Origin of the sequence: Microbacterium enclense (assembly GCA_038182865.1) — a bacterium.
GTDB classification, from domain to species: Bacteria; Actinomycetota; Actinomycetes; order Actinomycetales; family Microbacteriaceae; genus Microbacterium; species Microbacterium enclense_B.
Genome location: CP116226.1, coordinates 453,841 through 568,097, shown reverse-complemented (window position 1 = coordinate 568,097; position 114,257 = coordinate 453,841). Strand labels below are relative to the sequence as shown.

At 68.7% G+C, this 114,257-nt stretch carries 116 protein-coding genes (2 of these 116 only partly in view); 76 read left to right on the top strand and 40 right to left on the bottom strand.

Annotated elements, in window-relative coordinates:
• The 11 genes from PIR02_02705 to PIR02_02655 form a co-directional block, all read left to right on the top strand.
• Positions 1-1,226: the 3' portion of an Ig-like domain-containing protein gene (locus PIR02_02705; protein ID WZH37583.1), read on the top strand. The gene continues 4,732 nt to the left of window position 1, outside the view; the window shows 1,226 of its 5,958 coding nt (coding positions 4,733-5,958); its start codon lies beyond the left edge, outside the window; it ends in the stop codon at positions 1,224-1,226.
• A 58-nt stretch (positions 1,227-1,284) separates the two neighbouring features.
• Positions 1,285-2,259 carry a MoxR family ATPase gene (locus PIR02_02700; GenBank protein WZH37582.1) on the top strand — a complete coding sequence of 325 codons (975 nt, stop codon included), beginning with the start codon at positions 1,285-1,287 and terminating at the stop codon, positions 2,257-2,259.
• A 25-nt stretch (positions 2,260-2,284) separates the two neighbouring features.
• Entirely contained in the window at positions 2,285-3,661 is a 1,377-nt protein-coding gene (locus PIR02_02695; GenBank protein ID WZH37581.1) for a DUF58 domain-containing protein, read from the top strand.
• Entirely contained in the window at positions 3,658-6,153 is a 2,496-nt protein-coding gene (locus PIR02_02690) for a transglutaminase domain-containing protein (GenBank protein ID WZH37580.1), read from the top strand. The genes PIR02_02695 and PIR02_02690 overlap by 4 nt, the downstream gene beginning before the upstream one ends.
• Entirely contained in the window at positions 6,150-7,754 is a 1,605-nt protein-coding gene (locus PIR02_02685) for a DUF5684 domain-containing protein (protein WZH37579.1), read from the top strand. The genes PIR02_02690 and PIR02_02685 overlap by 4 nt, the downstream gene beginning before the upstream one ends.
• Positions 7,751-8,698, top strand: a complete 948-nt coding sequence (locus tag PIR02_02680; GenBank protein WZH37578.1) for a hypothetical protein — start codon at positions 7,751-7,753, stop codon at positions 8,696-8,698. Before PIR02_02685 ends, PIR02_02680 begins: the two co-directional genes overlap by 4 nt.
• Before the next feature lie 412 nt (positions 8,699-9,110).
• Positions 9,111-9,479: a 30S ribosomal protein S12 gene (gene rpsL / locus PIR02_02675; protein WZH37577.1), complete on the top strand. Its 369-nt coding sequence runs from the start codon at positions 9,111-9,113 to the stop codon at positions 9,477-9,479.
• A gap of 5 nt (positions 9,480-9,484) precedes the next feature.
• On the top strand, positions 9,485-9,955 hold the full coding sequence (gene rpsG / locus PIR02_02670) for a 30S ribosomal protein S7 (GenBank protein WZH37576.1): 471 nt from the start codon (positions 9,485-9,487) through the stop codon (positions 9,953-9,955).
• Between the two features lie 87 nt (positions 9,956-10,042).
• Positions 10,043-12,157 (top strand): elongation factor G, encoded by a 2,115-nt coding sequence (fusA, locus tag PIR02_02665; protein ID WZH37575.1) that lies wholly within the window; start codon positions 10,043-10,045, stop codon positions 12,155-12,157.
• 159 nt (positions 12,158-12,316) lie between these two features.
• A complete protein-coding gene (tuf, locus tag PIR02_02660; protein WZH37574.1) occupies positions 12,317-13,510 on the top strand; it encodes an elongation factor Tu in 1,194 nt (397 codons plus the stop codon).
• Between the two features lie 113 nt (positions 13,511-13,623).
• The gene (locus PIR02_02655) at positions 13,624-14,409 is read left to right on the top strand and encodes a hypothetical protein (protein ID WZH37573.1); all 786 of its coding nucleotides are present in this window, start codon (positions 13,624-13,626) and stop codon (positions 14,407-14,409) included.
• A gap of 18 nt (positions 14,410-14,427) precedes the next feature.
• Here the strand turns inward: PIR02_02655 and PIR02_02650 are convergent, their stop codons facing one another.
• From PIR02_02650 to PIR02_02630, 5 genes are read right to left on the bottom strand one after another with little or no spacing between them, the layout of a single operon-like run.
• Positions 14,428-15,657, bottom strand: a complete 1,230-nt coding sequence (locus PIR02_02650; protein ID WZH37572.1) for a hypothetical protein — start codon at positions 15,655-15,657, stop codon at positions 14,428-14,430.
• Positions 15,638-16,975 (bottom strand): hypothetical protein, encoded by a 1,338-nt coding sequence (locus PIR02_02645; protein WZH37571.1) that lies wholly within the window; start codon positions 16,973-16,975, stop codon positions 15,638-15,640. Before PIR02_02645 ends, PIR02_02650 begins: the two co-directional genes overlap by 20 nt.
• Positions 16,972-18,072, bottom strand: coding sequence for a glycosyltransferase family 4 protein (locus PIR02_02640; protein WZH37570.1), 1,101 nt, complete (start codon positions 18,070-18,072; stop codon positions 16,972-16,974). Before PIR02_02640 ends, PIR02_02645 begins: the two co-directional genes overlap by 4 nt.
• Positions 18,069-18,770, bottom strand: a complete 702-nt coding sequence (locus PIR02_02635; GenBank protein ID WZH37569.1) for an acyltransferase — start codon at positions 18,768-18,770, stop codon at positions 18,069-18,071. The genes PIR02_02640 and PIR02_02635 overlap by 4 nt, the downstream gene beginning before the upstream one ends.
• 6 nt (positions 18,771-18,776) lie before the next feature.
• A complete protein-coding gene (locus PIR02_02630; protein ID WZH37568.1) occupies positions 18,777-19,940 on the bottom strand; it encodes a glycosyltransferase in 1,164 nt (387 codons plus the stop codon).
• A gap of 168 nt (positions 19,941-20,108) precedes the next feature.
• On the opposite strand from PIR02_02630, the gene PIR02_02625 reads away from it, so the two are divergent.
• Positions 20,109-21,875, top strand: coding sequence for a DUF4012 domain-containing protein (locus tag PIR02_02625; GenBank protein WZH37567.1), 1,767 nt, complete (start codon positions 20,109-20,111; stop codon positions 21,873-21,875).
• Positions 21,876-21,920: 45 nt separating this feature from the next.
• Here PIR02_02625 and PIR02_02620 read toward each other — a convergent pair whose 3' ends face one another.
• Positions 21,921-22,202, bottom strand: a complete 282-nt coding sequence (locus tag PIR02_02620) for a hypothetical protein (protein ID WZH37566.1) — start codon at positions 22,200-22,202, stop codon at positions 21,921-21,923.
• On the bottom strand, positions 22,199-22,681 hold the full coding sequence (locus PIR02_02615) for a GtrA family protein (GenBank protein WZH37565.1): 483 nt from the start codon (positions 22,679-22,681) through the stop codon (positions 22,199-22,201). Before PIR02_02615 ends, PIR02_02620 begins: the two co-directional genes overlap by 4 nt.
• 62 nt (positions 22,682-22,743) lie before the next feature.
• On the opposite strand from PIR02_02615, the gene PIR02_02610 reads away from it, so the two are divergent.
• The 3 genes from PIR02_02610 to PIR02_02600 are packed head-to-tail and all read left to right on the top strand — an operon-like array spanning position 22,744 to position 25,545.
• On the top strand, positions 22,744-23,535 hold the full coding sequence (locus PIR02_02610) for a glycosyltransferase family 2 protein (protein WZH37564.1): 792 nt from the start codon (positions 22,744-22,746) through the stop codon (positions 23,533-23,535).
• 1 nt (position 23,536) lies between these two features.
• On the top strand, positions 23,537-24,013 hold the full coding sequence (locus PIR02_02605; protein ID WZH37563.1) for a VanZ family protein: 477 nt from the start codon (positions 23,537-23,539) through the stop codon (positions 24,011-24,013).
• Positions 24,010-25,545 carry a hypothetical protein gene (locus PIR02_02600; protein ID WZH37562.1) on the top strand — a complete coding sequence of 512 codons (1,536 nt, stop codon included), beginning with the start codon at positions 24,010-24,012 and terminating at the stop codon, positions 25,543-25,545. The genes PIR02_02605 and PIR02_02600 overlap by 4 nt, the downstream gene beginning before the upstream one ends.
• A 3-nt stretch (positions 25,546-25,548) precedes the next feature.
• On the opposite strand, the gene lepB is transcribed toward PIR02_02600, so the two are convergent.
• Both lepB and PIR02_02590 read right to left on the bottom strand, forming a co-directional pair.
• The gene (gene lepB / locus PIR02_02595) at positions 25,549-26,268 is read right to left on the bottom strand and encodes a signal peptidase I (protein ID WZH37561.1); all 720 of its coding nucleotides are present in this window, start codon (positions 26,266-26,268) and stop codon (positions 25,549-25,551) included.
• Entirely contained in the window at positions 26,265-27,350 is a 1,086-nt protein-coding gene (locus PIR02_02590) for a hypothetical protein (protein WZH37560.1), read from the bottom strand. The genes lepB and PIR02_02590 overlap by 4 nt, the downstream gene beginning before the upstream one ends.
• A gap of 268 nt (positions 27,351-27,618) precedes the next feature.
• On the opposite strand from PIR02_02590, the gene PIR02_02585 reads away from it, so the two are divergent.
• The gene (locus PIR02_02585; protein ID WZH37559.1) at positions 27,619-29,154 is read left to right on the top strand and encodes a polysaccharide biosynthesis tyrosine autokinase; all 1,536 of its coding nucleotides are present in this window, start codon (positions 27,619-27,621) and stop codon (positions 29,152-29,154) included.
• A gap of 10 nt (positions 29,155-29,164) precedes the next feature.
• Here PIR02_02585 and PIR02_02580 read toward each other — a convergent pair whose 3' ends face one another.
• Both PIR02_02580 and PIR02_02575 read right to left on the bottom strand, forming a co-directional pair.
• On the bottom strand, positions 29,165-29,467 hold the full coding sequence (locus PIR02_02580; protein WZH37558.1) for a PqqD family protein: 303 nt from the start codon (positions 29,465-29,467) through the stop codon (positions 29,165-29,167).
• Positions 29,464-30,348: a nucleotidyltransferase family protein gene (locus PIR02_02575; GenBank protein ID WZH37557.1), complete on the bottom strand. Its 885-nt coding sequence runs from the start codon at positions 30,346-30,348 to the stop codon at positions 29,464-29,466. Before PIR02_02575 ends, PIR02_02580 begins: the two co-directional genes overlap by 4 nt.
• Before the next feature lie 328 nt (positions 30,349-30,676).
• Between PIR02_02575 and PIR02_02570 the strand changes: the two genes are divergently transcribed.
• The 5 genes from PIR02_02570 to PIR02_02550 all read left to right on the top strand — a co-directional run bounded on the left by PIR02_02570 (position 30,677) and on the right by PIR02_02550 (position 40,328).
• Positions 30,677-32,038 (top strand): hypothetical protein, encoded by a 1,362-nt coding sequence (locus PIR02_02570; GenBank protein ID WZH37556.1) that lies wholly within the window; start codon positions 30,677-30,679, stop codon positions 32,036-32,038.
• Positions 32,039-32,098: 60 nt separating this feature from the next.
• Complete coding sequence (locus tag PIR02_02565; GenBank protein ID WZH37555.1) at positions 32,099-33,544, top strand: lipopolysaccharide biosynthesis protein; 1,446 nt, start codon at positions 32,099-32,101, stop codon at positions 33,542-33,544.
• Entirely contained in the window at positions 33,541-34,380 is an 840-nt protein-coding gene (locus PIR02_02560; GenBank protein ID WZH37554.1) for a polysaccharide pyruvyl transferase family protein, read from the top strand. The genes PIR02_02565 and PIR02_02560 overlap by 4 nt, the downstream gene beginning before the upstream one ends.
• Complete coding sequence (locus PIR02_02555; protein ID WZH37553.1) at positions 34,377-35,390, top strand: hypothetical protein; 1,014 nt, start codon at positions 34,377-34,379, stop codon at positions 35,388-35,390. Before PIR02_02560 ends, PIR02_02555 begins: the two co-directional genes overlap by 4 nt.
• A gap of 411 nt (positions 35,391-35,801) precedes the next feature.
• Positions 35,802-40,328, top strand: coding sequence for a DNRLRE domain-containing protein (locus tag PIR02_02550; GenBank protein ID WZH37552.1), 4,527 nt, complete (start codon positions 35,802-35,804; stop codon positions 40,326-40,328).
• A gap of 42 nt (positions 40,329-40,370) precedes the next feature.
• On the opposite strand, the gene PIR02_02545 is transcribed toward PIR02_02550, so the two are convergent.
• From PIR02_02545 to PIR02_02505, 9 genes are all read right to left on the bottom strand, one after another.
• A complete protein-coding gene (locus PIR02_02545) occupies positions 40,371-40,970 on the bottom strand; it encodes a hypothetical protein (protein ID WZH37551.1) in 600 nt (199 codons plus the stop codon).
• Between the two features lie 165 nt (positions 40,971-41,135).
• Positions 41,136-42,878 carry an acyltransferase family protein gene (locus PIR02_02540; GenBank protein WZH37550.1) on the bottom strand — a complete coding sequence of 581 codons (1,743 nt, stop codon included), beginning with the start codon at positions 42,876-42,878 and terminating at the stop codon, positions 41,136-41,138.
• 368 nt (positions 42,879-43,246) lie between these two features.
• Positions 43,247-44,314, bottom strand: coding sequence for a glycosyltransferase family 4 protein (locus PIR02_02535; GenBank protein ID WZH37549.1), 1,068 nt, complete (start codon positions 44,312-44,314; stop codon positions 43,247-43,249).
• Positions 44,311-45,480: a glycosyltransferase family 4 protein gene (locus tag PIR02_02530; GenBank protein ID WZH37548.1), complete on the bottom strand. Its 1,170-nt coding sequence runs from the start codon at positions 45,478-45,480 to the stop codon at positions 44,311-44,313. The genes PIR02_02535 and PIR02_02530 overlap by 4 nt, the downstream gene beginning before the upstream one ends.
• Positions 45,477-46,628 carry a glycosyltransferase gene (locus PIR02_02525; protein WZH37547.1) on the bottom strand — a complete coding sequence of 384 codons (1,152 nt, stop codon included), beginning with the start codon at positions 46,626-46,628 and terminating at the stop codon, positions 45,477-45,479. Before PIR02_02525 ends, PIR02_02530 begins: the two co-directional genes overlap by 4 nt.
• Positions 46,621-47,586 (bottom strand): GDP-mannose 4,6-dehydratase, encoded by a 966-nt coding sequence (locus PIR02_02520; protein WZH37546.1) that lies wholly within the window; start codon positions 47,584-47,586, stop codon positions 46,621-46,623. The genes PIR02_02525 and PIR02_02520 overlap by 8 nt, the downstream gene beginning before the upstream one ends.
• Positions 47,583-48,581 (bottom strand): GDP-mannose 4,6-dehydratase, encoded by a 999-nt coding sequence (locus PIR02_02515; protein ID WZH37545.1) that lies wholly within the window; start codon positions 48,579-48,581, stop codon positions 47,583-47,585. The genes PIR02_02520 and PIR02_02515 overlap by 4 nt, the downstream gene beginning before the upstream one ends.
• Positions 48,582-48,765: 184 nt before the next feature.
• Positions 48,766-49,347 (bottom strand): low molecular weight phosphatase family protein, encoded by a 582-nt coding sequence (locus PIR02_02510; GenBank protein ID WZH37544.1) that lies wholly within the window; start codon positions 49,345-49,347, stop codon positions 48,766-48,768.
• Positions 49,344-50,768 carry a polysaccharide biosynthesis tyrosine autokinase gene (locus PIR02_02505; GenBank protein ID WZH37543.1) on the bottom strand — a complete coding sequence of 475 codons (1,425 nt, stop codon included), beginning with the start codon at positions 50,766-50,768 and terminating at the stop codon, positions 49,344-49,346. The genes PIR02_02510 and PIR02_02505 overlap by 4 nt, the downstream gene beginning before the upstream one ends.
• Before the next feature lie 155 nt (positions 50,769-50,923).
• On the opposite strand from PIR02_02505, the gene PIR02_02500 reads away from it, so the two are divergent.
• The 38 genes from PIR02_02500 to PIR02_02315 all read left to right on the top strand — a co-directional run bounded on the left by PIR02_02500 (position 50,924) and on the right by PIR02_02315 (position 75,565).
• Positions 50,924-52,249 carry a hypothetical protein gene (locus tag PIR02_02500; protein ID WZH37542.1) on the top strand — a complete coding sequence of 442 codons (1,326 nt, stop codon included), beginning with the start codon at positions 50,924-50,926 and terminating at the stop codon, positions 52,247-52,249.
• Positions 52,246-54,138: a DUF4012 domain-containing protein gene (locus PIR02_02495; GenBank protein WZH37541.1), complete on the top strand. Its 1,893-nt coding sequence runs from the start codon at positions 52,246-52,248 to the stop codon at positions 54,136-54,138. Before PIR02_02500 ends, PIR02_02495 begins: the two co-directional genes overlap by 4 nt.
• Positions 54,139-54,512: 374 nt before the next feature.
• On the top strand, positions 54,513-55,160 hold the full coding sequence (locus tag PIR02_02490) for a helix-turn-helix domain-containing protein (protein WZH37540.1): 648 nt from the start codon (positions 54,513-54,515) through the stop codon (positions 55,158-55,160).
• Between the two features lie 168 nt (positions 55,161-55,328).
• Positions 55,329-55,955 carry a hypothetical protein gene (locus tag PIR02_02485; protein WZH37539.1) on the top strand — a complete coding sequence of 209 codons (627 nt, stop codon included), beginning with the start codon at positions 55,329-55,331 and terminating at the stop codon, positions 55,953-55,955.
• Between the two features lie 148 nt (positions 55,956-56,103).
• Positions 56,104-56,319, top strand: a complete 216-nt coding sequence (locus tag PIR02_02480; protein WZH39069.1) for a hypothetical protein — start codon at positions 56,104-56,106, stop codon at positions 56,317-56,319.
• Between the two features lie 435 nt (positions 56,320-56,754).
• Complete coding sequence (gene rpsJ / locus PIR02_02475; GenBank protein ID WZH37538.1) at positions 56,755-57,063, top strand: 30S ribosomal protein S10; 309 nt, start codon at positions 56,755-56,757, stop codon at positions 57,061-57,063.
• Between the two features lie 8 nt (positions 57,064-57,071).
• Positions 57,072-57,731 carry a 50S ribosomal protein L3 gene (gene rplC, locus PIR02_02470; GenBank protein WZH37537.1) on the top strand — a complete coding sequence of 220 codons (660 nt, stop codon included), beginning with the start codon at positions 57,072-57,074 and terminating at the stop codon, positions 57,729-57,731.
• A 2-nt stretch (positions 57,732-57,733) separates the two neighbouring features.
• The gene (rplD, locus tag PIR02_02465; GenBank protein WZH37536.1) at positions 57,734-58,396 is read left to right on the top strand and encodes a 50S ribosomal protein L4; all 663 of its coding nucleotides are present in this window, start codon (positions 57,734-57,736) and stop codon (positions 58,394-58,396) included.
• Positions 58,393-58,692: a 50S ribosomal protein L23 gene (gene rplW, locus PIR02_02460; GenBank protein WZH37535.1), complete on the top strand. Its 300-nt coding sequence runs from the start codon at positions 58,393-58,395 to the stop codon at positions 58,690-58,692. The genes rplD and rplW overlap by 4 nt, the downstream gene beginning before the upstream one ends.
• Before the next feature lie 24 nt (positions 58,693-58,716).
• Positions 58,717-59,556 carry a 50S ribosomal protein L2 gene (gene rplB / locus PIR02_02455; GenBank protein WZH37534.1) on the top strand — a complete coding sequence of 280 codons (840 nt, stop codon included), beginning with the start codon at positions 58,717-58,719 and terminating at the stop codon, positions 59,554-59,556.
• A 12-nt stretch (positions 59,557-59,568) separates the two neighbouring features.
• Entirely contained in the window at positions 59,569-59,850 is a 282-nt protein-coding gene (gene rpsS / locus PIR02_02450) for a 30S ribosomal protein S19 (protein WZH37533.1), read from the top strand.
• Between the two features lie 25 nt (positions 59,851-59,875).
• The gene (gene rplV, locus PIR02_02445) at positions 59,876-60,274 is read left to right on the top strand and encodes a 50S ribosomal protein L22 (protein WZH37532.1); all 399 of its coding nucleotides are present in this window, start codon (positions 59,876-59,878) and stop codon (positions 60,272-60,274) included.
• Positions 60,274-61,032, top strand: a complete 759-nt coding sequence (rpsC, locus tag PIR02_02440; protein WZH37531.1) for a 30S ribosomal protein S3 — start codon at positions 60,274-60,276, stop codon at positions 61,030-61,032. The genes rplV and rpsC overlap by 1 nt, the downstream gene beginning before the upstream one ends.
• On the top strand, positions 61,032-61,451 hold the full coding sequence (rplP, locus tag PIR02_02435) for a 50S ribosomal protein L16 (GenBank protein ID WZH37530.1): 420 nt from the start codon (positions 61,032-61,034) through the stop codon (positions 61,449-61,451). Before rpsC ends, rplP begins: the two co-directional genes overlap by 1 nt.
• Positions 61,451-61,762 carry a 50S ribosomal protein L29 gene (gene rpmC, locus PIR02_02430; GenBank protein ID WZH37529.1) on the top strand — a complete coding sequence of 104 codons (312 nt, stop codon included), beginning with the start codon at positions 61,451-61,453 and terminating at the stop codon, positions 61,760-61,762. The genes rplP and rpmC overlap by 1 nt, the downstream gene beginning before the upstream one ends.
• Positions 61,762-62,094, top strand: coding sequence for a 30S ribosomal protein S17 (gene rpsQ, locus PIR02_02425; protein WZH37528.1), 333 nt, complete (start codon positions 61,762-61,764; stop codon positions 62,092-62,094). Before rpmC ends, rpsQ begins: the two co-directional genes overlap by 1 nt.
• Positions 62,095-62,129: 35 nt before the next feature.
• A complete protein-coding gene (gene rplN, locus PIR02_02420; GenBank protein ID WZH37527.1) occupies positions 62,130-62,498 on the top strand; it encodes a 50S ribosomal protein L14 in 369 nt (122 codons plus the stop codon).
• 2 nt (positions 62,499-62,500) lie between these two features.
• Positions 62,501-62,860: a 50S ribosomal protein L24 gene (rplX, locus tag PIR02_02415; protein ID WZH37526.1), complete on the top strand. Its 360-nt coding sequence runs from the start codon at positions 62,501-62,503 to the stop codon at positions 62,858-62,860.
• Positions 62,861-62,862: 2 nt separating this feature from the next.
• Positions 62,863-63,453, top strand: a complete 591-nt coding sequence (gene rplE / locus PIR02_02410) for a 50S ribosomal protein L5 (protein ID WZH37525.1) — start codon at positions 62,863-62,865, stop codon at positions 63,451-63,453.
• Positions 63,454-63,545: 92 nt separating this feature from the next.
• On the top strand, positions 63,546-63,944 hold the full coding sequence (gene rpsH / locus PIR02_02405; GenBank protein ID WZH37524.1) for a 30S ribosomal protein S8: 399 nt from the start codon (positions 63,546-63,548) through the stop codon (positions 63,942-63,944).
• 6 nt (positions 63,945-63,950) lie between these two features.
• A complete protein-coding gene (gene rplF / locus PIR02_02400) occupies positions 63,951-64,487 on the top strand; it encodes a 50S ribosomal protein L6 (GenBank protein WZH37523.1) in 537 nt (178 codons plus the stop codon).
• Positions 64,488-64,489: 2 nt separating this feature from the next.
• Positions 64,490-64,849: a 50S ribosomal protein L18 gene (gene rplR / locus PIR02_02395; protein ID WZH37522.1), complete on the top strand. Its 360-nt coding sequence runs from the start codon at positions 64,490-64,492 to the stop codon at positions 64,847-64,849.
• A 20-nt stretch (positions 64,850-64,869) separates the two neighbouring features.
• Positions 64,870-65,526 (top strand): 30S ribosomal protein S5, encoded by a 657-nt coding sequence (gene rpsE, locus PIR02_02390; GenBank protein WZH37521.1) that lies wholly within the window; start codon positions 64,870-64,872, stop codon positions 65,524-65,526.
• Entirely contained in the window at positions 65,526-65,711 is a 186-nt protein-coding gene (gene rpmD, locus PIR02_02385; GenBank protein WZH37520.1) for a 50S ribosomal protein L30, read from the top strand. Before rpsE ends, rpmD begins: the two co-directional genes overlap by 1 nt.
• Positions 65,711-66,244: a 50S ribosomal protein L15 gene (gene rplO, locus PIR02_02380; protein WZH37519.1), complete on the top strand. Its 534-nt coding sequence runs from the start codon at positions 65,711-65,713 to the stop codon at positions 66,242-66,244. The genes rpmD and rplO overlap by 1 nt, the downstream gene beginning before the upstream one ends.
• A gap of 108 nt (positions 66,245-66,352) precedes the next feature.
• Positions 66,353-67,675 (top strand): preprotein translocase subunit SecY, encoded by a 1,323-nt coding sequence (secY, locus tag PIR02_02375; protein ID WZH37518.1) that lies wholly within the window; start codon positions 66,353-66,355, stop codon positions 67,673-67,675.
• Positions 67,672-68,268, top strand: coding sequence for an adenylate kinase (locus PIR02_02370; GenBank protein WZH37517.1), 597 nt, complete (start codon positions 67,672-67,674; stop codon positions 68,266-68,268). The genes secY and PIR02_02370 overlap by 4 nt, the downstream gene beginning before the upstream one ends.
• A gap of 2 nt (positions 68,269-68,270) precedes the next feature.
• Positions 68,271-69,113 (top strand): type I methionyl aminopeptidase, encoded by an 843-nt coding sequence (gene map, locus PIR02_02365; protein WZH37516.1) that lies wholly within the window; start codon positions 68,271-68,273, stop codon positions 69,111-69,113.
• Entirely contained in the window at positions 69,110-69,814 is a 705-nt protein-coding gene (locus tag PIR02_02360) for a thioredoxin domain-containing protein (protein ID WZH37515.1), read from the top strand. Before map ends, PIR02_02360 begins: the two co-directional genes overlap by 4 nt.
• Before the next feature lie 141 nt (positions 69,815-69,955).
• Complete coding sequence (infA, locus tag PIR02_02355) at positions 69,956-70,177, top strand: translation initiation factor IF-1 (GenBank protein ID WZH37514.1); 222 nt, start codon at positions 69,956-69,958, stop codon at positions 70,175-70,177.
• A gap of 59 nt (positions 70,178-70,236) precedes the next feature.
• Positions 70,237-70,353 carry a 50S ribosomal protein L36 gene (gene rpmJ / locus PIR02_02350; GenBank protein WZH37513.1) on the top strand — a complete coding sequence of 39 codons (117 nt, stop codon included), beginning with the start codon at positions 70,237-70,239 and terminating at the stop codon, positions 70,351-70,353.
• Positions 70,354-70,489: 136 nt separating this feature from the next.
• Positions 70,490-70,864, top strand: a complete 375-nt coding sequence (gene rpsM / locus PIR02_02345) for a 30S ribosomal protein S13 (protein WZH37512.1) — start codon at positions 70,490-70,492, stop codon at positions 70,862-70,864.
• A gap of 34 nt (positions 70,865-70,898) precedes the next feature.
• Entirely contained in the window at positions 70,899-71,297 is a 399-nt protein-coding gene (gene rpsK / locus PIR02_02340) for a 30S ribosomal protein S11 (GenBank protein WZH37511.1), read from the top strand.
• Between the two features lie 158 nt (positions 71,298-71,455).
• The gene (locus tag PIR02_02335) at positions 71,456-72,445 is read left to right on the top strand and encodes a DNA-directed RNA polymerase subunit alpha (GenBank protein ID WZH37510.1); all 990 of its coding nucleotides are present in this window, start codon (positions 71,456-71,458) and stop codon (positions 72,443-72,445) included.
• A 44-nt stretch (positions 72,446-72,489) separates the two neighbouring features.
• Positions 72,490-73,050, top strand: a complete 561-nt coding sequence (gene rplQ / locus PIR02_02330) for a 50S ribosomal protein L17 (GenBank protein WZH37509.1) — start codon at positions 72,490-72,492, stop codon at positions 73,048-73,050.
• An 80-nt stretch (positions 73,051-73,130) separates the two neighbouring features.
• Positions 73,131-73,988, top strand: coding sequence for a tRNA pseudouridine(38-40) synthase TruA (gene truA, locus PIR02_02325; GenBank protein ID WZH37508.1), 858 nt, complete (start codon positions 73,131-73,133; stop codon positions 73,986-73,988).
• Positions 73,989-74,054: 66 nt separating this feature from the next.
• Entirely contained in the window at positions 74,055-74,747 is a 693-nt protein-coding gene (locus PIR02_02320; protein WZH37507.1) for an endonuclease/exonuclease/phosphatase family protein, read from the top strand.
• Between the two features lie 188 nt (positions 74,748-74,935).
• The gene (locus PIR02_02315) at positions 74,936-75,565 is read left to right on the top strand and encodes a hypothetical protein (protein ID WZH37506.1); all 630 of its coding nucleotides are present in this window, start codon (positions 74,936-74,938) and stop codon (positions 75,563-75,565) included.
• A gap of 1 nt (position 75,566) precedes the next feature.
• Here the strand turns inward: PIR02_02315 and PIR02_02310 are convergent, their stop codons facing one another.
• Together PIR02_02310 and PIR02_02305 are read right to left on the bottom strand one after the other, a co-directional pair.
• Positions 75,567-76,685: a hypothetical protein gene (locus PIR02_02310; GenBank protein ID WZH37505.1), complete on the bottom strand. Its 1,119-nt coding sequence runs from the start codon at positions 76,683-76,685 to the stop codon at positions 75,567-75,569.
• Positions 76,682-78,349: a PAS domain-containing sensor histidine kinase gene (locus tag PIR02_02305; protein WZH37504.1), complete on the bottom strand. Its 1,668-nt coding sequence runs from the start codon at positions 78,347-78,349 to the stop codon at positions 76,682-76,684. The genes PIR02_02310 and PIR02_02305 overlap by 4 nt, the downstream gene beginning before the upstream one ends.
• Positions 78,350-78,525: 176 nt before the next feature.
• On the opposite strand from PIR02_02305, the gene PIR02_02300 reads away from it, so the two are divergent.
• On the top strand, positions 78,526-79,329 hold the full coding sequence (locus PIR02_02300; protein WZH37503.1) for a fructose 1,6-bisphosphatase: 804 nt from the start codon (positions 78,526-78,528) through the stop codon (positions 79,327-79,329).
• A 13-nt stretch (positions 79,330-79,342) separates the two neighbouring features.
• Here the strand turns inward: PIR02_02300 and PIR02_02295 are convergent, their stop codons facing one another.
• Positions 79,343-80,416 (bottom strand): hypothetical protein, encoded by a 1,074-nt coding sequence (locus PIR02_02295; protein ID WZH37502.1) that lies wholly within the window; start codon positions 80,414-80,416, stop codon positions 79,343-79,345.
• Positions 80,417-80,566: 150 nt separating this feature from the next.
• Between PIR02_02295 and PIR02_02290 the strand changes: the two genes are divergently transcribed.
• Positions 80,567-82,042, top strand: a complete 1,476-nt coding sequence (locus tag PIR02_02290) for a glycosyltransferase family 2 protein (GenBank protein WZH37501.1) — start codon at positions 80,567-80,569, stop codon at positions 82,040-82,042.
• Positions 82,043-82,168: 126 nt separating this feature from the next.
• Here the strand turns inward: PIR02_02290 and PIR02_02285 are convergent, their stop codons facing one another.
• Both PIR02_02285 and PIR02_02280 read right to left on the bottom strand, forming a co-directional pair.
• The gene (locus tag PIR02_02285) at positions 82,169-83,143 is read right to left on the bottom strand and encodes a response regulator transcription factor (protein WZH37500.1); all 975 of its coding nucleotides are present in this window, start codon (positions 83,141-83,143) and stop codon (positions 82,169-82,171) included.
• 136 nt (positions 83,144-83,279) lie between these two features.
• Entirely contained in the window at positions 83,280-84,305 is a 1,026-nt protein-coding gene (locus tag PIR02_02280) for a glycoside hydrolase family 6 protein (protein WZH37499.1), read from the bottom strand.
• Between the two features lie 84 nt (positions 84,306-84,389).
• Between PIR02_02280 and PIR02_02275 the strand changes: the two genes are divergently transcribed.
• On the top strand, positions 84,390-84,710 hold the full coding sequence (locus PIR02_02275; GenBank protein WZH37498.1) for an ATP-dependent DNA ligase: 321 nt from the start codon (positions 84,390-84,392) through the stop codon (positions 84,708-84,710).
• Between the two features lie 4 nt (positions 84,711-84,714).
• Here PIR02_02275 and PIR02_02270 read toward each other — a convergent pair whose 3' ends face one another.
• Together PIR02_02270 and PIR02_02265 are read right to left on the bottom strand one after the other, a co-directional pair.
• Positions 84,715-85,161, bottom strand: coding sequence for a MarR family transcriptional regulator (locus tag PIR02_02270; protein WZH37497.1), 447 nt, complete (start codon positions 85,159-85,161; stop codon positions 84,715-84,717).
• 324 nt (positions 85,162-85,485) lie between these two features.
• Complete coding sequence (locus tag PIR02_02265; protein ID WZH37496.1) at positions 85,486-85,776, bottom strand: hypothetical protein; 291 nt, start codon at positions 85,774-85,776, stop codon at positions 85,486-85,488.
• A gap of 168 nt (positions 85,777-85,944) precedes the next feature.
• Here PIR02_02265 and PIR02_02260 point away from each other — a divergent pair, with 168 nt between their 5' ends.
• From PIR02_02260 to PIR02_02225, 8 genes are all read left to right on the top strand, one after another.
• Positions 85,945-86,322 carry a hypothetical protein gene (locus PIR02_02260; GenBank protein WZH37495.1) on the top strand — a complete coding sequence of 126 codons (378 nt, stop codon included), beginning with the start codon at positions 85,945-85,947 and terminating at the stop codon, positions 86,320-86,322.
• Positions 86,323-86,329: 7 nt separating this feature from the next.
• Positions 86,330-86,872, top strand: coding sequence for a 2'-5' RNA ligase family protein (locus tag PIR02_02255; protein WZH37494.1), 543 nt, complete (start codon positions 86,330-86,332; stop codon positions 86,870-86,872).
• Positions 86,866-87,243, top strand: coding sequence for a PPOX class F420-dependent oxidoreductase (locus PIR02_02250; protein ID WZH37493.1), 378 nt, complete (start codon positions 86,866-86,868; stop codon positions 87,241-87,243). The genes PIR02_02255 and PIR02_02250 overlap by 7 nt, the downstream gene beginning before the upstream one ends.
• 280 nt (positions 87,244-87,523) lie before the next feature.
• Positions 87,524-88,015, top strand: coding sequence for an FBP domain-containing protein (locus PIR02_02245; protein WZH39068.1), 492 nt, complete (start codon positions 87,524-87,526; stop codon positions 88,013-88,015).
• A 92-nt stretch (positions 88,016-88,107) separates the two neighbouring features.
• Positions 88,108-89,109 (top strand): hypothetical protein, encoded by a 1,002-nt coding sequence (locus PIR02_02240; GenBank protein ID WZH37492.1) that lies wholly within the window; start codon positions 88,108-88,110, stop codon positions 89,107-89,109.
• Between the two features lie 72 nt (positions 89,110-89,181).
• Complete coding sequence (locus PIR02_02235; protein ID WZH37491.1) at positions 89,182-90,474, top strand: glycosyltransferase; 1,293 nt, start codon at positions 89,182-89,184, stop codon at positions 90,472-90,474.
• A complete protein-coding gene (locus tag PIR02_02230; protein ID WZH37490.1) occupies positions 90,467-92,602 on the top strand; it encodes a right-handed parallel beta-helix repeat-containing protein in 2,136 nt (711 codons plus the stop codon). The genes PIR02_02235 and PIR02_02230 overlap by 8 nt, the downstream gene beginning before the upstream one ends.
• Positions 92,599-93,504, top strand: a complete 906-nt coding sequence (locus tag PIR02_02225; protein ID WZH37489.1) for a helix-turn-helix domain-containing protein — start codon at positions 92,599-92,601, stop codon at positions 93,502-93,504. The genes PIR02_02230 and PIR02_02225 overlap by 4 nt, the downstream gene beginning before the upstream one ends.
• A gap of 22 nt (positions 93,505-93,526) precedes the next feature.
• Here PIR02_02225 and PIR02_02220 read toward each other — a convergent pair whose 3' ends face one another.
• From PIR02_02220 to PIR02_02205, 4 genes are all read right to left on the bottom strand, one after another.
• Entirely contained in the window at positions 93,527-94,492 is a 966-nt protein-coding gene (locus PIR02_02220) for an LLM class F420-dependent oxidoreductase (protein ID WZH37488.1), read from the bottom strand.
• 105 nt (positions 94,493-94,597) lie between these two features.
• Entirely contained in the window at positions 94,598-95,620 is a 1,023-nt protein-coding gene (locus tag PIR02_02215; protein WZH37487.1) for a TerC family protein, read from the bottom strand.
• 197 nt (positions 95,621-95,817) lie between these two features.
• Positions 95,818-96,453: a VOC family protein gene (locus PIR02_02210; protein WZH37486.1), complete on the bottom strand. Its 636-nt coding sequence runs from the start codon at positions 96,451-96,453 to the stop codon at positions 95,818-95,820.
• A 73-nt stretch (positions 96,454-96,526) separates the two neighbouring features.
• The gene (locus PIR02_02205; protein WZH37485.1) at positions 96,527-97,111 is read right to left on the bottom strand and encodes a TetR/AcrR family transcriptional regulator; all 585 of its coding nucleotides are present in this window, start codon (positions 97,109-97,111) and stop codon (positions 96,527-96,529) included.
• Positions 97,112-97,228: 117 nt separating this feature from the next.
• Between PIR02_02205 and PIR02_02200 the strand changes: the two genes are divergently transcribed.
• Both PIR02_02200 and PIR02_02195 read left to right on the top strand, forming a co-directional pair.
• Positions 97,229-99,835, top strand: a complete 2,607-nt coding sequence (locus PIR02_02200; protein WZH37484.1) for an MMPL family transporter — start codon at positions 97,229-97,231, stop codon at positions 99,833-99,835.
• Between the two features lie 90 nt (positions 99,836-99,925).
• On the top strand, positions 99,926-100,117 hold the full coding sequence (locus PIR02_02195; GenBank protein ID WZH37483.1) for a hypothetical protein: 192 nt from the start codon (positions 99,926-99,928) through the stop codon (positions 100,115-100,117).
• A gap of 153 nt (positions 100,118-100,270) precedes the next feature.
• On the opposite strand, the gene PIR02_02190 is transcribed toward PIR02_02195, so the two are convergent.
• Entirely contained in the window at positions 100,271-101,713 is a 1,443-nt protein-coding gene (locus tag PIR02_02190; protein WZH37482.1) for a glycosyltransferase, read from the bottom strand.
• A gap of 185 nt (positions 101,714-101,898) precedes the next feature.
• Here PIR02_02190 and PIR02_02185 point away from each other — a divergent pair, with 185 nt between their 5' ends.
• A complete protein-coding gene (locus PIR02_02185) occupies positions 101,899-102,588 on the top strand; it encodes an alpha/beta hydrolase (protein ID WZH37481.1) in 690 nt (229 codons plus the stop codon).
• 30 nt (positions 102,589-102,618) lie between these two features.
• Here PIR02_02185 and PIR02_02180 read toward each other — a convergent pair whose 3' ends face one another.
• The 3 genes from PIR02_02180 to PIR02_02170 are packed head-to-tail and all read right to left on the bottom strand — an operon-like array spanning position 102,619 to position 105,851.
• The gene (locus PIR02_02180; GenBank protein ID WZH37480.1) at positions 102,619-104,466 is read right to left on the bottom strand and encodes a DUF2207 domain-containing protein; all 1,848 of its coding nucleotides are present in this window, start codon (positions 104,464-104,466) and stop codon (positions 102,619-102,621) included.
• 51 nt (positions 104,467-104,517) lie between these two features.
• Entirely contained in the window at positions 104,518-105,312 is a 795-nt protein-coding gene (locus PIR02_02175) for a transglutaminase family protein (GenBank protein WZH37479.1), read from the bottom strand.
• Positions 105,309-105,851 carry a MarR family transcriptional regulator gene (locus PIR02_02170; GenBank protein WZH37478.1) on the bottom strand — a complete coding sequence of 181 codons (543 nt, stop codon included), beginning with the start codon at positions 105,849-105,851 and terminating at the stop codon, positions 105,309-105,311. The genes PIR02_02175 and PIR02_02170 overlap by 4 nt, the downstream gene beginning before the upstream one ends.
• Before the next feature lie 93 nt (positions 105,852-105,944).
• Between PIR02_02170 and PIR02_02165 the strand changes: the two genes are divergently transcribed.
• Positions 105,945-106,316 (top strand): hypothetical protein, encoded by a 372-nt coding sequence (locus tag PIR02_02165; GenBank protein WZH37477.1) that lies wholly within the window; start codon positions 105,945-105,947, stop codon positions 106,314-106,316.
• 69 nt (positions 106,317-106,385) lie between these two features.
• Here PIR02_02165 and PIR02_02160 read toward each other — a convergent pair whose 3' ends face one another.
• Both PIR02_02160 and PIR02_02155 read right to left on the bottom strand, forming a co-directional pair.
• Positions 106,386-106,616, bottom strand: a complete 231-nt coding sequence (locus PIR02_02160; GenBank protein ID WZH37476.1) for a hypothetical protein — start codon at positions 106,614-106,616, stop codon at positions 106,386-106,388.
• 144 nt (positions 106,617-106,760) lie between these two features.
• Positions 106,761-108,113, bottom strand: coding sequence for a cell division initiation protein (locus PIR02_02155; protein ID WZH37475.1), 1,353 nt, complete (start codon positions 108,111-108,113; stop codon positions 106,761-106,763).
• A gap of 561 nt (positions 108,114-108,674) precedes the next feature.
• Between PIR02_02155 and PIR02_02150 the strand changes: the two genes are divergently transcribed.
• Entirely contained in the window at positions 108,675-109,391 is a 717-nt protein-coding gene (locus tag PIR02_02150; GenBank protein ID WZH37474.1) for a DUF998 domain-containing protein, read from the top strand.
• Here the strand turns inward: PIR02_02150 and PIR02_02145 are convergent.
• Entirely contained in the window at positions 109,371-110,855 is a 1,485-nt protein-coding gene (locus PIR02_02145) for an FtsX-like permease family protein (protein WZH37473.1), read from the bottom strand. The genes PIR02_02150 and PIR02_02145 overlap by 21 nt on opposite strands.
• A complete protein-coding gene (locus PIR02_02140; protein WZH37472.1) occupies positions 110,852-111,616 on the bottom strand; it encodes an ABC transporter ATP-binding protein in 765 nt (254 codons plus the stop codon). Before PIR02_02140 ends, PIR02_02145 begins: the two co-directional genes overlap by 4 nt.
• A 115-nt stretch (positions 111,617-111,731) precedes the next feature.
• Between PIR02_02140 and PIR02_02135 the strand changes: the two genes are divergently transcribed.
• Entirely contained in the window at positions 111,732-111,932 is a 201-nt protein-coding gene (locus tag PIR02_02135; protein ID WZH37471.1) for a hypothetical protein, read from the top strand.
• A gap of 22 nt (positions 111,933-111,954) precedes the next feature.
• Here PIR02_02135 and PIR02_02130 read toward each other — a convergent pair whose 3' ends face one another.
• Positions 111,955-114,257, bottom strand: the 3' portion of a protein-coding gene (locus tag PIR02_02130; protein ID WZH37470.1) for a LuxR C-terminal-related transcriptional regulator. The gene runs 52 nt beyond the window's last position; the window shows 2,303 of its 2,355 coding nt (coding positions 53-2,355); its start codon lies off the right edge, out of view — the gene reads right to left on this strand; the stop codon is at positions 111,955-111,957.

Below are 114,257 nucleotides of genomic sequence, written 5' to 3'. Positions count from 1 at the left end.
ACGTGGGGGAGTCCCGCGGCTCGGTCCGCACCACCGCGTGGGCGTACGATCCGCCACCCCGCCCGGACAGCGTCGACTGGACGCCCGTGGTGACCGACAGTGGCGAGGGCAACGTCGTCGATCTCATGGTGCGGGGAGTGGATGCCGGCGAAACCGGCTCCCTCGAGATCCGCAGCAGCGCGGGGGAGACGCAGACCGTGTCCGTCGGACGCACGCAGCGCGATGTCACCGTCAAGGGGTTCGGCGTCGGCAGTAACGCTCCGACCGAGATCCGGGTCACGCCCCTGTCGCGTTTCGACGTCCCGCCGGGACTCGGCGGTTCGGTCGAGGGAGGCGTTCTGACGTTCCGTGCGCACGGCGTCGGCAAGCCGACGGGCGTCGACCTCACCCTGACCTCGCGCGCAGCCTCCGACGGTTCGACGACGATCGTGGCGCAGGCCACGGCGACCCCGAACGGTACCGACTCCGAGCTGCGCTACGGCATCGTGGAGGGCGCGACGTGCCGCACCGGCGACGGGGGTCCGCGCCGGGAGTTCGGGGGTAAGAGGGACGGGGAGGAGTACACCTTCACCCTCTGCGTCGACGCGGTGTACGAGGGCAAGACGTTCGGGTCGGTGACCGTGACGGCCTCCCACCGCGTCGACCAGGACCGCGCGGCTCCCCGCGGGTACACGTTCCGTGTCGATGCGAAGCCGACCGTGGAGCGCGTGGACGACGCGCGCACCGAGGCGCGTTGGTTCATCAACCCCAAGATCGGGGCGGGCACGCCGCCGCCGAACAACAACGAAGTTCTCTACACGAGATTCGAAGGGGACAAGACAGACATCTTCGACACCGACCCCGGCATCGGCGTGTACTTCAAGCACCGGCTGTGGGGCACGGAGTCCGAGATCGGCCGCGTCACCCCGGCCGAGGGCAGCGCCCCGTACCAGGTCCAGGCGGCTGCGCGCGTCCGCTCCTGCGTCGCCGGTGAGAACCTCGACGTCTCCTACAGCTCGAGCAACGGCATCGCCGATTTGAAGCCGGACGCCTCGAGGGCGGTGTTCCGCGACGCCAAGGGCAACGTGGTGACGCGGGCCGAGGGGAGCGACCGCGTCCCGGTCGGCGCGACGAGCGTCGAGAACATCACGGTCACCGTCGACTGGTCGGCGCAGGGCTGGGGCCTCGACGGGGCGACCCTCGACGTGTCCGGCACGTGCCAGCCCGGAACCCCCGCGAACCCCTGATCGCGCACCCGCCCCGACCCCCGGCATCCGCCCGTCCCCCAGAGAGAGACCCCACGATATGACGATCACGCAGGAGCAGGCCACCTGGTTCGCGCAGACCTTCGCGCAGATCGCCGACAACGTCGAGCGGGCCGTGCTCGGCAAGCGCCACGTGGTCGAGCTCGTGCTGACCGCGATGCTCAGTGACGGACACGTGCTGCTCGAAGACGTCCCGGGGACGGGCAAGACATCGCTCGCTCGAGCGGTCGCCCAGTCGGTGCAGGGCACGAACACCCGCATCCAGTTCACCCCCGACCTGCTCCCGGGCGACATCACGGGCATCACCGTCTACGACCAGAAGTCCGGGCGATTCGAGTTCCACGCGGGGCCGATCTTCGCCAACATCGTCCTCGCCGACGAGATCAACCGTGCGAGCCCCAAGACGCAGTCCGCGCTCCTCGAGGTCATGGAAGAGGGACGTGTCACCATCGACGGCGTCTCGCGGGAGGTCGGTGTGCCCTTCCTCGTGCTGGCCACCCAGAACCCCGTCGAGCAGGCGGGGACCTACCGCCTCCCCGAGGCGCAGCTCGACCGCTTCCTCCTGCGGACCTCGCTGGGCTACCCCGACCACGCGGCGACCGTGCGGATCCTCGACGGAGCCGCCGTGGCCACCGCCGATCTCCGGCCGATCATCACGCCCCAGGCACTCGTCGGCATGGCGGATCTCGCGGCCACCGTGTACGTGGACGCTCTCGTGCTCGACTACATCGCCCGGCTCGTGGATGCCACCCGCTCGGCCGACGAGGTGCGCCTGGGCGTCAGCATCCGCGGGGCCCTCGCGTTGACCCGCGCGACCCGCACCCGAGCCGCGGCGCAGGGACGAACGTTCGCCACACCGGACGATGTGAAGGCGCTGGCGGTGGCGGTGCTCTCGCACCGACTGATCCTGCACCCCGAGGCCGAGTTCGACGGGATCACCGCCGAGGCCGTGATCGGGCAGGTGCTGCTCGACGTCACGCCCCCGACGCAGCGCGAGAGCGAACGCGCACGATGACGCCCACCGCCCCGCGGAGACCTCGATGCCCGACGTGAGTCTCACCGAGTCGCGGCTGACGCGTACCTCGGCCGGCACCGCCGGAACCGGATCACGGACGTCGATCACCTCGACCTCGACACGACGCCAGAGGCGCCTCGTCGGCGCGGTCGTGCGCGCCGCCGAGCTCTGGCGCGCGACGGGGGAGGCCGCTGCGACGGCTACGCGCTGGGCGGGTCGCACCGTGCGCCCGGCGGGGGCGGTCGTCACGGTCGCCGCGACGGCGGGTCTCGTGCTCGGCCTCGTCTTCGGCTGGGTGGAGTGGATGGTCGCGGGAAGCGCCGCTCTCCTGCTGCTGCTCATGAGCGTTCCGTTCCTCTTCGGCTCCCGCGCCTACGCGGTCGATCTCACGCTCGGCCACGAGCGCGTGGTGGCCGGAAACGGTGTCTCGGGCGAGATCACCGTGCGCAACGACAGCTCACGCCTCGCGCTTCCCGGGCGTCTCGACATCCCCGTGGGGCAGGGACTCGTCGAGTTCGGGGTACCCCTGCTGCGCGCGGGTCAGAGCGTGACCGACGTGCTCGAGATCCCTCCGCTGCCGCGTGGGGTGGTGCGGATCGGGCCCGTCACGACCGTCCGCAGCGATCCCGTGGGTCTTCTCCGCCGCGAACACGAGGTCGACGACGAGCACGAGCTCTTCGTCCACCCGCGCACCGTGCTCCTGCCGTCGACGAGCGCGGGACTCGTCCGCGACCTCGAGGGCAGTGCGACGCGGCGCCTGGTCGACGCCGACATGTCGTTCCACGCGATCCGCGAGTACGCCCCCGGCGACTCCCAGCGACAGGTGCACTGGAAGTCCACGGCGAAGACCGGTCGCCTCATGGTGCGCCAGTACGAGGAGTCGCGCCGTTCCCGCATGGCCGTCGTCCTCGGCGCCGCCGCGCAGGAGTACCTCGACGCCGACGAGTATGAGCTCGCCGTCGCCGCCGCGGCGTCGCTGGGGTTGCGCGCCGTCCGTGACGCGCGCGACATCGACATCGTGACCGGCTCGGAGATCCCGCGCGTGGTCAAGGGTCGCCTCCGGGCGATCCGGCGCGTGCCGACGGTCTCGCCGCGGCAAATGCTCGACGGGTTCAGTGCTCTGCAGTGGTACGAGAACACCATGCCGGTCTCCGACGTCTGCCGACTGGCATCCGAGTCCACCGAGAGACTCTCGATCGCGTTCGTCGTCGTCGGCTCGCGGGTCCCCGTCGCGCGTCTGCGCCACGCGGCGTTGGCCTTCCCCGTCGACACCGCGGTCGCCGCGGTCGTCTGCGACGAACGGGCCCACCCCCGCATGCAGAGCATCGCGGGGCTGACGGTGCTCACGATCGGCACGCTCGACGATCTCTCCGGCCTCCTCGTCCGCGGAGCGACCTCATGAGCAGGACGACGACTCGGGACGCCGCCCGCCCCGCGCGTCTCGTGGCCGGGGCGCTGTACACCGCGGTGACGGTCGCGCTCGCCGCCGTGGCGGCCTGGCCCGTGTACGCGTCGGCGTCGTTCCTCGTTCTCGTGGCGGCAGCGACGGTCGCCGCCGTTCTCGTGGTGAGCCTCGTGGCCTGGCGACGAGGGGGTGCGTGGATGACGACGGCCGCCACGGTCGTCGCCTTCGTCGTCCTGTGCGTTCCGCTCGCCGTGCCGTCGCGACTCGGGGCACCGCTGGAGATCGCACGCGGAGTCGGCGAGGCCGTCATCGGGGCGGTGCTCGGGTGGAAAGACCTCGTCACGGTCGACCTTCCGGTCGGGGCCTATCGCAATCTGCTCGTCCCCGCCCTCGTCGTGTTCCTGGTCGGGACGGTCGTGACGTTGTCGCTCGCGTGGCGAGCGGATCGCCGGTCTTCCGGTGCCGTCGTGAGCGGACTGCTCATGATCGGGTTCGGCCTGTTCTTCGGCCGTACGTCCCCCAGCGCTCCCGTCGTCATCGGACCTCTCACGGTGCCCGCACCCGTGGAGACCGGGGTGGGACTTGCGGCCCTGCTCTCGGCCGTGCTGTGGCTGGCGTGGCGTACTCACGACGAACGCACCCGATCGCTGCGTCGCGCCCGGGCGCTCGCCGGGGTGCAGCCGAGCGCTCGTCGCTCCGTCGCCGACCGACGGCGTACCCTCGCCGGGGCGGGCATGATCCTCGTCGCCGTCGTGGTGACCGTCGCCGTGGTGCCCTGGGCGGCCGCCGACGCCGACCGACGGGTACTCAGGTCGGTGACGGGACCGGAGCGACAGATCGCCGAGGCGATCAGTCCGCTCTCCGCCTACCGGGCGATGTTCTCCGATGCGAGGGCAGACGACGTGCTCTTCCGCGTCAGCGGTGACGGGGCGCTGCCGGAGCGCGTGCGCGTCGCCACCCTCGACGCGTACGACGGCGAGATCTTCCGCGCGTCGGGGGCCGGAGACGGGCGCTTCGTCCGCGTCCCCTCGAGCCTCCCCGCACGCGACGGACGCCCCGTCGACGCCGAGATCGAGATCGACGACCTCGGCGGGATCTGGATGCCGACGGCCGGGAGCCTCGTCCGCGCGACGTTCGAGGGGGATCGGCAGGGGGCGCTCGCCGATCGGTTCTACTACAGCGTGGCCGCGGAGGCGGGTGTGCAGATCGCCGACGGCGGTCTCGCCCCGGGTGATCGCTACCGGCTGACGGCGTCCGAAGAGGTCGCGCCCGATCTCGCGACGATGACCGCCCCGGGCACGTCGGACGCGGTCTCGGGTGGGGAGAACCTCCGCCGCTGGGTCGACGAGCACGCCTCCGGGGAAGGGGGAGCGGCGCTGGCTGCGCTCGTGCAGATGCTTCGCGAGCGCGGATATCTCAGCCACGGACTCGCCCCCGCACCCGGCGCGTCCGCGCCGACGTGGGCGAGCGATCTCCCTGGCTATCAGCTCCAGCCGAGTGCGTCCGGTCACTCCCTGGCTCGCATCGACACGATGTTCCAGCGCCTCCTCGATCGGGAGGACGACCCCCGTGCCGTGGCATCCGGCAACTACGTCGCCGCCGTCGGTGACGATGAGCAGTTCGCCGTCGCCGCCGCCCTCATCGCCGAGGATCTCGGCTTCCCGGCACGTGTCGTGGTCGGGACGCGTCTCACCTCCGCGGAGCCCTCCCTGCTCACCTGCGAGGCGGGCGTGTGTCGCGCGCGCGACCTGAGCGCGTGGACCGAGGTGCAGGGAGCCGACGGCCGGTGGGCGGCGATCGACGTGACACCGCAGTGGGAGCAGTCGCCCAGCCTCGAGGTGACCGAGCAGCGCGACCCGGAGAACGTCACGGAGGTGCGCCCCGACACGGTCGACGACGTCGTGCCACCGGAACCGGTGCAGCAGGACAACACCCCCGACGACGAGGATCGGTCCGCGGACGGCCTCGATCTCGCCTGGCTCTGGCCGATCCTCCGTGTCGCGGGGATCTCGCTGCTGGTCGTGGTGGTGCTCTTCGGCCCGTTCCTCGTCGTCGTGATCGCCAAAGCTGTCCGTCGGCGAGGTCGTCGGCGCGACCCGGATCCGCGTGCCGCGATCGCCGGAGGATGGGACGAGTACGTGGATGCCGGGGTGGATGCGGGCCACGAGCTGCCGCCGTCGCCGACGCGTCGCGAGCTCGCCGCGGCCCTCGGCACGAGCGGCGGTTCGCGTCTGGCCGACGACGCCGACCGCGCCGTGTTCTCCTCGCGCACGGTCACCGCCGAGGACGCCGCGGCCTTCTGGCGGATCGTCGACGCGGAACGCCGCACGCTGGCGCGTCAGCGCGGCGGATGGCGCCGGCTGCGCGCGGCCGTATCGTTGAGATCGTTCCTGCGGTTCCTCGCCCCGCGCCCCACGCGCCGACGGCCGCCGCACCGCGACGAGAGGGGGAAGCGCCCGTCCGCCCGACGGCGGCGCGACACGACATGAACGATTCCACCGGCGCCATCCTCGGTCTCTCGAGCATCGCCCTCTTCGTCGTCCTGTATGTCTGGTACGCCCTCGGACTGTCGGCGATCTTCGCCAAGGCGGAGGAGAAGCCCTGGAAGGCGTGGATTCCCGTCCTCAACGTCGCCACGGTGCTCAAGCTCGGCGGCTTCTCTCCGTGGCTGATCCTGCTGAACCTCGTGCCGCTGTTCGGAGCGATCGCTTTCCTGGTGGTCTTCATCGTCGCGGTGCATCGCATCAGCCTCGGATTCGGGCGCGGCGTCGGAACGACCGTCCTCGGAGTCCTGCTGCAGGTGGTCTGGGCGAGTGTCCTCGGTTTCGGCTCGGCGCGCTGGGAGGGCGCCGCGCCGACGGCGCGGTCCGGCGCGATCAGCGAGGACTCCGCACCCGCTCGTCGCGGTCAGGAGTTCTCCGGTCCCTACGTCCCGCTCGTGGGCGGATGGACGCCCGCCCCGGCTGGCGACAGTGCAGGTCGCGAAGACGGCCCCGTCCGCGCGGACGACGAGGCACCCGCCTCCGCTCCGGTGATCCTCCCGTTCGCGGCTCCGTCCGGCTCCCTCTCCGACGCGGTTCCCTCGGCCGTGGATTGGGCGCCGACCCGCAACGACGACGTCCCTCCGCCCTCTGACGGGGACCGGCCGCCCCGCGCCGAGGACAGAGCACCGGATGCCGCTCCGCCGACGTCCGTGTTCGAGGCGCTCGATGCCCTGCGCCTCGACGAGGAGGAGGCCGCTCCGCGGCGCCGCTCGACGGAGACGGCACCGCCTGCCGCGGACGCTGACGAGAACGGGTTCCAGCCCACCGTCCCGCTGACGCCGGGCCTCCCCGTGCGACGCGCGACGCCTCTGGCCCCGCCCCCGGCGGATACCGACGACGATGGTCCCCGCGAATCGTCGACGCCCGCCTCCGCCGAGACGGCCTCGACGCCGGAACCGTGGGCACCACCGCGGCGTGCGAGTTCCGCCGACGCGGCACCGCCCATCACCGAGGCACCGCTCACCCGACCGGCTGCGGAGCCCGCGCCGGACGCCGACCCCGCGCACGAAGAGGCCGGCGCGAGCGTCGACGAGTTCCCCGAGTTGTCCGAGGCCGTGTCGGCGGTGTCGGGGGCCCCGGATGCCGGTGCCCCGCGCTCCGCGCGAACCTCGGTCGCGGCGCTCTACACGCAGCCGGAGTTCGCACCGGGCGTCGAGGACGACGACGACGACATCGACGCGCTGGACCGCACGGTGGTCGCACGTCGCCGTCGTATCCCGTGGGCGCTCATCCCGCCGGGGGGCGACCCCGTGGATCTGACGTCGCCCGTCGTCATCGTGGGGAGGCGCCCGGCCGCCGACGACGCGTTCCCCGACGCGCAACTCGTCGCGATCTCGGACGAGACACGCACCGTGTCGAAGACCCACGCGCGCCTGCAGCTGCGCGGCGACACCTGGTTCGTCACCGATCTGAACTCCACGAACGGAGTGCTCTTCGCCACTCTGATGGGGACCGAGGTCGAGGCGCCGCCGGGTGAGGAGATCGAGGCGGGCGAGCGCTTCTTCCTCGGTGACGCGGAGGTGCGGCTGTCTCGGAGGGACGCATGAGCGGGCCCTACGACAAGCCCGACGACCCCGACGACGTCACTCTCTGGGCCGGTCGGCTGCGCTCGTGGCCCACGCCGCCCGGAGAGCTCGAGGACGACACGGTTCGCTCGCCCCGCCCCGGAGCGGACGACGACACGATCGTCGTCCGGAGGACGCCCCTCACCGGCCTGATCGAAGACGACACGGTGAGATCCGCCCGGCGAGGGGACGATCCCGCGCCCGACGCCGGTCCGGTGGACGAGGACACCGCTGTCTCCGCCTCCCGCGCGCGTGTGGCTCCGTCTTCTGCCGCCTCCGCGGACGACGAGGCAGCGGCCGGCGACCCGGCGACCGACGGCGATGATGCGAACGGCGACCCGGGGAACGGCGACCCGGGGAACGGCGACCCGGCCGACGACACCGCGACCATTCGCCGCCACACCCGGGTGGACCCGTACGACACGGGGGACACCGAAACGGCCCCTCGTCGCCCCGCGGCGGAGGTGGACGACACGGGCGACACCGCCACCGCGCGTCGACGTCGCCGGGGCGAGGCCCCCGCCACGGCCGGTGCCGACGACACGACAGGGGGGAGCCGAAGGCCGACCGCCGACCCCGCTCTCCCCGACCGCGCGACGGCCGGCCCCGCTCTCCCCGACCGCGCGACGGCCGGCCGCGCGACGGCCGGACACGCCACGCCGCGATCCGAGACGCCGTCGGGGGCGGCCAGAGAGTCCCGCTCTCCCGGCATCGGCGCGACCGAGACCTACGCGCCCCGGCCCGACGGGGTGGTCCGCGTGGCCCGGACACCGCCGCCGCCGTCGCGGTATCCCGAGCGTCCGGATGCCGCTGCCGTCCGACCGCGATCGGGGCGCGGTCACGGACGCCGGCTGCTCGTGGCGGGAATCGTGATCGTCCTGCTCGTCGCCGCCGCGGTCGTCGCGCTCGTCCTGCTCATCGGGTGATCCGCGGGGCCGGCACGGCCTGTCGCAGACGGATCGCCGGCGACGGGTCGCCCCGAGCGTCGTCGCACCCGGGATCTTCTCAGCCCGTGAGGCCCGTGCACGTTTGCCCGCACCCCCGATGAGCGCGTATCATTGAGCGGGTGTGCGTTCACGCGCGCCGTGCGTCATGCCCTCGGGCGGGGCGAACGGATCAACGCTCGCACCATCTCAGGGATTGATCTGCGAACAGGTCACCCCCACGGCATATCCACCACAATCGCGTCTGATCATTCTGACGTGCGGTGGATCACACGTGAGCCCGACACGTCACGAATCGCAAGATGAGGGACGTATCGGGGGAGACACGACCGCTGTCACCGTGCAGCACCTGGGTGAGCCCGCGAGGGAGCGCCCAGCCAAACAAGGAGAGAACGTGCCAACCATTCAGCAGTTGGTTCGCAAGGGCCGCTCGCCGAAGGTCTCGAAGACCAAGGCTCCCGCGCTGAAGTCGAACCCCCAGCAGGCCGGCGTGTGCACCCGCGTGTACACGACGACCCCCAAGAAGCCGAACTCGGCCATGCGCAAGGTCGCCCGCGTGAAGCTGCGCAACGGCACCGAGGTCACCGCCTACATCCCCGGCGAGGGCCACAACCTGCAGGAGCACTCCCTCGTGCTCGTCCGCGGTGGTCGTGTCAAAGACCTCCCCGGTGTCCGTTACAAGATCGTCCGCGGTGCGCTCGACACCCAGGCTGTCAAGAACCGTAAGCAGGCTCGTAGCCGCTACGGCGCGAAGAAGGGCTGAGAACCATGCCTCGTAAAGGTCCCGCCCCGAAGCGCCCCGTCGTCAACGACCCGGTCTACGGCGCTCCCGTCGTCACCCAGCTGGTCAACAAGATCCTCGTCGACGGCAAGAAGTCCATCGCCGAATCGATCGTGTACGACGCCCTCAAGGGCGTCGAGGCGAAGAACAGCCAGGACGCCGTCGCCACCCTCAAGAAGGCGCTCGACAACGTGCGCCCCACCCTCGAGGTCAAGAGCCGCCGCGTCGGTGGCTCGACCTACCAGGTTCCGGTCGAGGTCAAGCCGCACCGTGCGAACACCCTCGCGCTGCGCTGGCTCGTGAGCTACGCCAAGGGTCGTCGTGAGAAGACGATGACCGAGCGTCTGCAGAACGAGATCCTCGACGCCTCGAACGGCCTCGGTGCCGCGGTCAAGCGCCGCGAAGACACCCACAAGATGGCCGAGTCGAACCGCGCCTTCGCACACTACCGCTGGTAAAACCCGCGGCGGGTCCCGGACCGCACCCCGGTCTCGGACCCGCCGATGGGCCCGGCATCAACCTCCCAACAGGTAAGGAAGACACCCGTGGCACAAGACGTGCTCACCGACCTGCATAAGGTCCGCAACATCGGCATCATGGCCCACATCGATGCCGGCAAGACCACGACGACCGAGCGCATCCTGTTCTACACGGGCGTCAACCACAAGATCGGCGAGACGCACGATGGTGCGGCGACCACCGACTGGATGGAGCAGGAGCAGGAGCGTGGCATCACGATCACCTCCGCTGCTGTGACCTGCTTCTGGGACAAGAACCAGATCAACATCATCGACACCCCCGGTCACGTCGACTTCACGGTCGAGGTCGAGCGCTCGCTGCGCGTGCTCGATGGCGCCGTCGCCGTCTTCGACGGCAAGGAGGGCGTCGAGCCCCAGTCCGAGACCGTGTGGCGTCAGGCCGACAAGTACGACGTCCCCCGCATCTGCTTCGTCAACAAGATGGACAAGCTGGGCGCCGACTTCTACTTCACGGTCGACACGATCGTCAACCGCCTGAAGGCCAAGCCGCTCGTCATCCAGCTGCCCATCGGGGCCGAGAACGACTTCGTCGGTGTCATCGACCTCGTCGAGATGCGTGCGCTGGTCTGGCCCGGTGACGCCAAGGGTGACGTGACCATGGGCGCGAAGTACGAGATCCAGGAGATCCCGGCCGACCTCGCCGACAAGGCCGCCGAGTACCGTCAGCAGCTCCTCGAGACCGTCGCCGAGTCCGACGACGCCCTCCTCGAGAAGTTCTTCGGTGGCGAAGAGCTCACGGTCGCCGAGATCAAGGGCGCCATCCGCAAGATGACGATCAACTCGGAGCTCTACCCCGTGCTCTGCGGGTCGGCGTTCAAGAACCGCGGCGTGCAGCCCATGCTCGACGCGGTGGTCGACTACCTCCCCTCGCCCCTGGACGTGCCCGCCATCGAGGCGCACGACCCCAAGGACGAAGAGATCGTCATCGAGCGCCACGCCGACCGTGAAGAGCCCTTCGCGGCTCTCGCGTTCAAGATCGTGACGCACCCGTTCTTCGGTCGTCTCACCTACATCCGCGTCTACTCGGGTCACCTCGACTCCGGTGCCCAGGTCGTCAACGCGACCAAGGGCAAGAAGGAGCGCATCGGGAAGATCTTCCAGATGCACGCCAACAAGGAGATGCCGGTCGACTCGGTCACCGCCGGTCACATCTACGCGGTCATCGGCCTGAAGGACACCACCACCGGTGACACCCTGTGCGACCCGGCCAACCAGGTCGTCCTCGAGTCGATGACGTTCCCGGAGCCGGTCATCGAGGTCGCCATCGAGCCCAAGACCAAGGCCGACCAGGAGAAGCTGGGTGTCGCCATCCAGAAGCTCGCGGAGGAAGACCCGACGTTCCGCGTCGAGCAGAACTCCGAGACCGGTCAGACCGTCATCAAGGGCATGGGCGAGCTCCACCTCGACATCCTGGTCGACCGCATGAAGCGCGAGTTCAAGGTCGAGGCCAACGTCGGAAAGCCCCAGGTGGCGTACCGCGAGACCATCCGCAAGGCGGTCGAGCGTCACGACTACACCCACAAGAAGCAGACCGGTGGTTCGGGTCAGTTCGCGAAGATCCAGTTCGCGATCGAGCCCCTCGAGGTCACGGCCGACAAGACCTACGAGTTCGAGAACAAGGTCACCGGTGGTCGTATCCCGCGCGAGTACATCTCGCCGACCGACCAGGGCTTCCAGGACGCCATGAACGTCGGCGTGCTCGCCGGCTACCCCATGGTGGGTGTCAAGGCGATCCTCCTCGACGGTGCCTCGCACGACGTCGACTCCTCGGAAATGGCGTTTAAGATCGCCGGCTCCATGGGCTTCAAGGAGGCGGTCCGCAAGGCCAACCCCACCATCCTCGAGCCGATCATGGCCGTCGAGGTGCGTACTCCCGAGGAGTACATGGGCGACGTCATCGGCGACCTGAACTCGCGTCGTGGCCAGATCCAGTCGATGGAAGACGCCGCCGGTGTCAAGGTCGTCCGGGCCAACGTGCCGCTGTCCGAGATGTTCGGCTACATCGGTGACCTGCGCTCGAAGACCTCGGGCCGTGCGGTCTACTCGATGGAGTTCGACAGCTACGCCGACGTCCCGAAGGCCGTGGCCGACGAGATCGTCCAGAAGAACAAGGGCGAGTAACACCGCCCTCTCGGATGCCGGGAACCCGGGTTCCGCTCGGGTTCCCGGCATCCACTCAAACTCAATACCGACTCTCTAGTAACCTGAGAACCATCCCCGCGGAGAACCGGTCGCAATCCAGCGCCCGAGACTTCGCAACTACGTCCTGAGGAGGACCCAGTGGCTAAGGCCAAGTTCGAGCGGACCAAGCCGCACGTGAACATCGGAACGATCGGTCACGTCGACCACGGCAAGACCACGCTCACCGCTGCCATCTCGAAGGTGCTCGCCGACAAGTTCCCGTCGGCCACCAACGTCCAGCGTGACTTCGCGTCGATCGACTCGGCGCCGGAAGAGCGTCAGCGCGGTATCACCATCAACATCTCGCACGTCGAGTACGAGACCCCCAAGCGTCACTACGCTCACGTCGACGCGCCCGGCCACGCCGACTACATCAAGAACATGATCACCGGTGCCGCTCAGATGGACGGCGCGATCCTCGTGGTCGCCGCTACCGACGGCCCGATGGCTCAGACCCGTGAGCACGTTCTGCTCGCCAAGCAGGTCGGCGTGCCGTACCTGCTCGTCGCGCTGAACAAGAGCGACATGGTCGACGACGAGGAGATCCTGGAGCTCGTCGAGCTCGAGGTTCGCGAACTGCTGTCGTCGCAGGACTTCGATGGCGACAACGCCCCCGTCGTCCGCGTCTCGGGCCTGAAGGCTCTCGAGGGTGACGAGCAGTGGGTCAACTCGATCGTCGAGCTCATGGAAGCCGTCGACGAGTCGATCCCCGACCCGGTGCGTGACAAGGACAAGCCGTTCCTCATGCCCATCGAGGACGTCTTCACCATCACCGGCCGTGGCACGGTCGTCACGGGCCGCGCCGAGCGCGGTACCCTCGCGATCAACTCCGAGGTCGAGATCGTCGGCATCCGCCCGACGCAGAAGACCACGGTCACGGGTATCGAGATGTTCCACAAGCAGCTCGACGAGGCCTGGGCCGGCGAGAACTGTGGTCTGCTCCTCCGCGGCACCAAGCGTGACGACGTCGAGCGCGGCCAGGTCGTCGTGAAGCCCGGTTCGGTCACCCCGCACACCAACTTCGAGGGCACGGCGTACATCCTGTCCAAGGAAGAGGGCGGCCGTCACAACCCGTTCTTCACCAACTACCGCCCGCAGTTCTACTTCCGTACCACGGACGTCACCGGCGTCATCACGCTGCCCGAGGGCACCGAGATGGTCATGCCCGGTGACACCACCGAGATGTCGGTCGAGCTCATCCAGCCGATCGCCATGGAAGAGGGCCTCGGCTACGCGATCCGTGAGGGTGGCCGCACCGTCGGCGCCGGCACGGTCACGAAGATCCTCAAGTAAGTCTCTCCAGACTCCACTCGGCAAGGGCCGGGCCTTCGGGCCCGGCCCTTCGTCGTATCCGCTCGATACGGCGCCGCCCCGAACGGGGCTCGACCCTCCCGTAAACTGGCCGGATGAACACGGCCCCCGTCGAGCCCAGCCGCCGCTCCCGCCGAGAGGCGCGCGAAGCGCAGACGGACGAGGTCGTCGGCGAGCCGGTCTCTCGACGATCCGCGGACTCTGCGTCCGGGTCGGCGCGTCCGGCCGCTCGAAAGGGGTGGTGGATGCCCCTGGCCATCGCCGCGACCGCTCTCGTGGTCGGCGTCGCCGTGGGTCTCCTCGTCTCGGTCGCGTTCGACGGTGCTTCGGGTCGCAGTCTCGGCGGCGTCGTGGCATCCCTCGTCGTGGGCGCCACCGGCATTGCGCTGCTCGCCCGTTTCCGTCTTCCGGGCTTCCTCCGCCTCCGGGGCCTCGACGTCCTCTGGGGCGTGGTGCTCGGGTCGATCCTGCCGTTCATCGCCGGCGTCTTCGCCGGCGGAGGGGGGTGGCCCACCTTCGGCGCTCTGTCGCCGCGCTGGCTCGTCCTCGGGGTCGTCGCGCCCTACGTCCTGCTGGTCATGCTCACGGTCTTCGCGTCCGGACTCGTCTACGCCCTGGCGCGCACGGCCCTCGCCCCGCGCCTCCCGGCGGTGTGGGCGCGTGTCGGGGCCGGGGTCGTCGCGGCCACCGCGTTCGCGATCGTGCCCCTGTTCTTCCGCGGCGATGTCTCCGGGATGCCGGTCGCCCTCCCTGTCGTCTTCGGCGTTGCCGCGGCGATCTTCGCCGCTCTCTCCGAGCGGATCTGGGGGCCGATCATCCTGAGCATCGTGTTCACCACGGTGTGGGTGGGGATGTCCGCGGCCGGATTCGTCCTCGCTTGACCGTGACCGTCGTCGGTCTCAGCGCCCCCGCAGGACGGGCGCCGCAGCGAGCGTGAGCGCCGTGAGGACCGCCAGTTGGACGACGGCGACAGCCCCGGCCGCTCCGGCGACACCGCCGAGCGCGGCACCGACGAGCACCGCGGGTACGACGAGGACGGCTCCGACACCGACCGCGATCAGGTAGGCGCCGTCGCGGCCGGAGGGCAGGACGACGCAGACGCCCAAGGCCGTTCCGACGGTCATCGCGGCGAGAGCGACCCCGCCGAAGAGGGCGGTGAGTCCGCCGATCTCGAATCCCGGTCCGAGCACGATCGGCGTCGCCCACGGGGCGACCGTGGCGAACAGCGTCCCCAGCACGACCCCGAGACCGCCGTGGAGCGTGACGGCGCGGCGCATCCGCGCGAGCCCGGCGGCACCCTGCGCCGACGACACCCAGCCCTGGAACGAGGACGAGATCATATAGACGCCGATGTAGCCGTACTTCAGCACGCGGTCGAAGGGGGCGAACCCGATCGCCGCGGGGGAGCCCGCGACGCCGAGCGTGGACAGCGGTGCCGTCTCGGAGAAGGTCAGCAGGGCGGCGGCGACGGCCGTGCGCCAGCCACCGCGATACGACGCGGCCGCGTCGGCGAGGGCAGCACGCACCGAGAAGCGTTCGCGAAGTCCGATCACCCAGCTGGCGACGAGGAACGCGACCACGGTGCCGGCCAGGAGCACGACGGGGTAGATAAGGGCCTGACCGGTCACGAGAGCGAGGACGGCACCGGCGAGGTTCAGGACGATGCGGGGCAGGGCGTCGAACACGAGCGCGAGCGAGGGGCGCCCGACCCCGACGGCGTACCAGCTGAGTGAGAGACCCTGGAGCGCGAACGCGAGCGCGGAGACGATGGCGAGGGCGTGGTCCTCGGAGTGGCTCGCGAGAGCCGCGATCAGCGCCACCGCGGGCAGGGCGACGAGGCTGTTCGCCCCGCGCACCACCAGGCTCGCGCGGAAGACCCGCGCGGGGTGAGCCGAGCGCGCTGCCTCGACGGGCCCGCGCACCGCCCAGCCGAACGTGATGAGGGTCGCCGCGAGCGTCCCCAGGGCCTGGCCGATCGCGATCTCCGCGAAACCCGAGGGACCGGCTGCGCGGGTGATGAGCGGCAGGGCGATGAGGGGGGAGATCGCTGACAGGGCCGAGACCGCCGTCAGCAGCACCACGCTGCGGGCGCGGTGGGGCCGCGGCGGCTCAGGCGTCGTCGAGGTCACGGTCGGCGGGTGCTTCGGATCGGACGAGCACGGCGACGAGGATCCACGTCACGGCGAACCAGAACATGCTCGTGAGCGTCGCTGACAGCAGGTACGCCGCGAGCAGACCGGCGGCCACTGGTCGCCGCCGACGCGGCACGCACGCGAAGACGGTCACGAAGAACGCCGCGAGGAGTCCGAGACCGACGATGCCGCCGTCGTAGAGCACCTGCACGGGCAGCATGATGATGTGCCCGCTCACACCGGGCGTCCCGGGTTGTTCGTGGCGGATGCCGAAGGTGTTGGTGCCGTTGCCGAACCACAGGTTGACGCCGGTCATGTCTTCCGCGGCGAGTTCGGCGACCGTGATGCGGAACCCGATGGTTCCGCCCTCGAAGTCGATGTCGCCGATCTTGTTCTGCTGCTCGGGATTGGTCGGATCGGGCTCGCGGGTGGCACCGGGCGAGGGGGATGCCGACGCGCTGAGCGTGCGATCGGCGGGCTCCGTGCCACCGGCCGCGGCCATGATCCCGTACGAGACGACGATGGTGCCCGCGACGATCGCGGCGGGGAGCACGCGCGTCCAGCGCTGGCGTGCCGGGCGTCGGTCGGTCACGAGCGCGTAGACGGCGAAGACGACGAGGCCCAGCAGGAGACTGAACACGGCTGTGCGCGTCTGCGAGGCGATGAGGCCGAGCGGGACAGCGATCGCGATGGCCGCCGTTTCCACGCGCCCGATCCCGCGTCGCGTGATGGCGAGCAGGGTCCAGAACACCAGGATCGACGCGTAGATGTTCGCCTCGATCGCGGTCGCACGCGCGACGTAGACCTCGTACAGGTAGTCGAAGTCGGCTCCGATGTCGATGCGACCGCGCGTCAGGTTCGCGACGGCGAAGGCCGCGAAGCCGACGAGGCCCCACGGGACGACCGATGCGCGGCCAAGACGCTCGGCAAGGTTCGCCCCCTCGGTCATCGCCATCAGAGAGACGAGCAGCAGGAGGTCGATCGTCAACCAGACGAGGATCGATGCGCTCCACACCAGGCTCGGCGAGAACACGAGAGTCGACACCACATTCCACGCCACGAACGCGGCGTACACCAGAGGAACGGGATGCCGGACGGCGCGGAGGAACGCACGACGCAGGACGGGGTGCGCCAGCATCCAGGCGACCAGGACGAGGGGAACGACCTGCTCGATACGCACGCGGAAGCCCGCGACAGGGAGGTCGTAACGCCCGAGGAAAGAACTGACCACGACGGCGCCGATCAGGACGTAGGTGATCGTGCGCGTCCGTGCGCTCAGGACGGCGTCGGCGCCGGCGGCGCGGAAAGCGGTCATCGTGCAGACACCTCCGACCAGAGCTCTTCGCCGATGAGACGGTCGAAGGCCGCGCGTGCGAACAAGTGCTCGAAGCGCGGGCGTGCGGCCTCCGCAGCGGCACGGATGACGTCGGGGTCGAGAGCGTCGAGGGCGCGGGCCCAGGCCTCGACGTCGCCGGGGGCGACAAGGAATCTCGCATCGCCGACGATCTCGGGCAGACCGCCGTCGTCGCTGGCGAGGATCGCGCGCCCCGCGCCGAGCGCCTCGATCGCGATCGTGGGCAGCGGGTCGGGCAGCACACTGGGCACGACGACGAGGTGCGCCCGGTCGATGTGGCCCCGCACGTCGTCGGTGCGGCCGACGACGTCGACCTGCGCGCGGCGCGGCGACCGTTCGACGATCGCGGGCACATCAACCGCTTCGCCGCTCGGGGGAGCGTCGCCGAGCACCGTCAGATGCAGATCGTCGCGGTCGGTCCGGTCCCACGCGTCCAGCAGCACGCGGTGGCCCTTCCAGGCGTTCCACCGGCTGGCGATCACGAGCCGGATACCGCCGGCGAACGACGGCAGAGCGACGGGAGGAGACACCTCGAACCCGTTGTGGACCACCCTCGTCCGACCGCGCAGCACCGGGGGCAGCGCGTCCGCCACGGCCGCGCTCACAGCGACGATGCGGTGCGCGAAGCGCAGGAACGGCACGACCGCGCGAGAACGCGCGTCGATGTGCTCGTGCAGGTGCAGGACGACCCGGGCGCCCGACAGTCGCGCGGAGGGCGCGACGAGGGCCGCGGCGGCGGTGTTGAGGTATACCAGGGCGGGGCGCGCGGCCAGCACCCGGACCGCCGTGGTCAGCGTCCGCAGAGCGAGGCCGGGTAGGCGACGGGGCGTGAGGTACGCCCGTCGCATGATCGGCAGGGCGAGATGACGGACACGGATGCCACGATCGGCCAGGGCGCGCGACAGCTGGCGTTCGGGATAGTCGATGTCGGTGGGGAGCCAGACCTCGAGCTCGACGTCGTCGGGCACGGTGCGCAGCACCTCGAGGAGCACACGGTCGGCGCCGTACATCTCGTCCGAGGGATGGACGACGATGCAGCGCGCGGGGCGCGTGGTCACTGCGCGCTCCGCGTTCCGATGGGACGAGCCGGGATCCCGGCGTAGACCGCGCCGGCCGGCACGTCACGCGTCACGACGGCACCCGCGGCGATCACCGCCCCGTCACCGATCGTCACGCCCGACGTGATGGTCACGCCGCTGGCGACCCAGCAGCCGGCGCCGATCGTGATGGGCGACCACTCGACCCCCTGCTCTTTCACGCCGGCGGTGGGATCGCTCATCACGTGGTCTTCGGCGAAGACCCGCACCCCCGGCCCGAGCATGGTCTCCTCGCCGATCGACACGCCGCCCGAACACCCGATGTAGCAGCCGGGGGAGAGACTGCTCCCGTCGCCCATCGTGAGCCCGACGCCGATCGCCCGTGAGTAGTAGCTGCTCGGGCGGATGAGTGTGCCCGTGCCGATCGACACCCCGTCGCCGAAGTGGATACCGTCGCGGCTCAGGCCCTGGATCTCAGCGAAGTCCTCGACGAGGAGATCCGTACCCGCGTGGACCAGGTGGGGATTGCGCACGCGCACACCGCGGCCGATGAGCGGGATGCCGCGAGAGGAGCCGAGACGCGGGGCGAGCAGCGCTCCGCGCACCGCCATCGGTCCGACTTTCGCGGCGAGTTGGGCACTGACGATCCGCCAGCGGTCGCTCCCGGCTTCGCGCAGACGCTCGCGCTGTTCGTGGATGATCTTCGCGGCGATGCCCATGTCGTCTCAGCGTTCCCGGTCGCGTCGTGCTTCTGTCGGCGTGGTCGGGGCGGAACCCCCGGGCAGCTGCGCCCGCAGCAACCGCTCGTAGGACGCGTTGACGCTCTCCCACGAATAGGCCTCTTGGGCCCTCCGCACCGCTGCGGCGCTGAGCTGCTCCTGCCGGGCCGGGTCGGAGAGCAGCCCGCGCAGAGCCGCCTCGATGGCGGCGGGCTGGGCTCCGGTGAACTCTCCTGCGTGGGTGCCGAGCACCTCACGGCTATGAACCGTGTCACGCGCGACGATGGGTGCACCGCACGCCATCGCCTGGACGAGGGCGGGGTTCGTGCCACCGACGCTGTGGCCGTGGAAGTACGCTCCCGCGTGCTGCCACAAGCTGTGCAGACGGTTGTCGTCGTGCACGTGGCCGAGCCAGTGGAATCGGGGGAGCCGTTCATCGAGTTCCCGTGCCCGCTCGTCGAGCTCGCCGCCATACCCGGAGGAGCCCACCACGATGACGTCGTGGTCGACGGCGAGGCGTTCGGTGGCGTCGAAGAACGGGCCCACCGTGTTCTCGGGCACGAAGCGGGCGACCGCCAAGGCGTAGCCGCGATGGGTGAGTCCGGGTTCGATCGGCAGCGGCGGCGGGACGTCGGCACCGTAGGGGATGAAGGTGCCGTCGACCCCGAAACGGGTCTGCCACGCCGCACCGATCGTGCGGGCGTCGACGACGCGTTCGGTCGACAGGCGCGCGGTCACGCGTGCTCCCGCGCGGAAGACCGCCTTCCCCAGCGCGCTCCACTTCTCGCGTTCCCATTCGAGGCCGTCGACGTTGACGACCGTGGGGATGCCGCGGGCACGCAGAAGCGGCAGCCAGAAGCCGTTGGCGACGTTCATGATCAGGGCCACGTCGGGGCGCCGGCGTGCGGCATCCATCGTCGACGTCAGTCCGTACGACAGGGTGCTGAGGGTCCGGGAGTCGATGCCCTTGGTCACCCGCGTGGTGACGCGGTTGTCACGCTCGGGATCGGCGGGGTCGGTCGCGTCGGGGCGACCGTAGACCGTGACGTCCCATCCGTGGTCCACGAGGTACGGCGCGAGGCGTCGGACGGCTGTCTCGAAGCCCCCGTAATAACTGGGGTATCCGCGGGTCCCGATGATGGAGACGGCGGGCGTGCGGCGAGATCCCACGCGTCTCCTCGTCTGTCGGGGGCAGGAAGGTCGAGCGCACAACGGGGTCCGCCGCACCGGAATGTGCCCAGCAGACGTTGCACCCGACTCAGGTAGCATACCCATCTGCGCGGCCGGACCTTGTCGCGCGCTACGCCGGGTGCCCACTCGCGGCGTGAACGGAATGTGATGTCGAGAACTGTCCCGACCCGTCGACTCCGCCCCGCGGTGATCGCCTGGCTCGCCCTCGGAGCCCTGACCGCCGTGCTCGTCGCCCTGGCCGGTGCCGTGGCGATCGGCGGGTTCATCGCCCAGAAGGAGCTGCGCGCCGCCGTCCCGTTGGTGACGAAGATGCAGGGACAGTTCGGTGCCGACGACCGGACGGCACTCGCGTCGTCGATCGAGGAGCTGCAGGGCCACGCCGCCCGCGCACGGAGCGCCGCCGACACGTTGCCGTGGCAGATCGCGGAGCAGGCGCCCTTCATCGGCCCCACGCTGCACGCCGTGCGGGAGTCGACCGTCGCCGTCGACGAACTCGCCCAGGGGGCATTGCCCGCCCTCGCCGACGTCGACCCCGCCTTGCTGCGGCCGAAGGACGGGGCGTTCGACGTCGCGGCGATCTCGCAGCTCTCCGGGCCTCTCTCGACCGCCTCGAGCGCCGCCGATCGCGCCGCCGACGCGGTGCGCGACGTCGACGTCGCCGAGACGCCCGGCGTACTCCAAGGCCCGCTCGGCCAGCTCACCGGTGCGGTGCGCGGTCTCCAGCCGGCGCTGTCCCGCGCCATCGCGCTCATGCCGGTGCTGCCCTCCCTGATGGGCGCCGACGGAGCGAAGAACTACCTGCTGCTGGTCCAGAACAACGCCGAGGCGCGTGGAACCGGGGGCATCCCGGCATCCGTGGTTCTCCTCAAGGTCGAGAACGGCAAGATGGAGATCGCCCAGCAGGCGACGAGCCGCGACTTCACGAACACGCGGAAGGAGTCGATCCTGCCGCTGGATCCCGAGGTCGTGAAGCTGTACGACGACAAGATCGGCCGGTACTCGCAGGACATCACGTCGACGCCCGACTTCGCCATGTCGGCCGATTTCGCCCGGGCGTACTGGACCGAGTCGTTCGGCACGCCCGTCGACGGCGTCATGTCGATCGATCCCGTGACGCTGTCGTACCTCCTCGATGCGACCGGGCCGATCACGCTCGCCACGGGCGACCAATTGACGTCGTCGGATGCCGTGAAGATCCTGCTGAGCGACGTGTACGCGCGCTACCCCGACAACGCGGACCAGGACGCGTTCTTCGCCTCGGCGGCGGTCGAGGTCTTCGATGCGGTGTCGTCGGGAGACTTCGCGCCCGTGTCCTTCGCGACCGCTCTCGTGCGCGCCGTCGATGAGAACCGGGTGTACTTCTACTCGTTCGACGACACCACGCGCGCGGCGTTCGCGGGCTCGCGCCTGCTCGGACCGCTGCCGTCGACCGATGACGACCAGCAGACCACGCTGGGGGTGTTCATCAACGACCTGACCGAGGCGAAGCTGAGCTACTACACGTGGATGTCGGCCGATGTCTCGGTGAACCGTTGTTCGGCCGTCCCCACGTACACGACGACGGTCACGTTCACGAACGCGCTCGACCGCGCGACCTCGGACGGTCTCGTCCGGTACGTCGACGCGGGCAAGCATTTCCCCAAGGGGACGATCGGCACCGACATGCAGTTCTACGGACCCAGCGGGGCGACGTTCGTCAAGGCGAGCTTCGACGGCGTCGACGTGCCGGTCACCACCGGCGAGCACCTCGGTCGGCCCGTCGCTCGTCTGTTCTCCACGAACGACCCGCAGACGACGCACTCGCTGAGCGTGACCTTCGAGGGGGCGCCCGACAACGGCGACGACGTGTCGCTCGTGCACACGCCGATGGTGAACCCCGTCCCCTCGCACATCACCGAGGTGTCCTGCGGCTGAGGCGGCCGACCGTCCCGTCGTCTCCGACACGGGACGGAGGGACGGTCAGAGGATGCTGAAGAGGTAGGCGTACGCAGCGAGAAGCCCGAGGTTCATGAGGCCGGCGATGGCCAGCAGCGGGCCGACCCCGCGACGCAGGATCGCGCCGACGACGGCCAGGGCGAAACCGAGCAGCGCGCCGGCCGTTCCCAGCAGGAGCGTGCTCTGCAGGGGCAGCGGCTGTGTGAAGGCCGCCCACAGCAGACCGACGACGAGAACCTGCACGCCGATCGCCCCGAGAGCCGCGAGCAGGGACAGGATGCCGAGGACGCGGGGGGCGGTTTTCACGGGGCGAGCCTACCCGAGCCCTCGCTCGGCCCCGGAATCGCGGTCGAGCGAGGGAACACGATGTAGTGGTACAGCGCGAAGCGAATTACCGTCACCGCCGCGATCGAGGCGAGGTTCACGAGGTTGAGGCCGACGGGGCCGGCCTCACCGAAGAGCGCCTCGAGGGCGCGTACTCCGAGCCACACCGATCCCGCGCCGATCGCGGTGCAGGCGGCGTTCACGAGGAGGAAGCGGACCATCTGACGCCCGGCGCCGTCGCGGGAGCGTGAGCGGAAGGCCCACTGACGGTTGCCGACGTAGGCGTTCACGAGCGCGATGAGGGAGGCGATGACCTTCGCGGCGACGGGACCGACGCCGGCGAGCATCAGCAGGTTGAACGCCGCGATCTCGATGGCGGTGCTGATCGCGCCCACGATGAGGAACCGTGCCGACAGTGCGCCGGCACGACGAAGATTCCGGCTGCGCCCCACGAGTGTCATACGCTACATGTTCGGGGGAGGCACCGGGCGAATTCAGCTCGGGAGAGAGTGGAGAATCCAGGGTGCGGGAACGAGACCGGGTTGTCGTCGTGATACCGGCCTACAACGAGGCCGAAGCCCTGCCCTCGTTCCTCGCGGAAATCCGGGCCTCGTTCGCCGCGATCGATACGCCCGTGTCGATCGTCGTCCTCGACGATGCGTCGACCGACGAGACGGCGGCCGCAGCCGCTGGACTCGCCGAGGTGGTGCGGGCACCTCAGAACCGCGGCCACGGCCCCACGGCGCTCGCGGCCTACGCCGAGGGGCTTCGCGAGGGCTCGAGCGTGATCGTCCATGTCGACGGCGACGGCCAGTTCTATGGAGATGACATCGCCCGAGTCGCTCTCGCCCTCGACGATGTCGACGCCGATGTCGTGCACGGGGTGCGTCGCGGTCGAACCGATCCATGGTTCCGCCGCGGACTGAGCGGTCTCGTCCGCCTCGCGGTCCTGATGTTGTGCGGACGATCGGTCCCCGACGTGAACACCCCCTTGCGCGCGTATCGCCCCGACACGCTTGCCGAGCTCGTTGCTGCCGTTCCCGCCGACGCGCTCGTCCCGCACGTGCACTTCTCGATCGCCGAGGCCCGGATCGGATTGCGCATGCGCTACGTCGCGGTGGCGAGCATCCCTCGTCGAGCCGCGATGGTGCAAGGCACGATGTGGGGCGAAGGGCGCTCGCGTCACGTGCTGCCTCCGCGGCGGCTCGTGCGCTTCGCGGCGCGCGCGTTCGCCGAGCTGTGGCGCGTCGACATCGTGACGGCGGGCCGGGGGTCCCGTTCGCGCGCCGCCGGGACCGCCCCCGCACGCGGCTGACGTGCGCCTGTCCATCGCCGCCGTCGGGCTCGGGCTGTGCCTGTGCGTCGTCCTGCTCGCGACGCTCTGGCCGACGCCGATCGATCAGGGGTACGAGAGCGCGATCCAGCGCCTGCTGGCCGTGCTCCATCGCAACGGCGTCCCGTCCTGGTACGGCTATCGCTGGTTCGAGGCGACCGCGAACGTCCTGATGTTCCTTCCCCTCGGCTTCTTCCTCGCCCTGGTGTTCCCGACGCGCGTGCTGTGGCTGGCGCTCCCGCTCGTGCCTCTCGTGTCCCTCGGTCTGGAGGGGGCCCAGTTGCTGTTTCTGCCGGCGCGCTTCGCGACTCTCAACGACGTCGTCGCGAACTCGCTCGGGGGGTGGATCGGCGTCGCCGTCGCCGCGCTCATCGTCCTCGCGGTCCATGAGCGCGATCGCCGGGTCCTCGCGCGCTGGCGTGAGCGCCACGTGATCACCCTCGAGGAGGCGCGCCGATGACGGGCCTGCGTTCGACGGCCTCCCTCGCCGCGATCGGTACCTCGGTCCTCGTGGCTCTGGTGACCGCCGTACCGATGATGGTGTCGGGGAACCTCGGTCGAGACTCCGGGGTGTTCCTCTACACCGGCATGGTCGTCTCGCGCGGGGGCATGCCCTACGTCGACTCCTGGGATCACAAGGGCCCGCTGCTCGCCGTGATCGAAGCCGTGGCCTGGCGCGCCGGAGGCGGCATCGTCGGCGCCCCGCTTCTCGAGGGCCTTGCGCTGGCTCTCGGCCTCGCCGTGGCGGGAGTGCTCTGGTCTCGGCGGATCGGCCTGTGGGCGGCGCCGGCGATCGCTCTCACCGGAGTGAGCTACCTCGCCGTGTTCGAGGGCGGGAACTTCACCGAGACCTGGCTCTTCCCCATCCAGCTCGTCGCCTACACCGTCGTCGCCGAAGCTGCCCTTCGGGTGGGACGGGAGCCGTCTGCGCGACTCGCAGCCGGGGTCGGCGCGATCGTCGGACTCGCGCTCGCCGTCGGACTGTTCACGCGGATGAACAACGTGCTCGGTCTCGTCGCCCTCTCGGCCCTGATCCTGGTCGTGAGCCGTCGGCGCGCCGCGTTCGCCCTCGTCGCAGCGGCGGTGGTCGCGGTGATCGGTGGAGGCCTCGTCCTCTGGCTGTGGAGCGGGGACGCCCTCCGTGCCGCCGTCGACCAGTACCTGCGCTACAACCTCTTCTACTCGGGTGGAGCCTCGCTCAGCGAGCGTCTGGAGGGTTTCGCTTCTCTGGCGCAGATCCTCGTCTCGAGCGCTGTCGTGGCCGTGCTCGGACTGGTCGTCGTCGCGTGGGCGGTCCGCCGACGCGCGCAGGATGCCGTGTCGCGCGCGCGGGTCGTCGTCGCGGTGTTCCTCGGCATCGGCGTCATCGATGCGCTGTCGCAGATGGCATCCGGTCGGCCGTATCCGCACTATCTCGTGGTCGCGATCGCCGGCTTCGCGGTGGCCCTCGTCGTCGCGGCGTCGGAGCTGGCCCCGGGGATCCCGCCTCGTGCCCTGTCGCGGGCGTTCTCGCGGCGGAGCGCGCCGGTCACTGTGACCATGACCGCGGTGGTGGCGCTCGCCCTGTCGAGTTCGGTCGCCTCCGCCGCCTTCGGTCTGTGGTTCCGCTCGGACGCGGGTGCCTTCGTCGCCGGGTCGTATCAGCAACAGATCATCGACCGTGTGGTCGCCGAGACCTCACCCGACGATCGTGTCCTCGTGCACGGCGCCGAGACATGGATCCTCGCCGCCGCCGACCGCTTGTCGCCGACGCCCATCACGTACTCGCTGCCGGTGGAGCAGGCGTACGGGGGCCTGCCGCAGCAGTACTTCAACGACATCGCGTCCCGCCCGCCCGCGCTCATCGTCGAATCGCCCACCTCGTGCGGCATCTCGAACTGGTGCCCGCCGGAGAAGGACCACTTCCCGCAACTGGATGCCTTCGTCACCGGGTCGTATCAGCTGGAGGGCGAGATCGTCGGGTTCAAATTCTGGCGCCGCGTCGCCCCGTGAGGATCAGCGTCCGTCGAGAGAGGAGAACGCACGGTCGAGGGGCCAGATGATGGCGAACACCGTGCCCAGCATCTTCTCGCGGGGGACGAAGCGCGCGCAGGTCGCTCCGGTCGCGAGCCCGCGGCATCCGTAGACCGAGTCGGCGGAATTGGCGCGGTTGTCGCCCATCACCAGGTAGCTGTCGTCCGGAACGACGATCGGGCCGAAACACCGCGACGAGGTCGGCACCGTCGTGCAGTCGAGGACGCCCGGTGTGTAGGGGAGGTCGTTGACCACGTAGCTTTCGTCGAGGGGGACTCCGTCGACGGTCACCGCTCCCTCGGCCGAACAGCACTGCACGGTGGTTCCCGGCTCCCCGATGACGCGTTTGACCAGAGCGTCCAGGTTGCTGGGGCCGAACCCGACGAGGTCGCCCACCCATCCGATCGCGACGCGTAACGGGCTCGGGTCCGCCGAGGACTCCCAGGTGTCGGGGCGGGAGAACACCACGATGTCGCCCTCATGGGGTGGGGAGAGCGTGAGCGCGATGCGGTTGGCGAGCATGCGGTCACCGGTCTCGAGCGTGGGGGACATGGACTCCGACGGCACCTGAAAGGGCTTGACGAAGAACAGCTGCACGAGCGCGAGGATGACGAAGGCGACGACAAGATGGGTGATCGGCGACCGCCGGATGCGGCGGAGCCGCGAGGGGGCGGTCGGTGTCGACGTCGGGGGCTCGCTCACGCCGACTCCAGGAGTCCGTGTCCACGCAGATCCTCAAGGGTCTGCTCGATCAGCGCGAGGGCCGATCCCTCCGGAGGCACCCCGAATTCCCCGACGGCCGCGTCGGCGATCTGCTGCGCCGTGGCGCCCTCGCGCGCCAGACACCAGGCGAGCCGACCCCGCTGGTCGAGAGCGGTGACCACGCCGTCGCGCAGGATGCACGCGCGCCCGTCGACGATGATCGCGTCGTCGACCGGTGCGACCTTCCACGAGTCGTCCCCGTTCGCGGGGGAGGGCACGGTCCACGCCGGCGCGGGGACCGGAGTGGATGCGAACATCTCCTCGACGAGCGCGGGGAGTTCCGTCGCGTCGCGGTACACGAGGCGCGAGGGAGCTCCGACGGCGTCGAACACGCGCGCGAGGTGCTGCAGCGGGGAGGGCATCTCCGCGAGGTAACTGATCTGGGGTGTCATCTCGCAGATCGCGTCGATGGTGTCGACGGGGACGAGGCCGATGGCATCCGTGTCCGGTCGGCGCTCGATCAGCGTCATGCCGACCAGGTGCAGGGGCGCGTCGGGCAGGGGGCGCAGACCGAACTCGCTCGGGGCGATCTGCCTCTTGTGCGCGTGCCCCTCGATGATGACCGAGAGGGGCTTCCGGTACGCCGTCACGGAGAGGTCGTCGCCGACGGCGACCGACTCGTCGCTGACGTACGCGAAGTGTCGGCCGAGGTGACGCGCGGCGGTGGTCTTGCCGCGGCCCGAGGGTCCGATGAAAGCGATGACGCGCCCGTCGGCGGTCGCGACGGCCGCCGCGTGCAGCAGCAGACGAGTCCCGCGGAGCGCCTGGAGAGCCTCGAGGGTGACCTGCGTCGACAGGTCCGAGAGCCCGCGTTCCAGATCGTCGAACATCGAGGCGGGGAGTTCCAGGGTGCGGCGGAGGGGCTCGGTCGTCGACCCACCGCGACAGTCGCGCCAGGCGTCACGGATGAGACGTCGCCCCGACTCCGAGATCTCCGACCTCACGCGGACGTCGATGCGGACACCCAGCGCCTCGACCTCGACCACCGGCGCCGGGGGCGCGGCGAAGTCGGTTGCGGTCATCGGGGCCTCCCGGGCACTGGGGACGGGGTCTGTCGGTCAGCATAGCCAAGCCGGATCGGCCGTCTTCCCGCCCCTCGTGCCCGGCGACACGGCATTCGGCATCGTCACTGCTCGCCTGGGAGGACCGAAGGGGTGAAAAGGAAATGTGGCCCGCGACCGCCCCCTAGAATTGCCCGAAAATGCACCGCGCCTTCTGGGTGGCGTGTTCGTGGCCCCGGCGGGAAATGCAACCGCGCAACGGGCGTGCAAGGGGGAGAGGCATCGCCTGATGGAGCTCAAAACATACTGGCGAGTCATTCGCGTCGGTTGGGTGTGGATCCTTCTGGGGCTCATCCTCGGCGTCCTCGCCGCGGCCGGATGGGCGGCTCTGCAGAAGCCGGTGTACACCGCGGATGCCGGCGGGTTCCTGTCGGCTGCGGGAGCCACATCGGGCGACGACACGGGCTCCGCGCTCATCGCTGACAATCTCGCGAAGTCGAAGGTCAAGTCGTACATCGATGTGGCGACCTGGCGTTCGGTGGCCGACGAGGTGATCGCCGATCTGGGGCTGAACGTGAAGCCCGAGACGTTGGTCCGGTCGGTGTCGGTGACGAACCCGGTCGACACGGTGAACATCATCGTCCAGGCCAATGCCTCGACGCCGGAGGGAGCTCGCGACCTCGCCCAGGCTTGGGTGCGCGCGATGTCCGCGGAGATCCAACGGCTCGAATCCGCGAACGGCGGCCAGTCGATCATTCAGCTCGTTCCCGGGGATTCCGCGCAGCTGCCGCAATCGCCCACGTCTCCGAATTGGCGGATTGCGCTCGCCGTGGGCGCATTCGCGGGATTGGCTCTCGGATTCGGCGTGGCCGCGGTCCGTTATCTGCTCGATCGCCGCATCCGTTCGGCGGATGCCATCGAAAGGGAGACGGGGCAGGTCGTCGTCGGGTCGATCCCGCTGGAGAAGTCGTTCACGTCGTCAGAACGTCTCATCCCGCTGGATGCGGGGCTGTATGACGGAGCGCGCGCGAAGTATTTCCGGGTCGCGGAAGCGCTGCGTGAGCTGCGCACCAACATTCAGTTCATGGACGTCGACAATCCACCGCGCACCATCGTGGTCACGAGTCCCCTCCCGGGCGACGGCAAATCGACGACGAGCGCGAACCTCGCCATCGTGCTCGCCGCGAACGGTCAGCGCGTGGTCCTGATCGATGGAGACTTGCGACGCCCGATGGTGGCGTCGATCTTCGGCCTCGTGGATGGGGTCGGACTCACCGATGTCCTTGCCGGACGGGCGGAGTTCGACGACGTCGCCCAACTCGTGGGAGCCGAGGGGAAGCTGGTCGTCCTGGGCGCCGGAACACTTCCCCCGAACCCCTCGGAGGTGCTCGGGTCGGAGCGCATGCACAAACTCCTGGCCCGGCTCGCCGAAGACGCGACGGTGATCATCGACGCGCCGCCGCTCATCCCGGTGACGGATGCCGCCGTCCTCGCGCACAACGCCGACGGTGCGATCATCGTCGGCAGCGTCGGGAAGACGACGATCGAAACGTTGCAGAAGGCGCTGCAGTCCCTTCAGCGTGCGGGCGGGCGCTGCCTGGGCGTTGTCATCAACCGTGTGCCCATCAAGGGCCGCGGCAAGGGGTACTACGACTACCAATACACCGGCAACTACGCCTCCCAGGGGGCGCCCGCGCCGGCTCCGCGCCCCGTCGAGCGCAGCGAGATGGTGACGGCGGGGAACACCTCGTCCTCGCCGACCGCCTCGTCCTCGCCGGACGCGCCGGTGCCGTCGCGTCGCGCGCGGCGGAGCGCGAAGAACTGAGACCCGGTGCTCAGGCGCGATTCTCGACGGCGTCGGTCGTCGCGAGTCCGCTTTCGCGGAGTCCGCGAAGGAAGTCGGCCACAGCTGTGCCGACGTCGCCGGGGGCGAGTTCGTACTCGAGGGCGATCGAGGTGATCACGTCGCCGAGGGACGGGTCCGCCGCGAGATGCCGCCAGATCGCCGCCGCCGTTCCCTCGAGGGCGAGGACCACGAAAGGATCCTTCCCCTCGGGATCCACGACGTAGACGACGTCGTCGTCGTCCGTCCAGAGGACGGCGGGCGCGCGATGCCATCGTGGCTCTTCGGCGGTCATCGTTTCGATCTCCGTCCTCGCCACAGGATCTCGGCGTACTGCCGGGCGTACCCGGGGGCGGCTGCCAGGCGCCGGAGGTAGAACGCCGCCATCCCTCGCGCCCCCGGGCCCACCGCGTGGAACGCCCGAGCCGAGCGCGGGTGAGGGAAGAGGTGTCGCAGGGTGAGGGCGAGCTTGTCGAAACGGCGGGCTGTCACCAACTGTTCCACGAAGGCCTCGTCTTTCGTCCCCTCGCTGAGTCGGCGTCGCCACGCCTCGAGGAGGGGCGACGCCGCCGCGTCGTCGACCGGGCCGCGCGCTCCCAACTCGGCGAAGACGTCGCGGAGCGGAGCCGAGGCGCGGAGCACCACGGCGCGGTCCCGGACGGATGCCAGGCGGTCGGCGAACGTCTCTCGTGCATGTTCTTGTAGGTCACGGGTCTGCGCCGCGTCCGCCGACCTCGCGGCGTGCAGCGCGGCCAGGATCCAGTGATCCGTCGCCGACGGGACGACGTACTCCAGGTGGTCGCGTGCGATCGTCTCGCGCTCTGCCCACAGCATCTCGAACGTCTCGTCGGCGGGGCCCAAGAAACCGGGGTAGTACCGGTGAAGGTCGAGGTGCGACGGCCAATGCGGATGCTCCAGGGTTCGCGCGTGCGGCATCGTGACCGAACCCGCGGCGGGGAGCGGGGTCAGCACCTGCCGATCACGGTCACGCCACCCGTATGCCCGGAGGATGTCGGAGAACTCCTCGAAGCGGTCGGGATCGACGAGGACGTCCACGTCCCCCGACGCCCGTTGCGTCCGCAGACCCTGCAGCGCGAGCGCATCGCCTTTGATGCAGAGCATCCGTATCCCGCGAGACGTCGCGACCTTCTGGATCAGCGGAGCAAGAAGAGTCACGGCCACCGAGTGCGGAATGGCAATCGATCCGCCGGTCGGGCGTGAACCGCTTGCTCCTTGCTCTCGCTCTGTTCGCGAGCTCATGGAATCTAATCTACGGATCTTCGTGGCGGCTAGGACATTTGTGCCCGCGCCGTTCTGGCTGTCCTCGACGAGACACGATTCGCTCATCGACGCGCCGACGGCGTAAGCGCACGGAGAATGCGGTGGACCGGGGGCGTTGGATGGCAACTGGTAGCATTCGGGAGGGGGAAGCAGCAGGTGGCCTGCGCATCACGCACATTCTTACGCGAACCCTCGCCCGGCCCCGAGGCGAAAGTGGAGAGACTTGTTAGCCATCGTCGCGCTGATCGTGCTGCTGATCGTCGGTCCGTTCATCGCCATCGCATTGAACCGGCGCTACGGTTTCACGGCTAACGCACTGATCGTCGTTCTGTTGGGCGCCGCCCTCTTCCCGCGCACTCTGGTCACGCTGGTGCGGTCGCCAGAATCGACACCGTACGACATCGCCCCCGCGTCGCTGAACATCCAGACGCAGACGATCGCGTTCGTCATCGCCGCCGTTGTCGTTCTCCTCGGCACAGGTCGCGTCAAGCTGCCGATTTCGCTCGTCGTCTTCGTTGTGCTGCTGACTGTCGGCATGTTCACGAGTTGGCAGGGCACCACTCCTCAGTGGGCGGGCTACTCGGCACTCATCGGTGGCGTCCTGGCTTATGGCGTCGGATGGGCCATCGGCCGTGAGTCCTTCAACCGCGTCGACGTCGCCAGACTCGTGTTGCTCTTGATTCTCGGAGTGCTCGCCATTCAACTGGCAGTCGCAGTCCTACAGCTCGCAGGAGTCAGCCTTCCCACGGGTCTCGTCAACTCGGAACGTACCCTCGAGCAGACCGTCGGACGTGTGTCCGGAACCATCGGGCATCCCGCGAACCTGTCCAAGGTCGCCTTTGCCCTGATGTTGATCTCCCTGCCCTTCACGACTGCCGCAGATCGGCGGATTTCGCGCTTGGCCTTCGCGTGCGTCGCGCTTGCCGCTCTCGTCGGCGGCCTGACGGTGAGCAGGGCGAACCTCATCGCGATGGCCATCCTCTTGGCGGCGTGGATCCTGACCTTCCCCGGCCGTGCTCGGGTCGGCACGCGAATCGGCGGTGCAGTGGTGCTCCTCGGAGCCGGCACGATCTTCGCGCCGCTCGTGCTCGAGCGATTTCAAGATGACGCGGAAGGCGGGCTCCGTCCGCTCCTCCTCGCGGCGGCCCTGCGTCAGCTCAACAATGATTTCCTGATCGGCACGGGCCCGAACGCTTACATCGCCGTTGTGGGGCGGACTGACGCGGCTACCGCGTCGGGGTACCCGGTCCATAACTCGTTCCTCCTGCTCACTGCAGAATTGGGCGTCGTGCTCGCGCTGCTGTTCTTCCTCCCGCTGTTCGTGATGCTCGTCTGGGGGCTTTTCCGATTCGGCAAGTCAGATCAGTACATGCACACCCCGCGCGTGTTGGTGTACTCGATCCCGGGACTGGGCGTCATCTTGCTCACGGGCTGGGGCATGATCTCCGTGCTGCTCATCGGTCTGTTCATGTTCACGATCGGCTTCCTCTCATCCGCTCGCGCCGGGGTGTCACTGCAGACGGCGACGGTGAAGGAAAGGGAGAAAGACTCCCGACCGAAGAACACGCCGGCTCTCACGCGATGAGCTATCGCAGAGAGTCGGCGATGTCGAGTCGGGCCCAGCCTGCGTCACTGCGGAGCTCACGTGTCTGACGGCGGCAAAGCGGCGCGCGGGGCCCGCGTCACGCTCGGCGGCCAGGCCGTCAAGTTCGCTCTGCAGCTGACCTCGACGGTCGTGCTGGCACGTCTGCTGTCTCCCGATGACTTCGGGCTGTTCGCCATGGTGTTGGCCGTCACCGGGTTCGCTGCTCTGCTGGGCGACTTCGGCCTCTCCAACGCCGCGGTGCAGGCGAAAGAGATCAGCAGCCAGCAACGCTCCAATCTCTTCTGGATCAGCGCCAGCGTGGGCCTCGTCCTCTACGGCTCCTTCTTCCTGGCCGCGCCTCTGATCGAGTCCTTCTACCAGGTCGACGGTGTGGCGATGGTCGTGCGTGTGATGGCGATCGGATTCGTCCTGTCCGCCCTCGCCTCGCAGTTCACGGCGCACCTCACGCGCGGCCTGAGCTTCGGTCGCCTCGCCCTGATCGACATCGTGGCGCAGGCATCCGGTCTCGCGCTGGCGCTGATCCTGGCACTGAACGGGGCCGGGTACTGGGCTCTGGTCGGTCAGCAGCTCGCCGCCGCGGGCATGCTCCTCCTCCTCACCTTCGTGCTCGCGAAATGGGTGCCCCGCTTGCCGGGGAAGGCTCCGATGCGACCGCTGCTGTCTTTCGCCGCGAACTCCTTCGGTGTCCAGGCGCTGTCGTACGTCAGCGGCAACGTCGACTCGGTGGCCCTCGGCCGCACGTCCGGCCCGGAGGCGTTGGGCCTCTACGACCGCGCGTACCAGTTGTTCAAGATCCCCGTGCAGCAGATCGCGGCTCCCCTCACGCGTGTCGCCCTACCGATCCTTTCGCGCCAGCAGACCGACCGCTCTCGCATGAGCAGGTACGTCGAGCAGGCACAGCTCGGGATGACCTATGTGCTCGGCGCGGCATTCTGCCTGGGCGCGGCGCTGGCGACACCTGTCATCGAGGTGGCGCTGGGCCCGCAATGGACCTCGGCGGCCGGTATCTTCGCCATCCTCGCGTTGGGGGGGATCTTCCAGGTGATGGGGTACGTCTACTACTGGTCGTTCCTCGCGTGTGGGCTCACTGGCCTTCAGCTGCGCTTCTCGATCGTGACGCGCAGCCTCATGGTGGTGCTCATCATCGCCGGCGCCCCGTTCGGCCCGGTGGGCGTGGCCATCGCGGTCGCGGGAAGCCTCGCGCTCAACTGGATCGTCCTGTCGCTGTTCCCGATGCGTCAGACCGGTATGAACGTCGGAGCGATCGTCCGCACCGGGCTTCGCGGCATCGCGATGAATGTGCTCATGGCCGGCGTCGTGTGGTCAGTGGACTTCTTTCTGGCCCACGAGCTGTTCCCGATCGTTCGCATCCTGATCGGCGTCGCGGTCGGTGCCGCGTTCTACGCCCTTGCCGCGCTCGTGGCAAAGCCGATCGCTCGAGACGTGCGAGCGATTCTTCACATGGTTCGAAGGAGTTTTCGTTGACCGGTCGCGTCGAAGCATTCGCGTGGAATCCGCGCACGTCGCTCAAGCTGCCCGTGGTCCGCAGGTTCGCTGTCGGGCCGCGCAAGAACAACTTCGGCGATCTCGTCGGCCCGATGGTCGTGGAGCTGATGCGCGCTCGTCTCGGTCTGTCCGACCAGTCGCGTTCCGGGGCGACGGTCCGTCTCTTCTCGGTGGGGTCTGTCCTGCATTTCGCCTCTGACGGAGATGTGGTGTGGGGGAGCGGCGTCAACGGCAAGATCGGAGCGGACCGTTACGACTGGACGTCTCTCGACGTGCGCGCGGTTCGGGGACCGCTCACGCGGAAGTGGGTCTCGGATCGGACCGGGCAGGAAGCGCCCGGCGTGTATGGCGACCCCGCCCTCCTGCTGTTCGAGCTGGGGTTCGCGCGTCCCGTTCGCGAGGCGACGCGTGAGGTGCTCTACATCCCGAACCTGAACGATCTGGGACGCCCGGTGCCCGCCGGGCACACCGTGTCTCCGAGATCGCCGCTGCGTCAGGTCCTCGAGGAGATCGCGGCGAGCGAGGTCGTGGTCACCTCGTCGCTGCACGCACTGATCTTCGCCGAGATGCTGGGGGTTCCCGTCGCTCTCATCAAGCCGTCGGCGGAGAGTTCGTTCAAGTACGAGGATTACGCCCGGGGCACGGGCCGCGACGAACTACCGATGTTCGAGGACTTCTCCTCCGCCCTGACGCATGCCTCGACCTCGCGTCACCGCGATGAGGACGTCCTCGCCGCCTGGTCGAGCGAGCCACTGATCTCGGCATTCCCCGCCGACGTCTTCGCTCCCGCGGCCGCCGACGAGGGTTCCCGATGAAGGTTCTGCACACGGTTTACCCGCCGAGCAATCAGGGGAATCCGTTCGCCTCCCTTCTCATCGACGCGGTGTCGGACCAGACGGACTCCTCTTACTTCTCGTGGCGTGCCGCTTTCCTGAAGCGGTGGGACGTCGTGCACTTCCAGTGGCCCGAGAAGTACTTCGTCGGCGGTTCTCCCGCGGTGTCGTTGGCCAAACGTCTGCGGTTCCGACTGTGGATGCAGGTGCTCCGGTGGCGTGGCACGGCGATCGTCCAGACGATCCACAACCTTGCGGCTCACGAGGACCCCGGAAAGGCCGCGACCGCGGAACTGGAACGTCTCGACCGGCGTGTGGACCGTTACATCGCGTTGAACCCTGTCGCGAAGATCAAGGGGATCACTGCCCCGGTCGACGTCATTCCGCATGGGCATTACCGGTCGCTCATTCCCGATGCCGCACGCAGGCCGGCATCCGGTCGACGGTTGCTCTACTTCGGGTTCATTCGTGCGTACAAGAACGTTCCCGAACTCATCCGCGCCTTCGACGCTTCCGACTTGAGGGCGGACGGGTACGACCTGCGGGTCGTCGGCAGGCCGCACACTCCTGATCTCTCTTCCGAGGTGCAGACGGCCGCGCAGGGATCGCGGGGCCAGGTCGCAACCCTCCTCGAAGCTGTCAGCGATCGTGTTCTGTACGACGAGATCGCCGCTTCTTCCGTGGTCGTCCTGCCCTATGCGGATCTGTACAACTCCGGGGCCCTTCTCATGGCGCTGAGCATGGAGCGTCCGGTCATCGTGCCCCGTACTGCTGCGACAGAGCACTACCAGTCGCAGTTCGGGGCGGACTGGGTCTCCCTGTACGAGTCCCCCCTCGGTGCCTCGTCCCTCGAGCGCGCGGTGCGCGCCCGACCCGGTACTCTCGATCCCCGCACGCTGGATCTGACGCGCCTGGATTGGTCGGTCCTTGCGACGGATTACGTGCAGACATATCGGAACGCGATCGCGAGCCGCGGTCGACGCCGCGCGTAAACGCGCCACCGTCGCGACAGCGACCGAGAAACCGACATCCCGTCCGCGCGGTGCTGCGCGCGGGATTCGTGCGTCTTCGCTGTGCTCCGTGCCGGAGCGACGTGATCCTGTCCGAGCTGCATCCTGCCTCGATAAATGCATTCTTGTCCTCCATTTGGAGGACTATTGTCCCCCAAATGGGTGACATTCTTGGTCCTGTTCCTGCCGCCTGAACTGCATTGTTTGGGTGACCCTCGCAATTTCGGCATTCCTCGCCTATGTTGGGCCGTGCGACACCGCACAGGGTCGCCGAGAACGCATCGACGCGCACGCGTCGACTCGCGGGAACCTGGAGTCCCAATGCGCGCCAGCACATTGAATACCAGTCACAGAGCGTCAATTGTGATGTCGTCCGTTGTTGCGTCCGCGACAATGATCTTCAGTTTCCTGGTCGCCGTTCCCTCCGCCGAGGCGGCTGTCGTGCGTAGCGCCGTCACCGTGAGTTCCGGACATCCGAGACTTCTGGTGACCAGCGCGAACGACTTCGCGACCATCAAATCGAACGTGTCTACCGACGCTGTGTCCGCGCGTCTGCAGAAAGACGTCATGAACTCCGCCAACTACCAATTGACGCAGCCCGTGGTGACGTACGACCTCCAAGACCCCAGTGCCACTTTGAAAACGGCCAAGGCACTGGTGGATCGCGCGTACACGCTGTCGCTCGCGTGGCGGCTGACGGGTGACGCCAAGTACATGGAAGGGCTCTGGAAGAACCTCGATGCGGCGAGCAAGTTTCCGGACTGGAATCCGAAGAACTTCCTGCAGACAGCGGAAATCGCAAACGCTGTCGCCGTCGCGTACGACTGGGGCTACAGCTACTGGACTGATTCCCGTCGGGCCACATTGCGCAATGCGCTTCTGACCAAGGCGATTCAACCCTCGATTCCGCTGTATGAATCCCCCGAGAGCGACCCCGATTCGTGGGTTCTCGCCACTCACAACCGCAACATCGTGGGCAACAGCGGTATCGGACTCGCCAGCCTTGCGATCGCATCTGAGGATTCCAGCGGCGATGCGCAGAAGGCGCTCAATTACTCCATCGAATCAATCAAGAACGGTCTGAAGGGCTACCTTCCCGACGGGAGCTACCCGGAGGGTCCGATGTACTGGGAGTACGCGACCGACTACGCCACGACATTCTTGAATGCGCTGAAGACGGCGACGGGATCGACGCAGGGCCTGGAGAGTATCGGCGGGATCGCTCGAAGCGGATCGTTCATCCGCGACCTCATGACGCCGTCGGGAGAGTACTTCACTTTTGCGGACAGCGAGACCGCTGTTTATCCGGCGATGGGTCTTTCCGGCCTGTCCCGGTTGACGGGACAAACAGACCTCGAAGCGCTGTCGGCCGGGATGGAGACGAGCAGGAGGGCTGCGCAGCGGCTCGTGTGGCGTAATCCGTCCGTCGCGGCGCTCGCTCCGGCTCAGCAGTCGCGTCCGCGAGTCGCGAACTACGCGGACGGTGGAGTAGCAACGGTGCGTGGTGACGCCACCGATGTCGGCGCGCCGTTCGCCGCGCTGCGCTACGGCGGAGATCCGACGGTCGGTCATCGACACATCGACGCCGGCGACGTGATGGTTTCCGTTGGCGGGGTGACCTGGGCCGAACAGCTGGGGTTGGATCGGGCGACCTACGACGCGCGCGGGAACGGTGAGGCCGTCTCGGCGCGCTGGGGGTATTACCGCAACCGACTCGAGGGACACAACACTCTCTTGCTGAACCGCGACACGACCAACGATTACCGGGACGCACCGGGCGGCAGCCTCTTGTCATCGGGCACCAGCTCGGCTGGCTCGTTCGCGATCGCGGATCTCAGCGTGGCGCAGGGGGCGAGCGAGGGAACGTGGCAGCGGGGAATCCGTGTCGTCCCGACCAGTCGCCAGGTGGTTCTCCAGGATGAGTTCACCGCGCCGTCGGGGGCGATGGCGCGCTGGGGTCTGCACACGTCGGCACAGGTTCAGGTCGCGCAAAACGGTCGAAGCGCCGTGTTCTACAAAGACGGGCAGCGGATGCTGGTCGAACTGTCGGCGGCCGACGGTGTCCGGTTCCGCACGACTCCCGCGGTTCCGTCCGCGATCTCGCCGCGGCCCGAGCAGGATGCGAACGCCGAGTTCACCAAACTCGTCGTCGACGTTCCGGGTGGATCGCGCCAGACGCTCGCCGTGACCATGACTCTCCTCTCACCGGCGGCGACCACGGCATCCCGCGCTTCGGCGACATTGCCGATGAGCAATTGGGGCGCCTCGCCCGAGAGCGCCCTCCAACTCTCCCGTCTCACCGTCGACGGCACGGCGGTCGAAGGATTCAATGCGGCCCGCCGTTCCTACACGGTGCACCGGGATCCCGCGCTGGCAGCCCCCACCATCGTGGCGAAGGACAAGGCGGGGGCTGCCGTGAAAGTCACGGCGAGCACGGCGATGCCCGGGTCGTACATCCTGGGCGCGGATGCGGCGTCGGGCGTCCTGCTGAGTGTGGTGCCGGATCTCACCCAGATCGCGTCATCGACCGCATCCGCCACCTCTCGAGGGACACCGGCCGCCGTTCACGACGGTAACGAGTCGAGCGGATGGGCGACGTCGGGAACCCAGTACGTCGAGCTCACCTTCCGTGGTCAGATCAACCTGAACCGTCTCGACATCCTGTGGACGGCGAACAACTCCCGGCGGATCGACTATCGCGTGCTCGTGCCGCAGGGCACCTCCTGGGTCGCCGCGGCGACAGGGAGTTATCGCTCGGCATCGGGGTGGTCGACGAACACCTTCGACTCGCCGCCCCGCGCGGGGAAGATCCGTATCGAGGTCTCCGGTGATCCGGGGGGCGACAGCACCTCCACCATTCGGGAGGTGGCTGTCTACGGCTTCGGTGGTACCGCCGCGCCGGGCAACCTCGCCCCGGGAGCGTGGGGCGTGGCACTCGCCGACGGCGTGTCGTCTCTGGCGGTCGAGGAATGGGCGCCTCTCACGTTCAGCACGAGCGGTTCCGCTTCCGGCGCCCAGATCGAACTGATCTCCGGCGATCAGGGTGTCGCCCGGATCGAGGGGAAGGGCGTCGTCGGCGTCGCGGCCGGAGCGACCGTGCTGGGCGCCTACGCGCGGATCGGGAGCTGGGAGTTCCCCGCCCAGGCGCGAGCGCTCACCGTCACGGCTTCCCAATTGCTGTCGCTGACGCCCACGCAGGACACGTTCGTCGAGGGCGGTACGAGCGCGTCGAAGAACTTCGCTCGGGCCGATCGCCTCGACGTCAAGCCCACCATCCCCGCGACACCCGCGGACGGGACTCGCGTGCGGACGAGCTTCCTTCGCTTCGACCTCTCGGCGGTCGACACCTCTCGCGTGGCCAGCGCTGTCCTGGTGCTCAACGGGACCATCGCAGACAGCGCCGCAGGAGATGCGGTGCGCGTCGATGCGTACCGGACGTCGGGCAACTGGACCGACACCTCGCTGACATATCAGAACCGTCCCGCGATGGGCTCACCGATCGGGAGCATGGTCGTCACTCGCCAGACGGCTGACTCCCGGCTCGACCTCACCAGCGCGGTGAAGAACGCGTCGAGCAGCGACCGAGCCGCCTTCGCTCTCGCTTTGGGCGGATCTGCCTCCGACAACTCCCCCCTGATGGCCCGTTTCGGCAGCCTGGAGTCTTCTGCACCGCCCCGTCTGGAGATCGTGCTGGCTCCCGCGAAGGCAACGGTGACGAAGTCGTCCGCGACGGCCACTGTGCGGGGCTCGGCCGGTGCGACGCACGACGGGAACACCTCGACGGGGTGGGCAGCGCGTGGAGGAGCGACGATCACGTGGACCCTCGCGCAGCCCACGCTTCTGAGATCCGTGCGCACCGCATGGAGTCCGGACGCCAGCAAGAAGGTGACGTTCAAGCTCCAGACGTCCACCAACGGATCATCGTGGAACGACGAGGGAACGTACACGTACAACGGCACTGCCGGGGTGTCCGACAACGCCTTCAAATTTTCCCGAAAAGTGTCGCAGGTCCGTCTGCAGCTCGTCTCGAGCTCGACCACGTGGCAGGCGATTCTACGCGAGGCCGAGCTGTTCTCGCCCGGATCAGCGCCCGCCGCGGTACCCGATCGGATCTTCTCCGACGCCACTGTCACCACTCCCGCGAAGATTGCTCTGGGGCAGACGGTCGGAGTGGCCGTCAAAGCGACGGATCTCACCGGCGCCACCGTCGACAAGGTCTCGGTCACGCATGTCTCCGATGCGACGTCGATCGTGTCCGTCGGATCCGACGGGCGGCTGACGGGCAAGTCCTCCGGTAGCGCGACGATCACGACGACCGTGTCGCAGGGTCCCCTGTCGCGAACCTTCACCAACGCCGTCACCGTGTATCAGCCTGGGTTGTTCACACTGCTCACGGACGGCGACACGTTCGTTCAGGGCGGGTCGACGGCGTCCACCGCCCTCGGCACACTGACCAGACTCGACGTGAAGCCCCAGTCCCCCGGCTCGGCGGCGGACGGGTCGAACATCCGACACTCGTTCGTCACGTTCGACCTCACGGGCACCACACCCTCCGCGACGAAGTCCGCGAAGCTCTCCCTCAATGGGGGGCTCATCGACGACCCGAGCAAGACACAGGGACGCGTCGACATCTACGCGGTCCCAGGGAACTGGTCGGAAGCCACGACGACGTACTCCAACCGCCCACAACTCGGGGACCGCGTTGCCACCTTCACCGTGACGAGGCAGACGCAAACGTGGGAGATCGACCTCACCGACTACATCAAGAAGCTCCCGGCGGGGACGAAGCGCGTATCGTTCGCGCTCGGCGGCGCGGTTGCGACGACACCGGAGGCTCTGATGTCTCGCTTCAGTTCGCGAGAGGCGGGAGAGGCCACCGCCCCGAAACTCGTGATCCAGGAGACGGTACCGAGCGGCTGATCGACTCACATCGGGTTCGCCACGCACACCGCGCAGCCTGCTCTACCCGTTGTACCGGACCGTCAGTTCCGCCGGAACAGGGGGAGGCGTGGACCCTTTCAGGAACACCGCGGTCGCGGTGAACTGCGCGGTGAACGCCCCCTCCGGCTCTTCGTTGGTGGCTATGAGCACGTCTGTGCCGACGCTGTCGCCCGGCCGAACAGCGCTGCTCTGGGTAAGCCACAACTGCGTCGTCTCCGTCGTCGCCTGCGCCTGCGGGAAGAACGCGCCGTAGTTCTCCCAGGGGCTCGCAGAGAGCGTCGGTCGGGTCCGTGTGATCGTCAGGGCGATCTGCCCGCTCTTGTTGGTGTTGTTGAGGATCGTGACGCCGGTGAACGCACGCCAGATCAGCGTTCCTGGACCATCTACGATGTCGGCGAGGAGCTCGATGTCGGGCCGAGACCACGCGACCGCGAGCTGACCGTCGACGGAGGCCGCATCCGTTGGCACCCCGATGGCCCGCCGGATCGTCGGCTCGGCCCAGGCGAATCCATCGGTGACGGCGAACGCAGCCGCTCCTCCGGCGACCGTCCCGCCGAGAGCGAGCAGGGCTCGCCGGTCGACCGAGCGTTCCCCGGCACCCTCTCGTTCGTGTTCAGGCATAGTATTCCCCCCGGATACGTAGCTGACGTGGACGTCTTGTGAGATTAGCGGGCGCGCAGGGCGGCCGCCAGCATCGGGTCGCTGCGCAGGACCACACACGCACGGGCGCCCCCAGTGTTGGACGCGTGCGGGCGGAGCACTCGGCGACCGCCGCCGAGACCGCCGTCAGCGCAAGATGTCGCTGAGAGCGGCCCCCATGGGCGCTGCCAGGACCGCGCTGAACGTGGCGGTGAGGTGGTGCGCGTCGCGATAGACGAGGGTGTCGCCGATGATCGGCTCGCACACGTCGGAGCACAGATCGTCGGTGAGGTCGATCAACGGCACGCCGCGCGTGGATGCCGCCGTCGCTTCCGCCGTGCGGACGTCGTCGCGAAGGGCGGCGTCGCGGGGCAGGCCGCATGCCGCGGTGTCGTCGAGGTGCGCGGACAGGCAGACCGAGGGGGTCTGCTGCAGGTTGGGTGTGTCGACCACCACGGCGACCGGCGCTGAGATCTTCGAGAGCGTCGACTCGAGGGCGAGACCCCAGGCCTGCGCGTAGGTCTGGTCCGATCCGACGGCGATCGTCGCCGTCCCGTAGTTGGCGATCAGGACGAGTGCCGGCGCCTCCGTCGCGATCCGATCGAGCACTGCTTGGCGCCACTGACGGCACTCCTGGTACGGAACACCGTCGCGGACGACGGTCGTGTCCACGGACGGGCACGAGCTCTTGGTGTGGACCTCGACCGCGTATCCGTTCTGCGAGGCCCACCCCTGCACCGCGGGGAACCACTGCGCGGCGTGCGAATCGCCGAAGAGCACGATCCGCGGTGCCGCTGAGTCGCCGTAGACGCAATCGGCCGGAGTGGTCTGCGAGAAGGACCGATGGCATCCGTCCGCGTAGATGCGAGGCTGGTCGGAGGACGCATCGCGCAGGGTCGGTCGAAGGTTCTCGGGCACGAACGACGTGAATGCGGGAGGGGCGGTCGCGACAGCCGCCTCGGCCGGCTGGGGGATGAAGAGGTCGCGGTTCTCGCTCACGGCGAAAGCGGCGGTCGCGACCAGTGAGGCGGCGACAGAGCTCGCGAGCGCCGCCCAGAGCGTCCGCCGCGGGCGGGCCTTCACCAGCACCGCCCATCCGCGCGCCGGATCCTCGACGAACCGGTACAGCAGCCAGGCCAGCGGCACGCATGCGGCCGCGATGAGGAGCGTCACCCATACGGGGAGCGGGTGCGCGTAGCCCACGGCTGCCTGCGGGATCACCAGGGCGGGCCAATGAACGAGGTACAGGGAGTAAGAGATGGCGCCCACGAACATCATCCCGCGCAGGGAGAGCAGCGCCGTCGGGCCGAATCGTGTCGGCGTCGCCCCGGACAGGATGACGAGCGCGGTCGCCGCGACCGGCAGTGCCGCCCAGTAGCCCGGGAAGGGGGTCTTCGACGTGAACAGGACGATCGTCGCGAGCAGGCCCAGCACCCCGACCCACCCGGCGACGGCCGCGGTCCGCGAGCCGAGCACGCGGCCGCGGTGGTGGAGGGCGAATGCCACCACGCCGCCCACTCCGAGTTCCCAGGCGCGGGTCGGGAGGGAGAAGAACGCCCACGGCTGCAGCTGGAACGTGACGACGACGCAGGCGGCGAATGAGAGGACGACGAGGGCCGCGAGGATCCACCCCAGTGCACGTCGCGAGCGCACGAGGGTCCATCCCCACGTCAGCAGAAGGGGCCAGACCAGGTAGAACTGCTCTTCGATGCCCAGCGACCAGTAGTGCTGGAACAGCGATGGCGTACTCTCCGCCAGATAGTTGGTGCCGTCGAGGGCGAACAGCAGGTTCGGGACGTACAGCGCGGTCGCCACGGCGCCCCGCCACACTTCCTCCATGAGCAGAGGGGGGAACCAGATGAGCGCCGCGGCGACGGACGCGAGGAGCACGAGGAAGGAGGCCGGAAGGATGCGTCGCCCTCTTCGCGTAGAAGCTGGCGAAGGGCACCCGTCCGTGGCGTTCGAGACTCGTCAGCAGGTGCGACGTGATGAGGAAACCGCTGATGACGAAGAAGATGTCGACGCCGACATAGCCTCCGGGCAGGAAAGGAACCCCGGCGTGGTAGAGGACCACGGCGCCGACGGCGATCGCACGCAGGCCCTGGATGTCGCCTCGGAACGTCTTCGCGCCCTCGGCGCTCGCCTTGTCTCCCGGCATTGCACCGAGTCTAGGTGTGCCTCGTTGCGGCGTGATTTCCATCGATCGACATCCTCAGTGAAACAGCGTGGTGCGGTGTGGCGGCGGCCCCGAGCCGGCGTCAGCGTGCCCGTCGAGATCCGATCCGCTCCAGCACGGCCATGCTCGCGGCGCTCACCGCGTCGACCGCCGAAGCGATGGTGAGCGACTCGGCGTTCTCCTGCACGTGGGCGGAGGCCGTCGCGTGGAAGCCGTCGTCGGCGGCGAGCCGCGAGATCGCCGCCTTCCAGCTCTCGACGTCCGCGGGGTCGAGAACCAGCTGACGGCGCAACGCATCGTCGGTGTACAGCATGTCCGCGCACCCGAACGCTTCGGACAGGACGACGGGGATGCCGAGCATCGCCGCCTCCACCGCACTGCGGCCGAAGGCTTCCCGCGTGGATGTGCCGACGTACGCGCGAGCCGCGCCCCAGATCTCGTCTCGCGCGCGCCATCCCCGCACGTCGACGTTGTGCGGGGCCTTCTCGCGCGTCCGCTCTTCGAGGGGGCCGGTGCCGTACATGACGCCCTCCGCCGGGGTGCCCGTGAGCGCGTCGAGGAAGAGGTCGGGGTCCTTGTCGGCGGAGAACCGCGCGGCCCAGACGAACTCGTTCCGCAGGGCTGCCCGCTCGGACGGCACGGTGGGCGGGACGAGTCCTGGCGGGACGAGCCGGTCGACATCCCCTCCGACGTCAGCCGCGAGCACGCGCGTCGTCGACCAGACTTCCTTCGCCCGCGAGAGAGCCAGCTTCTCCAGGGACCGCCAGAGGAGAGTTTTCGCCCTCGAGCTCTCGCCGGGCGCGGGCCACGGCAGACCGCGGAGATAGGCGACCCACGGGCGCGCGGAAAGGGCCATCGCCATGTCGCTCTGCGGAACCATGCTCACCACGAGATCGGCGTCGGCGAACTCCGGGAGTCCACGGAGATGCCTCCCCAGCCCCACCACACCGGCCAGGCCCGACGGCTCCATCTCGACTTCGCGGATGCCGTCCCTCACCGTGGCCGAGCCGCCGGCGTTTCGGGAGACACCGATCACAGCGCTCCAGTCGAGCCCCGCGGCGCGCGCCGCCGTGACGAGTTCGATCGTCGAGTTGTAGACGCCGCTCCGGGCGATGAGGGGAGCGGCGACGAAACACAGTCGTGCGGTCATCGGGCGACGACCTTTCGAAGCACCTCGATGACCTCGTCGCCGACCTGCTCGTCGGTGCGGAGTCCGGGCGTGCGGACGGCATTCGTCGCCAGCTTCCGGCGCAGCTCGTCGTCGGTGATCAGGGTGGTCAGCGCCGCGGCCAACGACGCCTGGTCGCGGGGAGCGAAGACGAGTCCGTTCTCACCGTCCGACACCCACTCGACGGGCCCGCCCTCGCCCGACACGACGGTCGGCTTGCCGGCGCTGAGGTACTGCAGCACGTTCTGTCCGAGAGGCTCCGGGCGCGTCGAGGCCTGCACACAGATGTCGAGGGTCCCGATGGCCGCGGCGACGTCGGTGACGTGACCGGCGAACTTGACACGGTCGGCGATGCCCAGCTCGCGAGCGAGCCGCCGGAGGGCGTGATCGAATTCCTCGTGACCGAAGGCCGGTCCGCCGTACAGGACGAGTGTCTGATCGCCCTCGGAGCAGGCCTGCGCGAACGCCCGGACGAGTTGCTCCTGACCCTTCCACGGGTCGATACGGGCGACCATGCCGATCCGCCGCACCTCGGGTGCGACGTCGACCTCCTCGGCGGACACGGGCTGCAGGCCCGCGGGACTGGGGATGACGGGGGTGTTGTCGGTGTGGACGAAGGCCTTCACGGTGTCCAAGGACGCCTTCGAGTTCGCGATGATCCCCGCGGCCCGGGGCAGGACCAGCTTGCGCATGAGCATCGTGGCCGCGGAGCCGATCGACTCTCGGTCGATGAGGTCGCGGATGTGCACGACGAACGGCGTGCGTAGCGCCGTTGCGGCGACGGCCACGTAGACACTGGAGCGGGTGGTGTTGGCGACCAGGACGTCCGCGCGCCGCACCTCGGGGTGGGCGGCGAGAGCCAGGCCCGAGCGGAGGATGCGCGCGGCGAGGCGGATGTTGGCACCGAGGCCGGTCCCGCTGTCCTTGCGCGCCGCGTGTCGAGGGCCGCTGCGGATCACCGGTACATCCGGCGGCAGACCCGTCGTGAACACATCGGATCCCTCCGACGACGACGGGGGCAGGGCGACCGTGACCTCCCACGCGCGCGGCGCCTTCACCAGACGCAGCAGAGCGAACTCCGCCCCGCCCGGCTCATCGGAATGGTCAGCGAAGACGACCTTCAACGGTGCTGTCGGGGAGGACGTCATGACGCGTGACGCTCGCGGGGCGACGGGTTCTGGGCATCCAGTCGGGCGATCTCCTCGCGGAGGCGGCGCGCGAAGTGCTCCTCGGTGAAGAGGTCGGCGTGGGCGCGGATCGCGGCCTCGTCCCATTCCGTTTCGCGCGAAGTCCGTACGGCCGCGGCGACGGCGGACGGCGTCGGTTCGTCGAAGTAGACCCCCGTGCGACCCTCCGCGATGGTGTCGAGGAATCCGCCCCAGCGAAGCACGACCGACGGTTTACCGTGTGTGGCCCCCTCGATCGGGGTGAGCCCGAAGTCTTCGTAGCTCGACGAGACGACCGCCGTGGAGTGCGCGTAGAGCCACTGGATCTGGCCGTCGGTGAGGTTCTTCACCATCACGACCGAGTCGCCGGCGAGACCGGCGAGTCGGCGCTCCTCGGGACCGGTGCCGACGACGACGAGAGGGAGCTTCAGCTCGTTGAACGCGTTGATCACGACATCGACGTTCTTGTACGGCAAGAGGCGCGAGATGCAGAGGTAGAACCCGTCGCTCGCGGAGAGGCGGCCCAGGTCGACGGGCTCGTGCGGGATGCTCTTGTCGACCGTATGCGGAGCGGGGAGCACCTCGGAATCCAGACCGTAGGTGTCCTTGATGCGCTGCTGAACGACCGTCGAGATCGCGAAGTACTTCGTCGCCGAGTGAGCGGCACGCCGATCCCAGCGCTTCAGGAACGGTGACAGCGCCCGCAGGACGACCGCCGCGGGGGTCAGTTTCGTCGACCCGAGATAGGCATCGCGTTGATAGAGCCACCGTGCGGGGGAGTAGCAGTAGACGATCTTCGAGCCGCGCGTGCGGAACCCGTGGGCCCACCCGCTCGAACTGACGATCGTGTGGTCGGCATCCACCTTCACCCGTCCCGACGCCCACGCGAGGAACGGAAGGGCGAGACGGTGCGAGCGGCGCAGGAAACCCACCGCGTTCAGCGGTGACGTGATGATCTCGGATGCCGAGAACTCGGGGTACGTGGTCGCCTGTTCGTACAGGGTCGTATAGATGGGTGCCGTCGGGAACGCCCGCTGCAGGGCGAGCACGACCTTCTCAGCCCCACCGCGCTGGGTGAGGTAGTCGTGGGCGATGGCGACGTGGTCGGTGCGCTCGGGGGAATCAGTCATAGTCGCGCCCTTCCTGCTCGGGGGACGTGCCGGGGTCGTCGGACGAAGGGGCGGCGGAGACGTAGTCCCGGATGGACTGGTCCCACGCGACCGTGGGGGCCCAGCCGAACTCCTCCTGCAGGCGCGACGAGTCGCCGGCGATCCTCGGGGGGTCGTTCGGACGGACGCGGGCGGGGTCGACGACTGTCGCCGTTCCGGATCGTCCCAGCGCGTCGGAGACGACCGCGAGGATCTCTTCTCCGCTGTGAGGGACGCCGGTGGAGATGTTGTACGTGTCGTGCTGATGCGTGGGGGCCGTCGCCAGTGTGAGGTAGGCCCGGGCCACGTCGCGGACGTCGGTGTAATCGCGCTGGGCCTTGAGGTTTCCCGTCCGGATGGGGGATCCGGGTGAGGCCGCGCGGACGGCGGCGGTCAAGTCGGGGACGATGAAGCCCCGGCCCTGCCCGGGGCCGATGTGGTTGAGCGGGCGAGCCACCACGGTGTCCAGTCCTCGCTGGGCGTAATAGTGCGCCTGCTGCTCCACGAGGAGCTTCGCGACGACGTACGGACTGGTCGGCGAGGTCTCGCTGTCCTCGTCGACGGTCCCGGATGCCGAGTGCGCGTAGACCGCCCCCGAACTCACCACGACCGTCCGCGGGTGGGTTCCCGCGCCGAGGTAGTACTCCCCGAGGTTCGTCATGATGCGGCTGTTGACCTCGAGGTAGCGCTGAGGCTGTGTGAACGACGGGCCCACGGCGGCCAGGCCGGCGAGATGCACGATGGCATCCACCTCGTCATGGACGGGCCATTCCTCGGCGAGATCCGCGGAGAAGTAGCGCTCGATGTGCGGCGCGACAGCCGCCGACGCTGCGGGCTCCCGACCGATGGCCCACACGGTGTGGCCCGCCTGGGCCGCGAGGGCGACCACATGCGAGCCGACGAACCCGTTCGCGCCGGCGACGGCGAGCACCCGGCTCATCGTGCTGCCCGGGCCTGCTCCTCGAGGTCATGCGCAACCATGCGCGCCACCAGCCCCGGGAAGTCGACCTGACGGCGCCAGCCCAGCTCGGACTCGGCCTTGGCCGGGTCCCCGAGGAGGATGTCGACCTCGGCGGGCCGCATGAAGGCGGGGTTCTGCACGACGTAGGGCTTCCAGTCGTCGATGCCGATCTCGGCGAACGCCAGCGTGAGGAACTCTTCGATGGAGTGGGTCTCACCGGTGGCGAGGACGAAGTCGTCGGGGGTCTCGTGCTGCAGCATGCGCCACATGCCCTCGACGTAGTCGCCGGCGTAGCCCCAGTCGCGCTTGGGCCACAGGTCGCCGAGCTCGATGTGGGTCTGCAGCCCGAGCTTGATGCGGGCGACGGCGTGCGTGATCTTACGGGTGACGAATTCGACGCCTCGACGCTCGCCCTCGTGGTTGAAGAGGATGCCGCACGCGACGTACATGTCGTAGCTCTCGCGGTAGTTCTTCGCGATCCAGTGACCGTAGAGCTTCGCCACGCCGTAGGGGCTGCGGGGGTGGAAGAGCGAGTTCTCGTTGTAGCCGGCCCCGGGGCGGTTGTAGTCGAGTCCGCCGAACATCTCCGACGTCGACGCCTGGTAGAAGCGCGTCTTCTGTGCGCGCCCGGTGATGCGGACGGCCTCGAGAGCGTTCAGGACACCCTTGGCGGTGACGTCGGCCGTGAGCGTGGGGTTCTTGAAGGAGTAGCCGACGTGGCTGATCGCGGCCAGGTTGTAGAACTCGTCGGGATCGCTGGTCTCGACGGCACGTACGAGCGACGTCGGGTCGGTGAGGTCACCCTCGATCAGGGTGACGTACGGGAACTCGGCCTGCGTGGCCTCTCGACGCGGGTTGTTCTGCCCGCGGATGAGGCCGAAGACCTCATATCCCTTGGAATGAAGAAGGCTCGCGATGTGGCCGCCATCTTGGCCGGTGATACCGGTGACCAACGCGCGACGAGGGGTAGTCATGAGGATTCTCCAGAATTGTGGAACCGGGCGAAGTCAGAGGGATGATGCGGGGGCATCGGCGGGCATTGTCGAGAAGAAAACGCCACGCTCGTCGGTCGCGTCCTCCTGTTTCGAGCCCATCCCGCTCGAACGATAACAGCCTCGCTCATTCGCAGGATCACCGGCAGGTGTGCAACGTGTTTCGTCAGACCCGGGCTGCGCGGGCGAGGTATCCGCTGACGGTCCGCACGGCCGGCTCGAGTTGGGAATAGGACAGCTGATACGTGTCGTCGGAGCGCCGGTACGGGTCGATGACGTCGAGGTCGATCGCATCGGCGGGCTGGGGCACGAGGCCACGGCGACCCGCGGCATACAGGACCGCGGCGCGCATGCGCTCGCTCGCGTCGGCGTACTCGCCCTCGGGGACGAAGTCACCGACGTGCTCGACCACACGGGCGAGCTCGCGCACCGTGAACGTGCGCCGCGTGGCCGCGGGGACGGTCTCGACGATCGTGCGCCGATGCTCACGGGCCATCGCGAGAATGAGGTCGGACTCACGGATGAGCGCGGGCGTGAGCTGACGCGCGTGGTGCGTGGTGCCGTCGATCCCCGCGGCGGTGAGCAGACGCAGACCGGGTTCGGGGATGCCGTCGCCCACGAGGGCACCGGTACCCGCGCTCGACACCTCGACACCCTCCAACGCGGAGAGCTCGTGCGCGAGCAGAAGCTCCGCCGAGGGGGAGCGGCAGACATTGCCGGTGCACACCGTGAGGACCCGGAAGGTCACGCCTTCTTCTCCTTCTTGTCCTTGCGGCGCGAGCGGGTCTGGGCGGAGGCGTCTGCACTCGCCGCCTCGGCGTACGCGTAGGAACCGTAGGAGTAGCTGTCGGGGCCCTTGGTCGGCAGCATCGTCACGATCACGCCGAACAAACGGCTGCCGATGGCCCCCAGCTTGTCGACCGCGGCCGTGAGCTGCGGCTTCTTGGTGGTGCCGGAGGCGGCGATCATGAGCACGCCGCTGGTGAAGCGCGAGACGACGGCGGCGTCGGTGACGACGAGGATCGGCGGCGCATCGATGAGGACGTAGTCGAACGCACCCTCGAGCGCCTGCAGCGTCCGCTGCATCGCCTGGCTGCCCAGCAGCTCGGAGGGGTTGGGGGGCGTCCGGCCGGAGGGGAGGACGAACAACTTGCCCGTTCCCCACTGCTGGAGGACGTCCACCAGCTCCGCGCGACCGATCAGCACGTCCGTGAGGCCGACGCCGCCCTCGATGCCCATGTAGTCCGCCACGCGCGGCAGGCGCAGGTCGCCGTCGACGAGCGCGACGCGTGCGCCCGTCTCGGCCAGGGCGATGGCGAGGTTCGCGGTCGTCGTCGACTTTCCTTCGCCGGGTCCCGAGCTGGACACCACGAACGACCGCGACGATCCGTCGACGTCGACGAACTGCAGGTTCGTGCGGAGGCTGCGGAACGACTCCGCACGCGGGTTCTTGGGGTCGGCGTGCACGATGAGCGGGCGCTTCTTGGCATCCGGGTCCAGGGCGATCCCACCGAGGACGGGCGCGTCGGTGGCCATCTCGATGTCGTGCAGCGAGTGGATTCGCGTGTCGAGGATCGAGCGCAGGACCGATACCGCCAGACCGATGGCCAGGCCGAGCGCGATGCCGAGGGCGACGTTGAGGGGCGTGCGCGGCGACGCGGGGGTGACGGGGACGAGAGCGGGCTCGATGGTCTCGACGCGCACGAGGCTCGCCGTCTCGCCCTCGGGCTTCTCGAGCTGGTTCACCACGACGTCGGCGAAGTTGCTTCCGACGGAGTTGGCGATGGATGCCGCGAGCTCGGCGTCGGGATTCGACACCTTCACGGTGATGATCACCGAGTTCTGCGGCGACGATGCATCGATGGAGGAGGCGAGCTGCTGCGCGGTGGTGTTGAGGTTGAGATCGTCGATCACGCGGTCGAGGACGATCGCGCTGTCGACGACGTCGACGAAGCTGACGACGGCCTGACGAGCGAAGCTCGTGCCCTGGGCCAGTTCGCTCACACCGGAGCTGTCGGACCGCACCGAGACGTAGAGCTGCGTGCTCGCTTCATAACTCGGTGCCTGGAGAAGGGACCACCCGTAGGCGCCGGCTCCGCCCAGGACCGTCAACGCGAGGATGAGTATCCAGTTGCGGTGCAGAATCCGAAGATAGTCGCGCAGTTCCAAGCTCTGTCCATTCGCTGATCAAAAAGCACAGGAAGCCGCAAGAATACGCAATTCGATACCCGGGGTAGTCTTCCCTGGGTGGTCGTGTCGCGCAGGCGCCCCATGAACCACCCTACGACATCAGTTGATATGCGCTTTAATGCGCCGGAGACCTCATGAACGACCTCAGCACGTTGTTTGCGCCGAACGCGCAATCCGATGCGCCCGTGCCGTCCGGAGACCCCGGTCGCGATCTGCGTCAGCTCGTCGGTGAGCCCGAAACGCAACAGAAGAATGCGGCACCGTCATTGGACGCGCTCACGGGCCTCGTGGGCGCTTCTTCCGAGACCGAGGCGGAGCAGCCGGCAGACCTCCGCGCCCTCGTCGGCGGCGACGAGCCGGGCCGGCGCACGCGCCGCGGGTCGAGCTCGCAATCCCTGAATGCTCTCGTCGCCAGCGGAGGCACGGATGCCGGCTGGCAGGCGCCCGAGCTCTCCCAGCCGGGCCGCCGCCCGATCTTCAACGGGCGTCGTCGCGCGGGCGCCGTCAACCTCGTCAGCGTCGCCATCGCGGTCCTCGCAGTGGTCCTCCTGTCGGGGACGGCGACGTTCGCGGTCATCCAACGCGCGACGACCAACCCCGCCGACGACGCGATGATCAGCCTTCGCGAGCGCGAGGCGGAACTGCGTAACGAGACGCAGGTCCTCCAGACCGCCGCTGACCTCTACGCGGCCACGATCACGGAGTCCACCGCGATCGCCGCGTCGAGCGAGGGTGTGCTGGCCGGTCTCCGCGGGCGTGTGGATCAGGCGGTCCTCGACGCCGCCGACCGTGCGCGCACCTCCCTGGTCAGTGCCGCGGGTGCGGCGCAGACCTTCCGCATCCCGGAATATGCGAGGGCGTCGGTGGACGAGCAGTCGGTGGCGCAGGTCGCCGAGGCGATCGACGACGTGCGCGTGGCCCGCGAGGCCCTGCCGCCCATGGTGTCGCAGGTGCGCGAGGCGCGCGCCACCGTCGTGGCGGCCCTGGACGGGTTCCGCAATGAGCTGCGCTCCGTCGGTTCGGCGATCGAGGCGGGCGCAGCCGCCGAGGTCGCGAAGAACGACTCCGCAGCCGAGAGCTTCCGCACCGCGGTGACGGATGCGGCAGCTCGTGTCCGCACCTCGCAGCTGGCCGGTGGTGACGGCCTCTCCGACATGGTCGGCTACGCCGCCGCCCTCGACGCGCTGCGCACGGAGAACCAGCGGGTGCTCGACCTCGAGGCATCCATCGAGGAAGACGTGCCCGTGCGCACCCCCGACCGCGGCGGCAACAACCCGCAGCCGCAGCCGACCGAGCCGCAGCCGGAGCCCACGCAGCCGCAGCCGGAACCCACGCAGCCGCAGCCCGAGCCGACGCCGGAGCCGACGGAGCCGCAGCCGGAGCCGACCGAGCCGCAGCCGGAGCCGACCGAGCCGCAGCAGCCCGAGTTGCCTATCGAGGGAGGCGGCCAGACCGCATGAGCGACCACCGCGACGACGTCCAGCCGACGGAGCACGTGCGTCGACGGCGCCAGCCGGTGGCGGAGGCGCCCGCGCGGCCCGCGCGAGGCCGACGAGTGGGCGCCGTCATCGGCTGGACGGTGGGTGTGATCGGCTTCGCGGCCTGCGTCATCGCCGCCGTCGGGCTGGCTTTCCTCCAGCAGGCGGGCGTCGTGCGAACGGACCTGCTCGGAGCCCAGACGAAGCTGACGTTCGTGCCCGAGATCGTGGCGGGAGGAGACGTCAACGGTCTCAACCAGGTCTCCGGTGAAGTCCTCGAGCTCACCGAGAGAGCGGATGCCGGATCCTCCGGGCCCCTCTGGGACCTGGCCTCCTCGATCCCCCTGGTGAAGGAGAACACCCAGGCGGTGCAGGAGCTCACCGCCATGACGCGCGAACTGACGCAGCGCGCGCTGCCACCCACGGTCGCCCTGCTCACGGCATCCGACTTCTCCTCGCTCGCGGTCGAAGGCGGGGGAATCAACCTCGAGCCGTTCCGACAGGCGCAGGGAGCGCTGCCCGAGATCACTTCGGCGTTCGCCGACGCGAAGGTCGTGACGGACGGCATCAACCGCGACGGTCTGCTGCCGATCATCACCGAGCCGCTCGATCAGGTCGCACAGATCGTCGACCAGGCGGCGCCCTCGTTGGCGATCGTGCAGAAGTATCTGCCCTCGCTGCTCGGTGCAGCCGGTGCGGATGGTCCGCGCACGTACCTCGTGTTGTTCCAGAACAACGCCGAGATCCGCGCGACGGGTGGCAATCCCGCGGCATCCAGTGTCCTCGTCGTCGACAACGGCAGGATGGAGCTGAAGGAGCAGGCCGACTCGATGGCGTTCTACGCCGCCGGCCTCGCGGGGGACTCGTTCGTCGACCTGCCCGAAAGCACGCTCTCGTTGTACCCCGACACCTTCACGCGTTACTCGCAGGACTACACGTTCACGCCCGACTTCCCCACGACCGCGGGGCTGTTCGAGGCCCTGTGGGACCGCACGGACGGTTCCCGCTTCGACGGAGTGATCTCCATCGACCCGGTCGTGCTCTCGCACATGCTCGAGGTGACCGGCCCGGTCGATCTGCCCGACGGGGAGCAGATCACGGCGGAGAACGCGGTGAAGCTCGTGCTGAGCGACGCGTACCAGCGCTTCGGCGACCTGGGCGACAACGGGCGCTCGTCCGACGAGTTCTTCGCCATGGTGTCGTCGTCGGTGTTCTCGCGCCTCACCAGCGGTCAGTGGAACCCGATCGCGATGTTCGACCAGTTGACGCGCAGCGCGCAGGAACAGCGGATCAACATGTGGTTCGCCGACGACCAGGCGCAGGCTCTCGTGACGGAGACCGGGCTGGACGGTGGACTCCGCGCCGACAACACCACGTCGACGCAGCTCGGGATCTACCTGAACGACTTCAGCGTCAGCAAGCTCGAGTACCACCTGACGACCGACGTGGCCGCGACGTGCAACGTCGAGGCGCGGACGGTCTCGGTCACGATGAACATGCACAACGGCATCACCGACGACATCACCAACGCGTACACGCTCGGTGCGCGCAACCCGACATGGGGTCTGCCGAGAACCACGATGATGCTCGACACCCTGTTCTTCGCGCCTCCGGGAGCGACGATCACCGCGCTCGATCCCTCGGACGGTGACATCCCCTCGCTCTCGCGCAGCGGCAATGAGAACGGCAACACCGGGGAGAGCCGCATGATCACCGTGGGGCAGAACGAGTCGCGCACGGTCTCGTACACGGTCCAGCTTCCGGGCGGCGCGCTGGGGCCGCTCGACCTGCGCCACACCCCGACGGCATCCGCCACTCCGGTGAACATCGACGCTTCGTGTGCTCCGCTGATGGCCGGCCTGCCCGGCTGAGCCCGCACGTCACGCCCCCGCCCCGGCCCGAAGAGGGTCCGGGGCGGGGGCGTTTTCTGTCGCGAGCGTGCGGGTGATCCGGGGGGTGAAGTTGAGGTCGACGCGCCGCGGATCGGCTTCGATGAGCATTGCCGGCGACCCGACGTCGGCTGCGTAGCGCGGGGACCCGACCCCTCGCTGCGTCCCTCGGCGGCTGTAGGAGCCCTGCGTTGACGATTGCCTGGCACGACTCCGTCGATACGGCGGTCGTGTTCGGCAGCGTCCGCGTGTCTGCGCGATCCGACGCGCACCCCGTCGTGCCGCACCCCGACGCACGCCCGGGAGAGGCGTGGATATCGGTGTCTCTGGATCGGCCCCCCACCGCGCATGGAGGGGTGCATGAGCGACGCGGGTGCTCCGCGATCCTGGTCATGGATGCCGCCGACCCGGTACCCGTCCCACCCACGCGCAGCCATCTCTTCGTCGTCCTCCCCGAACAGGTCCTCCACGGAATCGGACTCGATGGGGCCGACGTCTTCTCCCTGAACACGCGGTCGGCGCTGTTCTGGCCCTTCCTCACGTTCGCGTGGGTCTGTGCCACGGCGGGCGATCGACAGAGCGGACTCACCCTCTACTACGTGGAGCGTCTTCTCCAGGAGATGGTGACGGGCATCGTGGTGGCATCCCTGCAGTCGACGTCGATCCATGCGCCGTCGCAGTCGTACGCCGCGGCGTTGGCGGTCATCTCGGCGCGCGTGGGGGATCCGTCGCTCACTCCGCGATCGATCGCGCAGGAACTGAACACATCGCTTCGGACGCTGCAACGCCAATTCTCCGCGAAGGGCACCACCGTCGACCGCAGCATCCGTCGCGCGCGCGTGGACCACGCGATCGGCCTCCTTCAGGACCCCGTCTACGACAGCCTCACGATCGACCGTGTCGCTCAGGCGTGCGGACTCTCCAACGGGTCCAGCCTCGCGCGCGCGTTCGCCGCGGAAGGGCAACCGTCGCCGTCTGCGGTGCGCACCGCCGATCGAGGCTGAATCGAACACCGGGCGCGCCACATTGCATACGCGACGCGTCAGATTGCTTCCCTTCTCTCGGATTCACCCGTGCGGATCGCAAATATCACCTCCAGGACGAGACGTCCCGACGCTTCACCCGAATGTCGCGAAACGTCGAACCACAACAACCAACCCCTGGGGGGCGTAATGAGCACGGAATTTGTCGAACCCACGAAGAGCGGGGCGGTCAGCCGCCGAGCGGTGATCAAGTCGGCGGCCTGGGCGGCGCCGGTCGTCGCCGTGGCCGTCGCCGCGCCGCTGGCGTCCGCGAGCGCGGGCCAGGCGCGGACGAACGCGTTCGTCGGCAGCAACATCTCCGCGAACCGCGACGCGGGAACCGCGAGCGGAACCTTCGCGGGCTCCGGTGGAACCATCACCAACGTCGTCGGCTCGTGGGACACCGGCAAGTTCACCGGTGTGCTCCGCCTCCGCGGACCGTGGACCTCCGCCACGCTGACGAAGGCCGACGGCTCCGCCTTCACCCTCGGCGAGATCATCACCTACCAGGGCACGGTCTGGACCGTCACCGACCTCAACATCTCCAACGACGACGAGGAGTGGTTCGTCCAGTTCGAGTCGCCGTCGCGCACGGTGACCCAGGACACTTCCGTGCTTCTGCCCGAGGCGATCTACTCCGGCACCTTCGTGCCGGGTGCCACGGGCCCCGGCCGCCCGACGCGGTCGAACCCGATCTCTGCCTCGGTCGCCTTCGGCGCCGAGAACGTCAACGGCGGCGCCCTCGTCGGTTCGTCCTCGAACTTCCCCGCCGGCTGAGTCGTTTCGCCGCGGTACGACTGCGCCCCTTCTTCTCGAGAAGGGGCGCAGTCAGTTCGTCCAGCCTCTTCCCTGAGCGTGCGACCGTCATGAGAATGATCGAATGGACGGCATCGGTGCCGACCCGAACACAGCGAGGGAGATGCGCATGGGCGTGGACGACATCATCAACAAGGGCAAGAAGCTCCTGGACGAGAACCGGGACAAGATCGAAGAGGCCCTGAAGAGCGAAAAGGCCGAGGAAGTCAGCGACAAGATCCTCGGGGGCGCGGCCGACGCGATCAAGAAGGTCGTTCCGACCGAACAGCACGCAAAGGTCGATGAGGTGCGCGACAAGATCGACAAGAACATCGGCAACGCCTGAGCGAAGCGGATTCACGGCGCCGCCCCCGGAGATCCGGGGGCGGCGCCGCCGCATGAGCGGCGCCTTTTCTGAGCATCCCCCTGCGCGCGACACGCCCGGGTTTGCGACACGCCCGAGAGGTCCGTAGACTAGCCCAGTTCCACATTCCGGCGTGCGCTCGGCGCGCGCCAGGATCACTGTCAGGGCAGTGCACAGGCGGCGCGGAAGCGCAGGGTCCTGGGCCGCGGGCAGCAGAACACCACACCGAACCCCTCATCCTTCGCAGGATTCGCACGCGTGCGTGGGGCGGGCCGGATGCGGAAGCTTCCGGTTTGACAGCTGAACAGCGGTGCAGCATCTCTCGCGTGAGCGAGGGGAAGTGCCAGGGTGCGTCAGCACCACCGTGCGTCCAATGCCCCAGGTCGGGTAAGACGCGAGAAAGAGAGAGAGCAGACAATGGCGGGACAGAAGATCCGCATTCGCCTGAAGTCGTACGACCACGCCGGGCTCGACTCGTCGGCGCGCAAGATCGTCGACACCGTGACCCGTGCCGGCGCCACCGTGGTGGGCCCGGTTCCCCTGCCGACCGAGAAGAACGTCGTGTGCGTCATCCGGTCGCCCCACAAGTACAAGGACAGCCGCGAGCACTTCGAGATGCGCACCCACAAGCGCCTCATCGACATCATCGACCCGACGCCCAAGGCCGTCGACTCGCTGATGCGCCTCGACCTTCCTGCCGATGTCAACATCGAGATCAAGCTCTGAGGCTCGACATGGCTGACATCAACTCCAAGATCTCCAAGGGCCTCCTCGGCACCAAGCTCGGCATGACCCAGGTGTGGGACGAGAACGGCAAGCTCGTTCCCGTCACCGTCATCGAGGTCGCTCCGAACGTCGTGACCCAGCTCCGTTCGATCGAGAAGGACGGTTACAACGCCGTTCAGATCGGCTACGGCCAGATCGACCCCCGCAAGGTGAACAAGCCCCTCACGGCTCACTTCGACGCCGCGGGTGTCACTCCTCGCCGTCACCTCACCGAGGTTCGTACCGCGGATGCCGCGGACTACGCGCTCGGTCAGGAGCTCACCGTCGACGGCCTCTTCGAGGCCGGCCAGCTGGTCGACGTCGTCGGCACCAGCAAGGGCAAGGGCACCGCGGGTGTCATGAAGCGCCACAACTTCAAGGGCGTCTCCGCCTCGCACGGTGCGCACCGCAACCACCGCAAGCCCGGCTCGATCGGCGCCTCGTCGACCCCGAGCCGCGTGTTCAAGGGCATGCGCATGGCCGGCCGTATGGGTGGCGAGCGCGTGACCGTCCTCAACCTCACGGTGCACGCCGTCGACGCCGAGAAGGGTCTGCTGCTCGTCAAGGGCGCCGTCCCCGGTGCTCGTGGCCGCATCGTCTACGTCCGCAACGCAGTGAAGGGTGCCTGATCATGGCTGACTCGACTCTCGCGCTCGACGTCGTGAAGGCAGACGGCAAGAAGGCCGGCTCCGTGGAGCTGCCCGCCGACATCTTCGACGTCAAGACGAACATCCCCCTCATCCACCAGGTCGTCGTGGCGCAGCGCGCCGCGGCTCGCCAGGGCACGCACTCGACCAAGCGTCGTGGCGAGGTCTCGGGTGCCGGTCGCAAGCCCTTCAAGCAGAAGGGCACCGGTAACGCCCGTCAGGGCTCGATCCGCGCGCCGCACATGACCGGTGGTGGCATCGTCCACGGCCCCAAGCCCCGCGACTACAGCCAGCGCACCCCCAAGAAGATGATCGCGGCCGCCCTCCTGGGCGCGCTCAGCGACCGTGCTCGTGGGCAGCGTCTGCACATCGTCGACAGCTTCGCCATCGAGGGCGCGCCCTCGACCAAGGCTGCTGCCGCCGCGCTGAAGGCTTTCGGTGCCGTCAAGAACGTCCTCGTGGTCATCGACCGCGACGACGAACTGACGATCAAGAGCGTGCGCAACCTCGCGTACGTCCACGTGCTGACCGTCGGCCAGCTGAACACCTACGACGTCATCGTCTCCGACGACATCGTCTTCACCAAGGCCGCTTACGACGCTTTCGTCGCGTCGAAGTCGAGCGCCACCGAGGAGGTCTCGGCATGACCACCGTCAACAAGGACCCGCGCGACATCATCCTGAAGCCGGTCGTCTCCGAGAAGAGCTACTCGCTCATCGACGAGGGCAAGTACACCTTCCTGGTGGACCCGCGCTCCTCGAAGACCGAGATCAAGCTCGCGATCGAGAAGATCTTCGGCGTCAAGGTCGCTTCGGTGAACACGCTGAACCGTCAGGGCAAGGCCCGTCGGACCCGCTTCGGCATCGGCAAGCGCAAGGACACCAAGCGTGCCATCGTCACGCTGAAGTCCGGCACCATCGACATCTTCACGTCTGTCGGCTGACGGTCGGGATAGAGGACAAGAACAATGGCTATTCGCAAGTACAAGCCCACGACCCCCGGTCGCCGCGGCTCGTCGGTGGCCGACTTCGCCGAGATCACCCGATCGACGCCCGAGAAGTCGCTGCTGCGCCCGCTGTCGAAGACCGGTGGCCGCAACAACCAGGGCCGCATCACCACGCGTCACATCGGTGGTGGCCACAAGCGTCAGTACCGTCTGATCGACTTCCGTCGTAACGACAAGGACGGCATCGACGCCAAGGTCGCGCACATCGAGTACGACCCCAACCGCACCGCGCGCATCGCGCTGCTGCACTACGCGGACGGCGAGAAGCGCTACATCCTCGCCCCCGCGAAGCTGTCGCAGGGCGACGTCGTCGAGTCGGGTGCCGGCGCTGACATCAAGCCCGGCAACAACCTGCCGCTGCGCAACATCCCCACCGGTACCGTGATCCACGCGATCGAGCTGCGCCCCGGTGGCGGCGCGAAGATGGCCCGTTCGGCCGGCGCCTCCGTGCGTCTGGTCGCGAAGGACGGCCCCTACGCGCAGCTGCGTCTGCCCTCCGGCGAGATCCGCAACGTCGACGTCCGCTGCCGCGCGACGATCGGTGAGGTCGGCAACGCCGAGCAGTCGAACATCAACTGGGGTAAGGCCGGCCGCATGCGCTGGAAGGGCGTCCGCCCGACCGTGCGTGGTGTCGCCATGAACCCGGTCGACCACCCGCACGGTGGTGGTGAGGGTAAGACCTCCGGTGGTCGTCACCCTGTTTCGCCGTGGGGTAAGGCCGAAGGCCGCACCCGCCACGCGAACAAGGAGAGCGACAAGCTCATCGTCCGCCGTCGCACCGCCGGCAAGAAGCGCAAGTAGGAGTAGAGGAAGATGCCTCGCAGCCTTAAGAAGGGCCCCTTCGTCGACGAGCACCTGCTTCGCAAGGTCGTCTCGCAGAACGAAGCCGGTTCGAAGAACGTCATCAAGACCTGGTCGCGCCGTTCGATGATCATCCCCGCCATGCTGGGACACACCATCGCCGTGCACGACGGTCGCAAGCACATCCCCGTGTTCGTGACCGAGACCATGGTCGGCCACAAGCTGGGCGAGTTCTCGCCCACCCGCACCTTCCGCGGCCACGTGAAGGACGACAAGAAGGGCCGCCGCCGCTGACGCGGGGGCGCAAGAGGAGAGAGAAATGGTGGAGTCCATCGCACGCGTGCGACACATCCGCGTGACCCCTCAGAAGGCTCGTCGTGTCGTCGCGCTCATCAAGGGAAAGCAGGCCGAAGAGGCCCTCGCGATCCTGAAGTTCGCGCCCCAGGGCGCGAGCGAGCCGATCTACAAGCTCGTCGCTTCGGCCGTCGCGAACGCTCGCGTCACGGCTGACAAGACGAACGAGTACCTGGATGACGCTGACCTGTACGTGAAGAACGCGTACGTCGACGAGGGCACGACGCTCAAGCGTTTCCAGCCCCGCGCTCAAGGTCGCGCCTTCCAGATCAAGAAGCGCACGAGCCACATCACGGTCGTGCTCGCGACGCCGGAAGACGCTGCGGCGGCCCCGGCCCGCGCCAACAAGAAGGCGAGCAAGTAATGGGACAGAAGGTCAACCCGTACGGCTTCCGCCTCGGCATCACCACCGACCACGTGTCGCGGTGGTTCTCGGACTCGACGAAGGCCGGTCAGCGTTACGCCGACTACCTCGCCGAGGACATCAAGATCCGTCGCCTGCTGACCACGTCGCTCGACCGCGCCGGCGTCAGCAACATCGAGATCGAGCGCACGCGTGACCGCGTCCGCGTCGACATCCACACCGCCCGTCCGGGCATCGTGATCGGTCGCCGCGGCGCCGAGGCCGAGCGCATCCGCGCCGACCTCGAGAAGCTCACCGGTAAGCAGATCCAGCTGAACATCCTCGAGGTCAAGAACCCCGAGGCTGACGCTCAGCTGGTCGCACAGGGCGTCGCCGAGCAGCTCACCGCACGTGTGGCGTTCCGCCGCGCGATGCGCAAGGGTCTGCAGGGCGCGCAGCGTGCCGGCGCCAAGGGCGTCCGCATCCAGGTGTCGGGCCGCCTCGGCGGCGCCGAGATGAGCCGCTCGGAGTTCTACCGCGAAGGCCGTGTGCCCCTGCACACGCTCCGCGCGAACATCGACTACGGCTTCTACGAGGCCAAGACGACCTTCGGCCGTATCGGCGTGAAGGTCTGGATCTACAAGGGCGACCTCACCAACAAGGAGCTCGCCCGCGAGCAGGCCAACGCGCCCAAGTCGCGCGGTCGTGACGACCGCGGTGGCGACCGTCGTCGTGGCCCGCGCAACGAGGCCCCCGTGGCAGAAGGAGCGTCGGCGTAATGCTCATCCCCCGCAAGGTCAAGTACCGCAAGCAGCACCACCCGGGCCGTTCGGGCCAGGCCACCGGTGGCACCACGGTGTCGTTCGGTGAGTTCGGGATCCAGGCGCTGACCCCCGCTTACGTGACCAACCGTCAGATCGAGTCCGCTCGTATCGCCATGACGCGTCACATCAAGCGTGGTGGAAAGGTGTGGATCAACATCTACCCCGACCGCCCCCTCACCAAGAAGCCGGCCGAAACCCGCATGGGTTCCGGTAAGGGTTCCCCCGAGTGGTGGGTTGCCAACGTCAAGCCGGGCCGCGTCCTCTTCGAGGTCGCGGGTGTGAACGAGGAACTCGCTCGTGAAGCACTGACCCGTGCCATCCACAAGCTGCCCCTGAAGGCACGCATCATCAAGCGCGAGGAGGGCGACGCGTAATGGCGATCGGCACCAAGCAGCTCGCCCCGAGCGAGCTCGACACGTTCGAAGACCAGCGCCTCGTCGAGGAGCTGCGCAAGGCCAAGGAAGAGCTGTTCAACCTGCGCTTCCAGTCGGCCACCGGCCAGCTCGAGAGCCACGGCCGCATCCGTGCAGTCAAGCGCGACATCGCGCGTCTGTACACGGTGATCCGTGAGCGCGAGCTCGGCATCCGCGCCACCCCGGCCCCGGTCGAGGCGACGAAGGCGAAGAAGAGCAAGGCGAAGAAGGCGGACGCCGCCGACGACGCCACGAAGGAAGAGGCGGAGTAATGGCTACCGCGAAGAAGGCAGAGGCCGAGGCGCAGGTCGTCGGTCACGAGCACGCCGCGAACGACGTCCGCGACGAGGACGCCCGCGGTTACCGCAAGGCGCGTCGTGGCTACGTCGTCAGCGACAAGATGGACAAGACCATCGTCGTCGAGGTCGAGGACCGCGTGAAGCACCCGCTCTACGGCAAGGTCATCCGTCGCACCTCGAAGGTCAAGGCGCACGACGAGACCAACTCGGCGGGCATCGGCGACCTCGTCGTCATCAACGAGACCCGTCCGCTGAGCGCCACCAAGCGCTGGCGCCTGGTCGAGATCCTCGAGAAGGCCAAGTAAGCCTCGCGGCCTACTTGGAACCCAAGGAGTAAAAAGTGATTCAGAACGAATCCCGGCTGAAGGTCGCCGACAACACCGGCGCCAAGGAGCTGCTCACCATCCGCGTGCTCGGCGGCTCCAACCGGCGTTACGCCGGCCTGGGCGACGTCATCGTCGCCACGGTCAAGGACGCGATCCCGGGCGGAAACGTCAAGAAGGGCGACGTGGTCAAGGCCGTCGTCGTCCGCGTCGTGAAGCAGACCCGCCGTCCCGACGGCTCGTACATCAAGTTCGACGAGAACGCCGCCGTGATCCTGAAGAACGACGGGGAGCCCCGCGGCACCCGCATCTTCGGGCCGGTCGGTCGTGAGCTTCGTGACAAGAAGTTCATGAAGATCGTCTCGCTCGCCCCGGAGGTCATCTGATCATGGCGAAAATCAAAAAGGGCGACCTGGTTCAGGTCATCTCGGGCGCCAAGCCCGAGCGCGGCGGCGACCGCGGCAAGCAGGGTAAGGTCCTTGAGGTCCTCACCGAGCAGAACCGCGTGATCGTCGAGGGCGTGAACTACGTCACCAAGCACAACCGCGTGGGTCAGTCCCAGCGCGGCACCAAGACCGGTGGCATCGAGACGTTCGAGGCCCCGATCCACATCTCCAACGTCGCGCTCGTCGACCCCTCGACCAAGAAGCCGACCCGTGTCGGCCACCGGGTCGAGGAGCAGGTGAAGGACGGCGTCAAGCGCACCGTCCGCGTGCGCTTCGCGAAGAAGAGCGGCAAGGACCTCTGAGCATGAGCACCGACACTGCCGCGGTGGCTGGCAAGATCCAGCCCCGCCTGAAGCAGAAGTACAACAACGAGATCAAGAAGGCCCTGCAGGACGAGTTCGGCTACGAGAACGTCATGCAGATCCCCGGCCTGGTCAAGGTCGTCGTGAACACCGGTGTCGGCGAGGCAGCTCGTGACAGCAAGGTGATCGATGGCGCGGTCGAGGACCTCACCAAGATCACCGGCCAGAAGCCGATCGTCACGAAGGCCCGCAAGTCCATCGCGCAGTTCAAGCTGCGTGAGGGACAGGCCATCGGCGCGCACGTCACCCTCCGCGGTGACCGCGCGTGGGAGTTCGTCGACCGTCTCGTGAACCTCGCGCTGCCCCGCATCCGCGACTTCCGTGGTCTGTCGGCCAAGCAGTTCGACGGCAACGGCAACTACACCTTCGGTCTCCAGGAGCAGTCCGTGTTCCACGAGATCGATCAGGACCGCATCGACCGCGTGCGTGGTTTCGACATCACCATCGTCACCACCGCGAAGACCGACGACGAGGGCCGCTCGCTGCTTCGCCAGCTCGGCTTCCCGTTCCAGGCGGCTGACGCTCAGGCCTGACCCTTCGGGCCCCCGGGTTTCCGGGGGCCCGTCATCGAAGGTCGCCTGTCGTGTAACGGCAGGCGAAACCTCATGAAAGAAAGAAGCATCACATGACGATGACAGACCCGGTCGCAGACATGCTGACCCGTCTGCGCAACGCGAACTCGGCGCACCACGACTCCGTGTCGATGCCGAGCTCGAAGCTCAAGACCAACATCGCCGCCATCCTCAAGCAGGAGGGTTACATCGCCGACTGGAGCGTCGAAGACGCCCGTGTCGGCCAGACCCTCAACATGACGCTGAAGTACGGCCCGAACCGTGAGCGGTCGATCGCCGGCATCAAGCGCGTCTCCAAGCCCGGCCTCCGCGTGTACGCGAAGTCGACCGAGGTCCCCACGGTCCTCGGCGGTCTCGGCGTGGCCATCCTGTCCACCTCCTCCGGTCTCCTCACGGACCGTCAGGCCGAGCAGAAGGGCGTCGGCGGGGAAGTCCTCGCCTACGTGTGGTGATCTGACATGTCGCGTATTGGACGTCTTCCCATCGACATCCCCGCAGGCGTCACCGTTTCGGTGAACGGCCGGGAGGTCAACGTCAAGGGCCCCAAGGGCGAGCTCGCGCTCACCGTGGCACAGCCCCTCGAGGTCTCGGTCGAGGAGAACCAGGTTCTCGTCACCCGCCCCGACGACGAGCGTGAGTCGCGGTCGCTCCACGGCCTGACCCGCACGCTCATCAACAACAACATCATCGGTGTCACCCAGGGCTACACCAAGGGCCTCGAGGTCGTCGGCACGGGTTACCGCGTGGCGCAGAAGGGCAGCTCGGTCGAGTTCGCCCTCGGCTTCTCGCACCCCGTGCTCATCGACCCGCCCGCGGGCATCACCCTCACGGTCGAAGGCAACAACAAGCTCACCGTGAGCGGCATCGACAAGCAGGCCGTCGGCGAGGCCGCTGCCAACATCCGCAAGATCCGCAAGCCCGAGCCCTACAAGGGCAAGGGCGTGCGGTACGCGGGCGAGGTCGTCCGCCGCAAGGCCGGAAAGAGTGGTAAGTGACCATGGCTGTCAAGACAAAGTCCGTCGCTCGTGCTCGTCGCCACGCGCGTCTTCGCAAGAAGGTCGTGGGCACCGAGCTCCGCCCCCGTCTGGTCGTGACGCGCTCGGCGCGCCACGTGTTCGTCCAGGTCGTGGACGACAGCAAGGGCCACACCGTGGCCTCCGCCTCCACCCTCGAGACCGACCTGCGCGGCTTCGACGGTGACAAGACCGCCAAGGCCCGCAAGGTCGGCGAGCTCGTCGCCGAGCGTGCCAAGGCCGTCGGCGTGTCCGACGTCGTGTTCGACCGTGGCGGTAACCGGTACGCCGGTCGCGTCGCCGCGATCGCCGACGGTGCCCGCGAAGGAGGGCTGAACCTGTGAGTGACAACAAGGAGACCGAAGTGACCGAGCAGACTGCACCGGCTGAGGGTGCGGCTGCGGCCACGGCCCCCGCCGAGCGCGAGCGCGAGCCCCGTCGCGGTGGTCGCGAGCGCAACACCAACCAGCGCGACCGTGGTTCGCGCGACCGCAACGAGAGCCAGTTCCTCGAGCGCGTCGTGACGATCAACCGCGTGTCGAAGGTGGTCAAGGGTGGTCGCCGCTTCAGCTTCACGGCGCTCGTCGTCGTGGGCGATGGCAACGGCGTCGTGGGTGTCGGCTACGGCAAGGCCCGCGAAGTCCCCCTCGCCATCTCGAAGGGTGTCGAAGAGGCCAAGCGCAACTTCTTCCGCGTTCCCCGCTCGGGCTCGACCATCCCGCACCCCGTCCAGGGTGAGGCCGCTGCCGGTGTGGTGCTTCTGCGCCCCGCCGCCGCCGGTACCGGTGTTATCGCCGGTGGTCCCGTCCGCGCTGTCCTCGAGTGCGCCGGCATCCACGATGTCCTCTCGAAGTCGCTCGGTTCGTCGAACACGATCAACATCGTGCACGCCACCGTCGAGGCGCTGAAGTCGCTCGAGGAGCCCCGTGCCGTGGCCGCCCGCCGTGGCCTGGAGTTCGACCAGGTCGCCCCGGCCCGCCTCGTGCGCGCCGAGGCCGCTGCTCAGAAGGTAGGTGCCTGATGGCCGAGCGTCTGAAGGTCACGCAGATCAAGTCCAAGGTGAGCGAGAAGCAGAACCAGCGTGACACGCTGCGTTCACTCGGTCTCAAGCGGATCGGCGACTCGGTCGTCCGTCCCGACGACGCGCAGACGCGCGGCTACGTCAAGACCGTCGCCCACCTCGTCAAGGTTGAGGAGATCGACTAATGGCTGACAAGAAGGACGAGACCGCTACGGTCGCCGCCCCGAAGAAGGCCTCGGCCCGTAAGACGGCTGAGAAGAAGGAAGCCCCCGCGGCGCGCCCCGGCGTGCTGAAGGTCCACCACCTGCGTCCCGTCCCGGGTGCCCGTACCGCCAAGACCCGCGTGGGTCGCGGTGAGGGCTCGAAGGGTAAGACGGCCGGTCGCGGTACCAAGGGAACCAAGGCCCGTTACCAGGTCAAGGTCGGCTTCGAGGGTGGGCAGATGCCGCTGCACATGCGCACCCCGAAGCTCCGCGGCTTCAAGAACCCGTTCCGCGTCGAGTACCAGGTCGTGAACCTGGACAAGCTCGCCGAGCTCTACCCGCAGGGTGGCGACGTGACCGTCGCCGGCCTCGTGGCCAAGGGCGCCGTGCGCAAGAACGAGAAGGTCAAGGTGCTCGGCACCGGCGACATCTCGGTCGCGCTCACCGTCTCGGTCGATAAGGTCTCCGGCTCCGCCGAGCAGAAGATCGTCGCCGCCGGCGGCACCGTCAACTGACGCCCGAACCCCGAAGGGGCCGGCGGCCTTACGGCCGTCGGCCCCTTCTGGGTTAGTCTGATTTGGTTGCGCCCTGCGGCGCGCCGAGATCGTTCTGGAGGAACCTCCTTGTTCAGCGCCATCGCGCGGGTTTTCCGCACGCCCGACCTGAGGCGGAAGATCGCCTTCACGCTGGGCATCATCGCCATCTATCGGCTCGGTGCCCACGTCCCGACGCCGTTCGTCGACTTCCCCAACGTGCAGCAATGTCTGAGCGACTCGGGGAGCACCGAGGGACTGCTGTCGCTGGTCAACCTCTTCTCGGGCGGCGCTCTGCTGCAGCTGTCGATCTTCGCGCTCGGCGTGATGCCGTACATCACGGCCACGATCATCGTGCAGCTGCTGCGCGTCGTGATCCCGCACTTCGAGACCCTCTACAAGGAGGGCCAGGCGGGCCAGGCGAAGCTGACGCAGTACACGCGCTACCTGACGATCGCTCTCGCCCTGCTGCAGTCCACCACTCTGGTCACCGTTGCGCGGTCCGGTCAGCTGTTCGGCTCCGCCGGCATCCCCGAGTGCCAGCAGCTGCTCACGAACGACATCTGGTGGGCTCAGCTGCTGATGATCATCACGCTCACCGCCGGAACGGGCCTCGTGATGTGGTTCGCCGAGCTGGTCACCGAGCGAGGTGTCGGCAACGGCATGTCCATCCTCATCTTCACCTCGATCGCCGCGACCTTCCCCGGCGCGATGATCTCCATCCTCAACTCGCGCGGCGTCGAGGTCTTCCTCCTGGTCCTGGCCGTCGGCATCCTCGTCGTCGCTCTGGTGGTCTTCGTCGAGCAGTCGCAGCGTCGCATCCCGGTGCAGTACGCGAAGCGCATGGTGGGGCGTCGCACCTACGGCGGCACGAACACCTACATCCCGATCAAGGTCAACATGGCGGGCGTGGTGCCGGTCATCTTCGCCTCGTCGCTGCTGTACATCCCGGCGCTCATCGCGCAGTTCAATCAGCCGCAGGCGGGCCAGGAGCCCGCCCCGTGGGTGACGTGGATCTCGCAGTACCTGACGCGTGGCGATCACCCGCTGTACATGCTGATCTACTTCCTGCTGATCGTGGGCTTCACGTACTTCTACGTGGCGATCACCTTCAACCCGGTCGACGTGGCCGACAACATGAAGAAGTACGGCGGGTTCATCCCCGGTATCCGCGCGGGTCGACCGACCGCCGAGTACCTCGACTACGTGTTGACGCGCATCACTCTGCCCGGATCCATCTACCTGGGTCTGATCGCTCTGCTGCCGCTCGTCGCGCTCGCGACGGTTGGCGCGAACCAGAACTTCCCGTTCGGCGGCGCCTCGATCCTCATCATCGTGGGTGTCGGTCTCGAGACGGTGAAGCAGATCGACGCGCAGCTCCAGCAGCGCCACTACGAAGGGCTCCTCCGATGACGGCGCGTCTGTTGATCGTCGGCCCGCAAGGGTCGGGCAAGGGGACGCAGGGCGTCCGCATCGCCGAGGCGTTCGGCATCCCCGTCGTCTCGACCGGTGATGTCTTCCGCGCGAACGTCGCGCAGGGCACCGAGCTCGGCAAGCAGGTGACGTCGATCATCGACGCCGGCGACCTCGTCCCCGACGAGCTCACCAGCGCGGTGGTCCGTGACCGCCTGTCGCAGGACGATGCGAGCGAGGGCTTCCTGCTCGACGGCTACCCGCGCAACCTCGCGCAGGTCATGCATCTCGACGAGTTCCTCGGCGGACGCGACGAGTCCCTCGACGCGGTCATCGCGCTGATGGTCCCGCGCGACGAGTCGCTCGCCCGGCTCACGGCTCGCGCCGCGGAACAGGGGCGTGCCGACGACACCGCCGAGGCCATCGAGACGCGCCTGAGCATCTACGAGCGGGAGACCGCACCGATCCTCGGCGTGTACGGCACCCGCGGCGTCGTCGACGAGATCGACGGCGTGGGCGGTCTGGATGAGGTGACGGCGCGCATCTTCGCGGCGCTCGACGCCCGCGGCCTTCGCCGTCGTGCGGCTGACTGACAGTGGTCTTCCGCACGTCGATCTACAAGAAGCCCGCGCACCTGCGCGCGATGGTCGAACCCGGACTCATCACCGCGGCGGCCCTCGATGCCGTCCGTGAGCTCATCGAGCCCGGTGCGACCACCCTCGCCCTCGACGAGGCGGCCGCGCGCGTGATCTCCGCGCGTGGCGCGGAGTCCAATTTCCAGATGGTGCGGGGATACCGTCACACGATCTGCGCTTCGGTCAATGAGCAGGTGGTGCACGGCATCCCGAACGATCGTCCGCTGCAGGCCGGCGACATCCTGTCGATCGACGCCGGGGCGCAGTTCCGCGGCTGGAACGGCGATTCCGCCTTCACCGTGATCGTGCCCGGGGACGCCCCCGAAGATCTCGTGGCGCCGCGGCGACGTCTGTCCGAGGTCACCGAGGGGTCGCTGTGGGCGGGGATCGCGGCCTTGAGCCGCGCCACGCACCTCGCCGAGGTCGGCGCGGCCATCGAGGAGTACATCGACCAGAACGCGCCGAGCGGCGGCTATGGCATCCTCCGGGACTACGTCGGACACGGCATCGGTCGCAAGATGCACGAGTCGCCCAGTGTCTTCAATTACGCCGTCGCCGATCGCGGACCGGAGGTCAGGCCGGGTCTCGCCGTCGCGATCGAGCCCATGGTGGTCATCGGCGATCAGGCCACCCAGGTCGAAGACGACGGCTGGACCGTGTCCACGATCGATGGCACAGCCGGCTCCCACTGGGAACATAGCGTGGCCGTGCACGATGGAGGCATCTGGGTTCTCACCGCTCCCGACGGCGGTGCAGAGAAACTGGCGCCCTTCGGTGTGGTGCCGAAGGAGATCGATTCATGATGATGGCGGCTGCACGTAAGGCCACGAACTGGTTCGCTATCGGCATCACCGCCGCGGCGGTCGTGATCGTCCTGGTGATCGGCGGTGTGGTGTGGTTCGCCAACAGTCAGGCGACCTCGGCCGGCACCCTGCCGGAGTCGTCCGCCGTCAACACCGACACGGGCGCGATCGCCGTCGGCTCAGGGCCGAAGAGCGTGGACACCTACGTCGACTTCATGTGCCCGATCTGCAACTCGTTCGAGCAGGTGTACGGCTCCACGCTCCAGCAGCTGGCCGACGACGGCACGATCACCCTGAACATCCACCCGATCTCGATCCTGGATGGGCAGTCGCAGGGCACGATGTACTCCACGCGGGCCGCGAGCGCCGCGTACTGCGTCGCCGTCGACGACCCGGCCAACGTGCCCGCCTTCGTGACGGCGCTCTACGCCCAGCAGCCGAAGGAGCAGACGGCCGGCCTCGACGACGCGACACTCGCGTCGATCGCCACCACCGCCGGCGCCTCGGATGCCGTGACCTCCTGCATCCAGGACGGCACGTACACGAAGTACGTCACGGCGATGACGCGGAAGACCCCGCTCCAGTCGGGAGCCAGTGGTGTCTCGACTCCCACGATCGTCGTCGACGGCACGGTCCTGACGAACCAGACCGATCTGACCGGTGACCCGCAGAAGGACATCGTCGCCCGCCTGAACGGCTGACCCCTCCTCCGGCGAGTTGCCGGGTCGAGCATTACCACGTATGCTTGATCTTTGGTGCGTTGCGCCTTCATAGGCGTGTCGAAGCACCGAATCCCCATCCACCGCAGACCGGCCGGTCTGCAACTGAGCGTGAGCGAGTTTATGGCGAAGAAAGACGGTGTCATCGAGATCGAGGGCACGGTGTCCGAAGCACTGCCCAACGCGATGTTCCGTGTCGAACTGACCAACGGTCACAAGGTGCTCGCCACCATCTCGGGCAAGATGCGACAGAACTACATCCGCATCATCCCCGAGGATCGTGTCGTCGTCGAGCTGAGCCCCTACGACCTCACCCGTGGTCGTATCGTCTACCGCTACCGCTGAGTCCGGCCGAGAAGTAACGAGCCGCGCCGCGGTCTCGAAGACAGCGAAACAGGAACATCATGAAGGTCAACCCCTCCGTCAAGCCCATCTGCGACCACTGCAAGGTGATCCGTCGCCACGGGCGCGTGATGGTGATCTGCAAGAGCAACCCGCGCCACAAGCAGCGCCAGGGCTGAGCTCTTCTCCCTTTCCAACTGAATACACACCGGCAGGATCAGATCCCGCCCGCGCGAGCGGGTGGGGGACACCTCGGGGCGGAGGCCCGAGCACCGATCCTGCTCCACACCTCCACGACACTCTGAGGAGAGCCGCATGGCACGTCTCGCCGGCGTCGACATCCCGCGCGACAAGCGCGTGGTGATCGCACTTACTTACATCTACGGCGTGGGTCGCACCCGCTCCGTCGAGATCCTGAACGCCACTGGCATCAGCCAGGACGTCCGCGTCAAGGACCTCACCGACGACCAGCTGGTTGCGCTTCGCGACCACATCGAAGGCACCTACAAGGTGGAGGGTGACCTCCGTCGCGAGGTCGCCGCCGACATCCGCCGCAAGGTCGAGATCGGTTCCTACGAGGGCCTGCGCCACCGCCGCGGCCTCCCGGTGCGCGGTCAGCGCACGAAGACGAACGCTCGTACCCGCAAGGGTCCCAAGCGCACCGTCGCCGGCAAGAAGAAGGCGCGCTAGGCCTCCGCCGGCGCAGGATTCAGGAGAACCGCACATGGCACAGGCCAAGTCTGCCGCGCGCAAGCCGCGCCGCAAGGAGAAGAAGAACATCGCCGTGGGTCAGGCCCACATCAAGTCGACGTTCAACAACACCATCGTTTCGATCACCGACCCCTCGGGTGCCGTCATCAGCTGGGCTTCGTCCGGCGGTGTCGGGTTCAAGGGCTCGCGCAAGTCGACGCCGTACGCCGCCGGCATGGCCGCCGAGTCGGCCGCTCGCCAGGCGCAGGAGCACGGGGTCAAGAAGGTCGACGTCTTCGTGAAGGGTCCGGGTTCGGGTCGTGAGACCGCGATCCGCTCGCTCACCGCGGCCGGCCTCGAGGTCGGCTCGATCCAGGACGTGACGCCGCAGGCCCACAACGGCTGCCGTCCGCCCAAGCGTCGCCGCGTCTGACGTCTGACGTTCCCGGGGGGTGCGAGTCACCTCCCGGGAACGATGCGTCCGAGGCCCGTTCTGCCCGGTCGGCGTGCGCGGCCTCTCGCGAGCAAAACTCAATATCTCACCCCATTACACGTGTCATATAGCGGGCACGTGATCGAAAGGAACACATAGTGCTCATCGCACAGCGTCCCACTCTGACCGAGGAGAAGGTCGGGGAGTTCCGCAGCCGTTTCGTCATCGAGCCCCTCGAGCCCGGTTTCGGGTACACCATCGGCAACGCCCTGCGTCGCAGCCTGCTGTCGTCGATCCCCGGTGCGGCCGTCACGAGCATCCGCATCGACGGCGTCCTGCACGAGTTCAGCACGATCCCGGGCGTGAAGGAAGACGTCACCGAGATCATCCTGAACATCAAGCAGCTCGTGGTCTCGAGCGAGCGCGACGAGCCGATCACGGCGTACCTGCGCAAGACGGGGTCGGGCGAGGTCACGGCTGCAGACATCTCGGCTCCGGCCGGTGTCGAGGTCCACAACCCCGAGCTGGTCATCGCGACCCTCAACGACACCGCGAAGTTCGAGCTCGAGCTCACGATCGAGCGTGGCCGTGGCTACGTGTCGGCGACGCAGAACCGCAACGAGTACGCCGAGGCGGGCCAGATCCCGATCGACTCGATCTACTCGCCCGTCCTCAAGGTGAGCTACCGCGTCGAGGCCACCCGTGCCGGCGAGCGTACCGACTTCGACAAGCTCGTCCTCGATGTCGAGTCGAAGCCCTCCATCGCCCCGCGTGACGCCGTCGCGTCGGCCGGTCGCACCCTCACGGAGCTGTTCGGCCTCGCTCGCGAGCTGAACGTCGAGGCCGAGGGCATCGAGATCGGCCCCGCGCCGGTCGAGACCGTCCTTTCGAACGAGCTGTCGATGCCGATCGAAGACCTCGATCTGTCGGTCCGGTCGTACAACTGCCTCAAGCGCGAGGGCATCAACACGGTGTCCGAGCTCGTCGCACTGTCCGAGACCCAGCTGATGAACATCCGCAACTTCGGCCAGAAGTCGGTCGACGAGGTGCGCGACAAGCTCGTCTCGCTCGGACTGTCGCTCAAGGACTCGGTGCCCGGCTTCGACGGCGCTCAGTTCTTCGGCGGCTACGACGAAGAGACCGTCTGACCCCCGTCGGACCCGACCGAACCTTCCTACTGGAGTAACACGAAATGCCTAAGCCCACGAAGGGTCCCCGCCTCGGAGGCGGCCCGGCCCACGAGCGTCTGCTTCTCGCGAACCTCGCGGCAGCGCTGTACACGCACAAGTCCATCAAGACGACCGAGACGAAGGCCAAGCGCCTGCGTCCCCTCGCCGAGCGCCTCATCACCTTCGCCAAGCGCGGCGACCTGCACGCGCGTCGTCGCGTGCTGAGCGTAATCGGCGACAAGGAGGTCGTGCACACCCTCTTCACCGAGATCGCACCCCTGGTGGCCGAGCGCGATGGCGGCTACACCCGCATCACCAAGGTCGGCAACCGCAAGGGTGACAACGCGCCCATGGCCGTGATCGAGCTCGTGCTCGAGCCCGTCACCAAGAAGCCCGCGTCGTCGAAGGCCGCCGCGGCTCCTGCCGCGGCCGCCCCCGCTGAGGAGCCGGTCGCCGACGAGGCCTCCGCCGAGGAGACCCCGGTCGTCGACGAGGCCGCAGACGCCGGTGCCGAGTCCCCCGAAGAGGGTGCTGCGGCCGAGGCCGCTGCCGAGGACGCCGTCGAGGACGACGCCAAGGCCTGAGCCCCGCTCCGTCATGACGAAGCCCTCACCCCTCGCGGGTGGGGGCTTCGTCATGCATCCGGCGCCCGTAGGCTGGGGGAGTGCGTCTGCGACTCGACATCTCCTACGACGGAACGCACTTTCGGGGGTGGGCTCGGCAGCCGGGTCTTCGCACGGTGCAGGGTGTTCTCGAGGACGCGCTGTCTCGCATCCTCGGCGGCGACCCCCGGCTCGTGGTCGCGGGACGAACCGATGCCGGCGTTCACGCATCCGGCCAGGTCGCGCACCTCGATCTCGACGACGGTCAACAGTCGCGTCTTCCGCGGCGACGCCGCGACGATGACGAGACCGACGCGGTCGCCGCTCTGGCGGGCCGCCTGCGGGGCGTCTTGGGGGCCTATCCTGACGTGACGGTCCGGCGGACGTCCGCCGCTTCTGAGGGCTTCGACGCGCGATTCTCGGCCGTGTGGCGTCGCTACTCCTATCGGGTGGCCGACGCGCACGCGGGCTATTCGCCGTTGGAGCGTCATCGCACGACGTCGGTCAGGGGTGCGCTCGATGCGGATGCCATGCAGGAGGCCGCGCAGAGCCTGATCGGTCTGCACGATTTCGCGGCCTATTGCAAGGCGCGCGAGGAAGCGACGACGATCCGCACCCTCCTCGAGTACGACTGGCGTCGCGACGCCGACGGCATCCTGGTGGCGAACGTGCGCGCGGATGCCTTCTGCCACAGCATGGTGCGCGCCCTGGTCGGCGCCTGCGTGGCCGTCGGGGAGGGGCGCCTCCCGGTCGGCGATGTCGTCGCCATCCGCGACGCGGGAGAACGCACTCCGAATACCAAGGTGCTCGCGGCCCGCGGACTCGTTCTGACCGAGGTCGGATACCCCGCGAACGAGCTGCTCGCCTCACGTGCGGAGCAGACGCGCAACCGCCGAGACGCGGACGACATCGGGTCGTGAACCGGCCGATGCAGGTCACCGCAACCCCCGGCACGCGATATACGACCGCTCTAGGCTGAGTTCGTCATGAAGGTCATCTCGTACAACCTCCGTAAGCACCGCGCCGCCGGCGAGCTCTCGAGCCTCGTCGACGAGCACGCGGTCGACGTCCTGTGCCTCCAGGAGTGCGACACCCGCGACATCCCCGCCGAGATCTCCGGACTCCGCCTCGCCGAGGCGACCCAGCGCAATCGCCTGGGTCTCGCGGTCTACTACCGCGAGAACACCTTCCGCGCGGTGGAGGTGCGGGCGATCGCGCTGAAGAAGTCGCTGCACGACTACGTCCTCAAACCCGCCGAGGAGCGCATGCTCGGTGTTCGGTTGCGCGATATCGACGAGGGACGTGAGGTCATCGTGGCGTCGTTCCACGCCGCGCCCCTCACCGCCCTGAATTCTCTGCGGCGGCACCAGATCCGCACTGCTCTCACCGAGTTGCAGAACCTGGGTCCAGGGCTCCCCGCGCTGATGGTGGGCGACTACAACTACCCGGTCTTCAAGGAGAATCTCGGCCAGAAGGTCCGCGATCAGGGTTACGAGCTGACTCTGAGCGATGCGCGGACCTACACGCGATACCGCTTCTTCCGTGGGCATTACGACTTCGCCACGTCGGTGGGGTTCGACATCGCGCATATCCGCACGTTGCCGCAGGGACTCAGCGATCACCTGCCGATCCTCATCACCGCCGAGGTGTCGTCGGCTCCGTCGGCCGCGGGCGTCTGAGCCTCTCACGGCATCTCGTGGAGTCGGGCCGCGTTTGTCGCCGTGCGGGGGATGCGGATGCCGGGCGGCAGGCTTCCGCGGACGGTCACCCCGACGCCTGCCGGGGTCCATCACACGGGGCGTCGGCAGGGCGCGCGGGCCGAGCCGGTTGCGCTCACCCTAGACTTGACCAGAAATCGGGAGGACCCATGGGGTACGGGGTGCGTGGTCGTCGTGTCGCGCTCGGCGTGATCAGCGTCGTCGGCATGACATTTGCGATCGCGGGCTGCGGGTCTCCGCCGTGGGCACAGGGAGGGGGCGCAGCGCCGTCGTCTCCCGCGCCGACGCAGTCGTCGGCCCCCGCGCCGCAGCCGGTCCCCAATGACCTCTCGAGCGGATCGACGCAGAAGACGGTCACCGCCGGAGCCGTCTCCGCGACAGTCAATTACTGGTCGACGTTGTCCATGGACAAGTGGACGCCGACGGCGCTGAAACCCGTGAGCCTGTCGATGGTCACGACCGTCACCCCGGACGACGGGCAGAAGGTGTACCTGCAGAGGGCGACGATGACCGCGGTCCCCGGCAACGATGCGCAGTCCTTCGCTCCTCTCGCCGCGCAGACCGACCAGTCGAACGCCCCGGGGTATCTGGTGCTCGCACCGTACAGCTACTCGCAGACTTTCAACGTCGGTGAAGTGCCGGCGGATGCCACCTTCGTCACTCTGCAGTTCACCTACGAGTTCCTCGTGCAAGCCACGCCGACCTCGGAGGAGTATGCCAAACAGACAGCCAGCGACACGCTGACCGTGGCGATCGCCGGCGGCGGCGCGGCCGGCTGAGTCAGGACCGCACTCGTTCCCAGCGGTCGCCGCCGAGCCTCTGAGCGTCGGCCGCCGCCGAATCGGCACGGTCGACGAGGGTTGCGAAGTCGTAATCGGCTGCTTTCGCCGGGACCCAGCCGACGCTCGCGGAGAGCTGCACAGCCACCCACGTGTTGGCATCCATCTCGGTGAACACGCGCAGGACGGTTCGGACATGCTCGCGCAGCACCGCGTCAGGACGGGCGATGAGGACCACGAGATGGCCGCTGCTCTTGCGGCCGATGTCGGCGTCGGTGGGGAACACGTCGGTGACGGTCGTCTCGAAAGCCGAGATGATGTGCGCCCACCCGTTCTCTCCCGCGGCGCTGCGGAGGTGGGCCGGGTCATCCACCTGGATGGACAGCATGACCCATGCCATCTCGCCTCTCTGGCGTGCGCGTCGAAGGCGATCCGTCGCCGTGACGGCGAACTGCGGCCAGGCGGTTGCGGTGAGGGCGTACCCCGGCGAGACCGACGTGAAGTACAGCAAGCTCACGGTGGCGCAGACGAGGTAGACGAGCATCGCGAGCCCGTTCAGCATCCGAGACAGCTGGAGGTCGCCGACAGAGGCAGGAGCAGCGATGACGGCGATGATGCTGGCGATGGCGAGGGCGACGAAGCCGGCCGACACGACGAGGAGCGGGAGCATCAGACGCTCGCGCCAATCGCCCACCCGCCTCAGCTCGAGGATCGTCAACCCGGCGAACACCGCGGAAGCGAAGAACGCCAGGCGGAACGCGAGACCGTATGCGCTCAGGTCGGAGGCGACAGCGAAGAGCGCTGCGGAGCACGCCGATTGGAGGGCGCCGATCCACGGGAGGGCTCGGACGCCGCGGCGCGCGCGGAACCCCGACCAGATGAGCGCGGGAGCACCGAGCATCAGTCCGAGTCCCGCCCGGCGGACCGACTCGTCCTCGATCGCGACACCCACCACGGAGGCCCAGGTGCTGCTCATCGCGAGCAGGAACGCGAGTGACCACAACAGCGCGGCGCGCGAGGGCCGGGGGAGGAACCCGAGGCTGACGATCATGATCACGGCGAGCGTGGAGACCGTCGCCTGGGCGAGGCTGAGATCGGTCAGGACGTCGGCGGGTGTCATGCCTCCTGGTCCTTCGACGGAGCAGGGAGGGTGACGGTGACGGTGGTGCCGATGCCCACCTCGCTCTCCAGCGTCACCGAGCCTCCGTTCTCTTCGACGATGCCGCGGACGATGCCCATGCCCAGACCCGTGCCGGGTGTGGAGCTCTCGCGCGCGGCACGCGAGCGGAAGTAGGGGTCGAAGATCAGGGGGAGGTCGTCGTTCGGGATGCCGATCCCGGTGTCGGAGAATCGCAACTCGACGCTGTCGCCCTCGACGTCCGCCGTGAGCTGCACCGACCCGCCCGCGGGCGTGTACTTGATCGCGTTGCTCAGGATGTTGTCGAACGCCTGCCGCAAGCGGAAGGCGTCGCCCACCACCTCGGCGACCTCGGGCAGATCATCGACGATGGCGACGCCCCGGGCCGCCGCAGCGGGACGGAACGACTCCAGAGACGAGGCGATGATGCGCATGGCATCAGCGGTCTTCGGGGTGTCCTTCTCTCGGAAGACTCCGCGCGAGTTCGCGAGGATCTCGGAGATCAGCTTCTGCATCCGCTCGCCGGCTCCGGCGATGACCTCGAGCTGTTCCCGCACCTTCGGGGAGAGATTCGGGTCGTCCAGAGCCAGATCTGCGTGTCCGATGATCGCGGTGAGGGGGTTTCGGAGCTCGTGCGACACCGTCGCCGCAAGACGTTCGCGGGCGCGCTCCGCCTCGATGAGGGCGGTGATGTCGTGCACGATGAGGAGCGTGCTCTCCGGCTCGTCTGAAGAGACGAGGCGCCTCGTCGAGGCCGACAGGGCATGCCAGTTCCCCTCGGTGTCGAAGAGCCACACACGCTCGTCGTCGAACTGCTCCCCGCGCGCCGCTCGCGCGAAAGGGCGTTCCGACTCGCTCAAGGGCTCGCCGCGCAGGGTCGCGTACTCGACGGCACCGCCGAGCCGCTGCGGCTCATCGCGCTCGATCCCGTAGAGCGAGAGGTACGTGTCGTTCAGCGCGAGGACTTCTCCGTCGACGGACATCCGGGCGATGCCGGTGTCCAGGCCGTTCAGTACCTGCGACACCCGCCGTTCCTGCCCTGTGACCCGTTGCAGGGTGCCCTGAAGGCGCGCGGCCTGTCTTCGCAGCAGCTGCTTGAACGCGCGGGTCTGCCGCGACGACAGGTATGTGGTGATGCCGATGAACGTCAAGGACAGGAGGACGACGATGAGCCGGAGCGCCGTGGCCGGACCCGAGCCGTTGATGGCGGCGTCGACGACGATGATGACGCCCACGGTCGCGAGAGTGGCGATGAGCAGACTCACCGCGAAGTGCGTGGCGATCCACGTGATCGGGAAGACCCAGAAGAACCCGAAGCGCAGGTCGGTTCCGAAGCTCAGCAGGCCGATGCCGATGATGTCGCCGAACGGGATGAAGGCGACCGCGTTGCGGGGGAGACGGTGCCAGGGAACGATGATCGCGACGGCGGTCAGAGCGATGACGATGCCCACCCCGGTCGAGAACGTCCAGACGGCGAACAGGCGCGGGTCGAGGGCCTGGGTGAGGAGCACGGTGATCACCACGCTGGCACCCAGGACGAGCTGTAGGAGCCAGACGGACCGCGTCCGACTGCTGGGACTGGATACCTCGTCACCCTCCAGCACCCGGGTCGGCGCTGCCGACGAAACGCTCCTCGCGGCTGCCATGTCATTGAGTGTATCCACGGTGGTGTAGTCTTCTGCGCGCCATCCTGTCTCTGCTCGCCGTTTGCGCCCACCGTGGCGCGTCGTCCGGTCAGACTCCCCCTGAGGCCTGCATCCCGCAGTGTGATGGTCGTTCATCGACCTCGGCGCGCCCGCGCCCCCCTCCTCAGGAGCTACCCGTGACCACCCCGTCTCGCCCCCGTGCGGTCCGCGCGATCGCGCTCGCCGCCGCCCTCGTCTTGAGCCCGATCGCCCTCAGCGGGTGCACGCAGGTGATCGACGCCTTCAACGCGTTCCAGGGACAGAAGTCGGGCGACCAGTCCGTCGTCGTCGCGACGCCGGCCCCGCAGGTCGCCTCGTCGAGCATGCCCTTCGACTCGCAGTTCACCTACGACGGCTCCGTGACGCTGTCGTCGGAGGTGGCCGACGGGCTCGAGGTCCGCCTCGACGTGTGGGCCGTCAACCCCAAGCGCACCATGGAATGGACGCCGACGAACGAGAAGCAGTTCGGGTTCGCCGTGAACGTCTTCGACCACCGGGTCGATGAGAAGGCCGTGCTCAGCCAGAAGCGTCGCGTCTATCTGTCATCGGTGTCGATCACCTCCCAGACAGCTCAGACCGGCGGGCAGGTGTCGAACCCCTTCCAGTTCAGCGCCGACCCGCGCACGCTCGTGCCCTCCGACACGCTGCGTTCCGATCGCGGCCTGCTGCTCAACAGCTTCCAGGGTGGTCTGCTGGTCCCGACGACCTCGATCCGGCAGCTGCCGAACGACACCTACGGCATCACGCTGGAGTTCGCGCTGAACGTCGCCGTCGAAGGAACCGCCAACACCGACTCGTCTTTCAGTCAGCAGACGGTCTACCAGTACCTCCCCGTCGCGATCTTCACGGGCGACGGACAGTCGACGGCCTCGCAGACGACGACCACGGACAGCACCGGACGGGCTCCGGGGTGGGGCGAGAGCTCCACGGGCCAGGGCTGAGCCCGCACGCCCCTCAGTGGGGCAGCGACTGACGCGGCCGGAGACGTTTGGTGTCCATGAGGAGCGACACGGCGTCGACGTCGTCCACCGCGTGGTGCTCGAACGACAGCTCCGGGGTGTCGTCGTAGCCGATCGTGGGCATCACCGCCGCGAACGCCTCCCTCACGGATCGCTCGACGTCGTCGACATCGGCGTCGGCGGGCAGGAGGAGGAAGACCGTGTCGCGCGCCGGTACTCCGGCGGCGACGCCGGGAACCGCGGTGCGGGCGGCATCCACCACCGCGGACAGCATCTGCTCGGCGCGCCCCGCGCTGTGGGCTGCCCGGATGAGATCCAGCTCGTCGACCCGGACCACGACCGCGTCCAGCCCGGGGCGTCCCTGCAACAGTCCGAGGGCGTCGCGCCGCAAGGCGCCGCGATCGTGTGCCCGTGTGCCGGGGGCCGGGTCGTCGTCGAGCTGTCGACCCATGTGGACGGCGCACGCGGCCACGATCACGATGGTCACGGCGCTGACGATCGAGGTGATCTCGGCCGATGCCAGCTTCTGCCAGAGGGGCGAGTACATCCCCGCGAGGGCGGCGATGACCAGGCGGCCGAAGTTGTATGCCGCGAACAGCCCCATCGCCCAGGCCATGAGGCGAGTCCCCTCGATGGCGCCGACCGGTCGACGCCTCAGTTCCACGGCTGCCAGGAGCGCGAAGGCCGCGATCCCCGCGGTCTTCAGCAGGGTGGCGTCGTCGAGGGGGAGGACGAAGGTCACCCCGAGCATCAGGATGCCGCCGGCTCCGGCGCTGACGGCTCCGATCGCCGGGCGCGCGTTCAACCGGCGGACGCCCGCCCACACCAGTCCGGGCGCGAAGACGTTGGTCGCGTTGCCCACGGCCGCCGCGAACGTGCCCCCACCCGTCTCTTCGAGGATGTTGAGGAGGGCGCAGGCGAGAGCGGCGAGTGAGGCGACGCCGAAGTAGCGGACGAGTTCGGCCCGCGGACCCCCGCGGTCGTCGCCGTGGCGCCCGTGGGCGAGGAACAAGACCGTGACGGCGACGGCGGCGGCGGCGATGGCGGCGATGAGATCGAGGACGGCCATCGGCGGGCGCTTTCTGCTCCTGCTCGCCTGAGCAGATCTTGCGGAAATCTTGCGGGGACGATGCCGGATCCCGGCACGCGTCTTGCGGCGAACCTACCAGAGTGGGACGTGGCCGACACGCCACCCCTCCGAACAGGAAGACACCCCGCCATGACCGATGCGCGCAACTTCGCCCCCCACTCCCAGGCGCTCGCCTACCCTGCGGTGGAGGCGACGGCGTCGGCGGCCTCGGAGCACGGATTCGCCGACGACTTCGCCGCTGTGCTGGAGAACACGTCGGTCCACCGCTCGACGATCGGGTGCGTCATTCCCGCCTACAACGAGGAAGAGTCGATCGCCGACGTGATCGAGGCGCTGCTCGGTCAGACCCGCGTGCCGGATGTCATCCACGTGGTCGTGAACAACACGTCGGACAACACCGTGAAGATCGCCTCCGAGTACAGCGGGCCTCACGAGATCTCGACCGACCTGGGCGAGCAGTTCACCGAGGTCTTCGTCCACGACATCGGCAAGAACCCCGACAAGAAGGTCGGTGCTCTCAACTACGGCTACTCGCTCGTCGAGGGCTACGACTACCTCCTGGGCGTCGACGGCGACACGATCGCGGATTCCCAGGCCGTGGAGTACCTCGAGACCGAGGCCGTGTCGGACTCCCGCATCGGCGGCATCTCCGCGATCTACACGATCGACGACCGGCCCATCAAGGGAGTGATCGCGAAGTTCCTCACCGCTGGGCAGCGCACGCAGTTCGCGGCCTTCAACCTTCAGAACATGCTGCGCGGACGCAACATGGCGGTGCTCGGCGGGCAGTTCTCGATCTTCTCGACCAACGCCCTGCGCGACGCCATGAAGCAGAACCACCAGAACACCCCGTGGGTCAAGGACTCCGAGGTGGAGGACTCGCTTCTGTCGCTGCAGATCAAGAGCGCCGGCTACCTGACCAAGATCAGCCCCTACGCGCGCGCCGACGTGGGTGGCATGACGACGCTCTCCGGATACGACGCGCAGCAGGTGAAGTGGACCTATGGCGCCATCGAGCTGATGTGGCCCGGCCAGCGCGGCGACACGAAGGGTCAGCCCTTCCACCCCAACCTGCGTCTGCGCTGGTTCGAGAACTTCGGCATGCTGACGAACCTGTTCGTCCGCGTGGCCTTCCTCACGCTGCTCGCAGGCTCCCTCTCCATCGGCGCCTTCGTCTTCTCGCCGCTGTGGCTCATCCCGCCGGTCATCGCGATGCTGCTCAACCTGCGCATCGCGCGCACCATGAAGGCCGTCAACCGTCGCGACGTCCTCTTCGCGGTGCTGTTCTTCCCGGCCGAGCTGTTCATGTGGATCCGCATCAGCCACTTCGTCCGCTCGTGGACGCGCTTCCTCTCGCGTAAGAAGGTCGACAACTGGGCCATGCAGGCCAAGGCCGAGCGCGGTGGCGGGCTGGGTCACTGGGCCCCGATGGTGGTGCTCCTCGCCGTCGCGATCGCCCTCGCGGTGATCTGGGTGATGGTCGGCCCGATGGTGCAGTCCTCGATCCTGTGGATCGGCTGGCCGATCGTCGGTGTCGTCACCGTCCTGCAGACCCTCCTGATGTTCTCCAAGCTCGTCCGTCGGCACCACGGCTTCAAGGTGTGACGGACTCCCGATCTGATCGCGACCCGAACGCGTCAGAAACACGAATGCCTCGGCCCTGGGGAGGGCCGAGGCATTCGTCGTATGCGGGCACCATGTCTGCGCGCCGCGTCGCCGCGTCGCGGTGGCTCAGGGCGCAGCCATCAACTCCGACGTGAGGCGGTAGCCCACCCCCCGGACGGTCTCGATGTATCGCGGGTTCGCCGGGTTGTCGCCGAGCTTGCGGCGGAGGTTCGTCATGTGCGCCTCGATCGCCCGCTTGTCGGCTTCGCCGACGAAGTAGCTGGTGACGTAGGACTCCCCGCGCAGCACCAGGGTCAGATCGGCCTTGCTACGGACGCGACGCTTCGACTCCATGAGAGTGGCCAGGAGGTCGAACTCCGTCCGGGTGAGATCGAGCTCCTCGCCACCGACGAGCACGATCCTGCTGTCCGGGTCGAGCTGCAGGTCGCGATGCACGACCCAGGGGCCGCCGGTCGGGGTGACCGCCCCGTGCGCGCGGACGGCCGCGTCGGTCCCGGGGCGCGAGACCAGATCGCTGCCCGCGCCGCCTCGGGGCTCAGGGCCCTGGGACGATGGCACGACGACGGGGACGCCCGGCGCGGACGCAGGGGGAGCGGTGGGCGGGGTGGCGGCGGGCGGCTGCGCCTCCGCCGGACGCGCGGCCGGGAATGAGGGTCCCACGCTGTCTTGGCGGGGAGCTGCGGTGGACGAGCCGCCGGCGCGTGGCCGACGCAACAGCGCCTCGATGCGGGCACGCAGCTCGCGCGGGCGGAAGGGCTTCACGACGTACTCGTCCGCGCCGGCCCCCAAGCCCAGCACGACGTCCGCCTCCTCCTCGAGGCCGGTGAGCATGATGATGTAGGTGTCGCTCTGCTGACGGATGCGGCGCGCGGCTTCGAAGCCGTCGATACCGGGCATGTTGACATCGAGCGTCGTGATCAGCGGTTGGTACGCGATCACGGCGCGGACGCCGTCGATCCCGTTCCCGACCGAGACGGTCGAGAAGCCGGCTGCTTCCAAGACCTCGACGAGGAGATGGCGGATGTCAGGATCGTCTTCGACGATCACCGCCGTCTTCAACATCTCCGTGCTGTCGCTCATCACACCCACTCTTCTGGTTCGCACGAAGATCGTGCCCGCGTTCTCCCCCGAGACGCGGCGGCCACACGGACCGTGCCACATCCTTACACACTTTGATGACGCCTCGGGCGGTCCCCGGAGGGCGTACGTGCTCGTGCTAGCGGCTCTCCCGCGTGAGTTCCACCGCGGCCTGGGGCCACCAGGTTCCCGCCGCAGGGCCTCCGTTGCACTCGCCGTCGCTCTCGCCGGGAGGCTTGATCCAGAGCGTGGTGTCGACCACGCCGTCTCCGAAGGAGCCCCCGGGATCGCCCACCAGGCGCCCCGACGGATTGCACCACTGCGAGCCCGCGGGACCTGCGCCGTTGCGTGAGGTGTCGATGACGGCATGGGTTCCGCCCAGCCGCTCCGAGAGCGCGTGGGCGTAGGCGAACTCCGCCGCCGTGTCCTGATAGTTCGACACGTTCAGTGCGACGCCGCGGACGTCGCCGATGAGGCCCGTCGCGGTGATGAGATCGGCCATCTCGTCGACGGGATGCCAGGCGGAATGGCCGCCGTCGAGGTAGATCCAGGTATTGGTTCCGCGGATGTTGTCGACGGCCGTTCTCAGGGCGGTCACGCGATCTGCGGGGGAGCCGCAGGAAGAGGACAGGGCGATGCTGTCGGGTTCGAGGATCACGATCTTCTGGACGTCAGGGGCATTGCGCAGCGCATCGCCGATCCGGCCGGTCCAGTCGCGGTACGAATCGGGGTCGAGCCCGCCGGCGGAGTGATTGCCGCAGTCGCGATCGGGGAGCCCGTAGACGGCGACGGAGAGGGCGGCATCCTGATCCCGCGCTTCGGATGCCAGATGCGCGACGCGGTCCCACACCTCGTCGACGGGGTCGATCTCGGGCGTCAGCCAATAGGTGGTGGGCTGCGCGGCGAGCCAGGCTGCGGCCGCGGTCTCGTCGGCGGTGGCGGAGGAATCCTTCGCCGCGCGCGCGGCTTTCGACTCGTCCGGTGCGACGATGCGCGTGTCAACGGCGGGAGGGCGCGCGCCGAGCGTCTGGAAGAGGGCGGAGACCAGGCTCCCCACGACGGCGATCACCGCGATGAGAGCGCCGATCACGATCACGGCGGCCACCACGAGGAGGGCGCGGGGAATTCGGCGTCTCTGCCGGACCGGGCGGTGTGCTCTCCCCACGCACTGGACTCTAGTCGAGCTCGCGTCCTACGGGGGCGGCCCGTGAACGGATGATTAGCTGCGAGAGCCGGGTAGTCTCTCTCTGTGGGAAAACTGGTTTACAACGCGTTGGGTCATTCCTTCGATATCGAAGACCGCACGTTGTCTCACCTGCGCGTGGTGTTCATGAACAAACTCCGCCGCGGCGAGCCCTTCATGTTCCACTTCCCCGTCGGTGACGGCAGCGGGACGCGGACGCTGTGGATCCACCCGTCGATCCCGCTGGTGTTCCACTTCTACGGCAGCCGCGCTCCGCAGCTGAACCGACGGTGGATCGACCAGTTGATGCACGAGGCGAGCTCGGCGAACGGTCTGACCATCATCGCCGAGCCGGAGCCCGACGCCGCCGAGGCCCGCGCGACGTAGGGCGTCAGTCGCACTCCGCGTCGACGACCTCGCGCACCCGGTCGAGGAACGCCGCCACCTGGTCTGCGGTGCCCGGGGGCAGGGCGAGAGCGAACTCTCTGATGCGGGCTGTCACCGGATCGATGGCGTCGGCGTCGGTCGAGCGATCGAAGGGGACGACGAACTTGCTCCGGCGGTCGTCGGGGTTCGCGACGAAGCCGATCAGGCCGCCCGCGTGCAGGCGGTCGAGCATCCCCGTCACCGACGCCGTCGAGACGCCGAGGGCCTGTGCGATCTCGGTCGGGGTGACGTTCTGCCCGTCGTCGGCCCGTTCGAGGATCAGCCGCATGGCCGCCCTCGCGTTCTCACTCGGTCCGCACCCGGTCTGGCGCCGGCGAGCCAGTCGCGCTTCTGCCAATCGCAGCCGCTCGACGGCGCGGGCGGCAACCGTCGAGGGGTCTTCGTTCTCCACGATTGTCATCGTTCTCCCGTCGCCCTGCCGCCCGATCGCACAGTCTAGTTAGGCGGACGAGATTCACGCATGCCTATGGACTTCAGGCGCTGACACGGTAGTTCAGCCCTGGTCGAGGCGAAGGCCATCTTTTCGTTCGCGATAGTTAGGCGAGCGCCGGGAAGGATTTCTGTCACGATCTCCGGAACGGCCCGCGAAAGAGTCCTGCGGGTCTCCGCGGGAACTGAGTGAGATGCCGGACCGGTGGTCCAGCACGTCAAAATGGTCGTGGCGACATCGGCGCGGCGGCCGCATCCCCCGCTGCATCCCGCTGGGCGCGGCATCTCAACCTCGGCCGGAGACGTGGCGGCGGGCCATGAGGGCCAACCATTCCCAGGCCGGGCAGGGCGGAACCCCACGCGACGTCGTCCGCTCCCAGGCTTCGACGTAGATCTCCTCGAGCAGGGATTCCGACCGGCGCGGGTCGTGGACGCGAAGCAGCATGGCGTAGATCCGTGGAGCGGTCTGGTCGTAGAACGACCCGAAGGCGTCGCGGTCTCCGGCGGCGGCTCGAGCGAGGAGCGCGGTGACGTCAGCGTCGTCGACTCTCGCCTCCGCCATGTCCGTGATGGTCATGCGCTCCTCCTCCCCGGTGCGGTCACAGTCAATCCGCGCGCTGCGGACGTCGTCCGGGGGTTGCGCGAAACGACCCCCTCGCGTAAGCACCCGATTCGTTGTCGGGAAGTCGATGTCGGTGTCGTCAAGCCCGCGGGAGCGGGGGAGTCGGCGACCTACGGTGGGACCATGAAATCGGTCGTACGGTGGGCGCTCGCGGCGGCCATGATCTTCGCAGGTGTCTCGCACCTCACCTTCGCGCGGCGCGACTTCCAGGCACAAGTGCCGGACGTCCTCGTCGAGCAGCTGCCTCTGGATCGCGACCTGGTGGTCGTGGCATCCGGTGTCGTCGAAGCCGGCTTCGGTCTCGCTCTCATCGCCCTGCCCCGGGAGCGCCGACGCATCGGAGCCGCCCTGGCCGCGTTCTACGTCGCGATCTTCCCCGGAAACATCGATCAGTGGAGGAAGCGCCGCTCGGCGTTCGGGCTCGACACCGATCGCAAGCGGTTCGTCCGGCTCTTCTTCCAGCCGGCGCTGGTGGCGGCGGCGTGGTGGTCGACGCACTGACGCGATCATGACGACGCTCGTCAGCCTGGAACTCACGTTCGACGAGGCGTCCGACGGGGCCGTCCGGCAAGAATGGGAGGCGCTTCGCCTCGCCGGACTGCCGAGTCAGGCAGATCACACCGGGGCCAGCAATCGGCCGCATGTGACCCTGCTCGTCCGCTCGTCTCTCGAGCGCTTCGACGGTGCGTCCGTGGAGGGCTACCTGCCCATGCCGCTCACTCTGGGGGCGCCCATCCTGTTCGGCACGCGGCGCACCCGGGTCCTCGCCCGCTCGATCGTCCCCTCCGCGGCCCTGCTTCATTTCCACGCTGCGGTGCACCAGCAGGCCGGTTCCCGGGACGAGGGCGATCACACCGCGCCCGGTGCGTGGACACCCCACGTCACCCTGGCCCGGCGCATCCCGATCGACCGGCTGGGGGCGGCGCTGGAAGCGGTCGCGGCGGTCGGCGGCGGAGAGCTCGAGGTGCGCGCCGTGCAGCTGCGACGCTGGGACGCCGCCGACAGGCGCGTCACGCGTGTCGCCGGACGTGGCACGCTGGACCAGTGCTGACCGACGACGCCCTCGCCTTCCTCGGCGAGTACCATCTGGCAACTCTCTCCACGGTGGGGCGTCAGGGACGCGTCCACTCCGTTCCGGTGGGATTCACCTACGACGACGGGGTCGTGCGGGTCATCGGCTCTCGCGGAACGCAGAAGTTCCTCAACGCCGAACGCAGCGGGCGCGCTTCCATCTGCTCCGTCGACGGGGCTCGATGGATCAGCTTCGAGGGCACGGCCCACGTCACGGACGATCCGACCGCGGTCGCGCGCGCGGTCGAGCTGTACGCCACGCGGTACCGTCAGCCGCGGGTGAACCCCGAGCGCGTCGTGCTCGAGATGGCCGTCGAGCGCGTGCTCGGGTCTCCGTCATTCCGGGTGTGAGCGGCGTACGCTGAGGGGTATGTCCCCCATCACCTCGTCGATGCCCTCCGGGCGTGAGGGGGTCGTCGGCGCGCAGAGCGCCGGCGGCAGAGGCACCGATCGCGCTGTTCCCCTCGCCGGCTGACCGGTGCGGGCGCGCCCGATTCTCCGGGCGATGCCCTTCACGACCCCTCGCCGTGCGCGGCTGAGCCGGTGTCGTCCGCCCGCGCGCGGAACTCCGCGCGCGACCCCCTTCGTCGTGCGATCGACGATCGCGCGACCCATCGACGGGATTCTCCTCGTGCACGCTCTCACTCCTTCCACCGTCCGTTCCTCCTTCGTCAACGTCTCGACCCGCGAGCGCAGCGCGCTGGTCGTCCCGACCGACCTCGCGGCGAACGATTGGGACCGCCTCGACTACGTCGGGTGGCGCGACCCCAAGACGCCCCTCCTCGGATTCATCGTCGCCGAGGTCGACGGCACCCCCGTCGGGCTGCAATTGCGTCAGGCCGAGCAACCCACGCGCTCTCGACCGCAGTGCTCGTGGTGCTCGGACGTGACGCTGCCCAACGACGTCGTGTTCTTCTCGGCACGCCGCGGAGGAAAGGCCGGTCGCGCGGGCAACACCGTGGGCACCCTGCTCTGTTCCCGCTTCGAGTGCTCGAGGAACGTGCGGCGCCTCGACCCTCCCGCATATCTCGGGCACGATGCCGGTGCCGCACGCGACCGCCGCATCGAGGCCCTCCGTGCGCACATCGACACCTTCTTCCGTGACGTGCGCGACGGCGCGTGAGCGCACCGGCGGCGGTCTCGGGCCGCGCGGGCTCGCCCGCGGGTGGCCCCGCGGCCCGAACCGTCGCCGATGCGGCTGTCATACTCGACGCGATGTCCCGCGCAGCCCGCTTCCCGTTCGCGTTCGTCGTCGTCGTCGTCTGCGGGGGCGCGGCACTGACGGCCTGCGCGCCCGTGGTGTCGTCGCCCGTCTCGCCGGCCCCGTCCCCGTGCGCGCCCGGGGCTGTCGAGATCCCGCCGGGCGGTGATGCGCTGCAGAGTGCCCTGGATGCCGCGAGGCCCGGTGATGTCCTGCAGCTGTCGCCGGTGACCTACGACGGGCGTTTCCGTATCTCGGTCGACGGTGGTGCGGACCGCCCGATCGTGCTGTGCGGAGTGCCCGGTTCGGCGATCGACGCGGGGGGAACGGGCGATGGCTACGGGCTGCACGTCGATGGTGCCTCGTATTGGCAGGTGCAGGACCTCGAGGTACGCGGGGGGCAGAAAGGGATCGTGCTGGACGGCGCGTCCCACGTTCAGCTCTCACGCCTGCACATCTCCGACGTGGGGCAGGAGGGCCTGCACCTGCGCACCGCGAGCACCGACAATCTGGTGACCGACGTCTCGGTCGTGCGAACGGGACTCGACGATCCGACGTACGGCGAGGGAGTGTACGTCGGATCCGCCGAGTCGAACTGGTGCCGCTACACCGCGTGCGAGCCCGATCGAAGTGACCGCAACGTGTTCGAGCGACTCGAGGTCAGCGACACCACCGCGGAAGCCCTCGACGTCAAGGAGGGGACGACGGGCGGAGTCGTCCGCGCGTCGACCCTCTCGGTGGGGCCGGATGCCGTGGTCGACAGCACCGTCGACCTGAAGGGCGCCGGATGGACGCTCCAGGACAGCACGATCACCGGTCCGGTCGACGCGGTGTCGGTCCACGTCATCCTGGCACCGTGGGGGTCGGACAACACCATCGCCACGAGCACGCTGCGGCCGGGGCCTGGGGGAGTGGGCGTGAATCTCGTGGGCGCCGCGCGCACGGCGGGAAACGTCGTGTCGTGCGACAACGCGGGGGATGCGGGCGTGTCCCTCGGAAACGTTCCCTGCCGGTAACACGGGCGCGGTACCCTTCAGTGTCTCCCCCGGGCATCGAATCGCGTTACCCGACGCGCGAGGGAGAGAGTCATGGCGAACGCGTCCTTCGGCGAGCAGCTGATGTGGGTGCTGCCGTTCGGCTACCTCGGCATCGTGTCGTGGGGGTTCTGGCTGATCCGCAAGATCCTCGCCGCGACGGCGCGGCCGGTGAAGAACCTGTACCGGACCACCGCGACCGTCGTCGTCCCCTCGTACCGCGAGGATCCCGACGTGCTCGTCCGATGCCTCCACACCTGGGTTCGACAGGGGCCGTCCCGCATCATCATCGTGCTCGACGTGGCCGACGTCGAGGCGCAGCGCCGCATCGAAGCGCTGGGGTTACCCACCGTCGACGTGGTGATGTTCCGGCACCGGGGAAAGCGCTCGGCGCTCGGGGTCGGCATCCGGATGGTCGACACCGAGCTCGTCGTCTTCGTGGACTCCGACACGGCGTGGGAGGACGGGATGTTCGACGCGATCCAGATGCCGTTCATCGACCCGGCGGTGGGGGCGGTGAGCACGCGGCAGAACGTCTACCTTCCGAAGTCGAGCGTGTGGCGGCGTGTGGCCGACTGGATCATCGACCTCCGGTACACCGACTACGCGCCCGCGATGGGGCGCTTCGGGGGCATCATCTGCGCCTCCGGGCGCACCGCGGCCTACCGGACGTCGGTGATCCAACCGCGCGTCGAAGACCTCGAGCACGAGATCTTCTTCGGCAAAGAGTGCGTGGCGGGCGATGACGGGCGGATGACGTGGCTCGTGCTCTCGCAGGGGTTCCGCGTCGCGCACCAAGACAGCGCACGCGCCCTCTCGATGTTCCCGGGCACCTTCCGCGCCTTCGTGAAGCAACGGGTGCGCTGGAGCCGTAACTCCTTCCGCTGCTACCTCACGGCTCTTCGTCACGGCTGGGTCTTCAAGGTTCCGGTCATCTCGCAGATCACGATGATGCAGATCCTGCTCACGCCCTTCACGATGTTCGTCGCGCTGTCGTACATCGTCCTGTCGATGCGCTCGGATCATCCGTGGCTCGCCCTCGGGCTGGCGATCGTGTGGCTCTTCGTCGGGCGTGGCATCCGCGGCCTGAGTCACCTCTGGCGGCGTCCCGAGGACATCGTGCTGCTGCCGCTGGTGACCCTCGTCATCATCATGGTCGCGCTGCCCATCAAGCTCTACGCCCTGTTCACGATGAACAAGCAGGGGTGGCTCACCCGCTCGGCCGACATGCAGGGGGGCGAGGGGCAGAGCGAAGCGAGTCTGCGCGATCCGCAACAGGAACCTCCCTCCTCGGAGGCGACCGGCCGCGACGAGACGGTGACCGGGGTGGAGATCACGCGTGGATGAGAACCACGGCGCACTCACCGCGCACGAGCGTGGGGACACCCACGCCGGCTTCCGCGGCGTCGGGCGGGTGATCCTGCTGGTCGCGGTGATCGTCATCGTGGTCGCGGTGATCCTGGTGGGGAACATCGTCCACACCGGAACGCTGCTGCCCTGGCTGAAGAACGACGGGCGCTCCGACACCGCCGTCGTCGGCGCCGCGCCCGCGGATCCCGCGGGCGACGCGGCGCCTCCGCTGACGCCCGCTGAGCGCGTCGCGGCGGAGGACACCCGGCTCTCGACCGTCGCGGGACTCTCGCGCGACGACCCGGCGCTGTCCGCGACCTGGAACACGGTCGTGCTCGCGCCGGATGGAGATCAAGGGACGGTGTACGTGCTGGACCAGCTCGTCGCGATGGGCGCGGTGCGCAAGGACGACAACGCCACGTTCACCCTCGTCCGAAACGTCGTGGTGCGTCCGGGGGTGCAGCTCGACATCATCGCTCCCGGCTCGACGCTGCGATTGGCGAGCTCGTCGGCCGGGGCCACGAGCATCGTGGCGTGGGGAGGGCGCCTGCAGCTCGCCGGGGCCGAGGGAGCGCCGATCCGCATCACCTCGTGGGATGAGGGCGCCGGTGCGGCCGACGTCGACGAGACGGACGGGCGCGCCTACATCCGCGTGCGCGACGGGGCACTGCTGACCAACTACGCCGACATCGAGCAGCTCGGGTACTGGAGCGGGCGGACCGGTGGTCTCGCGATCACCGGGACGGGGTTCGGCGACGCCGAAGTGCACCTCACGAGCTCCCGTCTCACCGGCCTGCACTACGGTGTGTTCGCCTCCGACACGTCGACCGTGGAGATCGTCGACACCACGGTCGATCAGTCGACGCTCACGGGCGTCGAAGTGACCAACGGCGGGACGGACACCCGCATCGAGAACTCCACGATCACCGCCTCCGGGGCGGACGGGATCGCGGTATCGCGCCAGAGCCCGAATCTCTCCGTCACGGGTACCGTCGTCACGGACTCGGCGGGGTGGGGTATCCGCGTCGACGGCGCGGCGCTCGCCGACGGGCCGACGACGGGCGGATACGGAACGACTCCGTCGCAGGGGTTCACGCTGACCGAGTCGCGCGTGCACGGCAACACCGAGGGCGGTGTGCGGGTGATCTCGACCGACACGACCGAGATCCGGCAGGCGACGGTCGACGAGGAGCGCACCGCGGTCCTTCTCGAGGGTCCGCTCAGCGGGCTCACGGTCGCGAGCGCCGACCTGTCGTCGACGGAACTGCGCGGACTCGACATCAGCGGTCGGATCACGGATGCCACGGTGTCGGACTCGCGCATCGCGGGACGCCGCATCGCCGTGGAGCTGACGGGTGCGGCCGTCGTGATGAGCGGGAACGATCTCTCCGTCAGTACCGGCTCGGCGATCGAGCTCGCCGAGGGCGCCCGTGCGGATATCACCGGGAGCACGTTCCATGGTGTCGGCGAGGATGCCGTGGCCATCTGGTCGGGCGCGCGAACGATGCAAGCCGGCAACGACGAGAGCGACTGGCGCTTCCAGTGGGCCTGGGTCGGGTGGATGAACGAGCATCCGATGATGTGGCTGTGGGCGCTCGTGCTCTTGATCCCCGCCATCGGACTGCCGCTGCTCTGGCGGCGCCGACGGGAACACCAGCGATTGCGCGAACTCCTCCGCGAGGCTCTGCTGCGTCACGGGGAGGAACAGGTGGCGACGTACCGCGCACTGCCCGCCGACGGCGGTGGCGGTCTCGATGCGCCGGCCGCGGTTCCGGTCTTCGCCGCGGCGGCGGACGCGCCGGCGCCGGCCGCAGCGGCGACCGAGGCTCCGCCGGCGTCGTGGGGCGCTGCGTCGCGCGACGCGACGCGACCGGTGACGCCGCGCCCCGGTCCTTCTCGTGCTCCCGCGACGTCGCGGCCGCGGTCGTTCGCCGATCTGCGCACGGGCGCTCTGGAGGGGCGCACTTTTCCGTCACTGCGCGAGTTCGCCGTGGCGGCCGTCGTCGAGGGAGGATACTCGGTGTCGACGATCTCGCGGCTGTTCCGTATCCAGCAGTGGCGATTGCAGCAGTGGGTGGATGACGCGGTCCTCGCGGACGCAGCCCCCTCGAAGGAGCGCCGATGAGCGATTTCGAATCCGACGACCGGCTCGACGATGTCCTGCGCGCGCTCGCGGATCGGGTACGCGATCTGCGCCGAGGCCGGCAGCTCTCGATCAGCGACCTCTCCTTCGAGTCGGGACTGTCGGAAGCGCGGTTGCGCGGAGTCGAGGCGGGGAGGAGTACCGCGTCGCTCGCGACGCTCGTGGCTCTCGCCGAGACCTTCGAGATCTCGCTCGCCGACCTCTTCCGCGACGCCTCGGCGACACAGGCCGCGGACGAGCGGGTCGAACCGTCGAGCCCCTACGTCGTGCCGAGTGAGGTCGTGTGGGGCGGGGAGCTTCCCCCGGCGCCCTGGGCGCATGTCGACGTCGCTGAGGTCGCCGCCGAGATCCCCGCAGCGGCGACATCGCCCAGCGAATCGGCGCGGGCGGTCGGCGCCCGCACGTTCGCGCCGACCGAGAAGGTCTGGGGCGGCCCTCTGCCTCCGGCACCCTGGATGCCGCAGACTCCGCCGATCGTCGAGCACGTGGCCCCGTCGCCGGCGCCGAACGCGGTGTCCTCCCCGACGCGGGTCGACACGGCCGTGCCCGCAGCCGGCCGGGGAGTCCCCGCAACTCCGGCCGCGCACCGGGAGCAGACGGCGGCCGTCGCGCGCGCTCACGACTATGCCCTCTCCCACGGTATGAGGGAGAACTCTGCCTATGTGTTCGTCGCGCCGGGCGGTGCGACCACGCCCGTTCCCCGGACGTTCGCCGACCTGCGCACGGGCGCGTTGGCCGGCCGCGCCTTCCGCTCGCTGCAGGAGTTCGCGGTGGCATCCATCGTCGAAGGCGGATTCGCGCTCACCGACGTCGCCCGCGTGTTCCGGATTCCCGCCTGGCGGCTCGAGAAGTGGGTCGTCGAGACCGGGCACGTCGCGCGCTGAGCCTGCCCGGTCTCGAGGGCGTTCACAGCGCGCGGAGCTTTTCGAGCAGGGGCTCAGCGATCTCGTCGACGAAGCGCTGCTGCTGCGCGTCGCCGACCTGCACGATCGCGACGTCGGTGAATCCCGCGTCGATGAACGGCCGCACGCTCTCGGCGAGCTCGTCCAGATCGGGCCCGCACGCGATGGACTCCCCAACATCCTCGGGGCGGACGAACTGCGAGGCGCCGGCGAAGCCCGCGGGAGTCGGCAGGTCGGCATTGACGGCCCACCCTCCGGCGAACCACCGGAACTGATCGTGAGCGCGCGCGATGGCGGCATCCTTGTCGGGGTCCCAGCTGATGGGGATCTGGCCGATCTTGCGGGAGTCGCCGTCGTGGTGCTCGTTCCACCCCTGCACCACCTCGGCGTCGGGTTCGGTGGTGATCAGGTGGTCGCCGAGCGGAGCGAAGCGCTCGATCGAGTGCTCCCCGGAAACGGCGACGCCGATGGGGACGCCACCCTCGGGCGCGTCCCAGACGCGGGCCGAGTCGACGCGGAAGTACTCGCCGTCGTACGTGACGAGATCGCCCGTGTGCAGGGCTCGGATGATCTCGATGGCCTCCACGAGCATGTCCTGACGGGCGTGGACGGCCGGCCAGCCCTCGCCGACGACGTGCTCGTTCAGGTTCTCGCCCGAGCCGAGACCGAGGGTGAAACGCCCCTCCGACAGCAGCTGCAACGTCGCCGCCTTCTGTGCGACCACGGCGGGGTGGTACCGCACCGTGGGGCAGGTGACATACGTCATCAGCTCCGCGGTGGAGGTGGCGTGCGCGACGGCGCCGAGGACCGTCCACGCGTAGGGTGCGTGTCCCTGGCTCGTGAGCCAGGGGGAGTAGTGGTCGCTGGAGACCAGGAAGTCGTACCCGGCGCGCTCGGCGCCGACGGCGTAGTCGACGAGGGCCCGGGGGCCGCTCTGCTCGGTCATGAGGGTGTAGCCGAATCGCGTCATGTCGGCCACGGTAGGCGGGGCCGGCGCGGGGCTCGCCGGGGTTGCGCGTCGGCGCCGGATACGGCAGCGGGCCCGCGGCGTGTGCCGCGGGCCCGCTGATCAGGGTCAGTCCTCCGGTGCGTGGACGACCTTCTCGCCGTCGAAGGTCTCGCGTTGCTTCTTCTGCGCGTCGTTGCGGGTCTTGCGCAGACTCAGCCAGGTCGCGACCGCGACGGTCGCGGCGATGAACAGCAGCGAGAACCAGATGGGGATCTCGGGCACCCACAGCAGCGGCTCGCCGCCGTTGATGAAGGGCAGCTCGTTGACGTGCAGAGCGTGGAAGACGAGCTTCACACCGATGAACGCGAGGATGACGGCGAGTCCCTGGGCGAGGTAGACCAGGCGCTCCAGCAGTCCGCCGATGAGGAAGTACAGCTGGCGCAGGCCCATGAGGGCGAAGGCGTTCGCGGTGAACACGATGTAGGCCTCCTGCGTCAGACCGTAGATCGCGGGGATCGAGTCGACCGCGAAGACGAGGTCGATGAAGCCGATCGCGATGATCACCAGCAGCATCGGCGTGACGAAGCGCTTGCCGTTCTTGCGGACGGTGAGCTTGTCGTCGTTGTACTCCTCGCTCACGGGGAGGATGCGCCGCACGAACTTCATGAATTTGCCGTTGGCCGGGTCGCTGTCTCCGTGCGAGAACGCCTGCTTGTACGCCAGGAAGAGCAGGAGGGCGCCGAAGATGTAGAAGATCCACGAGAAGTTCTCGATCAGCGCCGCACCGACGGCGATGAAGGCGCCGCGCATGATGAGGGCGATGACGATGCCGATCATCAGGACCTTCTGCTGATACTTCTTCGGCACCGCGAACCCGGTCATGATGATGAGGAACACGAACAGGTTGTCGATCGACAACGCCTTCTCGGTCAGGTAGCCGGCGAAGTACTCCCCGCCGTAGGTCCAGCCCGAGACGATGCCGACACCGACACCGAAAAGCAGAGCGAGCCCGATGTAGAACGCCGACCAGCGGGCGGATTCGCCGATGGTGGGTTCGTGCGGTTTCCGCACGTGTGCGAAGAACTCGAAGACGAAGAACGCGATCGTGACCGCGATGGTGATGATCCAGACCAGGGGTGTGATGCCCAAGACGGCCTCCAAGGGAAACAGGTGTACGACAAGACACCAAGGTCTCCTCCACCCGGTGAACTGGGCCGACGTCCCGGGTCCACGATGGCGTGGCCGTATTGACGAGAACGTCGCGGTGGGAGTACTCCCCTTGCTGATCGAGATTCTACCCGACGAGGAGGCGCCCACAGGGCCTGGACGTCGGGATTCGCGGTGTGCTACCCGGTCGACAACGTGGTCGATCGGATGCCGCGCAGCCCCACGGTCAGTTCCGGCGAACCCGGCGTCGGGTCCAGGCCCAGAGCGGAGAGGGCCTCGAAGCGGGCGTCCGCGGGGGGAGCGCTGACCCGGAACTGCGTGAGTTCGAGCTGCGGCAGGTCGCCGAGGCCGGGGTGAGGGCTGTCCTGCCAGTCGATGAGGAAGGGCAGACCGTCCCACGCGTTGCCGGCACGCCGGGTCAGGCGCCACGAGAGCTGAACGCCGTCAGGGCGCACGCGCCCGAGCGGCTCGATGTCGCCCGGGTCGGCTCCGAGGGTACGCAGCCGCGCGACCGTGGCATCCAGGTCTTGCGGGTGCAGGGCGAAGCCCACCAGCCGCGGGGCGGCGAGGCTGTCGATACCGAAGGTCGGGATCTCGGATGCCGCTCGGCCGGCGTCGGCATCGGGCCCGATGATCTCCAGGTACTGGGGGCCGGGCTCACCGTCGATCGTGAGGGCGATCAGCGCATTGGCCGTGCCGGTGGTGGTGTGTCGTCCGCCCGGGGCGGCGCGGACGCCGGTCAGGCTTTCGATCTCGTCGACCGCATCGGCGAGCGAGGGTCCGGCGAAGACGAGGTGGTCGAGGTCGGTCGACATGAGGCTCCATTCGGTCGGTGCCTCGACTCTGCCGTCGAGCGGGACTGCCGCACAGCCGCGCTGTCACACGGCGTCACCGACCCGGTGCATCCGTTCCGCCCGGGGGGCGGGTGATCGTGTCGACGAGCGTTCTCATGTCGTCGGCGCCGAAGCGCTCTCTGCTCAGCGCGCGAAGGATCGTCGCCCCGAGAAGAGCATCGGCGGCCGCCTCGAGGCGGGCGCCGCGTGCTCCTCCCATCGCTTGCGACAGGCGCTCCATGAGCGGTGCCGCCAGGATCTCGGCGCGCAGGCGTCGCCCGATCTCCGCGCTCTCGGCGGCCGCGGCGACGAACGAGCGCATCAGGCTCTCACCGTCGGGGCTCGCGCGCAGGGTGAAGAGGTCCGTCAGCCAGGCGGCGAGATCGGCGCGTGCGTCTCCGGTGTCGGGCGGCCGGCGGCGGCTGTCGAGGAGTCGCCCCTCGAGGATCGCCTCGGCGAGGACGTCGCCTTTGCCCGGCCACCAGCGATAGATGGTCTGCTTGCCGACTCCCGCGCGTCGGGCGATCCCCTCGATCGTCAGGTGGTCGTACCCGTCCTCGGCGAAGAGCGCGGCCGCCGCGTCGAGGATCGCCAGGCGCGCGGCTTCGCTTCGAACGGGGCCACTGCGCGGAAGAGCCATGACACACATTCTGGATGATCGACTCGAAGATCAAGACGAGACGGTCCGTGTTATCTTTGCGCGGACTGGTCGGAGCCGACGGTGCTCCCGCGCGGGCGCCGCATGAGAGGAACCCGCATGGCTGAACTGCTGCATCGTCTCGGAACGTTCGCGGCGCGCCGCGCGTGGACGGTGATCGTGGCGTGGGCCGTGATCCTGGGTGTGGTGGTCGCGGGCTTTCTCGTCGGGTTCAAGGGGCTGAGTTCGAGCTTCGACATCCCCGGCACGGCATCCGGGAACGTCGTGGCGAAGCTGCAGGAGGAGCTGCCCGATTTCAGCGGGGCCTCTGGGGGCGTCCTGTTCCGTACGACCGACGGGTCGGCGCTCACCGACGATCAGAAGAGCGAGATCAGCTCCCTCGTCGGTTCGGCGGGCGACCTCCCCGACGTCGCGCGCGTCACCGACCCTTTCGCCACGCAGCAGCAGCTCGACGCTCAGCGTCAGCAGGTCGTCGACGGTCGTCAGCAGCTCGCCGACGCTCGCGCCCAGGCCGAGTCGGGACAGCAGCAGCTCACCGCGGGCGAAGTGCAGCTCGATGCGGGACAGCAGCAGCTGGATGCCGGGCGCGCGCAGATCGAGGCGGCGCCCCTGCCGGAGTCGCAGAAACAGGCCCAGCTCGAGGCGCTCGACGCCCAACAGGCCCAGCTCGACCAGCAACGCTCTGCCCTCGACCAGCAGCAGACGCAGGTGACCGACGGTCTCGCGCAGATCGACGCGCAGCAGACCCAACTCGACGATGGCGCTGAGCTCCTCTCCTTCGCGGATGCCATCCGCCTCGTCTCCGACGACGGTTCCACCGCGATCGTCAACGTGTCCTTCGACAAGCCCCGCCTCGAACTCGCGGAGTCCTCGAAAGAGGCCGTCGTCGAGCACTTCTCCGAGTCGGTGCCGGGTGTGGACGTGGCCTTCAACACCGAGATCTCGCAGGGCGTGCCCGAGATCTTCGGCGTTGGTGAGGTCGTCGGCGTCGCCGTCGCCGGGATCGTCCTCGTGGTCGTCCTCGGATCGTTGCTCGCCGCATCGTTCCCGATCGTGACCGCGATCATCGGCGTCGCGATCGGTGCCATGGCCACTCTGTCGTTCTCCGGCGTCATCCAGATGGCATCCGTCACTCCGTTCCTCGGCGTGATGCTGGGTCTCGCGGTGGGGATCGACTACGCGCTGTTCATCCTGTATCGCCATCGCCGTCAGCTGATGCAGGGCGCCGACGTCGTGGAGTCGATCGGGCTCGCGAACGGCACCGCGGGCAACGCCGTCGTGTTCGCCGGTACCACGGTGATCGTCGCCCTCCTCGCGCTCAACATCACCGGCATCCCGTTCCTGGGCCTGATGGGGACCGCCGGTGCCGTGAGCGTGCTCGTGGCCGTGCTCATCGCTGTGTCGCTCACCCCCGCGCTGCTGGGGTTGGCGGGCATGCGGGTCCTCAGCCGCAGAGCACGTGCGCGCGCCGAGATCGCGGCGGATGCCGCGGAGCATCCGCGCCGTGTCGCCCGCACCGCGCCCGTCGACGCGGAGGAACACCCTCGCCGCGTCGTCCGTGCGCAGACGGGTCCCGTCGCCACGTCGGGTCGCGCCGTGCGACCCATGTCGACGATGCGCGCCGTCGTGACGATGGTGGTCGCGATCGCGGCGCTCCTGGTGATCGCCGTGCCCGCCCTGTCGATGCGTCTCGGACTCCCCGACGGGGGTTCCGAGGCGGAGGACTCCACCGGATACCGAGCCTTCGCCTGGACCGAGCAGGCCTTCGGTGCCGGGGCGAACGCGCCGCTCCTGGTCACCGCAGCCCTGCCCGCGGGGACGGCCGAGGCCGACGTGCAGGGCCTGCAGCTCGATGTCGCCCGTGAGCTCTTCGCCCAGGACGACGTCGCCGCCGTCGCGCCCGTCGCCGTGTCGGACGATCGGACGCTCGCCGCCTTCCAGGTGATCCCGCGGGAAGGACCGAACGCGGTGTCGACCGAGCAGCTCGTGCGCGATCTGCGCACGCTGCCGCCGGTCGACGGTGACATCGACCTCGGGGTCGCGGGGGCGGCCGCCATCAACATCGACATCTCCGAGGGGCTCGCCGACGTGCTCCCGATCTACCTGCTCGTGGTCGTCGGGTTGTCCTTCGTCATCATGGTGATGGTGTTCCGCTCGCTCCTGGTTCCGCTCATCGCCACGGGCGGGTTCGTGCTGTCGTTGTTCGCGACCTTCGGAGCCGTGACGGCCGTGTTCCAGTGGGGATGGCTCGGGGCGCTGTTCGGGGTGCACAACCCGGGCCCGATCCTCAGCTTCCTGCCGGTCATCCTGGTCGGCATCCTCTTCGGTCTCGCGATGGACTACCAACTGTTCTTGACGACCGGCATGCGCGAGGCGTGGGCGCACGGAGCACCCCCACGGCTGGCCGTCGCGCAGGGATTCCGGGCGGGGCGCACGGTCGTGACGGCGGCGGCGATCATCATGATCGCCGTGTTCTCCGGGTTCATCACGTCCGAAGCGGTGATCATCAAGTCCTTCGGCCTCGGTCTCGCCCTCGGCGTCCTTCTCGACGCGTTCCTCGTGCGGATGCTCCTCGTGCCCGCGATCATGCACGTGCTCGGGGGCTCTGCGTGGTGGCTCCCGCGCTGGCTCGACCGGATCATCCCCAACGTCGACGTCGAGGGATCCGCGCTGGAGCGTCGCCACCCCACGCATCACGGTGTCTGAGCATCCCCGGCTGCTCGACGCAAGCCCCGGCTGTCGCGTACGCGGCGGCGTCAGGATGCCGGTGACCGACCGTTACCGAGGAGGACGACGATGACCGACCGTGAAGAGACCCAGGACGCGCCTGTCATGGACGGAGCGACCGACGCCGCGCCCGCCGAGAAGAACGCGGGTGCGCGGGAGCAGCGATCGGCGGACGCCGCCGTGGACGACGACGACGATCTTCCTCGGGAAGATCTGAAGGACGACCTGCGCAGCATTCGCGCCTACGGCGAAGACAGCTGAGGCAAAGGCGGCGGCCCCCGTCCGGAGCCAGGTGGGGGAGAGGCTCGACGGACGAGGGTCGTCGCGCGCCGGTGAAAAGGCGCCATCCGCGCCGGCACTGCCGGGGCTGGGTGAGAAAAAGGCTACGCTCCCCGGGCTCGATCCGGGCGGGATTCAGCGAACTCCAAGACGGCGCCGCAGGACCTCACGGAATCGCCACGTGGCGCGACGGGCGCGCTGCCGTCGGGCGGCGCGGCGGAGCGTGCTATCCCACATCGCCAGCACCTCTTCTTCCCCGTAGCGGCGGGCGCGGGCGACGGCCGCGGCGCGCATCCGGGCGAGCGATTCGTCGTCCATGGCATCCGCGCGTGCGATGGTCTCGGAAAGAGCGCGTGTGTCGCCGGGGGGAACGAGCCAGCCGGTCCGTCCGTGGGCGATGAGTTCGCGCGGGCCGTAAGGCACGTCGTAGGCGATGGGAAGACAGCCGGATGCCATCGCCTCGGCCACGACCAAGGAGAACGCCTCGGAGCGACTCGTCATCAAGAGGGTGGACGCCGTGCGCAGCGCTTCGGTCGCTGCCGGATCGAATCCGTGGAAGCGGATCGACGGATCGGAATCGGCGCGGTGCTCGAGGGCGGATCGCTCGGGGCCGTCGCCGTAGACGTCGAGCGTCAGCTCGCTTCGTGCGCGCCGTGCGGTGCGTAGAGCGTCGACGGCGTCTTCGACGCGCTTGATGGCCGCCAGGCGAGCGAGGACGACCGTGCCCCGGCGCGGCGACGTGATGTCGACGTCGTCTGCGACGCGGACCGGATGCGGGACAGCGAGGAGGAGGGGGAGAGGGCCCGCCTGCCGTCGCGCGTCGCTCGCTTGCCGGCGGGTGCAGAACACCACCGCGTCGAACGCGCCGAGGCGACGGAACACCTCGGCGCGCGATGCGCGGATCGCGCTGCCGTCGTCGGTGAGGTGCGAGCCGTGGACCACGTGGACGACCACGACGTGGGGGCGGCGGTAGTCGGCGGCGAAGCGCGCCATCGCCTTGCTGTCGACGAGAAGGAACGACGGTTCGCCGTCGGTGAGGCGGTCGAGCCACGCGCGGTACAGCTCACGGACACCGTGCCACGCGGCTGTCGGCGTGCCCTCCCGGTCGCAGGTGACGACGACGCGTCGCGTCTTCCCCGAGGCGCGGGGGACGTCGCGACGATCGCTCGCGGCCAGCGTGCCGTCCGCGCGCAGGTGGTCGATCTGCTGGACGGCCCCGGTGGTGTCCGTGCGGACACGACGACGCGTCACGCCGCCCGAACGCTCTTCGACGGCGGTCGCCGGAAGAGGAGCGAATCCGTCGGCCGCGCGCACGGCGCGGCCGGCCAGGTCGTGCTCGCGCAGCCACTCCCAGAGGTTCGTCACCTCGACGCGCTCGGACAGGGCACGGCGCCGCTCGAGTTCGTCTGCGACGACGGCGACGTCTTCGCGGTCGTCGCAGGTCAGCACGTGGACGGCGCGGCCGCCCCGGAGGTCGAACAGGCGGGAGCGCTGGAGCATCGCGGCCGTGAGCCCGCCGAAGTCCCGAGGGATACCCCACGTGAGGGCGAACTGCCGCCCGTCGGTGAAGGCGGTCATGCGGCGTCTTCGGCGGCGATCTCTTCCCTCGCGAGGGCATCGGTGCACGGGCGAATATCGGAGATGTCCATCCCGCGACTTTACGTGCGCTCCGCATCTTCGCGCGCATGCGGGTGCGGCGCACCTCGTGGGCGGCGAATGGCAACCCGCATGCCCCACCGGGGTCGATGACGCAGGATGGGCGCATGCCGAGCATCGCCCCGCGGGCCGCCGCCCTGTTTCGCAACGGCCTGTGGTGGGCGAGGGACTACGCCTACGCGGTCACCGCTCAAGCACGTGCCGTGATCGGGCGCGGGGCCGCTGACGACCTCGCCGAGGGGTCGGGGGTGCCGATTCTGCTGCTGCCGGGTATCTACGAGACGTGGCGGTTTCTCGAGCCCCTGGCACGGGCCCTGCACGACCGCGGGCACCCGGTCCACGTTGTCGACGAACTCGGCGGTAATCGACGACCCATCGCGGCGTCGGCGGAGCGCGTCGGGAGGATCATGGTCGCCCGCGACCTGCGTGACGTGGTCGTGGTCGCGCACAGCAAGGGCGGTCTGATCGGCAAGCACCTCATGGCCTTCGACCCCGCCGGGTCCCGCGTCCGTGCGATGGTTGCGGTGGCGACGCCGTTCGGGGGCTCCCGCTACAGCCGGCTCATGCCCACCCCGTCGCTTCGCGCCTTCCGTTCAGGGGATGCGACGATGCGGGCGCTCGCCGCCGCCGCCGAGGTGAACACGCGCATCGTCTCGGTGTACGGCGACTTCGATCCGCACATCCCCGAGGGCAGTGACCTGGCCGGGGCCCGGAACGTGCGCCTCGCGACCGGTGGGCACTTCCGCGTCCTCGCCGACCCGCGGGTCATCGCCGAGGTCGTCCGCCTGGCGGAGTGAGGTCGGTGTTCTCCCGCCGGCGTCGCGTCGTCATCGCCCTCCGACGCTTCCGCCGCCCATGCCGCCCCCCGAGAAGCCGCCCCCAAACGATCCGCCCGAAAAGCTCCCCGAGCCGCTCGTCGTCACCGGACTGCTCGCGGTCCGCAACGAGCTGAAGGTCGTCGCGAACGCGGCGGTGGAGAAGCCGTTCGTCCCGGCGTACCAGTGCAGATCGCCTCCGGTCTCGCGAACGCGGGTGTCGAGGGCTTCGGCCCACTCACGTTCCACACCCCAGACCACAGCCCACGGGAGCAGGCGTTCATAGAGGTGGAGCACCTGCGTCGGGTCGCCCACGTCCACCGGCCGGCGTTCCGCCCCTTCGGGGCTCTGCAGGATGCGCAGGCGGTCGGCCTCCGCGAGCGCGAGATAGTCACGCAGTCCCAGGAGATGGTCACGTGCGGAAGTTCCGGCATCCACCACCCGGTCGCGGTAGCGAAGCAGGGCGAAGCTCAGGATGCCGGTCACCACGGTCGCGGGAATCGCGGCGACCTGCCACCAGGCGGGAGCCGTGCCGGCCGAGGCGAGGATGAGCGCGACGATCGAAAGGACGAAGGCGCTGACCGCCACCACAGCGGCCATGACGGAGCTTCTGCGGCGAGGCGGTTCTGTCCAGCCGCGGCGCCGCAGTTCCTTCGCGGCCTTCGGGGGAAGAGCCTGAAGCGCGGTGGCGACGTCCTGACGGTCGGGGCCCAGGGTCACGCGGGCTCCGGGGCGCCCTCCGACACCGAAGATCGCGGCCAGGACGCCGGCGTGCAGCGGTGTCGCCCCTTCGGGGCGCACCAGTTCGAGCGTCAACGTCTTCGCACCCGCGGGATCGTCGAGGATGCGGAGGTGTCCGGCGATCGCGGTGTCGAGGACGGCGGCGGGAACAGCTGCCCTCTGCCTGTGGACGAGTTCGGCTCCCTCGAGCACATCGACGTCGTCGGGGGGACCGTACTCGGGGACGATCACGCCGCGGCCCGGTGCGTCCTTTCCCCGCCGACGCGCGACGAGCGCGGTTGCGGCGCCGACCAGGCCCAGCACGACCGCGCCGATCGAGAGAGCGGCGAGGGCCGGGGCCGCGTCGACCGAGAACTGCTCGAGGGGGGAGCGGACCACCGCGCCCGGAACGAACGTGCCGCGCGCGAATCCGACCGCGATGGTCATGTTCTCTCGCGGACCGAGCCCCGTCGTCGAGGCGGACCAGGCCACCTCTTCGCCGGGGTCGCCCGCACGCGTGATCTCGCACGGGGTCCGTGAGCCCTCGGGGCCGGTGTAGCAGGCGGCGGCCCCGTCGAGCGCGGCCTGCGACAGCGAGCCGTCCACACGGAGCTCGGCGGTCACCTCGGCGAAGGGTTGACGACTGTCCGTGCCGTTGATGTCACGGTAGAACTCGTCGGCGTCGGTGTCGGCGAAAGAGCGGATCGTGTCACGCTGCGTGTAGGAGATGACGTAGGTCTGCACGCCTCGAACGAAGGTGTCGTCCCCGGTGAGAACGCGCACCTCACCTCTGCTCGTCTCGATCTCGTAGGGGATCGCGGCCCCGTTGCCGTCCGTCACCGAGACGACCTGGGTGCGCAGGGGGACACCGTCGTAGTCATCGGGGATGGCGCGGACGATCCCCTTGTTCTGATCCTCGTCCGGAAAGCGCGCGACGATCGTCTCGGTCACCTGCAGTGCCGCGTGCCCATCGGCGGAGCGTGACAAGAGCATGTCGGCATGGAAGGCGTCGAAGGTGAAATCATCCACATCGGCTCGCGCGGGGCTCGCGCCCGCAACGGCCACGAAGAGAAAAACGAGCGCCAGCACCGCGGAGAGGGGCGCACGACGGCGTCGGACAGGTAGGGCCACGGCATCCATCCCTCGACGGTAACGAGATCCGAGCCCGAACGACTCCACCGCGCGGGGGAGTCAGGGCAGGAGGACGCTCGCCGACGGATCGTCGGGGGAGAGATCGTTCCCGGCGACGGCCGTCACCTCGATGTCCTCGAGCGAGACCGCGCCCGACAGCGTGGTCAGGAACGCGGTGTCCGCGGCATCCCGGCCCGTCGCGATGCGGACGTACTCGGCGCGCGGGGCCAGTCGCGTGGCATCCACGACCTCCCACCGCCCGTCGACGAACGCCTCGACGACCGCGTGGAAATCCATCGGGCTCAGGCCCGGCGCGTACACGGACGTGAGTCGTGCGGGCACACCGACGGCGCGGAGGAGCCCGGCCGTCAGGTGAGCGTAGTCACGACAGACCCCCTGTCGGAGAAGGAGAGTGTGGATGGCCGTGTCGGTCGGCCCGCTCGACCCCGGCGTGTACGACAGGTGGGTGGACACCCACTCGGGGATCGCGCGCACGCTGTCGCGGGGCTCGGCTCCTCCGAACCACGACAGTGCGGTCGCGGCGAGTTCGTCCGAGGGGATGAACCGACTCGGACGCAGGTATCTCAGCGTGTCGGCGACGGTGGACGCCGCGGGGTCCCCGGGGCGCTCGACCTCGGCTCGGTATGACACGACGACGTCTCCGACAGGCAGTGTCGCCCGGTGCAAGCGACCCCCGTGGGCGTCGGCGATCTCTTCGACCGGGATGCCGCGGCCATCGATGCTCACCGACAACTCCTCGGTGCGCGCCCATCCCTGTGCGACAGCGATCGAAAGGATCGCGTCGGCTTCGCTGTCCACGTGCAGCGCGAGGTGCGCTCCGACCGTGCCGCTCATGCCGCGAGGCCCGGGGTGTCGGAGCCGGAGGCGGGAGGAAGATCGCCGGTCACCCCGTCGACCGCTCCACGCATGCGCTCGAGGAAGGCGGTGACCGCGACGGTCTCGGCCTCGGTCATGCCGCGCGTCGCGCTCATCATCTGGGCGTGCATCGCGCCCAGGAGGTGCCGCATGTCGTCTTCGGCGTGCGCGGTGACGACCACGAGCACCTTGCGACGATCGCGCGGGTGTGGCCGACGTTCGAGATGGCCCGTCTTCTCCAGTCGATCGAGCAGAGCCGTCATCGAAGCCGTCGAGACCCCGAGGTAACGCGAGAGCTCGATCGGAGTGACATCGTGGCGACGGCGCGCTCGCCGGGTCAGGAACCGGAGGACGAGGAGCTCGTTCTCGCCCATCGACATGGAGGCCTGCGTGCGCCGCCGCATGGACATCTCGGCGGCCCGGTACGCGCGGAGCGCCTCCATGACGCGGGCGCCGCGCTTGTCGTCGGTGCTGTCGCTGTACCAGTACGACGGGGCTCCCGTGTTGATGTCGGTCATCGGATCCCCTCGAAATGAAACTGATATCTCGCTTGCCTATTCGCTAGTCTACCTAGTAAGTTCCTAAGCAAGCAACGAGGAAAGGGAAACATCATGGCGAAGCTCTTCTACGGCACCACTCCCGAGCCGATCGTGGTCGACGACCGCATGCTGGCCCACGTGAAAGTGGTCGCCGCGACCAAGCTTCGCCGGGGCGAGAGCTTCACCCTGTCCTGGACGCACCGTGCCGACGAGCCCGGTGGTCGTTCGACCATCTGGTTGCAGCCGGCCATTCCTCTGCGGTTCGTCTTCGACTCCGAGGTTCCCGAGTCTCTCGACCAAGACCTCCTCAAGCGTCTCGCCAACGATGCGAACTCGTCCCGCGGGCTCAGCCTGGACATCTCGACGGATGCCAAAACCGCGGCCGCCCCGACGAAGGCTCCGGCGCGCTCCTCCGCGCAGCGTTCCCTGGTGCGCGCCGCGTGAATCCCACCGCGGAGTGGGACGTACCCACCGAGCCCATCTCCGTCATCACCGCGGCGGAGCTCGACGCCATCAGCCCCGCGTAAGCGGGTTGCTCTCGCTCGGTTCCGAAGCTGGGGGTGCAGCGCCTTCGGCGCGCACACGCAGGACGCCGACCGCGAACAGGATCGAACCGGCGACGATGAACACGAGCTTCACCGAGACGTGGACATCGGCCGGGAGGAACAGCGTCGGGGCCGCGAACACGAGGGCGGCGACAGCGCTGAGAGCCGCTCCGAGCGGAATCGAACGTCCGGTCTTCATGGCGGCTCCTTTCTCGTCGTGACCTCAGCCTAGGGTGGCGTCGACAGCTTTCCTGCGTGGTTTCGGTGTCGCGTCGCCCAGAGGTCGTCCCGGTGCCTCGGCGCCTTCGTCCTCGGCGAGGCGACCGGACCTCGCCTCCGACGCTCAGTCCCTCCGCGAGGTGTCGCTCTCGCTGAGGGACTCGCCTTCTTCGCCGCCCGCGTCGTCGGTGTCCTCATCGCCGAGATACTCGCCCGTCGAGCCGCCGCGCGGCGTGGCGCGCAGGAGCTCGTTCATCTCCGCCATGAAGCTGCCGAGCTGTTGCTGCTGCCAGCGGAGGTCGCGCGTGCGGTCTTCCGCATCGCGGAGAACGGATGCCGCGTGCTCGGTGATCTTGTCGGCGATGCGCTGTGCACGGTCGCGGGATCCGTCGAGGATCTCCCTGGCGCGGACGTGCGCGTCCGCCTCGGCCTGCTGCGCCTGGGCGCGCGCGAGACGCTCGTAGTCATCGGCACGGGCCGAGATGCGGCGCGCGTGTTCGAGGGCCGCGGCCACCTGGTCGCTCGCGTCGCCCGTGATGCGTTCCGCATGGGCGACGGCTTGGTTGTGCAGGACGAGGAACTCCTGCTGTGCTTCGTCCTGTCGGCGGGTCAGCGATTCTTCGAACTCCAGAACCCGCGCGGTCATCTCACGAACGTCACGCTCCGCCTTGGCGCGGAGTTCGCCGGTCTCTCGCGAGACCATCGACCGCAGAGCTGCAGCGCCCTTCTCCGCCTCGGTGCGGATCGCGACGGCCTCGCGCTCGGCCTGTGCGACCTTCTCTGCAGCGTGTGCTCCCTCGCGCTCGAGCCGCGCAGAGTGGGCCGTCGACTCGGTCTCGATGCGCAGTCGCACCTGATCGGCATCGTGCTGGGCCTCGGCGCGGAGCCTGTTCTGATCGTTGACGGCTTCTTCGCGGATCGCGGCGGCCTCGTCGTGGGCGCTCGCCAAAAGCCGCTCGGCTTGGGCGACGGCGTTCTGGACGAGGACGCCCGCCTGTTCCTCGGCGACGCGGAGGATGGCGTCGAAGTGCTCGCGCCCCCGTTGCGGGTCTTCGTCGTCACGGCTCGCGAAATCGTCGGACAGCGCGTGGACCTGCGACTCCGCATCGGCGGCGCGCGCCGACGCGGCGCGAAGCTGCTCCTGAAGGGTGCCCACCTCCTCGGCATAGCGTCGCGCCGACTCGGCGAGCTCGGCATCGTGCTCGGCGCGCTGCTCGGCGAACATCGCCTCGGCGCGACGCTTGGCATCCTGGGTATCCTCGGTGGCCTTGCGCACGCGCTCGGCCAGCTGGCGGACCGCCTCATCGACGGCGTCGCGGTCGTAGCCGCGGAATCCGACGGGGAAGACCGTCGTCCCCTCGGCGTCCGAGGAATCGGAGAGCAACTCGTCGAGGAGGGCATCTGTCGCGGCATCACCGGCGTCCTCGGGTCGAGAGTCGGCGCGGTGGTCGGGGGCGGTCTCGCGGTCGTCGGTCACGGGTAGTCCTCCTCGCGGTGTCGCGTCTGATCGGACGCCCTTCGATTCAACCGCACACGCACGGCGCTGTCGGGTGCTCGCGGGAGGTTCCAAGGGGATGCGCGGTCTCGACAGACGGGTGCCGTGGCGCCGAGACCGCGCATCCATGGGAGCGATCGCCATGGGAGAGGGTGCTTGGGGGAGAACCACTCGGCGATCGCTCCCGTCGAGAATCGCACGTCGGAATGCGCTCCGTTCGCGAACTGCGGTTTCCTCACCCTGAGAATCGCCCCGTGACCGATGGCGGTTCGTGACCTCGTCGTCGAGTCGATGCCCGGGGCACGCGCCGATCGAGGGCCGCCGGTCGAGGCGGGCAGGGCCCGGATCGCGATACGGCCCCCCGGCACGCATACGATCCCAGGCCCTGCCCAGATGACCAGGATCCGATACCTGTCCGGGTCCGTCCTCCCGGTGGGGGTCGAAATCACCCCTCGTTCGGCGGCACCTCATCATGGTCGCGGCAGAGGCGGGCCGGGGCTGCGCGGTAGTGTGGCCAGGCCCCTGACGACGCGCGGAGACCACATGAGCCAGACCACCGAACGGGCGGTCGAGCCGATCGCGACCAGGCGACGAAGCCCGGCCGTCGTCCTCGCGACCACCGGCTCCATCGCCGCCTTCGCGAGCGCGGGCTTGATCTGGGTCAGCCGCTCGTGGGAACCGTCGGTGCACTACGTCAGCCAACTGGGCGCGACAGGCATGTCGACCGCCCCCGTCTTCAACCTGGCGCTGCTGCTTCTCGCGGTCGCCACGGTGCTCGTCGATCGAGCTGTCGTCGGTCATGCCCGCACCTACCGTGTCGGGTGGCCCGTCGCGACCACACTGGTCGCGTGTGGGCTGTGTTTCGCGCTCGCGTCCGTCGTGACGTGCTCGCCCGGCTGTCCCGTCCCCTTCACTCCGGGGGCCCTCCCGCAAGACCTCATCCACATCTCGTCGGCCGTCCTGGGATTCGTTCTGGCGATCGTGGCCATGGGGCAGGTCGCCGCGTTGCGCCGACGCCCATGGATGCGCGCGGCGAGCATCGGCACGCTGGTCGCCGTCGGGGCGACGTCCTTCACGGGCGCCATGATCTCGGTCTTCCGCGGTGACACCGTGCTCGGCGGAAATCTCGAGTTCACCGCGGCAACCCTCGCGATCGCGTGGTTCGGCGTTTTCGGTCTCCAGGTGGCGGCCGACGAGCGCGCCACCTCATCGAGGGGGCGCGCTCGCGTCGTCGTCGGGTCAGCCCTGCGCGGCCAGTGAACGCACCGGGCTGAGGCGTGTCGCCGTCCGGGCCGGGACAACGGAGGCGGCGATCGTGAGCGCCGCGGTCGCCAGGGTGATGATCACCACGGCGGTCACGGGGATCGCGGGCGCGACATACACCGGACCATCGGCGACGCCGGCGACCGCCGGCATCCATCCCAGGAGCGATTGCGCGCCCGCCCACCCGTAGAGCGTCCCCAGGGCGAAGCCGATCACCACCGACGTCACCACGACGTGTGCGGCCTCGAAGACGACCATCGTGCGCACCTGACGGACCGACAGCCCGAGCGCGCGGAGGAGGCCCAGTTCGCGCTGGCGCTGCAGGATGCCGAGGACGAGGAGGTTGATGACACCGACGGCGGCGATGACCGCCGACACGCCGACGAGGCCGATCATCAACCCGGTGAAGATATCGACGGCCACACGCATGAATTCCGGGATCTCGTCCCCCAGGACGACGTGGACGAATTGCACCGATGTCTCGGCGGCGACGGCGAACATCGTCACGAGGGTGACGCCCATGACGACACCGATGGCCGTGCGCGATGAGCGCTCCGAATGGCGGAGCGCGTTGGAGGCCGCCATGCGGGCGACGACGCCGCGGCCGAAGAGCACGCCCGCCGCGCGCAGCACGGGCGGCAAGAACAGGGCGGAGCCGAGGATGACGCCGGTGAACGACAGTGCACCGCCGGCGAACGCGATCAGAACCGCTCCCTGCGACACCCCGCCCGCGATGACACCGAGGGTGAGCAGACCCGCACCGACGAGGACCAGGACGGTCGCGACGACGTGCCGACCTCGACGGGCGACGACGCGGTCGCGCGCGGGTTCGACCGCGTTGGACAACGCCTGGAGGGGAGTGACGACGCCGACGCGGCGGGACCCGACCCACGCCGCGGCCCAGGTGACCAGGATGACGGCGATCGCGGGCGCGACCAGATCGGGGCGCAGCACGGACCACTCGACGTTCAGGTGCCACAGGTCGGACGCGAGGTTGAGGCCGACGATCGAGGCGACCAGGCCGACGGTGCTGCCGATGACGGCACCGAGGGTTCCGAGGATGAGTCCCTGTCGAGCGAGCACGCCGCGCTCTCGCCGGGCGGAGGACCCCAGGAGCCGGAGCAGGGCGATCCGACGCGTCCGGCCGGCCACGACGGTCGCGAAGGTGTTCGTCGTGACGATGGCGCCGACGTAGATCGACAGGCCGACGAGGAGCGAGGTGGCGATCGCCAAGGTGATCTGCACGTCTTCGCGGTCGCCCAGGATCGGCTGGGCGCGAATGTTCGCGGCCAGGTACTCCGTGACGGAGAGCAGGATCACCCCGAATGCCGTCGAGATCGCTCCGACGAGGATGGTGGCGCCCATGCCGGGTTCGCGCAGCCACGCCCACGTCGACGAACGAGATGTGCCGGTCGCCGGGGACGCCGTGCGTCCGGTGCGCGCGGCCACCGACGCGCTCACGCGACCGCTCCCTCTGTGCGCAGCATGAACGCCGAGATCTCCTCCGCGCTCTGGGCGGGCTTGTCGGCGACGACACGACCGTCGGCGACGAACACGACGCGGTCCGCGCGACTCGCTGCGACGGCGTCGTGGGTCACCATGGCGATCGACTGACCGAACTCGCGCGCCGCCGTGCGCAGCAGCGCAAGGACTTCCCGGCCCGACCGCGAGTCAAGATTCCCGGTCGGCTCGTCCGCGAAGACGAGATCGGGGGCGGTGCCGAGTGCGCGCGCGATCGCGACGCGCTGCTGCTGTCCGCCGCTGAGTTCGTCGGGACGGTGGGTCAGGCGCGCGGTGAGTCCGAGCGAGTCGACGAGGTGCGCGATTCGCGCCTCCTCCGCCGCTGTCGGACGCCGCGCGTCGAGGTCGAAGGGCAGACGGATGTTCTCCGCGGCAGTCAGCGTGGGCACGAGGTTGAAGGACTGGAAGACGAATCCGACGCGGCGTCGACGCAGGACCGTCAGATCGGCGTCGGAGAGGCCGGTGATCTCCTGGCCGCCCAGCCATGCTCGCCCGCTGGTCGGAGCGTCGAGTCCGGCCATGACGTGCATGAGAGTCGACTTGCCCGAGCCGGACGGACCCATGATCGCGACGAACTCGCCGCGACCGACGGTGAGGGAGACGCCGTCGAGGGCACGGACGACGTTCGCGCCGTCACCGTAGGTTTTCGTGAGGTTCTCGACGCGGGCCGCGAAGCCGGCGTCTGTGGAGGAAGTGGTCATGACTTCACGCTAGGGAGAGGCGGATCCGCGATCATCGGCGTCGGGTACGACTTCGCCGTGACGACGTCATCCTGAAGATTGACTCTGCGTATCGCGTAGCCGTTAGCGTGGGGGTGTGAATCGACGTCAGCTGTGGCGGATCGTGGTCTGGATCGCGCCGATCCTCGCGGTGGTCGTCGTGCTCGCCGTCCTGCGCGGTGCCGGTGTTCCTTTCACGATCCCCGGCGTCATCGTCGTGCTCGTCCTCCTCCTCGTCGCCCGCATCGTCGTGGGGCGAGGGCGCCGTCGCGCCGCGCGTCGCGCCGGTCGTCGGTGACGAGCCGACGCGACGCGACGTCTCACTGCTCGTGGTCGTTCTCGATGAGACCCCAGGCGTGCGCCGCGCGGATGGCGCTCGCCCTGTCGGAGACCTCGAGCTTGCGGTAGAGGCTCTGCAGTTGCGTCTTGACCGTGTTCGGTGACACGACCAGAGTGCGCGCGATGTCCGCGATCGTGGAGGCGGGCGTCAAGTGCGTCAGGACGACCTGTTCGCGCTTGGTGAGGTGCGGGACGCTGACGGAAGACGCGAAGAACGAGTGCCGGGCCGCGATCTTCTCGCGCGCCCCGCTCGACAACGCGCGCAAGACCATGGCGCGATCCTCCGGCGCCACCGCGCTCCAGGGGCTCCAGAGGTCATACCGACTGCTGATCGCTTCGGCGCGCTGCGCGGTGCTGCGTTGAGCCGTGGAGCCGTTCAGTCGGATATCCGCCACGATGCTCACCACCATGCTCTCGAGGGAGGCCCGCGGGGACGTCTCGTGGTGGATGCCCCACTTCACACTCATCACGTAGGCCTCGTGGGCGCGACCCGCGTACAACTGGGAGAGAGCGATGGCCGGCGCGGTCGCCGACGAGAGGCCGAACGGCTCCTCGAACAGGGCCAGCGCCTTGCGCGCCTGACGCAGGGCGATCAGGACCTTCGCTCGTGCCGTGTACATCTGCGTGGACTGGAAGTGCGAAGGAGGGGTGCTGCGTGCCCGCGCGCTCCACGAGCGCAACATGCCGAGCGCATCTGGAGCCACCCCGGACAGGAGGAAGGCGAGCGCCTGCGCGGACGCGGCATACGGCCACAACTCTCGCGCCGATGCGGTCGCCGGTATCGCGTCCAGCAGACTGCGGGCGTGGACCGCGTCGCCGCGCTCGAGCACTGACCACGCGGCCGCCAGGCGGGCCGTCTCTCCCCACGGGGAGTCGAGCCAGGCATCGCCCCTGGTGCTGTCGATGATCGAATCGGCGGCGCGCACGTCACCCTCGAGCAGCGCGATCACGGCGAGCACTCCCCGTGCACGAACCCGTTGGGCCGGTGGAGCCATTCGCTCGACGTGACTGATCGCCAGAGACGCGTCGCGAAGCTTGCCCATCGCGAAGTGGGTCATCCCGACCTGGTACCACCCCTCGACCGTCACATCGGGGGTGAGGTCATGGCGGCGGCGAAGAGCATCGATCAGCAGTGACGCGGACTCGGTCGCCAGGGCGAAGCGTCCCGCGGCGCGCAGCAGGCTCACCCGCATCGTGAGACCTTCGAGGTTCCCGTTCGCCGAGGCTTTGGCCTCCGGGAGTTTGCCGAGTGCGCTGACGACGGCGACGGGGGTCTCCGAGGACGACGCGGTGTCCGGATCGAGCGCCAGGAGGGTGTCGACCGCGAGGGGTTCGGAGCTCGCGTGCGAGCGCAGAGTCGCGATCAACGAGCGGAAGACGTCGGCATCCCGGCCCCAGATCTCGGCGCCCGACGAGCGCAACACCGATGCAAGTGTCATCCACTTCCCGGCGTCGGCGGCGAGCTGTGCCGCGCGCAGAGGCTCTCCCGAGGACACGAGGTGCTCGAGCAGGCGAACCCGGGCGCGCTCCACCACCTCGGGCTCCCGTGCCTCGATCTCCCGCAGCCACTGCGCGCGCACCGGCTCGGCGAGGACGAGCCGAGTCGAACTCGGCCAGACGAAACCCGCATCCTGCAACTCACCCAGAAGATGCTGCGTGGAACCCGCGGTCGGATCGACCCCGATGGCGTCCGCGAGATCGACGGTCACGAAGGGGGCGACGGACAAGAGGCGCACCTCATCGCTCACCCGCATCGTCAGGTGCTTCTCCATGTCCTCGGTGAGGGAACGACTCGCGTACTCGGCGATCGCCTCGGCCTCGTCGGGCGTGCGGAGGGGGAGCCCCTCGAGGCGGAGACGGGAGCTCACGAGCTGGGCCAGAGCCGGCCATCCGTGGGTCCGCTTCATCAGGACGTCGAGAGCGGCATCCGTGGCCTCGACGCCGTTCAGGTCCAGGACGAGCGCGAGCTCGTTGCGTGACATCAGCAGATCCTGCGGGGGCAGGACATGGACGTCGAACTCGAGCGCGACCAGGGGGCTCTCCAGGCGTGTGACGTGACGGGTCGCGACGACCACGCGCAGGTCGGCGTCGGTGCGAAGGAGATCGAGGATCTGTTCCGAGGTGATCCCGGACTCGTCGGCGAGATCATCGACGAGCAGGACGTGTTGCGACGGACCTTCGCGGAAGGCGGCCACCACCCGCTCGAGGTGATCGGGCGAGGTGTGATGCGCGTCGATGAGTTGCACTCCCGTATCGGGATCGTCGGTGAGGGTCGTGGCGAACT

Bases quoted from the DNA above. Each gene is read 5' to 3' on its own strand.
- PIR02_02700 (WZH37582.1), top strand. From the start codon at position 1,285: ATGACGATCACGCAGGAGCAGGCCACCTGGTTCGCGCAGACCTTCGCG.
- PIR02_02695 (WZH37581.1), top strand. From the start codon at position 2,285: ATGCCCGACGTGAGTCTCACCGAGTCGCGGCTGACGCGTACCTCGGCC.
- PIR02_02690 (WZH37580.1), top strand. From the start codon at position 3,658: ATGAGCAGGACGACGACTCGGGACGCCGCCCGCCCCGCGCGTCTCGTG.
- PIR02_02685 (WZH37579.1), top strand. From the start codon at position 6,150: ATGAACGATTCCACCGGCGCCATCCTCGGTCTCTCGAGCATCGCCCTC.
- PIR02_02680 (WZH37578.1), top strand. From the start codon at position 7,751: ATGAGCGGGCCCTACGACAAGCCCGACGACCCCGACGACGTCACTCTC.
- rpsG (WZH37576.1), top strand. From the start codon at position 9,485: ATGCCTCGTAAAGGTCCCGCCCCGAAGCGCCCCGTCGTCAACGACCCG.
- PIR02_02655 (WZH37573.1), top strand. From the start codon at position 13,624: ATGAACACGGCCCCCGTCGAGCCCAGCCGCCGCTCCCGCCGAGAGGCG.
- PIR02_02645 (WZH37571.1), bottom strand. From the start codon at position 16,975: ATGACCGCTTTCCGCGCCGCCGGCGCCGACGCCGTCCTGAGCGCACGG.
- PIR02_02635 (WZH37569.1), bottom strand. From the start codon at position 18,770: ATGGGCATCGCCGCGAAGATCATCCACGAACAGCGCGAGCGTCTGCGC.
- PIR02_02625 (WZH37567.1), top strand. From the start codon at position 20,109: ATGTCGAGAACTGTCCCGACCCGTCGACTCCGCCCCGCGGTGATCGCC.
- PIR02_02615 (WZH37565.1), bottom strand. From the start codon at position 22,681: ATGACACTCGTGGGGCGCAGCCGGAATCTTCGTCGTGCCGGCGCACTG.
- PIR02_02600 (WZH37562.1), top strand. From the start codon at position 24,010: ATGACGGGCCTGCGTTCGACGGCCTCCCTCGCCGCGATCGGTACCTCG.
- PIR02_02590 (WZH37560.1), bottom strand. From the start codon at position 27,350: ATGACCGCAACCGACTTCGCCGCGCCCCCGGCGCCGGTGGTCGAGGTC.
- PIR02_02585 (WZH37559.1), top strand. From the start codon at position 27,619: ATGGAGCTCAAAACATACTGGCGAGTCATTCGCGTCGGTTGGGTGTGG.
- PIR02_02580 (WZH37558.1), bottom strand. From the start codon at position 29,467: ATGACCGCCGAAGAGCCACGATGGCATCGCGCGCCCGCCGTCCTCTGG.
- PIR02_02555 (WZH37553.1), top strand. From the start codon at position 34,377: ATGAAGGTTCTGCACACGGTTTACCCGCCGAGCAATCAGGGGAATCCG.
- PIR02_02550 (WZH37552.1), top strand. From the start codon at position 35,802: ATGATCTTCAGTTTCCTGGTCGCCGTTCCCTCCGCCGAGGCGGCTGTC.
- PIR02_02545 (WZH37551.1), bottom strand. From the start codon at position 40,970: ATGCCTGAACACGAACGAGAGGGTGCCGGGGAACGCTCGGTCGACCGG.
- PIR02_02535 (WZH37549.1), bottom strand. From the start codon at position 44,314: ATGACCGCACGACTGTGTTTCGTCGCCGCTCCCCTCATCGCCCGGAGC.
- PIR02_02530 (WZH37548.1), bottom strand. From the start codon at position 45,480: ATGACGTCCTCCCCGACAGCACCGTTGAAGGTCGTCTTCGCTGACCAT.
- PIR02_02525 (WZH37547.1), bottom strand. From the start codon at position 46,628: ATGACTGATTCCCCCGAGCGCACCGACCACGTCGCCATCGCCCACGAC.
- PIR02_02520 (WZH37546.1), bottom strand. From the start codon at position 47,586: ATGAGCCGGGTGCTCGCCGTCGCCGGCGCGAACGGGTTCGTCGGCTCG.
- PIR02_02515 (WZH37545.1), bottom strand. From the start codon at position 48,581: ATGACTACCCCTCGTCGCGCGTTGGTCACCGGTATCACCGGCCAAGAT.
- PIR02_02500 (WZH37542.1), top strand. From the start codon at position 50,924: ATGAACGACCTCAGCACGTTGTTTGCGCCGAACGCGCAATCCGATGCG.
- PIR02_02495 (WZH37541.1), top strand. From the start codon at position 52,246: ATGAGCGACCACCGCGACGACGTCCAGCCGACGGAGCACGTGCGTCGA.
- PIR02_02485 (WZH37539.1), top strand. From the start codon at position 55,329: ATGAGCACGGAATTTGTCGAACCCACGAAGAGCGGGGCGGTCAGCCGC.
- PIR02_02480 (WZH39069.1), top strand. From the start codon at position 56,104: ATGGGCGTGGACGACATCATCAACAAGGGCAAGAAGCTCCTGGACGAG.
- rpsJ (WZH37538.1), top strand. From the start codon at position 56,755: ATGGCGGGACAGAAGATCCGCATTCGCCTGAAGTCGTACGACCACGCC.
- rplC (WZH37537.1), top strand. From the start codon at position 57,072: ATGGCTGACATCAACTCCAAGATCTCCAAGGGCCTCCTCGGCACCAAG.
- rplD (WZH37536.1), top strand. From the start codon at position 57,734: ATGGCTGACTCGACTCTCGCGCTCGACGTCGTGAAGGCAGACGGCAAG.
- rplW (WZH37535.1), top strand. From the start codon at position 58,393: ATGACCACCGTCAACAAGGACCCGCGCGACATCATCCTGAAGCCGGTC.
- rplB (WZH37534.1), top strand. From the start codon at position 58,717: ATGGCTATTCGCAAGTACAAGCCCACGACCCCCGGTCGCCGCGGCTCG.
- rpsS (WZH37533.1), top strand. From the start codon at position 59,569: ATGCCTCGCAGCCTTAAGAAGGGCCCCTTCGTCGACGAGCACCTGCTT.
- rplV (WZH37532.1), top strand. From the start codon at position 59,876: ATGGTGGAGTCCATCGCACGCGTGCGACACATCCGCGTGACCCCTCAG.
- rpsC (WZH37531.1), top strand. From the start codon at position 60,274: ATGGGACAGAAGGTCAACCCGTACGGCTTCCGCCTCGGCATCACCACC.
- rplP (WZH37530.1), top strand. From the start codon at position 61,032: ATGCTCATCCCCCGCAAGGTCAAGTACCGCAAGCAGCACCACCCGGGC.
- rpmC (WZH37529.1), top strand. From the start codon at position 61,451: ATGGCGATCGGCACCAAGCAGCTCGCCCCGAGCGAGCTCGACACGTTC.
- rpsQ (WZH37528.1), top strand. From the start codon at position 61,762: ATGGCTACCGCGAAGAAGGCAGAGGCCGAGGCGCAGGTCGTCGGTCAC.
- rplX (WZH37526.1), top strand. From the start codon at position 62,501: ATGGCGAAAATCAAAAAGGGCGACCTGGTTCAGGTCATCTCGGGCGCC.
- rplE (WZH37525.1), top strand. From the start codon at position 62,863: ATGAGCACCGACACTGCCGCGGTGGCTGGCAAGATCCAGCCCCGCCTG.
- rpsH (WZH37524.1), top strand. From the start codon at position 63,546: ATGACGATGACAGACCCGGTCGCAGACATGCTGACCCGTCTGCGCAAC.
- rplF (WZH37523.1), top strand. From the start codon at position 63,951: ATGTCGCGTATTGGACGTCTTCCCATCGACATCCCCGCAGGCGTCACC.
- rplR (WZH37522.1), top strand. From the start codon at position 64,490: ATGGCTGTCAAGACAAAGTCCGTCGCTCGTGCTCGTCGCCACGCGCGT.
- rpmD (WZH37520.1), top strand. From the start codon at position 65,526: ATGGCCGAGCGTCTGAAGGTCACGCAGATCAAGTCCAAGGTGAGCGAG.
- rplO (WZH37519.1), top strand. From the start codon at position 65,711: ATGGCTGACAAGAAGGACGAGACCGCTACGGTCGCCGCCCCGAAGAAG.
- PIR02_02370 (WZH37517.1), top strand. From the start codon at position 67,672: ATGACGGCGCGTCTGTTGATCGTCGGCCCGCAAGGGTCGGGCAAGGGG.
- PIR02_02360 (WZH37515.1), top strand. From the start codon at position 69,110: ATGATGATGGCGGCTGCACGTAAGGCCACGAACTGGTTCGCTATCGGC.
- infA (WZH37514.1), top strand. From the start codon at position 69,956: ATGGCGAAGAAAGACGGTGTCATCGAGATCGAGGGCACGGTGTCCGAA.
- rpmJ (WZH37513.1), top strand. From the start codon at position 70,237: ATGAAGGTCAACCCCTCCGTCAAGCCCATCTGCGACCACTGCAAGGTG.
- rpsM (WZH37512.1), top strand. From the start codon at position 70,490: ATGGCACGTCTCGCCGGCGTCGACATCCCGCGCGACAAGCGCGTGGTG.
- rpsK (WZH37511.1), top strand. From the start codon at position 70,899: ATGGCACAGGCCAAGTCTGCCGCGCGCAAGCCGCGCCGCAAGGAGAAG.
- rplQ (WZH37509.1), top strand. From the start codon at position 72,490: ATGCCTAAGCCCACGAAGGGTCCCCGCCTCGGAGGCGGCCCGGCCCAC.
- PIR02_02320 (WZH37507.1), top strand. From the start codon at position 74,055: ATGAAGGTCATCTCGTACAACCTCCGTAAGCACCGCGCCGCCGGCGAG.
- PIR02_02315 (WZH37506.1), top strand. From the start codon at position 74,936: ATGGGGTACGGGGTGCGTGGTCGTCGTGTCGCGCTCGGCGTGATCAGC.
- PIR02_02310 (WZH37505.1), bottom strand. From the start codon at position 76,685: ATGACACCCGCCGACGTCCTGACCGATCTCAGCCTCGCCCAGGCGACG.
- PIR02_02305 (WZH37504.1), bottom strand. From the start codon at position 78,349: ATGGCAGCCGCGAGGAGCGTTTCGTCGGCAGCGCCGACCCGGGTGCTG.
- PIR02_02295 (WZH37502.1), bottom strand. From the start codon at position 80,416: ATGGCCGTCCTCGATCTCATCGCCGCCATCGCCGCCGCCGCCGTCGCC.
- PIR02_02290 (WZH37501.1), top strand. From the start codon at position 80,567: ATGACCGATGCGCGCAACTTCGCCCCCCACTCCCAGGCGCTCGCCTAC.
- PIR02_02285 (WZH37500.1), bottom strand. From the start codon at position 83,143: ATGAGCGACAGCACGGAGATGTTGAAGACGGCGGTGATCGTCGAAGAC.
- PIR02_02265 (WZH37496.1), bottom strand. From the start codon at position 85,776: ATGACCATCACGGACATGGCGGAGGCGAGAGTCGACGACGCTGACGTC.
- PIR02_02260 (WZH37495.1), top strand. From the start codon at position 85,945: ATGAAATCGGTCGTACGGTGGGCGCTCGCGGCGGCCATGATCTTCGCA.
- PIR02_02255 (WZH37494.1), top strand. From the start codon at position 86,330: ATGACGACGCTCGTCAGCCTGGAACTCACGTTCGACGAGGCGTCCGAC.
- PIR02_02240 (WZH37492.1), top strand. From the start codon at position 88,108: ATGTCCCGCGCAGCCCGCTTCCCGTTCGCGTTCGTCGTCGTCGTCGTC.
- PIR02_02235 (WZH37491.1), top strand. From the start codon at position 89,182: ATGGCGAACGCGTCCTTCGGCGAGCAGCTGATGTGGGTGCTGCCGTTC.
- PIR02_02225 (WZH37489.1), top strand. From the start codon at position 92,599: ATGAGCGATTTCGAATCCGACGACCGGCTCGACGATGTCCTGCGCGCG.
- PIR02_02220 (WZH37488.1), bottom strand. From the start codon at position 94,492: ATGACGCGATTCGGCTACACCCTCATGACCGAGCAGAGCGGCCCCCGG.
- PIR02_02210 (WZH37486.1), bottom strand. From the start codon at position 96,453: ATGTCGACCGACCTCGACCACCTCGTCTTCGCCGGACCCTCGCTCGCC.
- PIR02_02205 (WZH37485.1), bottom strand. From the start codon at position 97,111: ATGGCTCTTCCGCGCAGTGGCCCCGTTCGAAGCGAAGCCGCGCGCCTG.
- PIR02_02200 (WZH37484.1), top strand. From the start codon at position 97,229: ATGGCTGAACTGCTGCATCGTCTCGGAACGTTCGCGGCGCGCCGCGCG.
- PIR02_02195 (WZH37483.1), top strand. From the start codon at position 99,926: ATGACCGACCGTGAAGAGACCCAGGACGCGCCTGTCATGGACGGAGCG.
- PIR02_02190 (WZH37482.1), bottom strand. From the start codon at position 101,713: ATGACCGCCTTCACCGACGGGCGGCAGTTCGCCCTCACGTGGGGTATC.
- PIR02_02185 (WZH37481.1), top strand. From the start codon at position 101,899: ATGCCGAGCATCGCCCCGCGGGCCGCCGCCCTGTTTCGCAACGGCCTG.
- PIR02_02180 (WZH37480.1), bottom strand. From the start codon at position 104,466: ATGGATGCCGTGGCCCTACCTGTCCGACGCCGTCGTGCGCCCCTCTCC.
- PIR02_02175 (WZH37479.1), bottom strand. From the start codon at position 105,312: ATGAGCGGCACGGTCGGAGCGCACCTCGCGCTGCACGTGGACAGCGAA.
- PIR02_02170 (WZH37478.1), bottom strand. From the start codon at position 105,851: ATGACCGACATCAACACGGGAGCCCCGTCGTACTGGTACAGCGACAGC.
- PIR02_02165 (WZH37477.1), top strand. From the start codon at position 105,945: ATGGCGAAGCTCTTCTACGGCACCACTCCCGAGCCGATCGTGGTCGAC.
- PIR02_02160 (WZH37476.1), bottom strand. From the start codon at position 106,616: ATGAAGACCGGACGTTCGATTCCGCTCGGAGCGGCTCTCAGCGCTGTC.
- PIR02_02150 (WZH37474.1), top strand. From the start codon at position 108,675: ATGAGCCAGACCACCGAACGGGCGGTCGAGCCGATCGCGACCAGGCGA.
- PIR02_02140 (WZH37472.1), bottom strand. From the start codon at position 111,616: ATGACCACTTCCTCCACAGACGCCGGCTTCGCGGCCCGCGTCGAGAAC.